Here is a 115,343-nt window from a genome sequence, read left to right on the forward strand (position 1 = left end):
GCAGGAGGAATATAGGCGGCTAGCGGAAAAATCACGCGATTTTCCGTTATGGTCCCATCGACCGCGTTGATGGATGGCGGGCTACTTTCTGAGCAGGTCGCGGATTTCCGTCAGCAACTGCACGTCGGCCGGCGGTGCGGCCGGGGCAGCGGGTTTTGCCTCTTCCTTGCGGCGCATGTTGTTGACGGCCTTGACCATCAGGAAAATGATCCAGGCGAGGATGAGGAAGTTGAGCGCAACGGTGACGAAGTTTCCGTAGGCGAGAACGGCGCCCTGTTCGCGCGCGGCGTCGAGGGTCGAGGCCGTGACGGCACCGGAAAGCGGTATGAAAAAGTCGGAAAAATCGAAACCGCCGAAGATCGCGCCGACGACTGGCATGATGATGTCATCGGTCAGCGACTTGACGATCAGACCGAAGGCCCCGCCAATAATAACACCGACCGCAAGGTCCATAACGTTGCCTTTCGCTATGAACTCCTGAAATTCCTTCAGCATAGAGGATCCCCTTTATTTCATTTTCGATTCGTTACTTGAATCCGTGCGAGACTATACTTTTTTCTGCTTGAACAAAAACGACCGTCTTTGCAAACGGGGCGAGCGAGCAGCGGGGCTGCGAAAATACCGGCACAATGGCGGTATTAGGCATACCACTTTGTCCGCATTTTCTTGCGCGGCCTTTGCGTCTATGCTTCCCGGCAGGCCGATCGTTTTGAAAGGAATGGGGTTTTCATGCTGGCGGGCTGGGTGATCGTAACCGCGGCATTGCTTTATCTTCTGCTTCTGTTCGCGATCGCCAGCTATGGCGACCGCAAAACGGCGGCACAGCGCGGCACGACCACCGGACGGCCGCTGATCTACGCGCTGAGCCTCGCGGTCTACTGCACCTCGTGGACCTATTTCGGCGGCGTCGGCCTTGCCGCCCAGCGCGGCTATGAATTCCTGGCGATCTATTTCGGGCCGATCCTGATGTTCACCGTCGGCATGCCGGTGCTGCGCCGCATCGTCAATCTGGCGAAGGCCGAGAAACTGACTTCGATCGCCGACTTCATCGCCGCGCGCTACGGGAAGAACCCGACCGTTGCCGGCATCGTCGCAGTCATCGCCGTCGTCGGGACAATCCCCTACATCGCCCTGCAGCTCAAGGCGGTCGCGTTCTCCGTGACCATCATCATGTCGGCCACGCCCTTCGAGGCGCAGTCCGGATCGTTCCTCCTCACCGACATGGCGCTGGTCGTTGCCCTCCTGCTTGCCGGGTTCGCGGTGATTTTCGGAACAAGGCACACGGACGCGACGGAGCACCAGAACGGACTGATCCTCGCCGTTGCCATGGAATCCGTGGTCAAGCTGATCGCCTTCACAGCGGTTGGCCTGTTCGCCACCTTCATCCTGTTCGACGGGCCCGGCCATCTGATCGAGCAGGCGCGACAGAGCGAAGCCGCCATGACGGCTCTCAGCTACGACACGTCGGCGTCGCGCTGGATCGTGCTGACCATGCTTTCGGCGGTCGCCATTGTCGTCCTGCCGCGCCAGTTTCACGTCACCGTCGTGGAAAACCGCACCGAAAGCGAACTGAAAACCGCCGGCTACCTGTTCCCGATCTACCTGATCGCCATCAATCTCTTCGTCATACCGATCGCCATCGCCGGCCTTCTGACGCTCGGCGGCAACGGCTCGGGCGATCAGTACGTGCTGCTGCTGCCGCTGGCAAACGACATATCCTGGCTGTCGCTTGCCACGTTCATCGGCGGGTTTTCGGCGGCGACCGCAATGGTTATTGTCGCTTCCGTCGCCGTCGCCATCATGATTTCCAACGACATCGTCATGCCGGTTCTGCTGCGGCAGAACATCATCCGGCGCAGCAGCGATCTCGGCGACTTCACCGGCATCATCCTCAAGATCCGCCGCACCGCGATTTTCTGCATCCTGCTCCTGGGCTATGCCTATTACCGGTCCGCCAATATCAATGCCGGCCTTGCCTCGATCGGCCTGCTGTCCTTCGCGGCGATGGCGCAATTCGCGCCGGCGCTGTTCGGCGGCCTCGTGTGGAAGGGCGCCAATGCGCGCGGCGCGATCATCGGGCTGTGCGGCGGCATGCTGGTCTGGGCCTATCTGCTGTTCGTTCCGAGCCTCGGCGGGCCCGACAACTCGCATGTCGCGGCGGCGGTCCTCGATTTCCTGCTCCCGGGAACGGACGTCTTCTCCGGCGATGGAGCGGACCCGTTCGTCAACAGCGTGCTGCTCAGTCTCCTGGTCAACCTGGCCCTCTTTGTTGCCGGTTCGCTGAGCCGGCCGGCGCGACCGCTCGAGCGCATGCAGGCGGGCGTTTTCATACCGCAGCGCTCGATGATCCGGCCGGCCCGCAACGAGTGGCAATCGGGCATTTCCGTCAAGCAGCTCAAGCAGGCGATCACCAAATATCTCGGCGCCGAGCGCACCGAGCGCTCATTCCACACCTATGAAACGACGCGTGGCCGCTGGCTGGAGCCGAGCGCCCCGGCCGACATGGACCTGGTGCGCTACGCGGAGCAGCTGCTCGGCAGCGCCATCGGATCGGCGTCGGCGCGGCTGGTGCTGTCGCTGCTGTTCCAGAAGGAAGACGACACGTCATCCGACACGGCGCGGCTCCTGGACGAGGCATCGGAGGCGCTGCAGTACAACCGCGATCTGCTGCAGAGCGCGCTGGGGCAGATGGACCAGGGAATCACCGTCTTCGACCGCAACAACCGGCTGAGCGTCTGGAACCGCCGGTTCCGCTCGCTCCTGGACCTGCCGGAAGCCGTCGGACAGGTCGGCGTCGCGCTGGAGGATATCGTGCAGATCCTCGCCGATCGTGGCGATATTCGCCCCGACCAGGTCAAGGGGATCATCGACAGCTTCCTGACGATGGACGTCTCCTGGACGGTGACGCTGAAGGGGTCGGGGCGGATCATCGAGATCCGTTCCAATCCGATGCCCGATTCCGGCGTGGTCACGACCTATGCGGACATCACCGAACGGGTTGCTTCGGCAAACGCACTCGAACAGGCCAACGAGACCCTGGAGCAGCGTGTCGCCGAACGCACAGCCGAGCTCGTGCGCGTGAATGGCGAGCTGGCGCAGGCGCAATCGCGGGCCGAAGAAGCCAATATCGGCAAAACGCGTTTTCTGGCGGCCGCCGGTCACGACATCCTGCAGCCGCTCAACGCGGCGCGTCTCTATTCCTCGTCGCTGGTCGAGCGCCTCGGGCAATCGGACAACCGGGAACTCGTCAAGAACATCGATTCATCGCTCGAATCGGTCGAATCCATCCTCGGCGCCGTGCTCGACATCTCCAGGCTCGATACGGGCGCCATGAAGCCGCAAATCTCCAGTTTCCCGCTCAACGACGTGCTGCGGCGGATCGAGACGGATTTCACGCCGCTTGCGGCGGAAAACAATCTCGAATTGCGGGTTATCCCGACATCCGTCGTCGTGCGCAGCGATCCGAACCTGCTGCGGCGGCTGATACAGAACCTCGTTTCGAACGCCATCAAATACACAAAGAGCGGCGGCGTACTCGTCGGCGTGCGTCACCGCGGCGACAAGGCGTTCGTGCAGGTGATCGATACCGGGATCGGCATACCGCAATCGGGCTTCGAGATTATCTTCCGGGAGTTCACGCGGCTCGACGACGGCGCAAAGACGGCGTCCGGTCTCGGTCTCGGCCTGTCGATCGTCGACCGCATCGCGCGGGTCCTCGAGCATCATGTGCACCTGGCGTCAGATCCCGGCAGGGGCACCGATTTCAGGGTGGAGATCCCGATCGAGACCAACATCCGCAAGGTGCAGACGGCCGCGGACGGGCGCGCACAGGCCCTGGCGCCGGCTTCGCTCGACGGCCTCAGCGTCATCTGCATCGACAACGAGCCCAAGATCGTCGAGGGGCTCCGCCTGCTCCTCGAGGGCTGGAACTGCCGGGTGAAAACGGCGGGGAGCCTTTCGGAAATCGGTCCTCTGCTTGCACAGGAGTCGTTGCCGCCGGACGCGATCGTCGCGGATTTCCACCTGGACGACGGCAACGGCATTCAGGCGATAACGCGTATCCGGGAGCACTGGAACGTCGACATCGCCGCGGTTCTGGCAACCGCCGACCGGACCCTCGACGTGCGCAACAGGGCCGAGGAACGGTCGATCTCGATCTTCAACAAGCCGCTGCGGCCCGCCGCCCTGCGCGCTTTCCTCAACCAGATCGCCGCGGCCCGGAAATCCGCCGCGGAATAGAGCGGGTCGTGATCACCTGACCGTGCCGGACTCCCGGTCGAGCGCGTCGGTGCCGATTTTCGACAACTGGATCACGGCTTGAGTCCGGCTGTCGACGGCGAGCTTTTGCAGCACGGCCGAGACATGCGCCTTGATGGTCGCCTCGGACACGTTGAGCTCGTAGGCGATCTGCTTGTTCAAAAGCCCCTCTGCCAGCATCCCGAGCACCCGGCTCTGCTGCGGCGTCAGGGTCTGGAGGCGCTTGATGAGATCGGCGACCTCGGGGTCCTGCTCAAGACCGAGTTCGAAACCGCGCGGCGTCCATATTTCGCCGGACAGGACGGCCGCGATGCCGTCGCGGATTTCCTCGATGCTGGCGGATTTCGATATGAAGCCGGACGCGCCGAGGTCGAGGGCACGGCGCACGGTGGCCTGGTCATCCGATGCAGAAACCACCACCACGGGAAGGCTTACATATTCGGCCCGCAGGGCAATCAGGCCGGACAGGCCGCTGACGCCCGGCATCGTCAGGTCGAGAAGCAGCAGATCCGCTTCCGGGTGCTCCTTCGCCGCGTTGCGCGCCGCGCCGAAATCGCCGGCTTCGACTATCTCCAGACCGTCCTCAATTCCGGCAAGCGCCTGCCTCATCGCCCCGCGGAACAGCGGATGGTCATCTGCAATAATGAACGTTTTCGCCAACTTGATCGCCCCCTCCCAGAGGCCGCCGCACCTGAAAGAGATCGTGTCCTCCCGCCCAATCGGTCCGGCTATTTGTTCTGCAATGCATATCGCGTTGCACGCGGCAATGCTACCGGCCTAGCCTGTCCGGGCAAAGGTTTTTCTTTACCGGTCTTTCCTCGTTCGGCGCCGTTACGGGATGGATTCGGCCTTCAGGACGCACACCGCACGACCAGGGAATGAGGAAGATCCAGTTTCCGGTCGTCACAGTTCCGGCAGACCTCGACATCTGCGCGAAACAGGGCGGCTTTTTTCAGCGCCAGCCGGCTGTTTGGGTATTCGCCGAGGTAAAGCCGGCTGAAACGGTCGGGCAGGAGCCGGCAATCCTTTGCATGTACTTCATGCACGCCATTAGTTTTGTTTTCGTCGAGAAAGTAACTTGGCAACAGAATCCTCCAAAAGATGGCAGGAAGTAATCCCGCCAACAATTATCGAATAATACCGCCCTGATTCGTTATATCGAACTAGTTCTACACGTATTCAACGGGTTGCGCCTATAAACCAAAACTATAATTCATAATCCATGCAACCAAGGTTAACGGGCCTCAGGTCCGGTCCGGAGGCAACGTACCAGGCCGGCGGCCGTCATTGTCTTTCTCGATATCCTCGATAACACCCAGAAACCGCCGCATGAGGTTTTCCATGACGCCGAACGTGCGATCGATCTCCTCGTCGGTGGGAAACCTGTTTTCCCGCCCGCCGGGCCGTTCCTCCAGGCTTCGTTCAAGGGCCGCAATGCGCTCCTCAAGGAGGTCGATCTCCTCCTCAAGCGCCCGTCTTTCGTCGGCCGCCATGCGGCACACGATCTGGCCTTCTGCCTCGGAGCAAACGGAAATCTCCCCGGTATAGGAATCAAGCCGCACGAAGCCGTCTCCCGAGGGTTCGATCACGAACCGGTTCTCCTGCGCGGATACCGGCGCGCAGACGAGCAGCAAGGCCAGGCACGCCGGATACACCGGCCTCGGTCCAAAAATCTGGTTCATTTCCGCCTGCCCCCGGTGATTTATTCGATCCGACGGTGTAGTTAGCTGATGATCGTGCCGAAATTACGATGCGCGGGACTGAGGATCATGACGGGACTCATATACAAGATCGTGCCGCGCGCACTCTGGCGACAGGCCCTGGAAGCCGACCGCTTCGACGGCGCCGCGATCGATATCCAGGACGGATATATCCACTTTTCGACGGCCGCCCAGGTGGCGGAGACCGCCGCGCTGCACTTTGCGGGGCAGGATGACCTCCTCCTGGTCGCGGTCGACGGCGCCGACCTTGGCGAGGCCTTGAAGTTCGAGCCCTCCCGCGGCGGCGACCTGTTTCCGCATCTTTACGGACCGTTGCCGGTCGGGCTGGTGCAATGGGCGCTGCCGATGCCGCTGGGCGGCGACGGCAGGCATGTGCTGCCCGCGCTGGAGCGGCGATGAACCCGCTTTACGCGCTGGCGCGGAACGCACTCTTCGCGCTCGATCCCGAAACCGCCCACAGGCTCTCCATCAAGGCGCTCAAATCGGGCGTACTGCCCGGGTATGCGACTGAGCCGAATCCGCGCCTCGCGGTGAAGGCCGCCGGCCTGCACTTCAAAAACCCGATCGGCATAGGCGCCGGATTCGACAAGAATGCCGAGGTGCCAATGGAGGTGTTGCGCCTGGGTTTCGGGTTCACGGAAATCGGGTCGGTGACACCGCGGCCGCAGCAGGGAAATCCGCGGCCGCGGATCTTCCGGCTGCCGGCCGACCGTGCGGTCATCAATCGGCTCGGTTTCAACAATGAGGGGCACGCGACCGTGCTTCGCAGGCTGCGCGCCATCACAGGTCAGCGACCGGGGCCGATCGGGGTCAATGTCGGCGCAAACAAGGACTCGGACGACCGCATCGGCGACTACGCCACCGGCATTTCGGTCTTCTACGACGTGGCGGACTATTTCACGGTCAACGTCTCGTCGCCCAACACCCCGGGATTGCGGGACCTGCAGGCGCGCGAGACGCTGACACGACTGGTCAACGCCGTGCACGAGGCCCGGACGGCCTGCCAGGCCGCGGGCAAGGCGGGCAAGCCGGTCTTTATCAAAATAGCGCCCGACCTGACGGAGGAAGACCTCGAAAACATTGCCGACGTGGCGGGTGAACACTCGGCCGACGGTCTGATCGTATCCAACACGACATTGTCGCGGGAAGGTCTCGGCGCCGACAGGCATCTCGGCGAGGCCGGCGGGCTTTCGGGGCGCCCGCTCTTCGAGCGGTCGACCATCGTTCTTTCGAAGCTGCGCAGGCTGGTCGGTCCGGACATCACGCTGATCGGACTTGGCGGCGTCGACTCGGCGGAAACGGCGCTTGAGAAAATCCGCGCCGGCGCGGATCTGGTCCAGCTTTACACGGGCTTTGTCTACGAGGGTCCGGGTATCGTTGCGAAAATCCTGTCCGGTCTTTCCCGGACTATCCGGCGCGAAGGGGCCGCCTCGATTTCCGATCTGCGTGACAGTCGCCTTGAAGAATGGTCTGAAAGGCCGATCCCGCGATAACGGGCCCGGTCGAAAGGCCGTGCGGGTCAGTGGACCGTGTTCATGCCGTCACCGAGCATTCTGGCCACGTCCGCGACGGTGTTCGTGCTCGAAACCTGCTCGATATCGAGGCGATATCCGGTCCTCTCCTCGATCACCATGAGCAGAGTCAGTTGCACGATACTGTCCCATTCCGGGAGCTGAGAAAGGGCGCAATGGCAGTCGATACGCTCCGCCGGCATCAGCAAAATGTCGGCAACCACCTGTCGTACGACCGAGACGCTTTTTTCCATCGATCTGTTCCCGCTGCAATAAAATCGGCGACCATGCGGATCGAGTTACGCACCCGAAAGGGACCCAAACGCACCGGCCCCGCGCACTGGAATATTTGCCTCTATCGCGCCTTTTATATGACCAGAACCCGCAAAAATCCTGATCGGCAATCAATTTTTCACAGTATTTGAGAAGATTTGTCAACAGGTGTATAACTGCGCCGCCACCGCCGGTTTGCAATCTCTTTTTGGTATGAGTGGGTTAGCGGCCAGAGCTGATTTCACAGGCCCAACCGCGCCGCACTGGCGGCGGCGCCCGGCCAGCCCGATTTCCGGGACACTCCGGTCCGCACGCCACGTTCACCGGGTGTGTCCGGCTGCCACGGGTGGTTTGAATGCGCCGTCCGCGCGGTTGCCGAGCATCGCATAGAGCGAGAGCCCGCGTGCACCCAGAAACGCCAGCAGTGCCAGCCAGAGCCCGTGATTGCCGATTGCCGGGACCAGAACCCAGATCAGGACGACGAAGAGCGCGAGCGACAGCAGCATCATGTTGCGCATGTCCTTTGACCAGGTCGCGCCGATGAAGACGCCATCCATCTCGAACGCCAGCACGCCGACGACGGCTGTCAGGGCCGCCCAGTGCAGGAACCGGCTGGCCTCCGCACGCACGTCCTGGGATGTCGTGAGAAAATCGACGACCGCCGTTCCAAAGACGAGGAAGAACAGGGTTGTCGCCGCGGCAAGGCAAAATCCCCAGATGAGCGCGAGACGGACGGCACGGTCGAAGGCCGGGCGGTAGTTCGCGCCGATCGCCCGCCCGGCGAGCTGTTCCGCGGCCGTCGCGATCCCGTCGAGATAGTAACCGGCGACCATGAAGAAATTCATCAGCACGGCATTGGCGGCGAGCGTTACCGGGCCGAATTGCGCGCCCTGGCGCACGAAGAGCGCGAAGGCGGCAAGCAGCGCGAAGGAGCGGATCATGATGTCCCGGTTGAGCGACATCAGCCTTTTGATCGCCGTTTTGTCGAGCACATGCTGCCAATCCGGCCGCGCGGCACGATCGAAGCGTGCATAGACGTAGGCAAAGCCGACCACCGCCCCGATGGCCTCGCCGGTCACGGTCGCCCAGGCAACGCCGGCAATACCCCAGCCAAGGCCAAGCCCCAGCCAGATGGACAGCACGATGTTGATGCCGTTGATCAGCGTCTGGAGCGCCAGTCCGGCAAAGGCCTCGCCGCGGCCGAGCACATAGCCGAGGATCGCATAATTGGCGAGGCTGGCCGGGGCGGACACCATTCTGATCGTCACGTAGGTCTCGGTCGCGCGGCGCACGGCCTCGCCGGGCGCAATCGCCCAAACGCCAACCCATACGATCAGTGGCGAGATCAGCAGCAGTGCCAATCCGCAGGCAAGGCCGATCGTCAGGGAACGCCAGAAAACCGCCTGCTCCTCGCGCGGATCTGCCCGACCGAAAGCCTGGGCAACCAAGCCGGTGGTGGAGGCGCGCAGGAAATTGAAGGTGGTGAAGACGAGGTCGAATATCACCGCGCCGACGGCAAGGCCGCCGAGGAGTGCCGCATCGCCCAAGCGGCCGACGACGGCGGTGTCGACCAGGCCCAGCAACGGTGTCGTCAGATAGGCAAGCGTCATCGGCGCGGCGATGGACAGAACCAGCCGGTTGCTCACGTGAAAGGGCCGCTCCTGCGGCCCGGCCCCTTGCGTTGTCGGGGTCCGATCCATGGCATTAACCAGATTTTGCTGGCCACGCAGGGCTGCGGAATTGCAGCCGGCGGCATACAAGGATGGTTTATTGGCGCGCTAGCGCCGGAAGCTCAATATCCGCAATACCAGAAAGACCGGCACGACCACAACCGCGCCAAGCAGGAGATAATCGCCGAAACGGCCGAGCGCGGCAAAACCGAGCTCCCAGACGTTCACAAGGAAATCGCGCACGGCGTAAACCACGTCGATCGGGTACCAGTTGAAGGCACTCATCACCGCGCCGACGATGAACGAGATCACCAGCAGCTTGACCAGCGTCCGGCCGGGGGTGTCCCCGAGAAACCGCGTCAGCCTTTCCGACATGCGCCACCACTCCGTTTCGATGTGTCATAGGTAGTCGCAATCGGCAGCCGCTTCAATATCATTTGGCGGCGGGCGCATGCGCCATTTGGCGCGGGCGAGACATGGTTTAACTTCACCCCGTGGAATCTGATTCTGACATAAAGCCGGACAATGGCGGGCCGCCCCTGCCCGAGCCGTTCTCAGACTGGTTTTCTGCGCGCGGATGGCAACCGCGGGCGCATCAGCTCTTGCTGCTCAAAAACGCGCAGGCGGAACGTTCGTCGCTGCTGATAGCACCAACGGGCGCCGGCAAGACACTGGCCGGTTTCCTGCCGTCGCTGATCGACATCACGCTGAAGGAGAAAAAGCGGCGTCCGGGCGCGGCGCGCGCGTCGGCGCGGCGCGGCATCCATACGCTCTATGTCTCGCCGCTGAAGGCGCTGGCGATCGATATCGAACGCAACCTCGCCAATCCGGTGGCGGAAATGGCGCTTCCCGTGCGCATCGAGACGCGGACCGGCGACACGCCCCCGTCCAAGCGGCAACGCCAGAAACGCGATCCGCCGGATATCCTCCTGACGACACCGGAGCAGATCGCCCTGCTGATCGCAAGCCGGGAGGCGGAGCTTCTTTTCGGCGACCTGAAATACGTCGTCTTCGACGAGCTTCATTCACTGGTGACGTCCAAGCGCGGGCACCTGCTGTCCCTCGGCCTTGCCCGGCTGCGGCGCCACAGACCGGAGCTCAGGACCATCGGCCTGTCGGCGACCGTCGCCGAACCGGAGGCGCTGCAGGCGTGGCTCATGCCGCAGACCGGGGCGGACGCGCCGGTGCTTGCCGAGCGCATCGTGATCGCGGGCGGCGCAAAGCCCGAGATCACCATCCTGCGCACGGAAGAGCGCGTCCCCTGGTCCGGCCATTCGGCGCGCTATGCCATGGCGGACGTCTATCAGGCGATCCGCGAGCACAAGACGAGCTTGCTTTTCGTCAACACCCGCAGCCAGGCCGAGCTGCTGTTCAGGGAGCTGTGGCGCATCAACGAGGACGACCTGCCGATCGCGCTGCACCACGGCTCGCTCGATGCCAGCCAGAGGCGCCGGGTCGAAGCGGCGATGGCCGGCAACAAGCTGCGCGCCGTCGTGGCCACGTCGACGCTCGATCTCGGCATCGACTGGGGCGATGTCGACCTCGTCGTCCATGTCGGCGCGCCGAAGGGCGCCAGCCGCCTTGCCCAGCGCATCGGGCGCTCGAACCACCGCATGGACGAGCCGAGCCGAGCCATCCTGGTGCCGGCAAACCGTTTCGAGGTGATGGAGTGCCAGGCGGCGCTCGACGCCAATTATCTCGGTGCCCAGGACACGCCGCCGGTCGGTGACGGCACCTATGACGTCCTGGCCCAGCACGTGCTCGGCATGGCCTGCGCCGAACCGTTCGACGCCGATACACTTTACGCGGAGGTCACGACCGCCGCGCCGTACCGGTCACTCGAACGCGCGCAGTTCGATCGCGTGCTCGACTTTGTCGCGACCGGCGGATACGCGCTGAAGACCTACGACCGCTACGCCCGTATCCGGCTGACGAAAGACGGCACCTGGCGCGTCAGCCACCCGCGCGTCGCCCAGCAGTACCGGCTCAATATCGGCACGATCATCGAGGCCCCGGAGTTGCGGATCCGGCTGACACGGCACAGCGGCCGCGGCGTCAACGTGCGCGGCGGGCCGGTGCTCGGCAAGATCGAGGAATCCTTCGTCGAGATGCTGTCACCGGGAGACACGTTCCTGTTTGCCGGCAAGGTGCTGCGCTTCGAGGGGATCAAGGAAAACGAGTGTATCGTCTCGAAGGGCGGCACCGGCAGCCCCAAGATCCCGGCCTATGCCGGCGGCAAGTTTCCGCTGTCCACCTATCTCGCCGACCAGGTTCGCTCGATGCTGGCGGATCCCGTCTCCTGGAGCACCCTGCCGGACCAGGTTCGCGAATGGCTTGAAATCCAGCAGCGCAAGTCGCTGCTGCCGAAGCACGGCGAGCTGTTGATCGAAACGTTCCCGAACGCCGACCGGTTCTACATGATGATGTACCCGTTCGAGGGACGGCTGGCGCACCAGACCCTCGGCATGCTTCTGACCCGGCGGCTGGAACGGGCCCGGGCGCGGCCGCTCGGCTTTGTCGCCACGGACTACGCGATGTCCGTTTGGGGCCTACGCGACATGGGCCTGATGATCGAGCGCGGCGAGTTGTCGCTCGCCGGCCTTTTCGACGAGGACATGCTCGGCGACGATCTCGAAGCATGGCTCGCCGAATCGTGGATGCTGAAACGCACCTTCCGAAACTGCGCGATGATCTCCGGCCTGATCGAGCGGCGGTTTCCGGGCCAGGAGAAAACGGGCCGTCAAATCACCGTTTCCGCAGACCTCATCTACGACGTGCTGCGCAGCCACGAGCCGGATCACATCCTTTTGCAGGCGACGCGCACCGATGCAGCAGCCGGCCTGCTGGATATTCGCCGGCTTGCGGATATGCTGTCACGAATCAAGGGCCGAATCATCTTGAACCGGCTGGACCAGATTTCACCGCTTGCCGTGCCCGTTATGCTGGAAATCGGCAAGGAACCCGTGTCCGGGGAAGCGCAAGATGATATTCTGGCCGAAGCGGCGGACGAGATCATTGCCGAGGCGATGAGCTGAGACAAACGAGGGCATTGCGAGGGATGAACAGGGCAAACGCCGCGCAGGCATTGGTCGCCGACGACATGATCCGCACCGCAGACATCGACATCAACGGAACGGCGGCGATTTGCGATCCGATCGGCGCGCTTTACCTCCCGGGTAGCCGGACATTGGTCGTTTCAGACCTGCATCTTGAGACCGGCGCGGCCCATGCGCGGCGCGGCATGCTGCTGCCGCCCTACGATACGGGTCTGACACTGAAGCTGCTTCAGGCGGCGCTCGACCGCTACGGGCCGTCCCGTGTCATCAGCCTCGGCGACAGTTTTCACGACCGCCACGGCGCCGGGGCGCTGCCCGAGGCAAGCCAGGCGCAGATCATGGCCATGATGCGCGGCCGCGACTGGTTCTGGATCGCGGGAAACCACGATCCCGATCATCCGGCCGGCCTTCCCGGCGATTGTGTCGGCGCGCTGCAATTCGACGGTCTGTGCTTCCGGCATGAGCCGTTGGGGGGGACCGCCGACACAGCCGGCGAGGTTGCCGGTCACCTGCACCCGGCGGCGCGGGTCGTGCGGCGCGGCAGGGGCGTGCGGCGTCCCTGTTTCGCGACCGACGGACTGCGCCTCATCATGCCGTCATTCGGCGTGACGACGGGCGGGCTCAACCTGCGCAATGCGGCTTTCCAGGGGCTGTTCCACCAAAGCCTTCTGACGGCCCACCTCCTCGGCCGCGAACGGATCTATTCGGTGCCGTTCGACCGTCTGATCGGGTGAGAGGCGACAAAGAACCCGCATCGAACCAAAGTTCGTCCAAGTCGAGAAATATTGTCATTCCCTGCCATGCGGGCCGCTTGTTGCCGATGAGCGCGTGCGATGACGCGTTGCGGTTGTAAATTCCAGGTCCTTGTACCATCATCGCGTCTGCCTGCAGCGACAAGTGGCACCTAATGTCCGGGAGACCCACTATGAGCACCACTGCATTGTCTGACACCGATATCGATGCCATCAAAACCATGATGAGTGACTGGACCACGGCGCTGGTAAACCAGGACTGGTCTCAATGGCGGAGTTACTGGGACGAAGACGCCGTTCTGATGCCGCCGGATCACAAGCGCATCGTTGGGCGGGCAGAACTCGTTTCATTTGCGTCCGCCAGTCTCGGAAAGATCAACTCGTTTGCTTTTTCCGACTGGACCTTCGACGGGTTTGGGGATCTCGCCGTGGTGACCAATACGATCCGCATCGAAGTCGACGGTGCAGCGCCGGAGCAGCCGCAGGCCGCCAACGACCAGATGATTCTGGTGCGCAAGCATGCGGACGGGAACTGGCTCATCCACAAGGTGATCTTCAACGGAAGCGCGGCGGCCTGATCCCGCAACTCGGTGCTGCGTCCCGGACTCTCCTAGAACCGGATTCGCAAAACCGCGCTGGACGAGAAATCCCGGCGATCGCTGGAAATCAGACCGCCCGCCGACAGGGAAAAGGTCGCCGCCGGAGAGAAATCGACCGCCAGTGACGATTCGATACGGGCCCGGTCGCGGTCCTCTTCGGGGCCGCGCACGGCAAAGGCGGCCGGCAAACCCGACAATTGCAGGCTCGCTGACGGCGTGTCCTCCCCTACAAGCCGGTCGTAGGCAAGGGTAAGGCTCGGGCGCACGGCCGCACCGTTGATCCTTGTCTCGGTGTCAATGCGAATGCCCGCCGACAGGGCACCCTGGCTCAGCGACTCTCCGCCCAAGGACAGGTTGAGCGCCCCTGCCCCGGTTTCAGAAAATCCGTTGTGATGGGCGTAAAAGCCGCTGACGGCCACCAACGGCGAAACAATGGTCTTGCCCGACAGGAGCGGCATTTGGTTGCTGACATCGAAACCGTGTCGCACCTCGGCCGAAATCGCCGACGACCAGGCGCTATAGTCCGCGACGGCCGCCCGCGTCATGCCGGCAAAGCTGACGAGGCGGCTGGTGTCGATCATCTGGTAGGCAGCGGATGCCGCGACCGCGGCTGAAAAGCCGGCGCTGTCGCGGGACGCTCCGGCATGGCCGTAGACGCCGAGATGAAGACTGTCGATATCGGCGGATTGCGCACGCGCCGAGATATTGCCGTTTGTCCTGGAATAGCCCGCGCCGAAGCCGATGACGGCGCCCGGCACCACGGATTCGGGACTGATTTCAAAGCCGCCGGCGATGCCGGCAAGATCGCTGTCCCAGGCGGCGGCATTGCCGTCGCCGTCGACATCGGCCGCAGCGCCGAAGAGACCCGCCCAGATGCGCCGATCGCCCGGCTTCGTATCCTGCCGCGCACCGCTTGCGCCGGCAAATCCGGTGACGACGCCGGCCGAACCGTTTATAGCGTCTTCGGCATCCAACTGGCCGAGGAGCAATGCGTTAAAGCGTTTGGCGGCTTCGCCCGTCATGACCTGGCTGTCGGCGTGGATTTCGCCCTGGATCGCATCGAAGGCGGCCAGCGCGGCGGCCTCGTCAAGACCGAGAAGCGCGAGAACGACGTCGGCCCCGTCGGCGGTGTCGGTAAATCCCGGAGCCTCAAGCACGCGTGCCACCTGCCTCTGGTTGAACGTGCGGGCAACCGAGGAAAAGTCGGCAACACGGGTCAGTATCAGGAATACGTTGTTCGGATTGTAGTCGAGCAGGAAATCCAGAAACGCGGACGTGTCGCTTACGCCGTCGAACGACCCCGATACACCGCCATCCGACGTCACGATCGTGTAGATCTGGCCGTCCGAATAGTCGGTTTCCGCATCGACGAGGAAGACATTGACCGTTCCGCCATTGATGGTCGTCGACCCGGTGACATCCAGAAGGTCGGATGTTCCGTCGCTCGCCAGTTCCACGTCGAGGGCAGAGTCGATATTGAAGACCGCGTTGTTCGCCACACCCAGCGTCCCGATCGAGGTGCCCGTCGCGACCGTCCCGTTGTTAACGAGCCCGCCGATCGTGCCGATGCCGCCGAGGACCGCGCCGGGGTCCACAGTCATCTCGGCGCCGGACAGGTCCGCATTGTTGAGGAGCGTTCCGTCATTGACGGCGAAAGCCGAAAACTCCGTATTCGTCCCGGTCAGGGTCCAGGTTGAATCGCCCTGTTTCGCGTATGTCTCGAAATCGCGGAACTGTTCGCCGATTGTCGGCGTTCCGGCCGCATCGACAAGTGCGACATCGAAGGCACCGATGCCGGAGCCGCCGAGCACGAACGCGTCGGTCTGGCCGGCCTGGGTGCCGCCGCTGACGAGGCCGGTAATCGAGAAGCCCGGATGAAGCTCCAGCGTGTCATCGCCGTCGCTGAGGTCGATGGACAGTGCGTCCGCCGCCGGTCCGGCCACGCTTCCAGCGACCGTCAGGTGGACCGTGGCATCGGGGAATATCGGGTTGACCGACGAGCCGGGTTCCGCCGAGATGGCCAGCGCCTGTTCCGAGACCACGCTGCCGGTGCTGCCGATGGTGACGGTGGCGCTCAGCGGCTGGTTGAAGGGAAAAAGGTAAATCCCGCGCGACAGCAGTCCCTTTGCCGTGACAGTGCCGTCGACGTTGATTTCGATCGTGTCGGTTCCGCTCGTGGTGAAGGTCGGCAGGTATATGGCGTGAGAGAAACTGCCGTTCGTCGTGACCTGCCCGCCCTGACCCACATTGATGACGTCGTTCTGGCTTGCCTGGATACCGTAGGCGAAGCTTCCGAACGTCTCCACCTGCCCGTTCATGTTGACGGTGCTGCCGCCGATCGTGCCGAACAGGCCGGTGGTGATGCCGTGGCCGGACTGACCGCCCGTGCCGCCGTCAAAGCTGGTCATGATCACGCCCGTTGCGCCGACATTGACGACGGAATTGCCGTTGACCGCAACACCGGAGGCGCCCGAACTGAAGGGGTTGGACGGGATGATCTGAGCGGTCCTGATCGTGCCGTTGACGGTCACATCCGCATTTGCGCCAAGCGACACCCCGGCGGAACTGCTGCCGTAGGTTTCGATCAGCCCGCCTTCGTCGATGATGACGGTGATGTCTTCCGCCCTCGGAAATCCATCCGCCGAAATGGCATTGGCCGCTCCGGGATCGCTGCGGGTGCGGACGACGCCCGTGGAACCGATGGTTATGCGATCGCCGGCACCCGCCACGATGCCAAGCGCGCTGCTGCCGCTCGTGTCGATCGTGCCGTCGATCTGGAAAACATTGCCACCGCCGCCGCCGTCGAAACCAAAGCCGCCCGGGGCGGAACTGTTGACGACGCCGGTCTCTCCCAGCGTCACGGTGGTGTCGGAAAACCCCGAAATGCCGAAGCCGACGCCGCGATAGCCGCTGATCTGGCCGTGGATGATGATATCGGCGCCGGACTGAATGTTGATGGCGTTGGCGAAATTGCCGCTGGTGTCGATCTCGGCGCCCTGCTCGACGAGGACCGTCGCACCGTCGCGCAGATCGATCCCCTCGACGAGAACCGACGACGGCTGGATCAAAGCGCCGCTGCGTACATTGACCGTTATGCCGTCATTGCCCGCAACACCGGTCGCATCGGTGCCCGGCGCCGTGCACTCGACGGTCGTGTTGTCGGCGGGGGTGTTGTTCGAGCACGCGGCGTGCGCCTTGTCGAACGACATCGACCAAATCACGACAAACAAGACGATCGGGCCGGCGAAGAGGCGCGCCGGCCCCAGCAATTGGTTGTGTCCCATCTCCATCCCCAATCGCAAACTCGGCACCGGTCGAAGCCCGGTGCGTTACGCCGGTTTACTTTAGGGACTGATGCGGCCGCCGATACTGTAGGACTCTACAGGTGCGCCGCTGAGGTTCCGGCCGGGCAAATCCGGCGTCGGCGAAGCATTGCCGGCTTGCGGACGTTATCCCCTGGCGGTCAGTTTGGTGACGGCCAGACGCGCCGCCTCGGTGCGATTGGAGATCCCGAGGGCCGCGAATATGCGCGATATGTGGAACAGGACGGTCCTGATGCTGATCTTCAGGATGGCCGCTATCTCGGCATTCGATTTTCCCTGGCACAGCCAGTAGAGGACTTCGGCCTGCCGCTTGGTCAGCCCCAGCTCCCGCAGCGGCGCCGAAGACACGGAGTCGATGAACGATTCGCACAGCAGGCTGAATCCGCCGTTGCGGGCGCCGGACAGTATGCGCAGCGACAGCCGCTGCAGCCCCTTCTGCTTTACAAGCGGCGCCGCCCTTCGTGACGATGCCTGCCTCGCATCAAGGCTCGCTCCGATCCAGGCCTCAACTTCCGGCGGCAGGCGGTCGGCATCGGATGATTTGCCGAAGAACCGTGCCATATCGATAACGGCGCGGTCCGAGATGCGGACAATCCCGAGGTCGGCGTCGAGTTCGATCCAACTGGCCCCGAGCGCGTTGAGCGCCTCCTCGCTGCGCGACAGCCGCTGTTTCATCCGGGTGTGATCCCTGGCGTTGCGATAGGCCTGGGTCAGGTGCGGGATCAGTCTGGCCAGAACTTCCCGGTGGCGCTCGCTGAAGTCGCTTTCATGCCGGTTGAAGGCAAAGGCGACGAGAATGTTCTCGTCGAGCGGCAGGGCGACCGCGATCTGGAACTCGCCGCCGACGGCCTTGTCACTGTAGAAGGCATTGTAGATGGACGTCGCGCGCCATTGGTCGCGCGTCAGGAAATCGGATATCTTCTTCGGGCCGCCCAGGTGCCTGGAGTGGTGTTCGATCAGCGGGTTCTGCATCATGCTCGATTCGAACAGGAACTGTTTCTTGTCGTACAGTTTCTGGGCATCCGGAGAGTCGACGATGCTCATCATCCGTCGTTCGCCATAATTCACTTCGTTGTAGCCGGTCCTGTAGGCATCGACCAGCAACGGCAACTCGCGCATCGCCGTAACAATGAAATCGTCGAGATCCTGCAGCCGGTAAAGCCGCTCGAGCACCCGGTCGATCCTATCGAGATCGTGCTGACTGAGAGTTACCGCCTGTTCCACGACCGTCCCCATCACAGATCGCCGGACAAAAGCCTCGGTGCATGCCGCCAAATCACCGTTTGCCCGCATGGTGCCGCGGGCCACCGCCCCTGCCGATCCGGATTCGGCATACCGATCAGCAACTTAACTCTATTTTGTCCACTCCGATCAGGCAGTCAAAAAGAAAATAAAATTTTCAACGCGAAAGTTTTATCTCATCTTTGAAAAGTCGGTCGCGTTGAGGCATAGTGGGCAAAGCCGTTGAATTCGCGGACCAAATGCAACGTGCATGAATTTGCCAATGCGTTTGCCGTCGTTCGTACCGCGGTTCGGAACACCCGGCCACGCTTTCAACGGCGTAAGAAAACTTTCGGTCATGCCGGAATTGCCCGCCGGCTGCCCGCAGGAAAGAAAGGTCGCGCCCATGGCCAGAAAAATCGCCGACATTCGTCGCCCGGAGATCGTCGACGCGCTTTACAAAGCGATCGACGAAGACGGCATCTCGCTTCCCGGCTACGATCAGATCGCTCGCCGGGGCGAAATGTCCCGGCAGCTCATACGTCACTACTTCGGCAATGTCGATGACATGGCGGTCGCGCTGTGCGACGCGCTCGCCGCGGTCTACAAGGACTGCCTCATGAAGGGCATCATCGCGGCGGACGAGAGCCGCAGGCTGGAGGTCTTTCTCGATTTCTACTTCAACTTCCTCTCCGCGAAAGGCCTGCCGAAGCCGGCCGACGATGCGGTCTACGACGCGTTGTTCGCCTACGCCTCAACCAGTGACGCCGTGCGCGACAGGCTTCGCGACCAGTACACGCTTCTGCAGATGACGCTCGCCCATGAAATCCAGATCAGCCATCCGGAGCTGCATCAGAGCGGCTGCCAGGAACTGGGATATCTCATCGTTGTCGTGATGTACGGCCACTGGAAGATGGTCGCCTCGCTCGGTTTCAGCGAGGACTACAACCGCGTCTCGCGTCAATCCCTCGACCGGCTGATCGCATCCTACACGGAAAACTACACGCCGCAGGACTGAGCCGGCTACCCACCGTTGTATCCGCATTGACACAACGGATTTAATTTCGCGGGTAATCATGACTTGAGTCTCGCTTGTACAGGCGGCTTAGACTATAAGTTATCTTGGGAAATCGGCATTTTGAGCGCTATTGTACGGCACTGATATTCTGGGCGGCTACTTAATGAATTTCAAATACACCGGATTGCGGCCTGCCGTCCTGACAGCAAGTGTTTCAATTCTCGTCCTGATTGCAGTTGCCGGTCCGGTCCGGGCGGGCGATTGCAGCCTTGTCGGCGGCACGATTTATGTCTGCTCGGGGCCCGCCGATGCAGGCGGCGGCGACACACCGGTCGATATCACATCGAGCTCGTCGCTGACGGTCACCACTGATCCCGGCTTCGGGATAGACACGTCCGCCGGCATCGACAACGCGATAACGCTGCTCATCGACGCGCTCGGAACCGGCGACTTGATCTTTGTCGACGAAAACGGCGCCTTCATTTCGGGCGGCGAGGACGCGATCTTTGCCTGGAACAACGGAACGGGCGCGCTGTCCATCACGACGACGGGTACCGTCACCGGCGGTTTAAACGGGATTCATGCCATCAATTCCGGGACCGGCGGGCTGACCGTGGAGGCGACGGGATCCGTATCAGGCCTCGGCATAACCAGCGCCGGGATTAAGGCAGATAACGGGGCGTCCAGCCTGGGCGACCTGACGGTTTCGGCGGTCGATGCTACCGGCGGCAATACTGGAATCTTTGCTGTCAACAGAGGCGCCGGCGCGGCGAATATCCGGGCCACGGGAACGGTTTCGGGGGGCAGTATCGGGATCCAAGCCGTTAACATGTCTTCCGGCACCGCACTAACAATTTCGGCGGCTGACGTCACCGGCGGCAATTTCGGAATCATTGCCAACAATTCGGGCACCGGCGCGCTGAAAATCACTACGACCGGCACCGTGACGGGCCAAAACCTCGATGGTCTCTATGCCGAAAACACTGCTGGATCCGACCTGATGATTTCGGTGGCCAACGTGTCCGGCGGCGTCGACGGGATCGAGGCGGTGAACTTCGGCGCAGGCTCGGCAACCCGGATCTGGATTACCGGCACGGTCATGGGCGAAACGGCCTACGGTATCAATTTATCCGATCCCGCACTGGACGGCACCTCGGTCGTCAATGACGGGACGATCATCGGCGGCGGCGGAACATCCATCTACTTTTCCGGCACTACGGATTTTGCGCTGACGCTGCTTGCGAACAACAACATCCAGGGGCTGATCGATCTGGGCACCGGCACCAATACGTTGAATGTGACCGAGGGCCTATCGCTGGTCTACACATTCGCCGAGGCGTTTGATCTGAATGATGTCAACGCCTACGGCTCGGCCAAGGCGGTGAGCGGAACCCAGGTCGCGGTTGCCGGTTCGTCGACCCTTGGCGCGCAGGACGCATTCCTCGCCCATCTGACGGGCGGCATATTCGGAGCCGTGCAGAACCGCCTTTCCGGCGTGCGCAGCACGACCGTTACCACCAGTGCCTATGGCACATCGGCGGGCCAGGACAAGCCTGCCCGTTCTGCCTGGGTGCAGGGCTTCGGCGCCTACCGGCACGACAATGGCGACGACATGACGCTCGATACGTCCCAATGGCTGGGCGGCGGCGCCGGCGGCGCCGACGGCCTGTTGCGCGACGATCTGAGGGTCGGCTTCTTCGCCGGCGGCGCCTATGGCCGTATCGAGGCACAAGCCGATGCGCAGACAACCGACAGCACCACAGCTTTCGCCGGCGCCTATGCGGAACTGACACGGAACGGCCTCATCATCGATCTCGCGCTTACCGCCGGCTATTCAGAATACGATCAGGACCGCCGGGTGCTCAACAACATGGTGGCCGGCGGCTTCGAGACGGCGACGGCCGATTTCGGCGGCTGGTTCATCTCCCCCGAACTGACCGTCACGAAACCGGTGGAACTGATGGGCCAGCCGCTGGAGGCCAGCGTCGGCCTGCGCTACGCCGGTCTGTTCATCGACGGCTATACCGAGACGGGCTCCTCCGCGCCGGTGACGGTGGATGATGGCATGGTCAATATCGGCGTCGCCCGCCTTCAGCTCGCCGCGCCGAAAACACAGCGTCTGGAGAACGGCGCAACGCTGCTCACCCGCATAAAGGGCGGCATTGAGGGGCGAACTGATTTCGGCGGCGACTCATTTGACGGTTTCCTGCTCGGCCAGCCGGTCAGCTTCGACAGTGGCGACGGAAATGCCATTGGCGGCTTTGCCGGTCTGTCGGGCGAGTATGCCACGCCCGGCGGCTTGATCCTGCAGGCGGGCGTCGAAGGCCTCATCGAGACCGGCGGCTCCTACCAGTTCTCAGGTCAGGTGGGAACCAAGTTCGAATTCTAATCCCGCCTGAAGATCAGGCTGCCCAGCCAGCCCGTCAGCATGGCGAGAAGCACCGCGAGCACGCCGTAGACGAACGAGTGGTTCTGCGCCAGCTCGAATATGAACTGCTCGACGCCGGTCTTGACCACCCGCAGCCGAAGCTGCCGCTCCATGACGAATTCGTTGTTCTTGAAGAGGAACGCGCGCAGCCGGTGCTCGCCGACCGGAATGTTCGCGGGCAGGCGCAGCGTGGCGCGGAACAGGCTGGAGCTGACGAACTCCACGCCGAGCGGTTCGTCCTGGTAGATGCCGTCCTCCTCGCGCAGCCGCAGCAGCGCGTCACGGAATTCGGGCACGCGCGAGCCGTCGCCGACATTGCCGAGCGGCGTCAGGTGGATGTGCTCGATGCCGATCGCCTTGCCGCTGAGTTCGATCTCCTCGGTAATGCGGTCGATCGGCAGCGTGCTTGACAGCGAATAGGATGCCGGCGCCGGTGCGAAACGCATCGAATAACGGTTGATCCAGATACCGAACACCCGCTCCTTCCTGCGCACGACTGTTTCGCGCGCCGGGCCCTCGAGCGCGACAACGATGTCGTATCTGCCGAGCTGAAGCAGCAGGTCGTCGGCATTGTCGAGCGCCCCGAACACCGTCAGATCGGCGCCGGCGAAGTCCGCCGTGATGGCGATCTCGTTCGTGGATATGCCGATTTCAAGCCGTTCTTCCTGTGCCGCTGCGGGTATCGCGATCAGCAGCGCCACGAGCGCCAGCACGGCAAGGCCCATGGATCCGTGCCGTCCCATCAGAAACCCGCCCCGGTGGTGACGATCGAGTAAAGCTCGTCGGGGGTCACGATCAGGTCGCGGGCCATGCGCACGCCGACGCCGAGCACGATGATCGCCAGGAGGGCCCGCAACTGCTCGCCGCGCAGCTGCTGGCCGACGCGCACGCCATACTGCGCGCCGATGACACCGGCGATCATCAGGAGGCCGGCGAGGAACACATCAACCGACTGGTTGGTCGTCGCCTGAACGACGGTCGTGAACCCGGTCACGAATATGATCTGAAACAGCGACGTGCCGATCACCACATTGGTCGGGATGCGCAGCAGGTAAATCATCGCCGGGACCATGATGAAGCCGCCGCCGACGCCCATGATGGATGTCAGCACGCCGACCCCGAAACCGAGGACGATCACCGGGATGACGCTGAGATAGATCTTGGAGCGCTTGAAGCGCATCTTGAACGGCAGGCGGTGCACCCAGTTGTGCTGACCCGGTTTGCGCAGCGAGACCGGCTTGTTGGCGGCCGCCCGGCGCAGCGCATTGATGCTCTCGACCAGCATCAGCCCGCCGACGACGCTGAGGAAGGTGACGTAAAGCAGCGAAATGATCAGATCGAGCTGACCGAGCTGTCTCAGCAACGTGAAGAGATAGATCCCCACCGACACGCCGGCGAGGCCGCCGGCCAGCAATGTGAGCCCCAGCTTGACGTCCAGCGAGCCGCGCCGGAAGTGCGACAGCGCCCCCGAAAAGGACGATGCGACGACCTGGTTCGCGCCGGTTGCAACGGCAACGGCCGGCGGGATGTTGTAGAAAATCAGCAGCGGCGTGATGAGAAATCCGCCGCCGACGCCGAACATGCCAGACAGAAAGCCGACAGCAGCGCCCATGCCCAGGATAATAAAGACATTAACGGACAGTTCTGCTATGGGCAGATATATGGTCATGGCAGGTCTAAGCGGCTATTCCCAAAAGACAAAAGACCGGATACGGCGGGGCATCCAAGACTGTCATGCGCCTTATGATCTGCTAAGTCAATCGCCGTGATTGGGACCAGACGCGGCTGTTCATGGAACCAGATTGAGCCGGCTCACGATTTGCGCCGAAAGGCAGAACGGAAGCGGCCGCCGGATCGTGTGAACCGGCGGCCGTTCCCGTGTATCGGTTGAGGCGCGAACGCCTAATTGTTGCGCGCGATCAGTTCCTTGACCAACGCGTCATCAACCTCGCCGGTGGGCTCCAGGCCGACCGATTCCTGGAACGACTTGATGGCGCTGACCGTACGGGCACCCATGATCCCGTCGACGCCACCGGTGTCGAATCCGTTCTTGGTCAGGATCGCCTGGATGTTCTTGACCGCCTTCGTCATGTCTACCGAAGCGGTGCGCGTCTCGGCACCGCGCCATTCCGGCGGAATATGCGTCGCGTTCGCCGCCTCGACAAGCGGCGCCGGCTTCCAGAGCTCGACCTTGGCCCGGGCACTTTCAAGCTGTTCAGGCCGCAAGGCGTTGGCAACCTCGTCGCGCTTCTTGGCGGCATCCTTGTCGCCCGATTTGGCAGCGATGGCGAACCACTTGTAGGTCTCCTCGAGGTCCTGCGAGACACCGCTGCCGCGGGCGTGCAGGATGGCCAGGTTGAACTGGCTGTCCTTGACGCCGAGATCGGCTGCCTGCGTGAACCATTTGCCGGCCGCATCGTAGTCGGCGGCTCCGCCGGGTCCCATCGCATAAAGGACGGCAAGATTGTGCATGGCGCTGGCATTGCCCTGCTCGGCCGCCTTCTCGTACCAGTTCATCGCCTTGTCGACGTCGCGGTCGAGCCCCGAGCCCTTCTCGTAGAAATTGGCGAGACGGTACTGCGCCGGGGCGAATCCGCGGTCGGCGGAGCGCTGATACCATTTAGCGGCCTCGGTCAGGTCGGTCGCGACGCCGCGTCCTTCCGTGTAGCGTGCGCCGATTTCGAAAAGCGCCAGGCTGTCGCCATTGGCAGCCGCTTCGCGCAGCGCCAGCGGACCGACCGATTCCGGCGGCAACTCGACATCCATGACCGGGATGGCCGGCTCAGCCGGAATCGCAGCCACCTGCGTTTCGGCGGCCGGTTCGGCCGGCTGGAAGGCCGAACTCGGCTGGATCTCGTTTTCGGCCGACATGGTCTGTGCCGGGGCCGGATCGCTTTGCGATGCCACGACCGGCGCAACGGTCTCCTCGGCCTGCCGCTCGATGACCTCCACCTTCGGCAGTTCCGGTTCGGCAACGTTTACCGGTTCGGTCACCGGCGGATCCGCAGGCTCGACCACGGCCGGCTGCTCTATGGATGCCGTCTCGACCGGTTTCTGTTCGCCGCCGACGAATCCGGAAAGCAGCGGATAGGATATGATGGCCAATAAAATGGCGCCCGCCGCCAGCAGGATGGGCTTGCGGCGCCGGCTCACCGCCTCGATCAGCGGCGAACGGCCCTTCTCCTCTTCCTCCCTGGCGCTTTCCAGCTCCGCGGCTTCAGCGGCGGCGGCCTGCGCGGCGCGGCGCGCCGCGGCAATGAAATCCGCCTTGCCGTTGGCCGACTGCTCGGACTCGGCCGAAAACGCGACATCCTGTTCGGCCATGTTCTGCGCGTGGCGGACCTTGGCCATGATCTTCTTGATGTCGGGAGCGCCGGAACCGGGTTCGAGCGGCATATTGGCGGTTTCGGGATCGATATCGCCGACCGGATCGATGGACGGCGCCGGCTCGACATTTTGAAGCGCGTGGTCCCGCGGCTCAGAGTCGGCCGTCGATCCGTTGCTGCCGGCAAAGCGCTTCTTTAAGCCGGACAGCAGCGACTTTCCCGCAGGGGCTTCGCCCTCCTTCAGCGCGTCGTCGTCTTCCAAAGGAATCACCCGGTCGCGGTCATCGGGATGGACCATGGCCTCGGGCGGGTATACAGCCGATGCGGACAGCGGCTCGTCGGCTTCGAATTCGGCCGGCTCATCCGCGCCGTAGTCGATCGGCTCGTGCGAGGTGGCCGAAAAGCCTACAGGATCCGTTTCGTCGGCACCGAAGTCCATGGACCGGTTATCGGCGTCGCGGAAGTCGGCGAGGCCACGGTCCTCGACCCCGTAGTCGGCCTGCGGGGCCGGTGGGACGGGGCTGCCGGTGGTTTCCTCGAGCTTCTCCAGCCGGGTCGCGATCTTCAGCAGGGTGTCGTGCACCGCATCGATGGTGCGCGCGCTGCGCTCCTCGCTCTTGCGGCTGAGATCCTCCAGCGAGCGCAGGTCGCCGACCAGCGATTCGATGGCGGCCATGTCGGCAGGCGGCGCACCGTTTTGCTGGAAGGATGAAACGGCGGTTTCCGCTGCCTGACGCGCGGCCTCGATCACCAGGTCCTGGCTGTCCGCCTTGCTTGCCGACAGATGGTCCTCGATGGCGGCGAGCCGCGGCTCGAGAACGGCGGCCGACTCCTCGTTGGGGTCGGGATTGTTCAACAAATGCGACAGGCCCGCCACCTGATCCTCGAGATTGCGGATCGCATCGTCGCTGACATAGTTCGGCGACTGCGTTTCATCCAGTCGCGCTGCCAGGTCGGCCAGTCGCATCTCGATGGGGCTGAAATCGACCACCGCTTCGCGCGCTGCGCTTTGCTCCACCCGGTCCGCCAGTTCCTCGAGGCGGCCGTAGAGCTGGTCCTGGTTACCGTTCGTCGCGGTCAGGTCCGTATTGATGTTGTCGATGCGCAGCGACAATTCGTTGAGCTGCTGCGCAATCTGCGCGTTGACGCTCTCCAGATCGATGGTGTCGACCTTGCGGGACAGTTCGTCGATCTGGGCGATCAGATGCGGATCGGTGCTTGAGAACTGTTGGACCAGCGTATGGGTCAGCGTGTCGAGGCGCTCGGCCACGGCACTGATCGCTTCCTCATGGGCCAGTTCCTCGACCCTGCGGGTCAGGCCCTCGAGACGCTGCGACAATTCATTGTGCGCCTCGCTCTGGCGGCCGATCTGGGTCTGGTTGGACTGTCCGATCTGGCCAATGCGGTCGACGAGGGCGTCCATGCGGTTTTCCAGCCGGTCGATCGCTTCCTGGTCCACCGACGAAGCCTGTGCGTTCTGGGTGGCGACGATCGCGCGGCTGATCTCGTCGAGCCGGTCGTCGAGCAGTTCGAACTGGCGCGCGACCTCCGGATCGGAGGCCGCCGGCTGCCGGGCCATGGCGTCGATCGCGCCGACAAGCATCTTGATCTTGTCCTCCAGCGCATGCAGCGGCAAGGCCGAGGGAAGCTGGCCGATGGAGGATTTGATGTCGTCCAGACGATAGGAGAGCGTGATCAGCTCCTCGCGCACGGCGGCCGGATCGAGATCCGAAATCCGCTCCTCAAATCCGTCCCAGCGGTTTTCGAGCCGGCGCATGCTTTCCTCGCGCGCAAGCTCGTTGACGAGGGCACGCAGTTCGTCGAGTTCGCGGTGCAACTCGCCGGTCCCGTTGCCCGGACGCGCCGTCTCGAGCGCCTCGAGCTGGCCGGCGAGACGCGCAAGGTCGCCACGGATTTCACCCGGCATCGCGGCCGATCCGGTCATGGACTTGATCTCGTCCACGTCGCGGCGCATGTCGTCGCGCATCGCGGCGAGCGCTTCGGCGATCTCGCGCATGGCGTTGCTCGTCTCCGGCGACGCCGCCTTGGCGGCGCGGCGGCCGCGGCTGGTGCTGCCCGGCGGAATGGCATTGGCCGCTTCGCGCTGCATGGCTTCCCGCTGCATGGCTTCACGCTGCATCGCTTCCCACTGCGTCAGTTCCCGCTGCGGAAGCGGCTGCTGCGGCGCGCTGCGCATTTGCTCGGCCTTTTGCTGGCGCATGTCGTGCTCAGGCGTATGCGCCTGCGGCCGTGCCGGCTGCTGACGGTTGCGACTGTTCAGCGCGTCGATGCGCGCCTCAAGGTCGGCGATCGACTGGTTCAGGACGTCAACGGAGTTTTGCCGGGAGTTCTGCCAGTTTTTCGGAGGTCTTGATCTGTTCATCATTTTGTCCGTATCGAATTAAGAACGGTGTGTTCCAACCTCTGGCCGCATGCGGGTTCTCTGCCGGGCAATCAGACAGAAAGTCCGATGCGATTGGTAATCCGTCTTTGACGAAGAACGGGAGAATCGGGATTTACCGCCGCTAAGGCACATTCGCGAAACGTGGTAAACAACCCGTTAACCTAGGTTACTTTTTGGCAAATTTCTTAACCGACAGGCGTCGGCGCGGATGCGGGCATGAACGCCGGAAACGACAACCGCGGCGCGCCGGGCGCGGCAGGCACCCGCCATCAAAGCGCTTCATTCGAAGTGCTTTTTAGTCGCGCAGAAAATGCAAAATTTTGACGTTTACGCAAACGTCAATTAATTGTATAGAGCGTCAACCACCTCCAGACACCTCGGACCAGACAAGAGAGCCCCAATGCCCAGCTATCAGGCCCCGGTTAAAGACACGCTTTTCATCCTCAATGACGTGCTCGGCTATGAGCGATACAACAACCTCCCCGGCTTTTCCGACGCGACGCCCGACATTGTCGAAGCCATATTGCAGGAGGGTTCGAAATTCGCCGAAGAGGTCCTGCTGCCGCTGAACCAGGTCGGCGACCAGGAAGGGTGCGTTCGCCACGACGACGGCACGGTGACGACGCCCAAGGGCTTCAAGGAGGCCTACGACATCTACCGCGAAGGCGGGTGGATGGGCCTTTCGGCCGATCCGGAATATGGCGGTCAGGGCCTGCCGCTGGTGCTGCACACGGCCATCGGCGAATATCTTTCGGCGGCCAACATGGCGCTGATGATGTATCCGGGCCTGACCCAGGGCGCGATCGCCGCGATCAGCGAGCACGGCAGCGACGCGCAGAAGGCGAAGTGGCTGCCGAAGATGATCGAGGGCTCCTGGACCGGCACCATGAACCTGACCGAGCCGCATTGCGGAACCGATCTCGGCCTGCTGCGCACCAAGGCCGCGCCGCAGGAAGACGGCAGCTACAAGATCTCCGGGCAGAAGATCTTCATCTCCGCCGGCGAACACGACATGTCCGACAACATCATCCATCTCGTACTCGCCCGCATCGACGGCGCGCCCGAGGGGGTCAAGGGCATTTCGCTGTTCATCGTCCCGAAGCTGAAGGTCGACGATGCCGGCAACGTCACCGATCCCAACGGGGTCTCCTGCGGCTCCATCGAAGAAAAGATGGGCATCCATGGCAATTCCACCTGCGTCATGAACTATGACGGAGCGACGGGCTATCTCATCGGCGAGGAAAACCGCGGCCTCAACGCCATGTTCGTGATGATGAACGAGGCGCGTCTCGGTGTCGGACTGCAGGGGCTCTGCCAGTCGGAAATCGCCAGCCAGAATGCCGCCGAATACGCGCGCGAGCGCCTCCAGGGCCGGTCGCTGACCGGCGCCAAGGAGCCGGAGAAGAAGGCCGACCCGATCATCGTGCATCCGGATGTGCGGCGCACGCTCATGAACAACCGCGCCTTCAACGAGGCAAGCCGCGCCCTGGTCCTGTGGACCGCGCTCAAGGCGGACCTGAAGCACCGCTCGGATTCGGAAGAAGACCGCCAGGCCGCCGACGACGTGCTCGGCCTGATGACGCCGATCCTCAAGGGCGTCCTGACGGACCGTGGCTTCGACAACGCGGTCGCCGCCCAGCAGATGTTCGGCGGCCACGGCTATATCGAGGAATGGGGCATGAGCCAGTATGTGCGCGATGCCCGTATCGCCATGATTTACGAGGGCGCCAACGGCATCCAGGCGCTCGATCTCGTCGGCCGCAAATTAGGCGCCAACAATGGCCGCGCCGTGATGGCCTATTTCAAGGAAGTCGGTGACTTCTGCGAGGAGAACCGCAACGACGAGGCGATGGCGCCGTTCACCAAAGCGCTGAAGAAGGGGCTGAACGACCTGCAGGGCTCGACCATGTGGTTCATGCAGAACGGCATGTCCAATCCGGACAATGCCGGCGCCGGCTCGACCGACTACATGCATCTCTTCGGCGTGGTGGCGCTCGGCTATATGTGGGCGCAGATGGCCAAGGTCGCGCAGGACAAGCTGGCAAACGGCGCCGGCGCCGGCGATACCGACTATTTGCAGAACAAGCTGACGACGGCCCGGTACTATTTCGAGCGGATCATGCCGGAGACGGCCCTGCGGCGGCAGCGCATCGAGGCCGGTTCCGAATCGATGATGGCGCTCGACGCCGCGGCATTTTGAGACCTGCCGGGCTTGCAGCCCGGCACACCGGCACCACATTGGATATGACGGGTCCGGCTTCGCCGGATCCCCAGCGGAGGACAGTGCATGAACACCATGCCCGAGCAGGTTCTGGGCGTTCCGAAGCCCGACTGGATGAGCGACGACCTGTCGATGCTCCAGGATATGGCGGGCCGTTTCATGGAAACGGAAATCGCGCCGCATTACGACCGCTACGAGAAGCAGCAGGTTGTCGAGCGCGAGGCGTGGGAAAAGGCCGGCGCGGCCGGGCTGCTTTGCGCATCGATGCCCGAGGAATACGGCGGCGCGGGCGGCACCTACGCCCATGAGGCGATCATCACCGAGGCGATCGGCCATACCGGCGTCGACGGTTTCGGCATCGCCCTGCACAATGCCATTGTCGCCCCCTACATCCTCAATCACGGTTCCGAGGAGCAGAAGCGGCGCTGGCTGCCAAAGCTCGCCACGGGCGAACTGATCGGCGCCATCGCCATGACGGAACCCGGCGCCGGGTCCGACCTGCAGGGCATCAAGACGAGCGCCCGCAAGGACGGAAACCACTACGTCATCAACGGCTCGAAAACATTTATCACCAACGGCCAGAACGCCAATCTGGTGATCGTCGTCACCAAGACCGATCCGGCCGCCGGCGCGAAGGGCACATCGCTGATCGTGGTCGAGACCGACGAGGTCGACGGTTTCGAGCGCGGCCGCAACCTCGACAAGATCGGCCTGAAGGCCAACGATACGTCCGAGCTGTTCTTCAACGATGTGCGCATCCCGACGGCAAACCTGATCGGGCCTGAAGAAGGACAGGGTTTCGTCCAGCTCATGACCGAACTGCCGCAGGAGCGCCTGCTGATTGCCAACCAGGCGATCTCGATGATCGAGCGGGCACTGGCGATCACCATCGACTATGTGCGCGAGCGCAAGGCGTTCGGAAAACCGGTGATCGAATTCCAGAACACGCAGTTCAAGCTGGCCGAGCTGAAATCGGAAGCGACCATGGCGCGGGTGTTCGTCAATCACTGCGTCGAACAGCACCTGAAGGGCGAACTGACGCCGACGACGGCCTCAATGGCCAAGTACATGCTCACCGACCTGCAGTGCAAGCTGGTGGACGAATGCCTCCAATTGCATGGCGGCTACGGCTACATGAACGAATATCCGATCGCACGCATGTACCGGGATGCGCGCGTGCAGCGCATCTACGGCGGCACGAACGAAATCATGAAACTGCTTATCGCACGGAGCCTTTAGGAGATTTAGACAATGGCTGATGCCTTTATTTACGATCATGTGCGCACCCCGCGCGGGCGCGGCAAGAAGGACGGTAGCCTGCATGAAGTGCCCTCCGTGCGGCTCGGCGCCAAGGTGCTGGAGGCCGTCCGCGACCGCAACGGTCTCGACACGTCAAAGGTGGACGACGTGATCTTCGGCTGTGTCGACCCGGTCATGGAGGCCGGCGGCGACATCGCCCGCGCCTCGATCTTCGAGGCGGGCTATGCGACCGAGGCGCCCGGCATGCAGATCAACCGTTTCTGCGCCTCCGGCCTCGACGCGGTGAACATGGGCGCCGCCAAGATCGGCCAGGGCGCCGACGACATCGTGATCACCGGCGGCGTCGAATCCATGTCGCGCGTCGGAATCGGCATGTCCGGCGGCGCATGGTTCATGGACCCGTCGGTGAACCTGCCCTCCTACTTCATGCCGCAGGGCGTGTCCGCCGACCTGATCGCCACCAAATACGGTTTCTCCCGCGACGATGTGGACGCCTATTCGGTCGAGAGCCAGAAGCGCGCCGCCCACGCCTGGGAAAAGGGCTACTTCAAGAACTCCGTCATCCCGGTCAAGGACCAGAACGGCCTGACCATCCTCGACCATGACGAGCACATGCGGCCCGGCACCGACATGCAGAGCCTCGCATCGCTCAACGCCTCCTTCGAGATCATGGGCGAGATGGGCGGCTTCGACGCCGTTGCCGTTCAGGCGCATCCGGATGTCGAAATGATCAACCACGTGCATCACGCCGGCAACTCGTCCGGCATCGTCGACGGCGCCGCGGCGGTCCTCATGGGCTCCGAGGAAGGCGGCAAGAAGATGGGGCTCAAGCCCCGCGCGAAGATCCGCGCCTTCTCCAATATCGGTTCCGACCCGGCGCTGATGCTGACCGGCCCGGTGGATGTCACGAAGAAGCTGCTCGACCGCGCCGGCATGACGCGCGACGACATCGACCTCTTCGAATTGAACGAGGCTTTTGCGTCGGTCGTCCTGCGCTACATGCAGGCACTGGAGATCCCTCACGACAAGATCAACGTCAATGGCGGCGCCATCGCCATGGGCCATCCGCTGGGCGCCACCGGCGCGATGATCCTCGGCACCGTGCTTGACGAACTCGAGCGGCGCGACCTCAACACGGCGCTCGTCACATTGTGCATCGGCGCCGGCATGGGCACGGCCACCATCATCGAGCGCGTTTGAAGACAGGGACTGACCAGATGAGCTACAAGAACTTTTCCATCGAGACCGACTCGGACGGCATCGCCCTGATCACCTGGGACATGGCCGACAAGACCATGAATGTCTTTACCCTGGAGGTGATCGAGGAACTCGACGCAATCGTCGATCAGGTCACCAATGACGAGGCCGTCAAGGGCGCCGTTATCACCTCGGGCAAATCGACCTTCTCCGGCGGCGCGGACCTCACCATGATGAACGCGGTCTTCGAGCGCATCCGAGAGGAACGCGCCAAGGATCCGGACGGTGTCTCAAAGGCGCTGTTCGAACAGGTCGGGCGCATGACGGGCCTGTTCCGCAAGCTGGAAACCTGCGGCAAGCCGTGGGTCTCGGCAATCAACGGCGTGTGCATGGGCGGCGCGTTCGAGATGTCGCTCGCCTGCCACGGACGCGTCGCCGCCGACGGCAAGGACGTGAAGATGGCGCTGCCGGAGGTCAAGGTCGGCATCTTCCCGGGCGCCGGCGGCACCCAGCGGATTCCGCGCCTGACCAATCAGCAGGACGCGCTGATGATGATGACGACGGGGCAGAATCTCGTACCCAAGAAGGCCAAATCGCTCGGCCTCATCCACGAGATCGCCGAGCCGGACAAGCTGGTCGAGACGGCAAAGCAGATGATCCGCGACGGCCTGAAGCCGGTTCAGCCGTGGGACGAGAAAGGCTTCAAGCTGCCGGGCGGCAATATCTGGAGCCCGCAGGGCGCGCAGCTCTGGCCGGCGGTGTCGGCCAACCTGCGCAAGCAGTCCTACGCCAACTATCCGGCGGCGATCGCCATTATTAAATGCGTCTACGAGGGCCTGCAGGTGCCGTTCGACACCGGCCTGCGCATCGAGCAGCGCTATTTCACCGAGATCCTGCAGACACCGGAAGCCTACGCCATGGTGCGCTCGCTCTTCGTTTCGCTGCAGGAGCTCAACAAGGGCGCCCGCCGCCCGGCCGGCGTCGAAAAGACCGAATTCTCCAAGATCGGTGTCGTCGGCGCAGGCTTCATGGGTGCCGGCATTGCCTATGTCACGGCGAAGGCCGGTATTCCCGTCGTCCTGATCGACCGCGACCTGGAAGCGGCCGACAAGGGCAAGGCGCACTCGGAAGACCTCGTTGCCGCCGCGGTCAAGAAGCGCCGCATGAGCCAGGAACAGGGTGACGCGCTCTTGTCCCTGATCACGCCGACCTCTGACTACGCGGCGCTCGACGGCGCGGATCTCGTCATCGAGGCAGTGTTCGAGGATCGGGGTATCAAGAAGACAGTGACGGAAGCGGCCGAGGCGGTGCTGGCGCCGGGATCGGTGTTCGCGTCCAACACATCGACCCTGCCGATCACGGGCCTGGCCGAAAATTCGCAGCGCCAGGACGACTTCATCGGCATTCACTTCTTCTCGCCCGTCGACAAGATGATGCTGGTCGAGATCATCCTCGGCGAAAAGACCGGCGACAGGGCGCTGGCGGTGGCGCTGGACTATGTCCAGGCGATCAAGAAGACGCCGATCGTCGTCAACGACACGCGCGGCTTCTACGTCAACCGCTGCGTCATGCGCTACATGACTGAAGCCTATAGCATGCTGGTCGAAGGCATTCCGCCGGCGATGATCGAGAACATCGCCCGCATGGCCGGCATGCCGGTCGGCCCGCTGGCGCTGAACGACGAAGTCGCCATCGACCTTTCCCAGAAGGTTCAGCGCGCGACCATCGCCGATCTGGGCGAAGGCGCGATCGACCCGCGCCATGTCAAGCTCATCGACACGATGGTCGACACGCACGGACGCCACGGCCGCAAGAACGGCAAGGGTTTCTACGACTATCCGGCAAAGCCGGCCAAGAAGCATCTTTGGCCGGAGCTGAAGGACCTCTATCCGCAGCAGGATCCGGACGATGTGAGTGTCGACGAGGTCAAGAAGCGCTTCCTGGCGACCATCGCCCTTGAAGCGGCGCGGACCATGGAGGAAGGCATCGTCACCGATCCGCGCGAAGCCGATATCGGCTCGATCCTCGGTTTCGGCTTCGCGCCCTATACCGGCGGCGCGCTGTCCTATATCGACGGCCTCGGCGTCGGCGCCTTCGTCGAAATGTGCGACGACCTTGCTTCACGGCATGGCGCGCATTTCAAGCCGACGCCGCTGCTCAAGGAAATGGCCGCCAACGGCGAGACCTTCTACGGCCGTTTCGGGGCCGGCGCCGGGATCGGCAAAGCGGCCTAGGCCGCAGGCAATGCGAAACAAAAGGCGGGCCGCACGGCCCGCTTTTTTTTGCGGAAATCCCCGATACCGCCTTGCCGTAATTCGTTCGGGTGCTACTTCGATGGCAATGGGCGTTGTCCGGAATGCCAAATCGGGGGAAAAGAATGGCTGTCATCGACTACTATTTCTACGGCGCTTCGCCTTTCACCTATCTCGGCCACGAGGCGCTCGGTGAAGCGGCGCGGCGCCAGGGCGCCGAAATCAACTTCAAGCCCGTCAATCTCTTCGCGCTGTGGGAAGTGTCCGGCGCGGTTCCACCGGCAAAACGACCGCCGGTCCGCCAGCGATATCGCCTCATCGAACTGCAGCGCGTCGCCGAGTTCCGTGGGCTGCCCATCAACACGAAACCGAAATTCTTTCCCGTCGACACAACGCTTGCCGACCAGGCCGTGATCGCCCTGACAGAGGCGGGCCATGACCCGTTCGACTACATGCGCAAGGTCCTTGCCGGCGTGTGGGCGGAAGAGCGCGACCTTGCCGACCGGGGCGTCATCGCGGGCATCCTGACCGATTGCGGCTTCGACGCCGAAGCCATCCTGGAGCGCGCGCAATCGGACGCGGTGGGCGCCGTGCGGACACGCAATTCCGAGGAGGCGGTCGCCGCCGACGCGGTCGGCGTGCCGGCCTATGTGCTCAACGGCGAGGTGTTCTGGGGCCAGGACCGTATCGAACTCCTGGAACACGCACTAAAATCCGGGCGGGCGCCATACACGCCATAGCTTCAATTTGAACGCAGCCTGGTCTAAAAGTGGTTGGATGCAATCGGCTTGATCGGTAAGCCCAACCGGAACCAGGCGATGTTGTCGCACAAGCAGATATGGTCGGCCATCGACGCGCTCGCGGAGCATAACGATCTGTCCGTCTCGGCCCTTGCACGCCGCGCCGGGCTCGATCCGACCGCGTTCAACCGGTCGAAACGACTGGCTGCCGACGGCAGACAGCGCTGGCCGTCGACGGAATCGGTCTCCCGCATTCTCGAGGCGACCGGCTGCTCGCTCGCCGATTTCGCCGGACTTGCCGACGACACGGATGCCGGAACCGACCCGGCATCGTCCGCCGTGCCGCTGCTCGGCTTCGCCAAGGCCGGCACCGGCGGCTATTTCGACGACGGCGGCTTTCCCACGGGCCATGGCTGGGATGTGGTCGACCTGCCCGCGGCGAGCGCCCGCCACGCCTATGCGCTGAAGGTCCAGGGCGAATCCATGCTGCCGCTCTACCGCGACGGGGACACGCTGATCGTCGATCCCGAAGCGACGGTCAGGACCGGCGACCGGGTCGTGGTCAGGACGCTGGACGGGGAGATCATGGCGAAGGTGCTGCGCCGCAACGGGCCCGGCACCGTTGAACTCGCCTCGCTCAATCCGGACCACGCCGACAGGACATTCGATAGGGACGAGATCGACTGGATCGCCCGTATCGTCTGGGCCAGCCAGTAATGCTCCGGTCACGGTTCAGCGCAGTTCTTCGGCCGGTGGCCATACTGATCGCGGTGATTGCCGGTGCCTCCGCACTCTATCAACTGGCGCGCGATCCGACGGATTCGCGGCAAGGCAAGACACCGGGTGCCGTCTGGTCCGGGAACGAAGCCGGCGAAAACGGGGGCGTTGCCGATGCGGCGGCGCCGCGCGCCATCGCGCCGGAACAATTCGCGACGCCCTTTGCGCAAAATGCCGTCCAGCTTGAACGCATCGCGCCGCGGGCGCCGTTGACGCCGACGGTCGAACGGGACACCGGCCCGCGCCCGACCCTGCTGCACAAGCCGCTGGTGATTGCCGCCGGGGAGATCGTCTTTCCCGAAGGCGGGCTGCGCCTGAAAGGCATTGTCGTCACCGACCCGGACGACATCTGCTCCGACCAGGACGGCCGGCTGTGGCCCTGCGGCATCATCGCGCGCACCGCGTTTCGCAACTTCGTCGGCGGGCGCTCCCTGTCATGCAACCTGCCGGAGGAGCGATGGAAAGAGATCGTCGTCGTCTCCTGCCTCGTCGGCAAACAGGATCCGGCGGCATGGCTCGCCAGCAGCGGCTGGGTCAGAACATTCGTCGGCAGCAAATATGCCGACCTGGAACAGGACGCACAGAAGGAAGCCAAGGGCATATTCGGCAGCGATCCGCGCGGCCTGGCATCCGTTCCGGACAGCGGCCGGGTGGTCTCCCCCGACGGGGTCAGCCCTTTGCCAGATCCCCTGCCAGTGCCTTTGCGATGAGCGCACGGGTCTCGCCGATGCCGTAAAGGGCGACGAATGATCCGAACCGTGGGCCGCGCTCCTGGCCCAGAAGCACCTGATAGATCATCTGGAAGAAGGCGATCGACACGCCCGGCCCGCCGTCGGGGCTCTTCTTGTTCGGGTCCTGATAGCGCTCGATGGCGCGTGCGACATCGAGCACGGCATCCTGGATGACGGCGCCGTCGGCATCAGCGGGCAGCGCCGCCAGTTTCTGATCGAGCGCGGTCAGCGCCTGGCGCTCGACATCGTCGGCCGGCCTGAACACCTTGGTCGGCTTGACGAAATCGTTGAAGTAACGGATCGCGTAGCCGACCAGCTGGTCGAGCTTCGGATGGGTCTGCGGCGTGACGCCAGGCGCGTAGCGGGAAATGAAGCCCCACAACACGTCGCTGTTTTCGGCGTTCGAGGCGCTGACGAGATTGAGCAGCATGGCGAAAGGCACGGGGTTTTCAATCGCCGGCGGATTGCCGTCGTGCAGGTGCCACACGGGATTGCCGAGCCGGTTCTTCCAGTCCTGGCGCGGATAGGCCGAAAGAAACGAGAAATACTCGTCGACCGCCTTCGGGATGACATCGAAATAGAGTTTCTTGGCCGTCTTCGGCTTCTGGTACATGTACAGCGCCAGGCTCTCCTCGGACGCGTAGGTCAGCCACTCGTCGATCGTCAGGCCGTTGCCCTTCGACTTGGAGATCTTCTGGCCGTTCTCGTCCAGGAAGAGTTCGTAGTTGAAACCCTCCGGCGCGGGCTTTCCCAGCGCCCGGCAGATCTTCGACGACAGGGTGACGCTGTCGATCAGGTCCTTGCCGGCCATCTCGTAATCGACGCCGAGCGCATACCAGCGCAGTGCCCAGTCGGCCTTCCACTGGCACTTGACCCGGCCGCCGGTGACCGGGGTCTCGACCGCTTCGCCGGTCTCCGGATCGATATAGGTGACCGTGCCGGCGTTGACGTTGCGGCCGGTCATCGGCACCTGCAGGACCTTGCCGGTGCGCGGGCAGACCGGAAGGAACGGCGCGTAGGTCGCGCGTCGTTCCTCGCCCAGCGTCGGCAGGATGATGGCCATGACGTCGTCATAGACCTCGAGCATGCGCAACAGCGCGGCATCGAAGCGCCCGCCCTTGTAGTATTCCGTCGAGGACGCGAATTCGTAGTCGAACCCGAACCGGTCGAGGAAGGTGCGCAGGCGCGCATTGTTGGCGGCGCCGAAGGACGGGTACTCGCTGGAGAACGGGTCCGGCACGCTGGTGAGCGGCATGCCGAGATACTCCTGAAGCATCTCCTGGTTGGGCAGGTTCGTCGGCACCTTGCGGAAACCGTCCATATCGTCGGAGAAGCACAGGATCTTCGTCTTGACGGCATCGCGGGTCAGCACCCGGAAGGCGTGGCGCACCATGGCGGTGCGGGCGACCTCGCCGAACGTGCCGATATGCGGCAGTCCGGACGGGCCGTAGCCGGTTTCGAAGAGAACGGTCTCGGGATAGCCGGCCTTCTCGCAGCGCTTGACGATTTTCCGCGCCTCCTCGAACGGCCAGGCCTTTGCGTCGGCCGCTGCCGCAATCACATCCTCGTCGAGGTTGATCTCAGTCTGGCGGTGCGTATTCATCGTCTTTCTTTCAGCGTTCCTGCGAAATTTGGGCCGGGCTGCGGCCGTGCCGTGCAACGCCGCCGGCGGGTGTTCGATTTGCCCGGATTTGCCGATGCCGCGGCCTGTCCATGCTGCAGCGCAGCGGAACCTATGCCCTGCGCCGGTTCGCGTCAATGCGGCGCGCGCGCGCTTTTTGCCGTTGTGGCGGAAAATACGGTAGATTTTGCTTCAAAATGACCGATTCGCAGATTATGAACCACCTTGCACTCACTCGCGCCGCTCCATAGTTTAGGCTCAACCAAATCAGCCGGACGCAGACGAAAGAAGGACCTCGCATGTCATCCCCGATCACCATTCAGGACGCGCTTATCTACGTCATGGTCACCATGTCGGCTGTCGACCGGACCATGACCGATGCGGAACTGGCGCAAATCGGCAATGTCACGCGCACGCTGCCGATCTTTCAGGATTTCAACGAGGAACGGCTGGTCCGGGTGTCGAAGGATTGCGGCGCGATCCTGAGCGAGCAGGACGGTCTCGACACGGTTCTTCTGATCATTCACGACGCCCTGCCCCACAATCTCTACGACACCGCCTACGCGCTGGCGGTCGAGGTCGCGGCGGCCGATCTGCACGTGGAACAGGAGGAGCTCAGGCTGCTGCAGATCCTGCGCGACCGCCTCGGCCTCGACAAGCTGACATGCGCCGCCATCGAGCGCGGCGCCATGGCGCGCTACCGCACCCACTGACCGGCACATGCGCGTCGCTTTGTCCAGTGGCATTCCGCCGTTTCGGCGCTAAATCTTGAGCATGGACCCGGAAATCCAATTGCAGCTGTTCGGGCTCTCGGAGCCAACGGTGCGGCTTATCGCCTTTGCGGCCATCTTCATATCGATGGCGGCCTTCGAGCTTTTCAGCCCGCGGCTTGAGCGCAACGAGCTGGTCGGCGCGATCAAGGCCAGGCGCTGGTTCACCAATCTGTCGATCCTGGTGCTCTCGTCGATCGCGCTCAGGGTGATCTTCCCGCTCGCCGCCGTCGGCACGGCGCTGTGGGCGCAGGAGCGCGGCTACGGCCTCTTTACCGTGCTTGAGACGCCGCCCTGGATCGCCGGCATCATCGCCTTCGTCATTCTCGATTTCGCCGTGTGGCTGGAACACGTGGCGAGCCACAAGTTCCACATCCTGTGGCGCATCCACCGCATGCACCATTGCGACCCGGGCTTCGACGTGACCACGGCGCTCCGCTTCCACCCGCTGGAGATCCTGATTTCCATGGTCTGGAAGGCGCTGATCATCCTTGCCCTCGGGCCGCCGGCCATAGCCGTCCTGATCTTCGAGATCGTGCTCAACGGCACGGCGATGTTCAACCATTCCAACATCAAGCTGCCGCTGCCCGTCGACCGGCTGGTGCGCCTCGTGCTGGTGACGCCCGACATGCACCGCGTCCACCATTCGAGCGACAAGCGCGAGACGGATACGAATTACGGCTTCAACTTTCCGTTCTGGGACCGGATCTTCAGGACCTATTACGCACAGCCGCGGCTCGGCCATCAGGAAATGGATATCGGGCTGGAAGACTATCGCGGGGATGCGCCGACGAAGCTCGGCTGGTCACTGCTGCTGCCGTTCCGGAAGTAGCTTATGTTAGGGCCAGTTTGGTCATATGACCGTGGTGACTTTTTTCTGGCTGGTGTGGATCCACCGTGAGCGCAAGCGCGGAGGCCATCAAACGTTGTGTTGAACCTTCGGAGTGTTACTCCGTGTCGATCAGCCTTCTAAACAACCCCAAGATATGAACGAAGAGCTGGATGCACTACCAAAATTGAAGATTTAAGCTCCCTAAGTGAAATAATTCTCTCTTCCATAGAATAAACTATTCTATCTTTCCTTTTTATTCCCAATATACCTGTATCATATAATACCTTAATTCTGTCATTTGTGCCTTTTACAGAAAACCATTGATGCTTTCCAAGCGCGTCCATAATGTTGTTATTACCAGATATATTCGCTATTCTTTCCTTCAAAATATCAAATTCAAAAGAAGCCTCGCTATCATCCAACACATACTTCGCAAACAAATCTAAATCTGGATATATGTCTCTGTATTCAGCGCAAACATCTGAAAATTTTTCGGTTGAGAAATCATCCATCACTCTTTCAAAATTGGCCCAAGATATTTTCTTTCCTTCCATATTAGCAGCTGCGAGATTGCACAAAAAAATGAAATCCCTTGGACCGTTGCGGCATAGCGATACAAGTTCAGCAACCCTTTGATTCCATGACTTCATGTCGCCCAAGTTGAAAAACAACAACCATACTCTATACAGACTTTTCTCTTCAACATCAGTTATTGCATTTTTTACTTTATCTACATGAAATACTGAAATTCTCTTTGCCAACATCTGCTTATATTGGTATTCGTTCCAGTCTAAAAACTCGAATTGATCTCTAACTTTGTCGTACTCGCGTCTACCTTCTGAAAGAATTTTCCACAATCCAAGCTTCATGCAGAGAAGAACGTGAATCTTATTACCGGTTCGCTTGTTTATGTCCGACACTGCTCGGACCAATCCTTCTATAAAAACCGGATTCTCTTCAATTCGATTGAATACCTCTTCCAGATCATCGATCTGAATATATACTCTTCTAGAACCAATTGTATTAATAAATCTTTCCACTAATGAATTAAGAGAATTGTTTACTATAGCATTAGATTGGCTGGAAAATAATTTATCTAAGCTAATAGTTGCTCCCGCAACCGATATTTCTACTTTTGATACACTTTTTGCGGCTGTTTTAATTTTTTTGAATGTACTGCTCAAAATTCCGCCAAAATCTTTCCAGTCAAATCCACCCTGCTCTTCGATAATAGATGCAACCTTTGTTAGAATATAAAACTGAATTAGATGGGAAGCTCTCCCGGACTTGATGGAAATTTCACTGGCATCCAAATCAAATACGTTTTCCCGTTCATTAAATCCGACAACAATGTCTTGATCACGTACATGACCATCAATTAGCATTCTGAAATGTGTTTTTCCGTATCCCTTCGGCGCGACCAAAACACATTTGCCGGTGCTTCGGTCACCATATTTCATTCTATCTTCAAATCTTAGTTGAACATGTAGGGAATCACGCAGGTCCTTCTGTATTTCTATATCGTCTAGAGGACCGAAAAAATCATTTGCTGGATACTCATGTGTCATCTTTGATTACATATACGTATACAGGTTTTCGCTTTAATTTACCTATTCCAACTAGCAAAGAAAGTATACGTTGTATTTCCTCTGCGGACAACCCATGCGTTTTGCCCTTGAGAGTTGAAACCAAATTATCGACAACTCGATTTTCGAGGGCGGATTTGCTACCGCAAACTTCAATTATCTGTTGATACTCCATTCCATTGGCCGACATGTAGTCTTTGCAAGCGTCGAACAGGCAATTGTTAAACGAAATATCGTCTTTAGCAGCGTTACGGGCCCGGTTTTTCACCTCAATGTGCTCATCTTGATCGAATGACACAAACTCTAATTGGTGCATCCACATTAGGTTATTCGAAACGGAACCTCGGCTAACCGGATTACCATTAAAACGCAAAGCACGTGGCGCATTGTCTCTAATCGAAGAGTAGAAGTCCTCAAAGACAATTCGGTCTTCCTCAAACATACAAAGAACGGCGTTAAGCGCCTTTATTTTTTCATAAAGAGTTACAGACATTATTCGATTCTTACCCCAATTTCTTTTAGATAAGCCGCGCCTGCTTATTTTGGCAAACTTGCTAAATTATGCAGATTGTAGCAACACACACAACTTAATTGATCTGCTAATCGTGTGTGAAACAATTTAAGGTAGTTACCTATTTCCCGGCCATAGCTGCCAACTTGAAGTGAAACACTCGGGGCAGGGAATCGTGTTGGATGCAATAACTGACAATGCCGATCTCATTCTGCACGAACAACTAGTACAATCCGTTGGGGAAATAACGCAGGTAAAGTTCGCGCATGCGGCCGTCCTTGCTGATCGCGTGGATGGCGTGGTCGAAGGCATCGGCAAGGTCCGGGCTGTCGCGGCGCACGGCGATCGCCAGCCCCTCGCCCAGGAAGGCCGGGGCGAAATATGGCCCGTCGAAATAGGAACAGCATTCATTGGCCGAGTTGCTGATCAGCCAGAAGGACAGTTGCACGCCGTCGCCGAAAACCGCGTCGACCTCGCCCGTCTTCAGCCCGTCGAACATCCATTCGTCGCGCTGGTAGGTAACCGGCTGGATGTCCGGGAAATAGGCGCGCAGCATGGCGGCATGCGCGGATCCCGCCATCACGCCGACGCGGCGGCCGGCCAGCGCCGAGGCGTCCTCGCCGTCGATCTCGACCCGGTCGGCGCGCACGAAACGGGCCGGGAATTTCAGGAACGGCCGGGTGAAGATGTAATCGTCCCGGCTCAGCACATTGATGGCGACACCGGCGATGAGCGCATCGCCCTGGCCGCCGGCGATGGCGGTGGACAATTCGCTCCACGGCAGGACCTGGATCTGGCACTTCTGCGCGATGTTCAGCTCGGCGCAGATTTCCCGCGCCAGGTCGACATGGAACCCGGACACGTGTTCCTGCTGGTCGAGGAAGTTGAAGGGCGGGAAATCATGGGTGGTCAGGAAGCGGATGCGGTTGCGCGCCGAAAGGTCCGGCACCTCGACCCGCTCGCGCGGGTCCCAGTAGTTCGGGTAGGTCGCGGTTTGCGCCTCGCCGGACTGCTGCGCGGCGGCAGGAAACACCAGCAAGGCGGCCAGCAGCGCAAGCCAGGCATTCGGTCGTGTCATTGCCGGGTCCTGAATTTCATTCCATTCGGCGCTGGAGCGGGTAGCGGGAATCGAACCCGCGCGTCAAGCTTGGGAAGCTTGCAGGCTACCATTACATCATACCCGCAACTCTATGTTTTCATTTCGCATTCTTAAAGAGTCTGCAGAATACAAAAACTAATTCGCGCTGCATCGCACCGCCGCAACGAGGCATCTATTACGCACGCGGCGGGATGCTTTCCATCTTGTCTAGCATTTCTTTGACATCTGCATCCAGACTAAGTTGGTCAGTTGTGTGTACACAATAAATACCCGCGTCAACAACCATGTTTGTGTCTGGATGACCGAAGAATCGATCTGACAATTGTCGAAGGTAACGGGGCTCGACGAAGTGATGATTCCCAGAATTTTTATCTACGCATCTGTACAGGGCATGTGCGACAAGATCAGCTATCTTTAGCAAAGGTTCCTCACCCTTCTTACGGGACACAATCCGATCCACGTCTATGTTTTGCAACATTCCGGTTCTACGTCGCCTAGGATTGCGTTGGCACGCCCGAAGGAGATTCTTCATCATCTCATAGTCCACTTTTGCCTCTTCAAATACTATGTCGAGGTTTTCCGGCGGGATGCCGCGTGCATGCATAAACCAGCCTACGCGCTCAAGCAGGTACTGCGCACATTTGTTGTAATACATAGTGTGAGCATTGCCGATGCGCTTCCTGTAGTCGCCAAGTGTGCTCTTCTTTGAGATCACGCCAAAAAGACGCATTTTTCGTTTCGCAATGCTGCGTGCACAGTGGAGCAGTTGATAGTGGTTCAGCCTAGAACAATGCAGCTCTTTTCCTACTTCAACCTCTATTTTGGAAAGCGCGTCTTTTGTTGTATTGAGTGAACGATTCCGCATTAAGGATGCACCCAACGTCATATAGGGCGACGCACCCGCTTGATCGGCATCTCGGACCTTGCCAATGCCCGCCTCCCCACTTTCATCGATGAATACTGTAAAGCGCGTTTTCAATTCGAGAACCTTTTCGGTCACCATCAAATCTGGCTAACACATACTACCGCCTGCAATCATACATTGCGATATATCCGGTCCAACAAGCCCGGACTGCCGAGCCTTTGTCATGCGTCGACTAGGGAGTGCTGTCTTGGTTACATCGGACATGAGTGCTACACCTGCGAACTTAAACGCAGAGGTTCGACCGCCGAGATGACCGAGGAAGAAGATCCGTTTGAAGTACGGAAGCGACTGACATTTGAGCAGGCGGAAGGAGCGGCACCGCTTCCCACACAGCTGAAGCCAAAGGAGATAACCCAAGAACTTCGGGCGGTGTTGTGGCGCACGGTCCACGTCAGTTTGAAATCTTGTCGGGTGTCTCCGCGTCCGGGCGGTTATGTCTATACATTGAAAGACCCTTGGCGAAGGATCTTGTTGGCACTTCACATCTATCGCGATTATCGCATGGACGACGATTTCGTAGAAGACGCAGATGAGCAAATTAAGTCCGTGCGGGCAATCTTCGAACAAGGCGACTACTTGGCGATCTTTGGCTGGCTGCAGGAAGTTCTGCGGCGTGATCCTCCTCACCGCTTCCCCGAGTCGATAATCCGGGCGCTTACCTATAGCCGCGCACCTTACAGGGTAATAGCTGGCAAGACGATCGTACCCATTAGCAGCGATACTGAACTAGAAACACTGAAGAAGGCGTTCGCTGACATCACGGCTGCAGAGTTTCATGGTGCGCGTGCCCACCTTCACAGGGCGGCAGAGTTGCTTACGGAGGGCAATTGGGCAGATAGCGTGAGGGAAAGCATACACTCCGTTGAATCTGTGGCGCGGGTCTTAGATGGTTCCGGAGAGTTTTCAAAGGCGCTCGCGCGGCTTGAGAATACTGTTGGCATCCACGGCGCGATGAAGGAAGGTTTTAAGAAGCTGTATGGATATAGCAGTGATGAACAAGGCATCCGACATCCCCTGCTAGATGACGGGGCCGCTTCAGTTGACGAACAGGACGCTATGTTCATGATCGGCGCGTGTGCCTCGTTTGTCTCTTATCTAATCAATAAGGCAAGGGTTGCGGGCCTGTTGTCAGCCACATAGCCTAGTATCGGCTCAGCGTAGGAGAGATTAAAGAACAAGTCCGCGGGTCTAACCGCGTAGGTCCAGTCCATAACGGCCAGTACTGTGCCGCGCAGTGCGCCTACAGCTGCGGTAATGACCGTGACCTCACCAGCCGGCCGGTGTAGAAGACGTTGGGCTACATGCCCGCACCTTTGACGCTGCAATCGACCCGCCATTGCCTCGCCCGACAAGAGTGAAGCACTCCATTTCTGTCAAGCACAGCTTGACTCCGGCCAAACCCGTTGCCATGTGCATGTCGTCCCAACGCACCGACCGGCCCGCCATGCAAGCCCTGAAAAACCTGCTCGAAACCCGCAAATTCGAATGGTTCATCACCGCCATCATCATCGTCAATGCGATCACACTCGGCCTCGAGACGATCCCGGCGGCAATGGAGCGCGCGGGCCCGCTGCTTTTGACCATCGACCGGCTGATTCTGGCGATCTTCGTCGTCGAGCTGGTCTCCAAGATGGCCGTCTACAGGGCCTCCTTCGTCAAGGATCCGTGGCGCATCTTCGACTTCATCGTCGTCGGCGTCGCGCTGCTGCCGGCAACCGGCAGCCTCTCGGTGCTGCGCGCGCTGCGCATCCTGCGGGTGCTGCGGCTGGTTTCGATGGTCCCGTCGCTGCGCCGCGTCGTCGGCGGGCTGATCGCCGCCCTGCCCGGCATGGGCTCCATCGTGCTGCTCCTGGGGCTGGTGTTCTACGTCTTCTCGGTGATGGCGACGAAGCTCTACGGGGGCGCCTTCCCGCAATGGTTCGGCTCGATCCCGGCGTCCGCCTATTCGCTGTTCCAGATCATGACGTTGGAGAGCTGGTCGATGGGCATCGTGCGCCCGGTGATGGATGTCTATCCGATGGCCTGGGCCTTCTTCGTGCCCTTCATCGTCGCCACATCGTTCACAGTGCTGAACCTCTTCATCGGCATCATCGTGTCGGCGATGCAGGCCGAGCACGAGGCCGAAGCGTCCGCAGACCGCGAGATGCTGCAGAACGAGCAGGAGATGATCCTCAATGAAATCAAGGCGCTGCGGGCCGACATCGCGCAGATGAAGGCGGAAAAGACGTCCTGACGCGCGGCCTTACTGCTTGAAATGCTTCGAGAGCTTCAGGCCCTGCGCCTGGTAGTTGGAGCCGAGATCGGCGCCGTAAAGCGCCTTCGGGCGCTCCAGCATGTGCTCGTAGACCAGCCGGCCGACGATCTGCCCGTGTTCGAGGATGAACGGCACCTCGTGGCTGCGCACCTCGAGCACGGCGCGGCTGCCCGAGCCGCCGGCCGCCGTGTGGCCGAAGCCGGGATCGAAGAAGCCGGCATAGTGCACCCGGAACTCGCCGACCAGCGGATCGAAGGGCGTCATCTCGGCGGCATAAAGCGGCGGCACGTGCACCGCTTCGCGTGAGACGAGGATGTAGAACTCGTCCGGGTCGAGGATGATATAGCCGTTGCCGCGCGTGTAGATCGGCTCCCAGAAATCGAGAACGTCGTGGGCAGCCTTGCGGTCGACATCGATCACCGAGGTATGGTGCTTGCCGCGATAGCCCGCGAGACCATCCGGGCCGCTCTCCAGGTCGACGGATAGGGCAATGCCGCCGCCGGATATATTCGGCGTCTCGGACGCGACGAGCACTTCGCTTTCGTGCAATTGCGCCAGTGCCGCCTCGTCGAGGCCGGCGCTGCCCTTGCGGAAACGGATCTGCGACAGGCGCGAGCCGGTGCGCACGACGATGGGAAATGTCCGCGGGCTGACCTCGAGGAAGAGTGGGCCGCTGTATCCGGCGGGCATCTTGTCGAATTCCTGGGTATTGTCGGCCATGACGCGGGTGAAGATGTCGAGCCGCCCGGTCGAACTCTTCGGATTGGCCGACGCGCTGATGTCGCCCGGCAGATCGAGGCTTTCCAGCAACGGCACGATATAGACGCAGCCCGTCTCGAGCACCGCGCCCGAGGTCAGGTCGATTTCGTGCAGCTTGAGACGCTCGAGCTTGTCGCCGACCCGGTGACCGGGTCCGGGAAGGAAGCTGGCGCGCACGCGGTAGGCCTTTTCGCCGAGGCGCAGATCGAGGCTCGCCGGCTGGATCTGGTCGTCGTCAAGCGCGCGCGGCGCCTTCAGGCGGCCGGCGTCGAACAGCCCCGCAATGTCCAGATCGGCCAGAATGCCTGCCTTCGCCATGCCTTTCCCCTGTTTTCGGGTCTATCAAATACAGCGCGCCACGATTGACGCAAGGAAATCGGGGCTGTAAAGAGGCCTTATCCCGTGGTGATTTGGCCGACCGGCTTGCTGCCACGTTAAACAAGTCGCTAAAAGGTCGGGAATCCAACCGGCTGGCGACGTTCGCAGGCCGGTTTTTTGTTGGGTGAAGACATGACCGATAAGAGTACAGACGGAACGGCAAACGCGGCAAACTGGCGTCCGGCGACGCAGATGGTCCATGGCGGCACGAGCCGCTCGCAATTCGGCGAGACCTCGGAGGCGATGTTCCTGACCCAGGGCTTCGTCTATGACAGCGCCGAGGCAGCGGAAGCCCGCTTCAAGGGCGAGGATGAGGGCTTCATCTATTCGCGCTACGCCAACCCGACGGTCGACATGTTCGAAAAGCGCATGTGCGCCCTGGAAGGCGCCGAGGACGCGCGCGCCACCGCGTCGGGCATGGCCGCCGTTTCCGCGTCGCTGCTGTGCCAGCTCAAGGCCGGCGACCACGTAGTCTCCGCGCGGGCGCTGTTCGGCTCCTGCCGCTGGGTGGTGGAAACGCTGATGCCGCAATACGGCATCGAAACCACGCTGATCGACGGTACGGACCTTGAAAACTGGCAGCGCGCCGTGCGCCCCAACACGAAGGTCTTCTTCCTGGAAAGCCCGACCAATCCGACGCTCGAGGTGATCGATATCGCGGGCGTTGCCAAAATCGCCGATGCGATCGGCGCCAAGGTGGTCGTCGACAACGTGTTCGCCACACCGCTTTACCAGAAACCGCTGGAACTGGGCGCTCATATCGTCGTCTACTCGGCGACGAAACACATAGACGGCCAGGGCCGGTGCCTCGGCGGCATCGTGCTTTCCTCCAAGGACTGGATCGACGGGAACCTGCACGACTATTTCCGCCACACGGGGCCTTCGCTGTCGCCATTCAATGCGTGGACGCTCCTGAAAGGGCTCGAAACGCTGCCGCTGCGCGTGCGCCAGCAGACGGAAAGCGCCCGCAAGATCGCCGACCACCTGGCGTCGCTGAACTCGATCAAGCGGGTGATCTATCCCGGCCGGCCCGACCACCCGCAGGCCGATCTGGTGCAGAAGCAGATGTCCGGCGGCTCGACCCTCGTCGCCTTCGAGATCGAAGGCGGCAAGGCGGCGGCCTTCGCCTTCGAGAACGCGCTGCAGATCATCCGCATCTCCAACAACCTGGGCGACGCCAAGAGCCTGATCACCCATCCGGCGACGACGACGCACAAGAACCTGGCGGAAGAGGCGCGCGCCGAGCTCGGCATCACCGATGCGACGGTGCGGCTTTCCATCGGGCTGGAGGACGCGGACGACCTGATCGCCGACATCGACCGGGCGCTGGCGGCGACGTGAGCCGCCGTGTCCCGGGGTTCAGCGCTGGCCGAACATGCGGCCGGCGATGACGATGCGCGACAGCGCCGTATAAAGGCAGATTGCCGCGTAGACATAGGCGAGCCACACGAAACTGCCTGGGAAGATGCAGAAGACGGCGAAGACGGCGATCGTCTCGGTCGCTTCGGCGAGCCCGGTGGTGAAATAGAGCGATTTCTCGCCGCGGACGGTGCTGTGCATGTCGTAGCGCTCCGCCATTATCGCATAGGCGAGAAATGTCGATCCGTTGATGTAGAACGAGAATATGAGCACGGCGCCGGCGACGGCGTTGACGCCGGGTTCGGCCAGCACGAAACCGAGCGGGATGGCGCCGTAGAAGACGAAGTCGAGCACGATATCCAGATAACCGCCGAAATCGGTCGATTCCGTCGCCTTGGCAATGGCGCCGTCGAGGCCGTCGCAAAAGCGGCTGATGAGGATGAGGACAAGGCCGGCCCAATAGGCCTGCTGCCAAATGGCATAGGCGGCAACGAGGCCGATGACGCAGCCGATAATGGTGACCGCATTTGCGGAAACCCCGAGGGCCGCCACCCGCCGGCCACAGGCATCGAGCGGCGGGTTGATGATCTTTCTGACGGCGCCGTCGAGCATGGCCTCTCCTTTCGCGCAAGCGCGAACATGCATACAGCTTTCACGGGCAATCGAAAGCCATCATTTGTCACAATCGCGTCAGCTTTATTTGACCGCCGGGCGGATTTCCAGCGTTAACCGCACCACCATCGCGGAGCGAAAGCGAATTCACCTTTGGCCGTTGATGTTATATAGACGGCAGTAGGATATTGCGGGAATCAATGGGAAGCGCGAACAAGCATGTACCGGGCGCTGACACATGATATCGAGATCACGGTCGAGCCGTTTTATCTTGAGGAACAGTCCGAACCGGAAGAAAACAGGTTCGTCTGGGGCTACCGCATCGTCATCGTCAACCATTCGGACGACACCGTGCAGTTGCGCGACCGCTACTGGCGCATCACCGACGCGGTCGGCCAGGTCGACGAGATCACCGGCGAGGGTGTCGTCGGCGAACAGCCGGTCCTGGCGCCCGGCGACCAGTTCGAATATTCCTCCGGCTGCCCGCTCGACACCTCCTCCGGCATGATGGTCGGCCAGTACCGCATGGAACGCCAGGACGGCGAAAGTTTCATGGTCGATATCCCCGCCTTCTCACTCGACGTTCCGGGCATGGCGAGAACGCTCAATTGAACGGAGCGCTGGATTTCCGTCCCGTCATACTGGTCACGGGTATCCTGATCGCAACGCTCGGCGTTGCGATGCTGCTTCCGGCCATCGTCGACCTTGCCGCGGACAACAAGGACTGGATGGTGTTCTTCGCATCGTCCATGCTGACGACGCTGATCGGTCTTTCGCTGTTTGCCGCCACGCGCGGATCGCCGCGCGGCCTCTCGACCCGCCAGGCGCTGCTGATGACGGTCGTGTCGTGGCTGGCGCTGGTGGCCTTCGGCGCGCTGCCCTTCATGTGGTCGGGCGTGGTGCCGAGCTATACCGACGCCTTCTTCGAATCCATGTCGGGACTGACGACGACGGGCGCGACCGTCATCGAGGGACTCGACCACGCACCGCCCGGCATCCTGTTCTGGCGCGGGCTGCTGCAATGGCTTGGCGGCCTCGGCATCATCGTCATGGCGATCGCGGTGCTGCCGATGCTTCAGATCGGCGGCATGCAGCTGTTCAAGGCAGAGGCCTTCGACACGGCGGAGAAGATCCTGCCGCGGGCGACGCAGATCTCAAGTTCGATCACCCTCGTCTTCATCGGCTTCACCGTCGCGTGCTGCGTGCTGTTCATGGCTGCGGGCATGCCCTTCGCCGACGCCGTCATCCATGCCATGACCACCGTCGCGACGGGCGGCTTTTCCACCAAGGACCTTTCCATCGGCCATTTTGACAGCGCCGCGATCGACTGGATCACGATCGTCTTCATGATCCTGGGATCGATCCCGTTCATTCTCTATGTCCAGATGCTGCAGGGACGCGTCCGGCCGATCTTTTTCGATTCGCAGGTGCGGGTATTCCTCGGCCTGCTCGCCATCGCCACGCTGATCGCCTGGCTGATGGCCCATTACGGCGAGTATCACGTCGGCCTCGACGGCCTGCGCTTCGCGGCCTTCAATGTCGTGTCGATCACCACCGGCACCGGCTACGCGACGACCGACTACGGCATCTGGGGACCGCACGCGATTTCGTTCTTCTTCGTGATCATGTTCATCGGCGGCTGCGCCGGCTCGACCTCCTGCGGCATCAAGATCTTCCGTTTCCAGGTGCTGTTCGAGGCAATCCGCCAGCACATCAACCAGGTGATGTATCCGCACGGCATCTTCCGCCCGCAGTTCAACGGCCGGCCGATCGATCCGCGCGTCATCGCATCGGTGATGAGCTTCATGTTCCTCTATGTCGTCAGTTTCGGCGCTATCTCGATCGCGCTGATCATGACCGGCCTCGACACGACGACGGCGCTGTCCGGCGCCGGCTCGGCCATCTCGAATGTCGGACCGGGTCTCGGAACGATCATCGGGCCGGCGGGCAACTACGCGCCGCTCAATGACACCGCCAAATGGACACTCGCCGCCGGCATGCTCCTCGGACGGCTGGAGCTGTTCACGATCATGGTCCTGTTCCTGCCGCGCTTCTGGCGCACCTGAACCCGGCCGGCGATCGCCTCAGAACAGACCCTCGACCTGGTCGCTGACGCGCGCCTCCTGCAGAATGAGCCTGTCGCCGGGCCTGACGACGCCGCCACGCACGACTTCGGCGTAGACCCCCATGTCCAGGTGACCGTAGTTCTTGCGCAGGAGGAACGGCACCCGCAGGTCGCGTTCCGCCGTCTTGGGGTTGACCTCCGTGGCCGCACAGCGCTGGGTTCTCTTCAGCAGTTTCAGGAGCACGTCGCCGATACGGACCGTTCTGCCGATACATTCCAGTTCCGAGAATGCGGGCCATCCGCGAAAGTAGATGTTGGCGCGGAAGCGCAGCGGGTCCACAGGAGTTTCGACACGGCCGGCAAACGCCTCGACGGAGTCCAGATTGATCAAGGATACGGCGTTCATCATGGTTTCCGACACGACAGACACATCGGTGAACCGGTGCGGCGAGCCCTCGACGAATTGCGGCCGCTCGGCCTCGGAAAGGTCGAGCTGCTCGAACAGGAACGCCGCCGCCTGTTCCTTGCCCGCCGGTGATGCCAGGTCGAAACGTTGCGTCTGTCCATCCAGCAACACGGTCAGCACACGGGCGGAATCGTCGAACTCCGTTATGAGACCGGCAAGCCTGGCATGCTCCATCAGAACGACGAAGCTGGTTTTCGGCAGCGGTTTCGGATCCTGCGGGTCGAAACCGCCATTCGCCTTGGCAAAACCGAACAGCCGGTCTCCGGGAAAGCCCTGGCCCGCCTCCAGATCGACGCTTTCGAGCGGGCGCGGGCTCAGCCCCTTGATCGGATAGCTGTAGAGATTTTCGATTCGACCTGCATCTGGCTTGTCCTCGCGATGTGCAACGAAACACCGATGGCAACAAATGCGACCCGATTCAAGCGGCGAATTGTGGTCTGACAAACAAAGACCGCATCAGCGGCGACGCGCCCGGGCAGAACCGCGTCAGGCGGAGCCGGTGCGGGGATGGTGGCCGAATACCGCGATGGCGGAGTTGCGGATATCGTTGCCGATGCCCATCAACGCGGGCACCAGGAACAGGACAAGCAGCGTCGCCATGGCAAGGCCGAATACGATGGTGATCGCCATCGGCAGCAGGAACTGTGCCTGGCGGCTCGTCTCGAACAACAGCGGCAAAAGGCCGCCGATGGTCGTCAGCGATGTCAGCAGCACCGCCCGCAGCCGGTCGCGGCTGGCCCCGGTTGCGGCGGCCGCGAGGTCCTCGCCCTGGCGCAGCCGCTCGTCCAGGCGGGTAACGAGAATAATCGAATCGTTGACGAGGATACCGCCGAGACCGAGCAGCCCGATCCAGGACAGGATCGTCAACTGGAATCCCATGATCCAGTGGCCGAACACAGCGCCGACGACACCGAACGGGATGATCAGCATGACGGCCAGCGGCCGCGCATAGCTGGCGAAGACCCAGGCGAGGATGATGTAGATCACCGAGAGCGCGACGATCATGCCGAGCTGCAGGTCGGCGAATGCGGTTTTTTGTTCCTCCGCGCGGCCGCCATAGCGGTAATCGACGCCGTAGCGGGACGCGATCTCCGCGATGACGCCCGTCGATTCCAGCTCGTCGATGACGCCGTCGGTCGTGTTGACCTCGCTGTCGATGTCCCCGGTCACGGAGATCTTGGTCTTTCCGTCCTTGCGCGAGACATAGGCGAAGCCCTGGCGTTCGGTCAGGCGCGCCACTTCGGTCAGCGGCACGAAATCGCCCGTCGGGCTCCTGAGCTCGAAATTGCGTAGCGCGGCGGTTCCGCCAACGCGCATCAGCTGCGACACGCGCACCGTTACCTCGTCGTCGCCGCGGGCGAAGCGGAACGGTATCTGGCCGTCAAACGCATTGCGCAACTGCCTTCCGATATCGTCCGCGGTGAAGCCGAGCGCGGCACCGCGCGGCAACATCTCGACCACCAGCTCCGGCTTGCCGTAGGGAAGGTTGTCATCGGCACCCGACACGCCGGCAACGGACCCGAGGATCGGGATCATCTCGGTCGCCGCGGCCTTCAATTCGTTGATCCTGTCGCCGCGCAACTCGATGTCGATATCGCGTCCCGGCGGCCCGCCGCGCGACTGGAATATGGCGAACCGCGATACGCCCGCGACATCGGGCACGGCCCGCCGCCAGGCGCGCACAACGTCCGCGGTGCGCACGGTGCGCGATTCCGACGAGGTGAGCTGAACCTTGATCGTCGCGCTGGTTCCGCCGAAGCGGCTGGCCTTGGAGAACATCACGAAGATCGACTCGGCAAGCTCTTCATTGCCGCCGGTCAGTTCCTGCTCCGCCTTGCGGAATGCGCCCTCGATTTCGGCGATGGCCCTGATCGCATCCGCCTCGGGCAATCCGGCAATGAAGCTGACATTACCGCGGATGTTCTCGGCTTCCGGTGACGGGAAGAACACGAACTCGACCCGCTTGCCCTGGATGAGACCCACGGCGATGACCAGCGCAAGACCGATCGCTATGGACACGGTGACGTAGCGCCAGTGAAAAGAAAGGGTGACAAGCCTGTTGAACGGGCCGTCGCGAAAGCGCACGAAATTGCGGTCGAACCAGCGGCGGAAACCGCCGGGTTTGAGCGTTTCGCCCCGCTTCGGATCGGCGCGCCCGGCCGAGATCCTGCGGCGCAAACCGAGGATAATGGCCTCGATGACCGTGGCAAACACCAGCGCGGCGCCGGCAACCAGGATCATGCGCACCGGCAATTCGAGACTGTTGAGGCCGGCCAGCCAGGTCCTGACTGCGGAGTCTTCAGGCGCCAGTCCGAAAAGCGGCGAATAGGGCGTCGCGGCCGTGGTGATCGCCACGACGGCAACAAAGGCGAAGAAGAACTGCCGCCAATAGGACCAGCGCGGTCCGTTTTCGCGCTGCATCGCGTGCGCGAGATGGCCCGGCAGCACATAGAAACACTCCAGCAGGCTGGCAATGATGACGGCAATGACCACCAGGGGAAGCACGCCCATGATCTGTCCGATCGTGTCGGTGATCAGCATCATCGGCGCGAAGGCGGCGATGGTGGTCGTCATAGCGGCAAGCACCGGCCGGATCATCATGGAAACGCCGTTCTCGGCGGCGGTCATCGGATCGTCGCCCATCTCGAGGCGCGTGTAGGTGTGTTCGCCGACGACGATCGCATCGTCGACGATGATGCCGAGCATCATGATGAGCCCGAACAGGGAGATCATGTTGATCGTCTGGCCGGACATGAACATGAAACCGACGGTCGCGAGCAGCGCGACCGGGATGCCCGCCGCCACCCAGAAGGCAATGCGCCCGTCCAGGAACAGGAAGAGAATCGCCACAACGAGGATCAGCCCGCCGAGACCGTTCTTGACCAGCAACATGATGCGCTCGAGCAGCGAATCGGCCGCCACTTCATAGGTTGTGATCTCGATATTGTGCGGCAGTTGCGGGCGCAGTTCCTCGAGATATTCGTCAAGGACGCGGGCGGTGCGCAGCGTGTCGGCGGTGGCGGAACGGCGCACGTCGATCTCGATGGCGACTTCGCCGCCGGTAAAGCCCCGGGTCTCGGTGGTGTCGAAACCGTTGGCGATGGTGGCGATGTCCTTGAGCCGAACCTTCTCGCCGGAGGAAAAAGCCAGCACCTCGATATCGCCAAGCGTCTGCGGGCTTTCGGCGTCGGCGAGCGAGCGCAACTGGCGTTCGACGGCGCCTTCCAGCGTTCCGGAGGGAAGATCGCTGCTGTTATCGGTGACCGCGCGGGAGACATCGTTGATAGTCAGACCCAGACGCCGCAGCTCGCGCTCGGGAATATCGATGCGGATTTCCCGGTCGCGCAGCGCGGTGAAATCGACCTTGTCGATGCCGCGCGATATCAGCTCGTCCCGGATGTGCTTGGCCCATTCGCGCTTGATCGCCTCCGGCGCGGAGCCGCCCACCGAAAGGCTGGCGATGCGGTCGAAGAAACTTGCCTTGGAGATGCTCGGCGTGTCTGCGTCTTCCGGCAGCGTACTGACGCCCGTGACGGCCGTCTCGACATCGGACAGCGCCTTTTGCATGTCGGAGCCGTCCTCGAATTCGAGGCGGATCGAACCCGATCCCTCGCGCGCCGTCGAGGTCATGACATCGACGCCCTCGACAAAGCGCACCTCCGGCTCGATCACCGCCAGCAGATTGGCCTCGATATCCTCGGCGCTGGCGCCGGACCAGGTGACGGAGATGTCGATGCGCGGGCGGTCGACGGAGGGGAAGAACTGCGTGTTGATTCTCATGACGCTGAAAACGCCGATGAGGATCATCAGCATCATCAGCAAATTGGCAGCATTCGCGTGACGGATGAAGGTGCGAACCAGGCCGCCGGTGCCGCGCAGGTCCTCGGCCGCGTGTTCAATTGCCTGGCGCACGCCGCGTTCGGCCATGATCAGCTTCCCTGGGTGCGCTGGCCGGCCACGCCGTCGCCGCGCGGACCCGCCGGACGGGCGCCCGGCTCCCTGACCTGAACGCCGTCATCGGCCTGTGTCAGATGGGTCGTCATGACAACATCGCCGGACTGGAGACCGCCGAGGACAATGACGTCCTCGCCGTCGAACGCGGCGATCTCGACGATCCTGCGGGCGAGTTTTCCGTCTTCGACGACGAACACCTCGTTGCCGTTGAACAGCGCCGTTTCGGGGATCCGGAAGGAGCTGTCATAGGTGCGGTCCGGAACGTCGATCTCGACGAACGCGCCGGGCCGTAACTGGACCGGGGAACTGTTCGGATCGAGACGCGCGACAACCTCGACACCGCCGCGCTGGGAGGCGATCTCGGCGGCGATCCGGTCGATCCTTCCGGAATATTCGTAGCTGCTCAGCCCGACCACCCAGACGACGCCGATGGCACGGCCGATCAGCGGATCGGCGTCGGTGGAAATGCGCCCGTACTGGGCATCGGTCAGGGTGAAGCGCACCTCAAGCGCTTCGTCGTCATAGAGCGAGGCGACAACGTCGCTGCTGCTGACATAGCGTCCGGGTTCGGCGTTTTCCGAATTGACGACCCCGGTGAAAGGCGCCCGCAGGACCGTGTTCTCCAGGTTGCGCTCGGCCTGCTGCACCTTCCAGGTCAGGCTCTCGATGCTGGCGATCTGCTGTTCGCGCTTGGCGTCCTCGATGATCTGGTTGTTGCGGCGCTGGCTGACCGCCTGTTCACGCTGCGAGACGATCAGGCGCCGATCCTCGACCTGTTTCTCGGTGAGCGTTCCGCTCTCGACCAGCGATTCGGCCCGCTTGAGATCGCTCTCGGCGAGCGCCAGCTGCATTTCCGCGCCCTCGAGCTGATCCTTCTCGGCGACAATGCGGGCCTCCGTTTCGGCAAGGGTTGCGCGCGCCTGCGCGAGATTGGCCCGCGCCTCCGACAACGCGCCCTTGAAATGGAAGGAGTCGATTTCCATCAACTCGTCGCCGGCGGCGACATGGGAACCGGCCTTGAGATCCGGATTGACGGCAATGATCTCGCCGTTGACCAGGGGACGCAGTTCCACGGACCGTGCCGCCTGCACTTCGCCGTAGAGGAGCAGCTGCGGCCGGTTGGAGGCCGGGGTAACGGCAACCGTCTCGACCGGGTAGACCGTGGGGCGAAAGGTGCGCGCGCTGCGTTCCGGCTGCGATTCGATGATCCGGTTCATGATCACGTAGGAACCGCCGAGCACCGCCATCATCAGCACGACCTGCAGCACGACGCGCCCGCCGCTCAGCAGCGGGGAGCGTCTGTCCTGAGGGCGATCGGGCGTGTCCCCGACCGCGGCAGAATCTGCTGCTTCTTCCTCGTTTATCGATTTCAGCATGCAGGATGCTCCGGCTCGACCCACGCAGTCTACTAATGTAGCGGCCCAGTGCAGAAATTAAAGATTCGTAATTCTTGTTACATTTTGCCGTTTTCTCGGCTAAATGCCAGATTTCTGAGCCGAATTTTACATTACTTTACATTGCGCGCTCCGATTTGGCGGCACCGACACCACCTTTCGGCCGCCGCTATTCCGGTATTTCCGGAATCTCCGAGGGATCGAAGCTGTAGTTCGCCGAGCAGAATTCGCACTTCACCGAGATCCGGCCGTTTTCCACGCTCTGCGCGATTTCGTCCTTGTCCAGCCCGGCAAGCACCGAGCGGATCTTGTCACGCGAACAGGAGCAGTTGTCGCGCACGGCAACCGGTTCGAAGACACGAACGCCGCGCTCATGGAACAGGCGGTACAACAGCCTTTCGGAGCCGACCTGCGGATCGGCAAGCTCGTCGTCGGCGATCGTCTCCATAAGCGCCTTCGCCTCTAGCCACTCCTCGTCCTCCTCGAAATCAACCTGTTCGGCATCGTCGGGAAGATCGCCGCCCGGCAGGTCGGCCTGGCGCATGCGCTCGGGCGATTCCGGCAGGAACTGCAGCACGACGCCGCCGGCACGCCACTGGTGCTCGCGCTCGCCGCCATTGCCGGAACCGTAAAGCTGTGCGGCCGCGAGCCGGACCTCGGTCGGTATCTGCTCGGACTGACGGAAATAGGCGCGCGCGATTTCCTCGAGGGTCGACCCGTTGAGTTCGACGACGCCCTGGTAGCGCTGCATGTGGGCGCCCTGATCGATGGTAAAGGCAAGGATGCCGGTTCCGAGCAGATCCTGCGGCTCGAGCCGGTCCTGCGCCACCGCCTCGGCGAGGGCGCGCTCGTCATAGCGCGCATAGGCACGCAAGCTGTCGGGCGTCGTGAAATCGGCCACCAGCATGTCGACCGGGCCGTCGCTCTGCGTCTGGACGATGAACTTGCCGGTGAATTTCAGGGACGTGCCCAAAAGCACGGTCAGCGTCACCGCCTCGGCCAACAACCGGGCAACCGGCTCAGGATAGTCGTGGCGCGCCAGGATCGCGTCGAGCATGGGCCCGAGCTGCACGGCACGGCCGCGTGCATCGAGGCCCTCGACCTCGAACGGCACCACCTGATCGTCGCCGGCAAAGCCGATCTCTCCAAGGATCATTTCGTCAGTCATCTTCTGTCAATCTAATGGAACACCGGGTGCCGTTGAAGCCGCTCGGGGCCGGCCTGCAGCACTTAGTTAGAGCCGGTCGAAGCACCAGGCAAGGATGGCCTTCTGGGCGTGCATCCTGTTTTCCGCCTCGTCGAAGACGACCGACTGCGGTCCGTCGATCACGTCGTCCGTCACCTCCTCGCCGCGATGGGCAGGCAGGCAGTGCATGAAAAGCGCGGCCGGGTCGGCCTTCGCCATGAGCCGGGCATTGACCTGATAGGGCTTGAAAACGTTGTGTCCGCGCGCGCGCTGTTCCTGCCCCATTGACACCCAGGTATCGGTGAACACGCAGTCGGTTCCGGATACGGCCTGCTCCGGATCGGCGGTCAAGGAGACGGTGCCGCCATTTTCACGGGCCCAGTCGGCGAAACGGCCCTCCGGCTCGGAACCCTCGGGAACGCCGACATTCATATTGTAGCCGAACCGCGCCGACCCCTCGATCAGCGAATGGAGCACATTGTTGCCGTCGCCGACCCACGAGAAGGTCTTGCCGGCAACGGAGCCGCGGTGCTGCTCAAAGGTCATGACATCGGCCATGATCTGGCACGGATGGGTATCGTCGGTCAGGCCGTTGATCACCGGGACGGTGGCATGCTCGGCCAGCTCGGTCAGCCGCCCGTGATCGGTTGTGCGGATCATGACCGCGTCGACATAGCGCGACAGGACGCGCGCCGTGTCGGCGATGGACTCGGCGCGGCCGAGCTGCATGTCGTTGCCGGAGAGCAGGATGGTCTCGCCGCCCAGCTGGCGCATGCCCACATCGAAGGAAACGCGGGTCCTTGTCGACGGCTTTTCGAATATCATCGCCAGCACCTTGCCGGCGAGCGGCTTGTCGGCACTGCCGTCCCTGGTCGCAGCCTTCCGCTCGTGCGCATGGTCGAGTATGTCGCGCAGTTCGCTGCCGGCGACGGCGGAAAGGTCGAGGAAATGACGGGGGCCGTCACGTGTCGTCATTGCAGTATTCCCTGTACGGGCGCGATTGCCGCCCGCTTCGAATCAAAGGCCTCTCAGGCGGTGCCGGAGATCGCCGCCGCGGCGGCGTCGAGGCGGGAAAGTCCGTCACGGGCTTCCTCGGCCGTTGTCGTGAGCGGCGGCAACAGCCGCACCACATTGTCGCCGGCCGGTGCGCCGAGCAGATGCTGGTCGCGCATGGCCACGAGCAGTTCGGCAACCGGCACCTTGCACTTGATGCCCAGCATCAGGCCGGCGCCACGAATTTCCTCGACGACGTCCGGGTATTTGTCGGCGATGGCGGCCAGGCCCTGCTTGAAAACCAGGCTCACATCGCGAACCTTGTCGAGGAAGCCCTCCTCCAAAAGCACGTCGAGCACGGCATTGCCGACCGCCATGGCAAGCGGATTGCCGCCATAGGTGGTTCCGTGCGTGCCCGGCGTCATGCCGCTCGCCGCCTCTTCCGTCGCCAGGCACACGCCGAAGGGAAAGCCTCCGCCGATTCCCTTGGCAACGGCCATGATATCCGGTGTGATTCCGGCCCATTCGTGAGCAAAGAGCCTGCCCGTGCGGCCGACGCCGCACTGCACCTCATCAAGAACCAGCAGCACGCCCTGTTCGTCGCAAAGCGCGCGAAGGTCGCGAAGATACTGGGCCGGGAGCTCGCGGATGCCGCCTTCACCCTGGATCGGCTCAACGAGCACGGCCGCCGTGGTTTCGCCGACAGCGCTCCGCACCGCATCGATGTCGCCGAAGGGAACCTGGATGAATCCGGGCGCCTTGGGGCCGAAGCCCTCGAGGTACTTTTCCTGGCCGCCGGCCGCGATGGTGGCAAGCGTGCGGCCGTGGAACGCGCCCTCGATGGTGATGATGTCGATGCGTTCCTCGTGCCCGTTGACATATTGGAAGCGCCGCGCCGTCTTGATGGCGCATTCCAGCGCCTCGGCACCGGAATTGGTGAAAAAGGCGCGGTCGGCGAAAGTCGCCCGGGTCAGCCGCTCGCTGAGCCGGGTCTGGTCCGGGATCTCGTAAAGGTTCGACAGGTGCCAAAGGCGGTCGGCCTGACCTTTCAGCGCTTCGACGAGGTGCGGATGCGAATGGCCCATGGACGTAACTGCGATGCCACCGGCAAAATCCAGGTAGCGCGTTCCGTCCTCGGTAACCAGCCAGACGCCCTCTCCCCGCTCGAAGCGGAGCGGGATGCGCTTATACGTGCTGTAAAGCGACGCATTTTCCGACATGACCATCAACTCCCAAATGCCGCGGTGCCTGCCGCGCGGCCGGACAAATTTTCGGAACGATCTGACCGGATCATCCGGCCAAAAACAAATAGCTGCCCGTGGAAGGCAGCCGTCGCCGTATCTTTATACCGTGTGTGGCCGTCAATCAACCACCGCGAATCGCGGCAGGCTGCCGCCTCATTGCGGTCGAAATGGGTCCGGAGACCGGGAAAACTGCCGCAAGTTGGGGAAAACTCAAAAAAGGAATCTTCTTGATTCACGGGACTCTTGTCACCGAGTCCCGCTGTCACTAGTTTATAGAGGAAGATTACGGACTGCATGCGGCGGACCTAGTGACCTTTGACAAATAGAACGTTTCGGCTCCGAAATGATTTCGGAACGCGTTGAAGGATTCGGTCGTCCCCCGGATGCGGTGAAAGGGGTAAATGACCATGAGCTGGACTGATGAACGCGTCGATAGGCTGAAAAAGCTCTGGGCAGACGGGTTGAGCGCGAGCCAGATCGCAGCCGAACTGGGCGGCGTCAGCCGCAATGCAGTCATCGGCAAGGTGCACCGCCTCAATCTGCCGGGACGCGCCAAATCCGGCGGCTCGTCGGCATCGCGCGCGAAACGGGTCTCCTCGGCTTCCAGGGGCGGCAGCTATGCCTCACGCGGTGGCGCAACACGTTCGATGCCCCGTACCCGCGGCGCGACAGCACTCAAGCCCGACCTCATTGCCGATGCGGTCGCCGAGATCGATACTCGGCCGGTCGAGGATGTCGTCGTGCCGATTTTCCGCAAGCTGCCGCTGACCGAACTGACGGAAAAGACCTGCAAATGGCCGGTCGGCGATCCGCTGCAGGACGACTTCTATTTCTGCGGCGTCGAGTGCGACGACAGCGCACCCTACTGCACCTACCATTCGAAGCTGGCATTCCAGCCGACCGCTGACCGCAAGAGAATGCGCTGAGTAACCGGCAACTGGCGGGGACCGCGAAACGCCAGTTGCAAAGCGGCCCTCAGGGGCCGCTTTTTTTTGTCCTTCCAAGCACCATCGGCGCAAGGAACGTCAGGATGACGAGCCGCCATACATGGTGCGCAGCCACGAAAGAAGGATCGGCACCGAGAATGACGGCCATCGCCGCCATGGCCTCGACCCCTCCGGGCGCGAAGGCGATCAGCACCTGCGGCAGCGGCAGATCGACAAACTGCACCAGGAGGACGGCAAAGACGATGGTCACGACAAAGGCAATCAGGGTTATCGCAAGACCCGCACCGAACGCCTTTGCTAGGGTCTTCAACGCAACGCCGGAGAACCTGGTACCGATGAGGCTGCCCATGATCGCAAACGCGGGTATCGCGGCCCAAAGCGGAACGTGTCCGACGACCAGACCGCTCAGATGCGTGACGGTGGAGAAGATCATGCCGCCGAGCAGCAGCGCTGCCGGCACCCGCAAGCGGTGCAGGACCAGTCCCAGGCAAATCGCCAGAAGCAGACTGACGGCCAGCGGAACCAGCGCCATCTGGGCGCCCGGAAGACCCATGCGGGACGTATCGTAGCCGAGCAAGCTGACGGCGAACGGCACGATCAGCGTCAGCGCAAGCACGCGGGTGCTCTGAATGACGCTGATGGTCGGCAGGTCGCCGCGGGTCGCAGTGGACATGCCCAGCACGTAGCTCAAGTGGCCCGGAACGGCCGACAGGATCGCCGTTTGCCGGTCCTGACGCCAGAACAACCTGAGCGCCGATGCGCCGGCGGCGAAAATCATGCACACGCTGACCGCAAGGAAGAGGAAGCTCAACGGCCACTGCCTGGCAGCCTCGTAGACCTCCGGCGTTACGCCCGTTCCCAAGGACAGGCCGATAACAGCGAAGCAGATATGGCGCAGGATTTGCGGCACCCTGAGCCGCATCCCGGCGACGCACAGTATCGTTACGGTGAGCGCAGGCCCGGTGAGGGCAGGCGCGGGAAAGCCCAGCAGGAAAGCCAGCACCGCACCGGCGGCGCCAACGGCCAGCGTCAGAAGCGTCGTCGCCAGTTCATTCCCGGCATCCGCCATCCGTCGCGATCAGCCTCCCTCCCCGGCACGGTCGGCACCCTTCCTGAGCCGCTGGAAATTCGACCACAGGATGGGCGCGAACAGGCAGAACCCGGCGATGACCAGGATCGTCAGCGTCAGCGGCCGCTGCCACAGGAACGACCAGCTGTCGTTGTTGATCAGCAGGGCGCGCCGCAGGTTCTCTTCCATCATGCCGCCCAGGATAAAGCCCAGGATCATCGGCGCCATCGGAAAATCGAGGAAACGCAGGACCACCGCGATCAGCCCGAACAGCACCATGAGCTGAATGTCGAACGTGTTGAAGCTGACGAAGTAAACACCGATCAGCGAGAAGAACAGGATGAGCGGAAGCAGGAACCGGGACGGAATGGCAAGAATCTTCGCAATGTAGGGGATGAGCGGAAGATTGAGAATCAGGAGCACGATATTGCCGATCCACATCGAGACAATGACGGACCAGAACACCGCCGGCTGATCGATATAGAGGCGCGGCCCCGGCTGGATGCCGTAGCCGATGAGTGCGCCGAGCATGATCGCCGTCGTGCCCGAACCCGGAATTCCCAGTGTCAGCAGCGGCACGAACGATCCGGTCGCGGCAGCGTTGTTGGCCGTTTCCGGCGCCGACAGGCCGCGGATGGATCCCTTGCCGAAGAGCTTGCCCTTTTCCGGCCCGGCCAGCCGCTGCTCGGTTCCGTAGGCGAGAAAACTCGCGATGGTGGCGCCGGCGCCGGGCAGGACCCCGATGATAAAACCGAGGATCGACGACCGTCCGATCACGGGCACCATCTCCTTGACCTCCCCGCCGGTCACCTTCATGGAGCCGAGCTTGGTCGATGCCTCCATCTCCTCCTGGCGCTTGTCGTCGCCGGAAGGCTTCAGGATGGCAATCAGCGCTTCGGACAGCGCAAAGGTGGCCATGACCAGCAGCAGGAACGAGATCCCGTCCGTCAGGTCGATGAGGCCGAGGGTAAAGCGAGGAACGCCCTGCGTCTGGTCGGTGCCGACGGTGGAGAGCATCAGGCCGATCACCGTCATCAGCAGCGCCTTGAGAACGTCGCCCTTGCCGGCGAAGGCGGCAACCGCGGTAAGGCCCAGCACCATCAGCGCGAAATAGTCGGCCGAGTGAAAGGACAGCGACACCGCCGCCAGGAACGGCGCGGCGACGAGCAGGAAGATGGCGGCAATCACGCCGCCGGAGAAGGACGAATAGGCGGCAATGGCAAGCGCCTTGCCGGCCTTGCCCTGCTTGGCGAGCGGATAGCCGTCGAAGGACGTCGCCACCGTGCTTGCGACACCCGGCGCGTTGATGAGGATCGACGATGTCGAGCCGCCGAATATGGCGCCGTAATAGACCGCCGCCATCAGGATGATGCCGGTCGCGGGCTCCAGGCTCGCGGCAACCGGGATCATCAGGGCGATTGCCGACATCGGGCCGAGACCCGGCAGCATGCCGATGAAGGTGCCGATCAGGCAGCCGGTGAAAACGAACATGATGTTGACGGGTGTCAGCGCGGTTCCAAGACCGATCAGAATGCCTTCGATCATCGTATCAGCCTTTCAGGAACCAGGGCAGCGGCTCGATGAACACGTCGAGGCCCTGCGTCATCAACAGCCAGAAGCACACCACCAGGGGCACGGACACGAGCAGCAGCTTGGTCACCGAGCGCTCGCCGAGCATTGCGAACCCGAGGATCAGGAACAGCGAGGTGGAAATGAGGAAGCCGAAGGGGCGGATCGTCAGCCCATAGGCCGACATCAGAACGAGAAACAACACCGCCTTGCCCCAGTTGAAACCGGCGAGCTGCGGGCGATCGTGGGAACCGGGGAATATCAGCACGAGAAGCGAAAGGCCGATGCCGAGGACCATCAGCACCTCCGGCATGGTGCGGGCGGTAAAGGCCGCCTTGGCCTGAATGGGCAGCAGGGTGATGTTCTGGCTCAAGATGCCGTAGGTAATGCAGAAGGCCAGCAGCAGGATGCCGCCGATCCTGTCCTTGGAAAACAGCATAGGTTCCTCCCCGGGGGCGGCGTGTCGCCGTCCTCAAATCCGGCGGGGCAGCGCTGGGCGGCCCCGCCGTGGTTTTGTTCTTTGATCCGACGCGACGGCGCTCAGAGGAAGCCGAGTTCCTTCATCAACCCGCCGACTTCCTCTTCCTGCTGCTCCAGGAAGGTCGAGAAGTCGTCGCCCGGGTTGAAGATCTCGACCCAGCCGTTGCGGTCGCGCACGGCCACCCATTCGGGCGTCGCGTACATGGCCTCAAGCGCGGCGATGTACTGGGCCTTCTTGTCGTCCGGCAGGCCGGGTGCGGCGAAGAAACCGCGCCAGTTGACGAAATTGGTGCCGGCCGAGCCGGATTCGTCGCAGGTCGGCGTGTCGGGTGCAGCGTCAAGCCGATTCAGCGCCGTGACGCACAGAATGCGGACTTCGCCCTGGCGGGCAAGTTCCAGCGCCTCGCCCAGGCCGGTGGTCAGGGCCGCGATCTCGCCGGAGAGCAGGCCAGCCATGGCCTTGCCGCCGGCATCGTACGGAATGTACTTCACGTCAGTCGGGTTTTCGCCGGCATTCTTCATGACGAGGGCGGCGACCAGATGATCCATGCCGCCAGCCACGGAGCCGCCTCCGATAGCGATCTTCGCGGGGTCCGCCTTGTAGGCGTCAACAAGCCCGCCAAGGTCCTGGATATCGGAGTTCTTGCCGACGACCATCGCGCCGTAGTCACCGATGATTCCGGCGATCGGCGTCAGGTCGCGGAACGACTGCGGAAACACCTTCTGCAGGGACCGGATGACGATCGGCGTCGAGTTCACCATCAGGGTGCCCTGGTCCTTGGTCTCGATGATATGGGCGATGGCCTTGCCGCCGCCGCCGCCCGACATGTTCTCGTAGGACGCCGATCCAACGATGCCGGACTTGGTCAGCGCCTCGCCGGTACCGCGGGCGGTGCCGTCCCAGCCGCCGCCTGCGCCGCCCGGAATCAGGAACTTGATCTCATCGACGGTCTGCGCCTGGCCGAGACCGGCCGACGCGCCGAGCGCAAATACGGTTACAGCGAGCGCCGCTGTCAGTTTCTTAAGCATGAGGTCCTCCCAGAAATGCTCTTTCCACGCCCGAGGGCGGGCGTGAACCAAGCAAAGCAGGAAAAGCTGTCATGAAGCTGACACGCAACGCACCGGCGGCCTATTTGGTACGCAACGCCTCGTTCCACCGGGCAATGAACCGGGCGCGCTTGACCTGGTCCAGGTAGACGACAAGGCCGGGGCTGATCGAGATCGGCCGCAATTGCGCGCCGTAGCGCGCCCGCATGGCCGATGCCGTGTTGGGGCCCTCCACGTCGGGATGCAGTGCCGGCAGGCGCACGTCGCGCGCCATGATCGTCTGGCCCTCGCGGGACATCAGGAACGACAGCATGGCTTCACCGAGTTCCGGATGCTCGGCCGCCTGCGGCACCATCGCGATGCGCGACATGATGACGGTGTAGTCTTCCGGCAGGATGATGCCGAGATCGGGTTTGCTGCTGGCCCAGCTCTCGGCGTAGGAGCCCAGAATGTTGTAGCCAAGCGCAAAGCGCCCGTCGGCGACACGGTCTAGAATGGCGGAAGAGTTCGAATAGAGCTTCACACCGGACGCACCGAAGGCCGAGACAAGCTCCCAGATATCGCGGTTGTGCTCCCGGTCGCGGGCAAGGAACAAGAAGCCGAGGCCGGCGCGCTCCACGTCATAGGTCGCGATGCGGCCGTAGAGCTCCGCTTCGGATGTCTTCAGAAGTTCGATCAGTTCGGCGCGGTTACGCGGCACATCCAAACCCTCGAAGCTCGGCTTGTGGTAGACAATCACCGATGGCTCGAATGTCAGCCCGAAGGCCGCTCGCCGCCAGGCCGCCCAGTCCGGCCAGCGTGCGATGTCGATGCCGGAAACCGGTTGAGCGTAGCCGTCGTTGACCAGCTTGACCTGCAGATCCATGGCCGATGAGATCACCAGATCCGCGGTTTTGCCGTCTTCGTCGGTTTCGCGGATGACACGCTCGTAAATATCCAGCGACTGCGCCTCGTCGTAAATGACAGTGACGTCCGGGTATTGCTTCTGGAAGCCCTCGATGAGCGGGCGCGAGACAACCTCATCCAGGGTCGAATAGACCGTCAATGTCCGGTCCGGATCGGGTTCGCCCGACGCCGGATTGTAGGTCTCGGCGCGGGAGGCGCTGACCGCAGCCAGGAGACACAGGATGAGCGTGACAATGCGCATCCGCCGACATTGCCCGGCAATTTGTACATTCACAAGAGGCAATTGAGTATCTAACCTCTGGTCGCGGAGGAACCATGCGCATCCTGATCGTGGAGGACAATCGCAAGCTTGCCGAAGGGTTGAAGACCCTGCTGTCGGAGAGCGGCTATGCGGTCGACTGCGTTGTCGACGGCGATTCAGCGCTGTCGGCGGCGCGGGCGCTCGACTACGATCTCGTCGTTCTGGACCTCAGCCTGCCGCAGATGGACGGGCTCGAAGTGCTGCGCGAGATGCGATCGGACCGGATTGCGGTTCCCGTCCTTATACTGACCGCGCGCGACGGGCTCGAAGACCGCATCCGCGGCCTTGATCTCGGTGCCGACGACTATCTGACCAAGCCGTTCGAATGGGGCGAGCTGGAGGCGCGCGTCCGGGCCCTGATCCGGCGCTCCACGGCGGTGCGCACCTCACTGATCGAGGCCGGATTGATCACCTTCGATCTCAGGAGCGGACAGGTGTTTGCCGGCGACACGGCCCTCGAAATACCGGCGCGGGAGACCGGCGTGCTGCGCGCACTGCTTCTGGCCAATGGGCGGATCCTGAGCAAGGGGCAGCTGATCGAGTCGCTCAGCAGTTTCGAGGAGGACATCAGCGAGAATGCCATCGAGCAATATGTCAGCCGGCTGCGGCGGCGACTGTCCGATCACGGCGTGTCGATCAAGGCGGCGCGCGGTCTCGGCTATTATCTGCGGACGGCGGACGAGAAGTGACAGAGCACGCATCCCGGCCGTCCTACTCCCTGCGCACGCGCCTTTTGCTGTGGCTGCTTGTGCCGCTTGTCGTGATCGGCCTGCTGGCACTGTTCGATTCCTACCGGTCGGCACGCGAGACCGCCGACGAGATCGCCGACCGCGTCCTGGCGGGATCGGCCCTGGCCATCGCCGAGCGGATCTTCGTCAACGACGACGGGCTTCTCGAAGTGGACATGCCTTATGTCGCGCTGGAGATGCTCACCTCTTCCGAGGAGGACCGCGTCTTCTACCGCATCGAGGGCGGCGGTTCGGAATTCATCACCGGCTACCGGCAGCTCGCCGTCCCGGATGCGTTCGACAGGAGCGAACGGAACCTGCGCTTCGCGGATGCGCGCTTTCGCGATGTTCCCATTCGCATGGCTGTGCTGAACGACGCGGCCGCCTCCGACACCGTATCCCTCGCCTATCGGGTGATCATTGCCGAGACGACCAACGCGCGCGCCAAGATGGCCCGCGACATCCTGCTACGATCGGCGCTGCGGCAGGGCCTGCTCATCTTCACGGCGGCGCTTGTCGTCTGGTTTGCGGTAACGCGCTCGCTGCGGCCGCTCTACCGCCTGCAGGAAGCGGTCGGGCGACGCAGCCCAAACGACCTGAGACCCATCGAGCACCGCGTTCCCGGCGAGGTGAGTGGCCTCGTCGCGACCATCAACGATCTCGTCAAACGCTTCGGTTCGTCCATATCGGCACTGCGCAACTTCACTTCGAATGCGAGCCATCAATTGCGCACGCCGCTCACCGTCATGCGCACCCAGCTTGAGCTTGCCAGCCGCGCAAAAACCGAGGCCGACCGCGAAAAGGCGCTGAAGGAAACGGACAACGCAATCGGCGAGGCCGAGCGCGTGCTGTCGCAATTGCTGGTGCTCGCGCGGGTCGATTCGACAGCCCGGGACGATCTCGCCCGCCACCGGTGCGACATCGCGACGATCAGCCGGGACATCTGCGAGGACCTGATTTCCGGCAACCTGCCGGCGGATATCGATCTCGGCTATGAGGGTCCCGAGCGGCTGGAAATCGCCGGTGACGAGGTGCTGACGCGTGAAATGATGCGCAATGTCATCGACAACGCCATCGTCCATGGCGGCCGCCCCATCGAGATCACCATTAGGGTTCGCCGGGAAAATGGCGGGGTCACCATTGAGGTCGAGGACAGCGGCACCGGTGTCGATCCGAAGCAACTGAAGAATGTGCTCAGCCGGTTCCAGCGCGGCTCCGGCGGCTCCGAGGGCAGCGGCCTCGGGCTTGCCGTCGCCAAGGAGATCGCGGAGCTCTTCGGTGGACAGTTGGAGCTGGCCGCGCCTCTGCAGGGCGGATTTCTGGTGCGCATGCGCTTTCGCACAAGCTGAATACGCGGTCCTGCCTTCCCCTGCCTTGAATTTAGTTCGATATCGTATTATATAGTACGAAATCGAACTAAAGGAGATTGACATGTCCATCAGCAGACGCAAGGCACTGGCGATCATGGGCGGCGGCACCATTCTCGCGGCGACCGCCGCAACGGGCCTTTTCGCGGCAACCCGGCGCCCGGGGCGGGCGCTGGCGCCCTGGTCCATGGCGGGGGAGCCGATCGAGCCGCGCCGGCACGCCCTGTCCTACGCGATCCTCGCGCCGAATCCGCATAACCGCCAGCCCTGGCTGGTCGAGCTCAAAGGCGCGGATACGGTGATCCTGCACCGCGACATGGCCCGCGACCTTCCCGAGACCGATCCCCATTCGCGGCAGTTGACCATCGGTCTCGGCTGCTTCCTCGAACTCATGGCGATTGCCGCGTCGCAGACCGGACATGCCGTCGACCTGGACGTCTTTCCGGACGGCGAAGACGGCCCGGTCGCCGTCGCCCGCTTCCGCGAAGGCGCAGACGCCGATCCGCTCTTTGCGCATGCTCTCGAACGCCGGTCCTGCAAGGAGCCCTACAGCGACCAACAGGTGCCGGCCGACCTGGTCGCAAGGCTGAAACCGCTTGCCGACATAAGGACCGATCCGCAGGAGGTTGCGGCGATCCGCGACCTGACCTGGAAGGCATGGGAAACCGAGGCGTTCACACCGCGCACGATGCAGGAGAGCGTCGACCTGATGCGTTTCGGCAAATCCGAAATCAACGCCAATCCGGACGGCATCGATCTCGGTGGACCTTTCCTCGAAGCGCTCATGTTGGCCGGTGTCCTCAGCCGAGAGGCGCAGAGCGACCCGGAATCCGCAGGTTTCAAGGAAGGCGTGCGGATTTACCGGGAAATGCTGCACGCCACGCCGGCCTACGCGGTCGTCACCACGCCGGGCAACAGCCGCGCCGACCAGATCGACGCCGGACGCCGATGGCTGCGGCTGAACCTGACGACGACGGCGCTGGGCCTGTCGCTTCACCCGGTCAGCCAGGCGCTGCAGGAGTTTGCCGAGATGAAGCCGCATTACGACGAGGCGCACAGGCTGCTTGCGGACACTGGCCATACCGTGCAGATGCTTGGTAGGCTCGGATTCGGACCGGCCGTCCAACCCTCTCCCCGATGGCCGCTGGAGACCCGGATAATCGATGGATAGCAAAACGCTTTCGCTCTATTTCAGCCTGTTCAACGAAGTCGGCATTATCGCCCAACTCAGCCGTGCCCTTTTCGAGGCGCGGCTGCCGAAGGGTTTCCTCGTCTCGCATTTTTCGGTGCTCAACCACCTGATCAGGGTCCGGGACGGACAGACCCCCTTGCAGATCGCAAACGCCTTCCAGGTGCCGAAGACCACGATGACCCACACGCTGTCGGTGCTCGAAAAGCACCGCCTCATCGAAATGCGGCCCAACCCGCAGGACGGCCGCAGCAAGTGCGTGTGGCTGACCGAGAGCGGACGCGCTTTCCGCGAGGACGCCATCGCGCGCATGGGCCCGGACATGGTCGACCTTGCCGCCCACTATTCACCCGAATTCGTCGGCGAGATCGTTCCGAAACTCGGCGAAATCAGAAAATTCCTGGACGCGCGGCGCGACGATCAGTTTTCGAGCGAATAGCCAGCGCCGCGCACCGTGCGGATGACGTCGCGCATGTTGGAGAGATTGAGCGCCTTTCTCAGCCGTCCGACATGCACGTCCACCGTGCGCTCGTCCACGTAGATGTCGTGACCCCAGACACCGTCGAGGAGCTGCGAGCGCGAGAACACGCGGGTCGGCGACGTCATGAAGAATTCGAGCAGCCGGAATTCCGTCGGCCCGAGCTTGATCTCGCGGCCGCGCCGGTACACGCGATGGGTCTCCCGGTCGAGCTCGATATCACCGCTCTTAAGGACCGTTGAAATCGATTCCGGATTTACACGGCGCAAAAGCGCGCGCACCCGTGCCATCAGTTCCGGCGTCGAGAACGGCTTGACGACGTAGTCGTCGGCGCCGGTCGACAGGCCGCGCACCCGTTCGCTCTCCTCGCCGCGCGCCGTCAAAAGAATGATCGGAAGCCGTTCGGTCTCCGGCCGCACCCGCAGCCGGCGGCACAATTCGATGCCGGACAGGCCGGGCAGCATCCAGTCGAGGATCAAGAGGTCCGGCACCCGTTCCTGGAGCTTGATCTCGGCCTCATCGCCACGCAGCACGGTTTCAACCTCGTAGCCCTCGGCCTCGAGATTGTAACGCAGCAGGACGCTCAGCGCCTCTTCGTCCTCAACGACGGTAATGTGCGGTGCTATCCCCATATCAATTCTCCAGTGGCAGCCAAATCATTGACGCTCACCTTACTCCTCGGCTCCCACGGTCGCCGTCTCGTCATCCTTCGGCCGGTCCGTTGAGAGCTGATCGCCTGTCGCGATGTAATAGACCACTTCAGCAATGTTGGTGGCGTGGTCGCCAATACGCTCGATGTTCTTGGCGCAGAACAGCAGATGCGTACACGCGGTGATGTTGCGCGGATCTTCCATCATATAGGTCAGCAGCTCGCGGAACAGGGAGGTGTAGATCGCATCGATCTCATCGTCGCGATCGCGAATGGAATTGGCCAGTTCAGCGGAGCGCTGGGAATAGGCGTCGAGCACCTCCTTGAGCTGCGTAAGGGCCAGCTCTGCCAGATGGTCGATGCCGCGAACCAGTTTTTTCGGCTGGGACATGCCCTGAACGGCAAGAACGCGCTTGGCGATATTCTTCGCCATATCGCCGACCCGTTCCAGGTCGGCGGCGATGCGGATGGCGCCGATCACGTCGCGAAGGTCGGCCGCCATCGGCTGCCGCTTGGCAATGATCAGCACAGCTTTTTCGCCGATCTGCCGCTCGGCCTCGTCGAGGAGCAGGTCGTCCGAAATCACCTTCTGGGACAGAGCCGCATCGGCGTTCACCAGCGACACGACGGCCTCCTCCAGCATCCGCTCGGCAACGCCGCCCATTTCGGCGATGCGGCGGACAAGATACTGAAGATCCTCGTCGTAGGACGTGACGATATGCGCGGCGAGAGGAGCCTGGTTGGATTCGTCGGTCATGATCGTTCCTGTATGTTGCGCCTCAGCCAAAACGGCCGGTGATGTAATCCTGGGTGCGCTGATCATCCGGATTGGTGAACATCTTGTCCGTGTCCCCCTCCTCGACAAGACTGCCGAGATGGAACATGGCCGTGCGCTGCGAAACACGCGCCGCCTGTTGCATGGAGTGGGTGACGATGACGATCGTGAAATTCTCGCGCAGCTCGTCGATCAGTTCCTCCACCTTGGCGGTGGCGATGGGGTCGAGCGCCGAACAGGGCTCATCCATGAGGATCACCTCGGGACTGACCGCGATGGCGCGGGCAATGCACAGGCGCTGCTGCTGGCCGCCCGAGAGGCCGGTTCCGGGCGCGTTGAGGCGGTCCTTGACCTCCTCGAAAAGGCCGGCCTTGCGCAGGCTCGTCTCGACGATTTCGTCGTAGTCGGCCTTGCTGCTGGCCAAGCCGTGGATGCGCGGACCGTAGGCAATGTTCTCATAGATCGACTTCGGAAAAGGGTTGGGTTTCTGGAACACCATGCCGACGCTGGCGCGCAGTTCGACCACATCGACCGATGCGTCGTAAACGTCGGCGCCGTCAAGCGTGATGCTGCCCTCGACCCGGCACCCGTCTATGGTGTCGTTCATCCGGTTGAGACAGCGCAGGAAAGTGGATTTGCCGCAGCCGGACGGCCCGATGAGCGCTGTGACCTGGTTCTTGCGAATGTCCAGGTTCACGTCGTAGAGGGCCTGCGAGTCGCCATAATAGACGCAGACCATGCGGCCCTGCATCTTGATCGACGGCTGTGTATCCACGTTGGCGCCAACCGCTTCTTCAACCGCTGCTTCAGACATCATGTTCATCCTCAAGACCCCGTATATCCGGTTTTTGCACCCATAACGGACGCACGCAACCGCGGCATTCAAACATTACGCAAGCGACCCGCCGCTACCAACGGCGCTCGAACCGGTTTCTCAGGAACACGGCAAGCCCGTTCATGAGAACCAGAAAGCCGAGCAGCACGAGAATGGCGGCGGACGTGCGCGAGACAAAGCCGCGCTCGGGACTGTCCGCCCAGATGTAAATCTGTGTCGGCAGCGCGGTGGAGGCGGAAAACACACCCTCCGGCGGGCTGGTGATAAAGGCATTCATGCCGATCAGCAGCAGCGGCGCCGTTTCGCCAAGCGCCTGGGCAAGGCCGATGATCGTGCCGGTCAGGATCGTCGGCATGGACAGCGGCAGCATGTGGTGCAGGATCGCCTCGTGCCGCGATGCGCCGATGCCGAGCGCCGCCTCGCGGATCGACGAGGGAACCGAGCGCAGCGCCGCGCGGGTGACGATGATCATCGTCGGCAGGGTCATGAGGGACAGCACCATGCCGCCGACCAGCGGCGCCGAACGCGGCAGGCCGAACCAGCCGAGGAAGACCGCCAGGCCAAGGAGACCGAAGACCACGGAGGGAACCGCGGCGAGATTGTTGATGTTGATCTCGATGAGGTCAGTCAGGCGGTTCTTCGGCGCGAACTCCTCGAGATAGATCGCGGCCGCGATCCCCACCGGAAAGCTGATCAGGAAGCAGACGAGCAGCGTCCAGAAAGACCCCGAGATCGCACCGGCCAGGCCGGCGAGTTCCGGGAACCGGGAATCGGAATTGAAGATCAGGCCCCAGTTGAACGGCTTTGACACGATGCCCGACGCCTGAAGGTTGTCGAACCAGCCGATCTGCTGGTTGCTGACGCGGCGGCGGTCTTCGGGCGTGTCGCGCGATATCTGCCCCTTGGCGAACTGGTCGAGCGGATCGGAGAACGGTACCTCGAACTGGAAAGTCTTGCCGATCAGGTCCGGATTGGCGATCACGTGATCGCGGACCAGGAACGGCGCGGACGACGTGAACATCCGGAAATAGGCCCGCCGGTCGGAACGCGGGATTTCCGTCGGCTCCAGAGCCAACAGCGAGCCCCGCACGATGCGGCGCCAGGGCGCGCCCATGAGATCGTCGGCAGAAACATCCGCGGACGTCAGGTCGATGGTCACGCGTGCCTTGGTCTGGATGAAGGCCGACGCACCGGTGTAGAGCAGCGACGCGACCAAAAGCACGAGAAAGCCGAGGGCGAATACGATCGCGGCCATGCCGCAGCGCTGCAGCCGGCGATCGGCGGCGTAGCGCTTGCGGCGGCGTGCCGCCATTTCGGGAGATTTCCACGCCGGGCGCGGAATGGTCGGTGTCTCAGCCGCGTTGGACATTAGTACTTCTCCCGGTACTTGCGAACGACACGCAGCGCGATCAGGTTCAGGAACAAAGTGATGATGAAGAGCATCAGACCGAGCGCAAATGCGGCAAGCGTCTTCGGATTGTCGAATTCCGAGTCGCCGATGAGCAGGGTGACGATCTGGACGGTCACCGTGGTCACCGAGTCGAGCGGATTGACCGTCATCTTGGCGATCAGGCCCGCCGCCATGACGACGATCATCGTCTCGCCGATGGCGCGGCTCAATGCCAGGAGAACGCCGCCGACGATGCCCGGAAGCGCAGCCGGCAGCAGAACCTTGCGGATGGTTTCGCCCTTGGTGGCGCCGACGGCGAGCGAACCGTCACGGATCGCCTGCGGGACGGCGGCGAAGGCGTCGTCCGACAGGGACGAAATGAACGGTATCAGCATGATGCCCATGACGCCGCCGGCGGCGATCGCGCTGTTGGGCGCCACATCGAGGCCGAGGCTGAGGCCCGCTTGGCGCAGCGCCGGCGCGACGGTCAGCACGGCGAAGAAGCCGTAAACCACGGTCGGAATGCCGGCCAGGATCTCCAGCATCGGCTTGACGACGGCACGGAAGCGCGGCGAAGCGTATTCGGTGAGATAGATCGCCGACAGAATGCCGACCGGCACTGCGACGGCCATGGCCAGGGCGGCGACAAGGATGGTGCCGACGAAAACAGGGATCGCCCCGAATGCGCCCTGACCGGCGATCTGGTCCTCGCGCAGCGGAATCTGCGGCTCCCAGCGCAGACCGAACAGGAAATCGGTGACCGGAACCCGCTGGAAGAACTGAAACGCCTCGTAGAGAAGCGAGGCGACGATGCCGATCGTCGTCAGGATGGCGACCGTCGATGCGAAGATCATGAAGATCGTCACCGAACGCTCGAAGCTGTGGCGTGCCAAAAAGCGTTTCGAAACCGAGGTGACCGCCAGCGCGGCGCCGGCCAGCGCGATAATCACCACCGCAGCCCCGAGCAGTATATTGGCCGTCGCGTTCAGCGACCTGATTTGCTCGACCGCCGCCGTGATCTCCGGGGTCGGCTCGCGGAAAATGTTGCCGACGGCCACCTGCCTGATCTCGCTGATCAGAAGGTCGCGCTCGGAGCCGGTCATCGCGTCGGCACCGGGATAGGCGCTCATCAGCATCATGTCGATGACCGAGCCTTCGAACAGAAGCCAGAGGAGAATGAAGATAAATGCCGGGACGGCCGTGTAAACGAGGGCGTTGAGACCGTGGTAGATCGGCCGGGAATGCAGGCCGCGGGTGTCGTCTCCCGCAACGGCGACGGCCCGCCGCGATGCGACGAAATAGGCGATGACCGCCGCGATCACTAGAAAGAGAACCAAATACGCGATCATGTCGCCCCCTCACCCGTAAATTGCCCCGGCCGAGGGCCGGGGCAATTGCTGCAAGGCTTACATGGACAGTTTCGAAGCGTTCAGGACATTGTCCTGGACCTGCTTGCGGGCCGTGTCGTCGAGCGGCGTCAGGCCGCGCTCGGCGAGGTAGCCGTCCGGCCCGAGAGCGTCCTCGGACATGTACTCGACGATGAAGTCCTTCATGCCCGGGATGACTTCGCGGTGAGCGTTCTTGACATAGAAGAACAGCGGCCGCGAAACCGGATAGGAACCGTCGGCGATCGTGTCGAAATCAGGTGCGACGCCGTTGATTTTGACGCCCTTGAGCTTGTCGGCGTTCTCGTAAAGGAAGGAATAGCCGAAGATGCCGATGGCATTCGGATCGGCCTCGAGACGCTGAACGATCAGGTTGTCGTTCTCGCCGGCTTCGATGAACGGACCGTCCTGACGCATGCGCGAGCACTTTTCCTTCCAAGTAGCCTTGTCGGCCTTCTTCAGGTCCTTCATGCCGGCAAGTGCGTTGCAGCCGTCGTGCATGGCAAGCTCGACGAAAGCGTCGCGCGTGCCGGAGGTCGGGGGAGGACCGAAGGCGACGATCGGCGCGTCCGGCAGGGAAGCGTCGACGTCCGACCATTTCTGGTTCGGGTTGGCGACGAAGCCGCCGTTGCCATCCGGAAGCTCGGCAGCAAGAGCCCTGAAGATCTGCTCTTCGGTCAGGTCCCAGTCGGTGTCATTGCTGCGCGACACAGCGATGGACAGGCCGTCATAACCGATCAGGGCCTCGGTGATGTTGTCAACGCCATTGTCGGCGCAGAGCTTCTTTTCCGAGTCCTTGATGGCACGCGAGGCACCGGTGATATCGGCATGGGCCGGACCGATGCCGCCGCAGAACACTTTGAAACCGCCACCGGTTCCGGTCGATTCGACAACCGGAGCAGCGTTGCCCGTCTTGTTTGAATATTCTTCCGAAACAGCCTGCGTGTACGGAAATACAGTCGAAGAGCCGACGATCTTGATCTGGTCGCGGGCCGCGGCAGCGCCCGTGAAGGCGGCCGAAGCCACCAGGACGGCAGCGGTTACTTTAAGGGTTTTCATAAAATCCTCTCCCCTCAGTAGGGTCTGTTGATGCGTCCAAAATGACGCAGCCCGTAGGTCTACCGGCACCCGACTTTTACCAGCCGGCTCAACGCAGTTTTATGACAGAACCATTACAAGTTTGTGACATGCTATAATATTGTTTTTATTATATAATATAATCGTCTTAAATCCGGTTCATCGGCCTGAAACGTTGAATTTGACAATGAATTCCGATCCCTCGCCGACGGTCGAATGAACCACCAGCCTGGCACGGTGGCGGGTCAGGATATGCTTGACGATGGCAAGCCCGAGACCGGTTCCCTTTTTCGACCGGCTCGCTTCGACGCTGACCCGGTAAAACCGTTCCGTGAGCCGCGGCACATGCTCGCGCGGTATGCCCGGGCCATAGTCCTTGATACTGACTTCAACGCCCTTGCCGGCGGCATCGGCAGGCGTCATGGTCACGTCGATCCACTTGCCGCTCTGGCCGTATTTGCAGGCATTTTCGATGAGATTTTCGAAGACCTGGATGAGTTCGTCGCGATCGCCGGTCACGATCAGCGGCTCTTTCGGCGCGTGCACCCGGATCGCTACGCCCAGATCCTCCGCCAGCGGCCTGAGCGAATCCGAGATGTGGTCGATCAGCGGCACCAGGTCGACCTCGTCGGTCGGCACCATGTGCGCCTTGAGTTCAAGGCGCGACAGGGACAAAAGGTCGTCGACAAGCCGGGTCATGCGGCCGGCCTGTTCGAACATGATCTTCAAAAACCGGTCGCGCGCTTCCGGATCGTCCTTGGCCGGCCCGCGCATGGTCTCGACAAAGCCGGAAAGCGAAGCCAGGGGCGTGCGCAGCTCGTGGCTGGCATTGGCGATGAAATCGGAACGCATGCGGTCCATGCGGCGCGACTCGCTCTGGTCGCGGAATGTGAGCATGTAGAGTTCGCTGCCGCCGCGCATGTCGGCGATCTCGGCCATCGGCGCAATGCGCACGCGAAACCAGCGCTCGGACGGCACTTTCTCGACATGTTCGATGGAATTGGTGCCGCCCGACGCCATCGCCTTGCGCACCATGTTCAGGATCGCCGGCGAGCGCAGGAGCGACGACAGGTGGGCGCCTTCCTTCATCGGGCCGAACTGCTGCACCGCCGCGCGGTTCAGGTATTTCAACGTGCCGCCGGGCGCCAGGATAATCGCCGGATCGTCCAGCGCCTCGCAGGTGGTGAAGACAATCGATTCCAGCGGCGCGCGCCCCTCCTGACGCAGCATCCTCTCGCGCTTGCGCGCGGCGCGCGAGCGCGTCGGCATGCCGGCCGCAACAAACACAAGGGCGAGCCCGAGAAGCGCCTGCCAAAGCGCGACCGGCGTGAACAGCGAGGCAAGCAGCGCCAGAACGGCGGCGACCGCAAGGATAAAGCGGGCATCATAGAGACGCTGTACTATTCTCTGGACCTGTTCCTGCATGCCTGCCGACGTGTCTGCTCCAAATATCTTCGTCGTTTGCAAAAGCGCCACTTCGCCTTCTATCACCTTCCTGCCGAATTGGGGATCGGATTGGAACAATGCCAAAGAAGCGTGTCGGCACTACACAAACCCGGTGACAAATGCATGACTGCCAAGGTGGATAACGCGGTTGCGCACCGCGGCCCCATCACGGATATATCAAACCGGAAACAAACGGGGAAATGCATCATGGGAAACAAAGCGGGCGACCGGGCCGTGGACCTCGTTATCGACGGCAGGAAACGACGTTTCGACATCGACGATACCGACCTTCCGGGCTGGGTGAAAAAGAAGGCGCTCGGATCGGAAAACTATCCCTATGACGACAAGCTCGACAAGGACGACTACCAGGACCAGCTCGAGGCGCTGCAGCTTGAACTCGTCAAGGTGCAGTCCTGGCTGAAGGAATCCGGCGAGCGGGTGATCGTGGTTTTCGAGGGCCGCGACGCGGCCGGCAAAGGCGGCTCGATCGGCGTCACCCGGGCCTATATGAACCCGCGCACAGCGCGCATCGTGGCGCTTCCCAAGCCGACCGAGCGCGAGCGCGGCCAGTGGTACTACCAGCGCTATGTCGACCATTTCCCGACGACCGGCGAATTCGTCCTCTTCGACCGGTCCTGGTACAATCGGGCCGGGGTCGAGCCGGTGATGGGATTTTGCAGTGAAAACGAGCACCGGCGGTTCCTCGCCGAGACACCGGATTTCGAGCGCATGCCGGTGCATGACGGCATCCACCTTTTCAAGTTCTGGCTGAATATCGGCCGTGAAATGCAGCTCGAGCGGTTCCATGACCGGCGCCACAATCCGCTCAAGGTCTGGAAACTGTCGCCGATGGACATTGCCAGCCTCAACAAGTGGGACGACTACACAAAGATGCGCAACATGATGCTGGAGCACACACACTCGAACCATGCGCCGTGGGCGGTGGTGCGCGCCAACGACAAGCGGCGCGCGCGCCTTAACCTTTTGCGGCACATTCTTTCAACGCTGCCCTATGACGGTCGCGACAGGGGCGCGATCGGCGAGATCGATGACAGGATCCTCGGCTTCGGACCGGAATTTCTGACCGACTGACGGCCCTGTCACTGCGGGCGCATGCGGATGGCGTAGATGTCGACGCCGCGCCCTGCGCCGCTAACGTCGCTGTTGAGCGCCAGGTAACCGGGCGCACCGTCAGCCGCCGCGCCGGTCAGGTCGACGCTGAAAACGATGTCGCCGGCCTCGTAGTTCACGTCGAAACGGTGGCGCCCGCAATTGCCGTCGCCGGGCAGTTGGCACTTGACGTAGACCTGGGTCGGCTCCTCGGCGCTCGAGCGCAGCGTCATCGCCACCAGCGATTTGCCACCGGAAAGGTTCCGCAGGACGCTCGGGTTTAATTCGAACAGGATTTCGCCGTCGGTGCCGGGATCCGATGAAACGACCTGCAGCGCCTGGGCGTCGTTGCTTTCGACCAGCGCCGCCTGCACGTTTCCGCGACGCGAGACCCGCGACATGTCGTCGGGCGTGAAAACCTCGATCCAGTCGCCGGAGAACGTGCCGTCGGTCACCGGATTGCCGGCGAAATCGCCGCCGTCGATCGTCGCCGGCGGATTGGGAATGCTGGTGTCGCGCTGTTCGGCGCTCAGGAAGATGCCGTTGTAAACCGCCCAGAGGATGCCGATGCCGAGAAAGGCGATCGCCAGCGCACTCACCAGGATCAGGGAAAACACCGGCCGGCGGCGGCGCTTCGGCTTGCCGGACCGGCCTTCCGCGCCGATCTTCTCGCCGAGGAGATCTATGTCGGGCACCGAAGCCTTGGCACGTTTCCCGGACCGGCGTTTTTTCTTTTTGGGGGGCGGCGCGTCGACGGGGCCGATGCTCTCGATATCGAGGTTGGCGCCGACCTCAGGCTCGGGTTCGGACCAGCGGATCCGCTCCTTTGGCGGGCGCTTGGCCGGTTGCGCGGGGCGCGGCGGTGATGGCGGAGGCGGCGGCGGTGGTGGTGCGGCGGGTTCCACGGCCGGTTGCTCGGGAGCCGGCGGCCTCTGTCTGGCCGGCCGCGGCTTCGGTTCGGGCGCCGGCGGCGCGATATATTCGGCCTCAATGGAGGCGATCAGGTCCTGCAGGCGACGGTTCTGCGCCGCTGCAGCGTCGCTGCCCCAAATCCCCTGCTTGGCCTGACTGTTGGTCAAGGCGTCGCGGGCCGACTGGTAAACCCGTTCGCGCAGCTTCGGATTGGAGCCGTCAATCTTCAGCAGCGCCTTGCGGATCGCCGTCTCAAATGCCTTCACGCGCTACTCCAGTCAGCCGGCCGGTCCGGCGGTCGGCGCGATCGGCTTCCGCGGTCGGTCATCGGCTGTGGTCCTGTCCCCGAATCTCTCATAACAGTTGCGGCGGCAATTACAAACCCGCCCCGGACCGGCGGCCGCCGGCATTCACATGCCATTTCCCGGGCCGTGCGGAATTTGGACTTTTCAGGCCGCGCAAGGTCTGCTACCCCGTGCTTACGTTTCCGTAAACGTCAATGAACAGGACCATCGCTCCATGACGCTTCCCGCGATCTTGAAGGACAATCTTCGACTGCCGGTCATCGGCTCCCCGCTGTTTATCATCTCGCATCCGCCGCTGGTGCTGGAGCAGTGCAAGGCCGGGATCGTCGGCGCCTTCCCGGCACTCAACGCCCGGCCCGAGGCGCAGCTCGACGAGTGGCTTGCCGAGATGACCGAGGAGCTGGCCAGCTACAATGCGCAGAACCCGGACCGGCCGGCCGCGCCCTTCGCCGTCAACCAGATCGTCCACCGCTCCAATTCGCGGCTCGAGCACGATCTGAAGATGTGCGAGAAGTACAAGGTGCCGATCGTCATCTCGTCGCTCGGCGCGGTGCCGGAGGTCAATGAGGCGATCCATTCCTATGGCGGCATCGTCTTGCACGACATCATCAACAACCGGCACGCAAAATCGGCGATCAACAAGGGCGCCGACGGGCTGATCGCGGTGGCGGCCGGCGCCGGCGGCCATGCCGGGCCACTTTCGCCCTTCGCTCTGGTGCAGGAGATCCGCGAGTGGTTCGACGGGCCGATTGCGCTCTCCGGGGCCATCGCCAACGGCCGCTCGGTGCTGGCGGCGCAGGCGATGGGCGCCGACCTTGCCTATATCGGCACGCCCTTCATCGCCACCAACGAGGCGCGCGCCGTCGATGACTACAAGAAGATGATCGTCGACAGCGCGGCGGCCGACATCGTCTATTCGAACTTCTTCACCGGCATCCACGGCAACTATCTCAAGCCGTCGATCGCCAAGGCCGGCATGGACCCGGAAAACCTGCCCGAGGCCGACCCGTCGAAGATGAATTTCGACGAGAAGCAGACCGGCGCCAAGGCCTGGAAAGACATCTGGGGCTCGGGCCAGGGCATCGGCGCGGTCAAGGAAGTCCGCCCGGTGGCCGACTATGTCGCGCAACTGGACCGGGAATACAGGAAGGCGCTCGAGGACCTGATGAGCGCAACGGCGCAAACCGGCCATTCGGGCAATTTTCCCGCCGCCGGGCAATTTGGCTGAATTTGCATCTTGAAATGCCGGGCGATTGCAGGTAATCGCCCTGCATCCCTTTCCTGCCGCCTCGGCAGCGGGCCGCTGTAGCTCAGTTGGTAGAGCACGTCATTCGTAATGATGGGGTCGGAGGTTCGAGTCCTCTCAGCGGCACCAGTCCATTCGAGACTCCTGTTGGCCATATAGCAGGCCACCTATCCCTCAAATTCGAAGCACCGCCGATCGACTACCGGCTTCGGACGAACAAGCGCACCGGAGAGGAGCAACAGGTTCCGATCGGTGTCGATCCGGGGAAGGCCGACAAATCAAGTTTTGCCGCAAGCAGGCGCTGACAACACACCTGTGCCGAGGTCGCATCTGCACACTACCATGCCATGCAACTATTTGGCGTTTTTGTTTGAACTAAACCCCAGATTGATCAATGATACGTCCGAGCCGTGGTCCAAAACATCGACCCCTTGATTTAAAAAAATGGGGTGGCTTCTATGTCTGAGAAAAAATCAAAATCAGGCGCCATATTGGTCGTATTGGGCATTTTGTTGCCCGGTGGGCTAGTGGTTCTTTTATTCACGCATTTCTTCCCGATCGAATTTGTTCGTGGCGTTCGTGTCGAATGTTCAGTGGATTCTTATCAGGGGCCGTTGATTTTGGCGGTGGGAGAAGGGGAATATCTGATCAGATATAATCCACGACATCGTTTGGACCCGAATACCGGTTTTGACACGAAACTGGTCCTAACATCGGTTCCACCAGGCAACACCGATTACCCTGAGTTCACTTATTGCGCTGAGTTTTCGAAAACTGACGCATCGAATTGTAAGGATGCTTCATCATGGCATGCGAGTAAGAATGACGGGAAGCTTGTCGAGGTAGCGGTGGCAAGGGACACCTACCATCTGGTTAATTTGGACGCCGGCGTTACGCTCCAAGGTACTGTTGTAAGAACCGTCGGAGACAACAATCAACGCGTCGAAGGCACCAATGGTCTAGCAGTGGATGTTACGGTCTCAAAAAAGGGTTTGATCAACTATAACCCGATCCTTCGGGAAAGATGTGCGGCACTACATTAGCAGAAGCATATAGGCGAGTGCCGATCGGCGTCGCTCTCGGGTGGGACTGCGATCCGGAAATGAAAGCACATCACTTCAACACTGACATACAGCAATTCTAGATCTACATCGTTCGCATAACCTGCACCCTTCATTTTTTTATTACTTAATCAATTTTTTTGCGAGATCACAAATGCCGCACGACCATTCAAAAAAACAGGAAACCATCGATTACTTCGACGCCTATGTACAAGCTTTTTCGAGATATATGAGATTGCACGAGAGTGCGTTGAACAATTGTTTTTTGGGAGCCGCACGGCGGAAGGTTTCCATGCAACTCTACTTCGGCAACTCAGTTTTCTGCGCGCGCCTTCTCGGCTCATGGAAGGGAGCCCCGACCGTTGAATGGCAGCCGGACAATTTGACGGATTTGACCACTTGCAAGTACGAAATATCGATCAAAAAAATGAGAGCATACGACTTGGTGTTCGGTATCCAAGTTGCATTCGGAAAGCCCGATATTGATCCCAAATTTCTATGCGATGGCTCTGGTCCGAAATTTGACAATCAAAACCGTTTGAAGCTGTTCACACCGCAGGGAACATGTGGATTGTGGGTGACTGCGCCGCACCTTATTCCCAGCAGAATTAGAAACAAATATGAGAGCGGGAAGATCTCACGCCGTCAAGAATTAACACAATCAGCCAGGCTCTTCCGACCATCCTGGATTCTGCAGTGGTTTTCGACCGACCACGATCCGCTAAGAGGACTGGAAACTGATCCAAAAATTGCTGGTTATGGAGCGGCGGAGAATTTACTTGGATTGGCCGGTTTTAGAGAAGGATCACCAGAACAACGGTTCATTAAAGCAGGATCCGCCCTTGCACTGGCGGTCGCTAGACAATCGAAAACGAATGAGCCGGCAATACATGATGTTATTTCCAAAAACCCAGAGATCCTTGTGATTGACTATGAATCATTCTACTCGAAAAAGAAGCTCCGCTTCACAGAAAATGTCAAGAACGAGGACGGAACGCTAACTCCGGAAATACGAACGATAGTACCAGATTTCGTATACGTTACACACGACCAGAAAATTGTCTGTGTTGAAATCGAAGCGTATGGCAAGCGGCTATTTACAACGGGCGTGGAAACAAATTTTGCTGTGCCTTCCGCTGCAACCAATAGAGCCTCCTATCAGATCGAGAACTACAAAACCATCATTGACGGTTACGGCGGAAACGAAATCAGGGAGCAGTTAGGTTGTCCATCGGTCGCTCCGGCAAGCTTTTTGTTGGTTGTGGGCAGCAAGGATCAAAAAGATTTTGATGAGCGGAGTTGGATGCATCGGCAGACACAACTGGCTAAAGCGGGAATTGAGTTACAAAGTTGGGACTATTATCTGGACAGGTTGAGCAGACTCGCAAAGGCATCCGCGTTCTCTGTCTTGTAGAACGCGAGTTCAATCCATTCAGCTGCTTCGTCTATTCGCTAGAGATTAATCACACCTTCCCAATTTCGCCGACCCCAATAAATCGCCACACAGCACCGCTTGCCAGCTCTGACGGCCGCGGCTACGTTGAAACGGCCAAACGCGCGTCCTGCCCCATTTGAAACCCCTTTAATTTTGATTTGGGTTTGATCGGGCGACCCCGATTTTCGCGACTTTGGCGTCCACCCTTCAAATCCTGCTCCATCGGACCTGTGTCCGACTGTTTTGACAGGTGCCCGCTGGCCCACATTGGCCATGACAACGCGGCTTGCTAAAAGCCAAGTCCACTCTCATTAAACGGTTGATAGCGCCAACCGGACGCTTAGTTTCACGCGGCGACTCTGACAAGAGTTGTGCAGTTGCTTTAAGATTCAATCATCCCGGGATACGTGAACTCCATAACCATAGGGAGGGGATATGCAGGCACTGCAAGACCTTTTCGGCCTTATCGAATTTCTGACATGGGGATAGGCGCTGATCCCGCTCCTCGTGATCTTCGGCGTCTTTATCACCGCCCTCACCAGTTTCGTGCAGTTCCAGTTCTTCAGGCGCATGTTCCGGGTTCTGTCGGGCGCCAACCAGACGGGCGGTTCGTTCCCGATAACTCATGTGGTTTCCACCTTGACCTTCCCCTTGGTGGAAACGCTATCTCCCGTTGGAAAGCTGTCACAATGCCCCTGTTCAATGGCGTTGATGCCAAACCGGAGCACATCTGGTGACACAGTCTGCGCCCGCACCATTTCTGCCTGAGTTCAAGGATGTCTATTTTGTCCAATTTACCCAGATATGCCGTCGTCGGGATCCTCATTGTGGGTGGCGTTTTCACAATCAATAAGCTGATCGGCCGGAGCGATGGCCAGATGCCTGTGAACATAACGGTTCCCGAATTGTCTTCAGCCGCCGCAGCCGGCAAATCCCTGTTCGATGAAAATTGCGCAGCCTGCCATGGAAACAATGCCGCCGGCTCCCCGGATGGGCCGCCGCTGGTTCATATTATCTACGAGCCAGGGCACCATTCCGATGCCTCGTTCTATCTGGCCGTCAGTCAGGGAGTGCGCCAGCACCACTGGACTTTCGGAAACATGCCGGCGCAACCGCATGTGTCCGAGAAAGACGTGGCACTGATCATCGAGTATGTGCGGGAACTGCAGGCCGCCAACGGAATCCGATAACGCTCACCTGAACCGAATTTCCGTGCCCGGTATCGTCACAAAGGTTTGATGTTGACCTTCCATCGTTGGAAGGTTGTAGGGCTGACTCATGAGAACCCTTATTAATATGCCGGAATTCGGTGTGGCAGTATTCTCGTTCCTGCTGCACTTTGTCTGGGAATACCTTCAGGCGCCGACCTATGCAGGCATGATCGAACTGAACCACTGGGACGGCATTAAGTTATGTACGTCCGCGACATTCGGGGATGTCGGGTTCGCTCTCACCGCCTTCTGGGCGACCAGCGCGGCAGCGCGAACCCGGTACTGGTTCGTCAAACCGGCCGCCTGGCAGATGCTGCTCTACATCGCAATCGGCATAGGACTGACCATGGGCTTTGAGTATTACTACACCAACATCAGTCTGCGCTGGACTTATTCGGACCTGATGCCAAGGGTCCCGCCGTTCGGGACCGGATTAAGCCCGTTGTTGCAGTGGCTGATCATTCCACCGCTTGTCCTGTGGTTTACCGGCCGCCACATTGCCCCGGAACATCGGGATGGCCACACATGATGTCGGGTTCGGGAGACATGATGTTCGGCATGTGGTTCGGCTGGCTTGGTATGGTCGGACTGACGATCGTGTTAATCGTTCTTGTTTTTTGGCTGGTCAGATTTTTGATGAGGCAGTGAGACGGTCAGCGTTGGGCCCGGGCGATACGGTCAGTTTACGCGTTGGCGGTTCATCTGGTCGTGGCGCTGACGAATATCCTGCGGCCATTGCGCCTTGATGTAGGACAGCACGGCAACAATCTCTTCATCGGACAGCACGTCCTCATAAATCGGCATGTCGGTCTCGTAATTCTCGAGACCGGCGAATTTCGCAGCGCCGAATTTGGTGAGCCCAAAGAGAACCTCGTCGGTGTGATGCCACGTGTGTCCGGTCGCATCATGCGGCGGCGCCGGCAGGCGGCCATTGGCGCCGGGCGTTTTCCAGTTCGGCTGGCCTTCGAGATTTGCGCCATGGCAGCTGGCACAGCTTTCCGCATAAATCTGCTTTCCCTGCGCAACGATCCGTTCATCGCCGGGTTTAAGCAGAAACACCGCCTGATCATCCGTCGACCAGGTGATGGCTGTATAAAGAACAGCTGCAGCGGCCATGCAGATGGCTAGGAAAAAGACATATCGCATTGCTTTCCTTCCTGGTCCGATGGTTGCCCGCCGTCACCCTCATACGACATCAAACCATGTCGTCATGCCGGCAGCCGCGTGTTCAAGCATGTGACAGTGAAACAGCCACTTTCCTGGATTGTCGGCGACAAATGCGATCGTCGTGATCTGATTGGGGCCAACGAGAAATGTGTCACGCCAGGGGCTGTCTTCCTTCACGCTGCTGCCGCTGCGCTCGATGATCCTAAAATGGTGGCCATGAACGTGCATGGCGTGAACGAAGGCGGTTCGGTTCACGGTTTCGATAATCACGGTTTCACCGCGCGAGCAGCGGAAGGACGGCTCCGCAGCAAAATTCGCGATCCCGTTGAATGCCCAAACCTGACCAGTCTTGCTGAAGTCCGATCCCTTGAGTTTCCTACCCTGATAGACAGTCTCAACCACCGTGCCCATGGCGCCGCCCGTCATATCGAGCCGGAAACGCATGGCTCTGTTCAAATTCGGCTCCGGCAGGCTGTTGGGTTCAAGTCCCGCCGGTTCCGGTTTCAATTCGCCGCCTGCGACCGGTCGCAGGCTGGCAAAAGGAAACGGTCGATCTCCCGACATTTCTTCAATAAGGATCGGGTTCGTATTTTTGGGCACTATCAGGAAATCCACACGCTGTGCCGGACCAATCAGCAAAGGCTCGTAGTTCAGGATTTCCGGTTGAGCAAGCGGCTGTCCGTCATAGGCGATCACCCTGGCGTCAAACCGGTTGGGATCGATCTCCAATATCCGCGCATTTGATACATTGATCAGACGAAGCCGGTAGGCTTCGCCCGCATTCAGTTTGAACTCTGGCTGACTCCTGCCGTTGACGGTCAGCCAGTTGCCCAACCGGCCGCCATGGCTCCATTCCATAGGCGAACCCAGACTAGCGACATCCAGCACCCCGTTGCGATCCAGCAGCCAGTCGTCGGCCATCAGCGTCAGATCGTGCTCCCGGTCAAAGACCGGATCGTCCTCCTCAATAATCAGGGCGCCGTACAGCCCCCTTGCCACCTGGTTCCAGCTCCTGTTGTGCGCGTGATACCAGTAGGTTCCGGCGTCCGGTGCGACGAATTCGTAGACGAATTCCTCACCCGGCATGACGGCATCCTGCGTAAGTCCGGAAACGCCGTCCATGGCATTGTCGATGCGAATGCCGTGCCAATGGATGGACGTCGGTTCCTCGAGGCCGTTCGTAAATCGAACACGCACGCGCTGGCCGCGCTTCACTCTGATTTCAGGGCCCGGAGCGCTTCCGTTATAGGTCCAAAGATCGGATGGCGGATAATCCGGCCGGTAAAGCCGCTGTTTCGACGATCCTGCTGTGATCTCCAGCACGTCCTCCGATGCAGGCGAGGCATCCACCCTCAACGGGACTGTCGCGAAAACAGCCGTGGCCGCAGAGGAACCGAGAAAATCGCGTCGTGTCAGCTTCATTGTGCTTGATTCCGCTCGAGCAGGTAGGTGGCAATGGCGGTGAGGTCTTCATCGCTCAGAAAGGACGTGCCGTCCCGGACGACTTCTCCCATGGCGCCGCCAAACGCGTCGCCATCCGGCAGAATACCGGTTCTGAGAGCATATTTGAGATTGTTGACCGTCCATCCGTTCCGGGCAAGCTCGGCACTGGTAATGGGCGGCGCCTCGCCGCCATCCGGCAATCCGTCCGCTCCATGCAGTTCGAGTTCGGCCTGCCGTGCACCGGCAAAATTCCGAGGTGTATGGCAGGCACCGCAATGCGCCGGCCCCTCGACGATGAACTTGCCGCGGTTCCAGGCCTCACTCTTCCCTTCAACGGGCTCGAATGGATCGGTGTCGAGAAAAATGGCGCGCCATAGTTTCAAACCGGCACGGAAATTGTATGGAAACGACATGTCCTGCGGCGCAGATGGCTGATCGATCGGGGGGACTGTTTGGAACGCCGCCCACAAGTCTGCGATATCCTGATCCGACAGCTTGGAATAGAACGGATAGGGAAATGCCGGATAGTAGGGTTTACCCGACGGGCTGATGCCCTTGCGGACAGCGGTTGCGAATTCCCCAACCGTCCAGCTTCCGATTCCGTACTGTTTGTTCGTCGTCAGGTTAGGCGAATAGAACGTGCCGAAATCTGTTTTGAGCGCGAGACCGCCCGCAAGCGGCGCGCCACCCTGATCGGAATTCGTGTGACAGGCAATGCAACCGGACATGCGCGCGAGATATGCACCACGGGATGCGTTTCCATCCGGAAAATCCACGTTGTCTTTCTGACCGAGCGGCCAAACCGTTAGGGTTGCCGCCCCGGCCCCTGCGAACGCCAGGGCCAGGACAAGCAAAGTCAAAATTCTCCGCATGGACTATTTTTTCTCGATACGGAATTTCGTGTGGCAGGACGAGCACGTCTGGGCGAGCATATTGAACACACCGTCCGCCGGCATCCGGGCAAGCACGGCCGGATCGAGCATCATATCTCGTCCACCACCCATCATGTTGCCCGAGCCGCTCATCATCCCCGAGGCGCCGTCTCCCATCATGGAGCCGCCACCCATCATGTTTGCCCCGCCTTCGCCCATCATGTGGCCCTCGGCATTTCCGCCGGCCATCATGGGACCGTTGTCGGCCGCCGCTTCAAGACCATCGGCGAGAACCCCCAACCGATCGGCCAGGGAAACGAATTCGTCCCAGTTGGTCCATATCTCGGGTTTTGCAACCGACGGCTTTTGCAGGCTGCCTTCCGGAAACTGGCTGGTCATGGCTTCGCCGGCGTGGTTCTTTATCAAGGCGGCACCCTGTTTGACGACATCCGCGTCATAGGGCGTCTCGCCCATCATCATCTTGGAGATCGACTTCACCGCCTTGCTCATCACGCTCATGGCGTCCATGCGTTCCTTCACGATGCCGGTCGCGCCGGTATGGGCATAGGCGGCCGCGGATATCGCTGTAACGACCGATGCGGCAATCAGGTAACTCTGTCTTTTCATTTTCAAACCTCTTGAACTTCTTGCAAAGCAATTGCGCCATCCGCAATTGCACTTCGGTGTGTTCAAGAGACCGATCGTGGCGGCGGTGGATCGCATCCGGACCGGATCAAGTGTCGAGTGATGTCATTTCCATTGGGACCATTTGTCATCGTCCGATGCCAATTGACCGCTCGCACGCCGCCTTGGGACAGCAAATCAGCACCGCAATGCACCACAGAAGTTGGTAATTGCAGATCAGGCCGGCCTGTATCGAGATGTGTGTGGGTGTCGTCTGTATGCTGTCCGTTTGCCGATCTCTCGTGCGTGTGAAAAGCCGCAGCCTCATCAAGATGCGACATCACTCCTCCGGCCACCAGCAAACCAGCCACCGCCAGTAAGGTCAGGCTGCGACAGAGAACCGCCAGCCGGCTTCTTCCATTTATCATCCGCGATATCATTTTTTCTGCATCGCCGTTGTTTATGATTGCCCGGTGAATGTCCTGCCGCGTTGTTGCGATCAAGATAGGATTCCTGCCCTGACCCTTTCGTCATGACTATAAAGCTTCCACCCAGTGGAAGCTCAAGCCGTTATTGATCGTGCAACCCAGCCAGGTCATCGATAATGGGACAGTCGGGTTTGTCGTCGCCGTGGCATTTTTCGGCCAATGAAGACAAAGTCATCCGCAGGGACTGCAGTTCCGTGATCTTACGGTCGATTTCCCCGACTTTGTCGAGTGCCAGAGCCTTCACGTCGGAACTTGCCCGGTTCTTGTCCTGATAAAGCGACAGCAGCAATCTGCATTCTTCGATCGAAAACCCGAGACTGCGTGCCCTTTGCACAAATCTCAGCCGATGAATGTCCTTTTCCGAGTATTTGCGGTAGCCGTTGTCGCTGCGCTCGGGCGTCACCAGTTCAATGTCTTCATAGTAGCGAATGGTTTTTGCCGGCAGGTTCGACAGTTCGGCAGCTTGACCAATATTCATGTCGTTCTCCTGATGGTCATCCGTTCAACGGGGGTCCAGCCCGACGCCTCTCAGCCTCAGCGCGTTGCCGATCACGGATACCGAAGACAGGCTCATGGCCGCGGCCGCAATCATCGGCGACAAAAGCATGCCGGTGATCGGAAAGAGAATACCGGCAGCGATCGGTACGCCCGCCGAGTTGTACGCAAAGGCGAAAAATAGATTCTGCCGGATGTTCCGCAGTGTCGCCAAGGCCAGCCGCCTCGCCCTGACGATGCCGGTCAGATCGCCTTTCAACAGCGTTATACCAGCGCTTTCCACTGCAACATCAGCGCCTGTGCCCATGGCAATGCCGACCTCGGCTGCCGCAAGCGCAGGGGCGTCGTTGACACCGTCACCGGCCATTGCAACCTTGTGTCCCTCGGCGTGCAATGCGTCAACCAGCAGCTTTTTGTCCTCGGGCAGAACGCCGGCCTTGACGTCGTCAATGCCGAGCTTTTCAGCAACAGCTCTCGCAGTGCGCTCATTGTCACCGGTGGCCATGATGATCGTCAGGCCGGCTCGGTGCAACGCTTCGATCGCATCAGCGGTGGTTGCCTTGATAGGATCGGAGACCGCCACGATGCCGGACAGCATACCGTCAATGGCAATGAACATTGCCGTTTTCCCGTCTTCGTTAAGGACGTTGGCCTGCTGATTGAGCGAGTTCGTATCCACCCCTTCCGCAGCCATCATGGCGCTGTTGCCAAGTGAAATAGATTTGCCGTTTGCCATGCCGCGGACACCCTTGCCTGTGACGGCTTCAAATGCGGATGTCTCTACAGCAGCCACACCACGGCTGGCAGCGCCTTCCACAATGGCTTCCGCCAAGGGGTGTTCGGAGCTTTTTTCCAGTGAAGCGGCGGCACCGAGTACCTGGCTTTCTGTCAATTCACCGACAGTCAGAACATCGGTCAGAACAGGTCTGCCCTCTGTCAGAGTACCGGTTTTGTCGACCACAAGAACATCGACTTTGGCCATGCGTTCCAACGCTTCGGCGTCCTTGATGAGCACACCGGCCTGAGCGCCCCTTCCGGTTGCGGTCATGATCGACATCGGGGTCGCCAGACCGAGCGCGCAGGGACAGGCGATGATCAGCACCGACACGGCTGAGACGATGGCATAGGCGAACGCCGGGCTCGGACCGAACAGAAGCCAGACGACAAAGGCGACCACGGCGATTACAACGACCGTTGGAACGAAGTAGGATGCAACTTTGTCGGCGAGCCCCTGTATCGGGGCACGTGAGCGCTGCGCAGATGCGACCATGGCGACGATCTGTGACAGGACCGTTTCGTCGCCGACCTTTTTGGCTTCGATGATAAGCGAACCGTTGCGGTTGATCGTGCCACCGGTGACCGGGTCGCCAGCGGATTTTTCGACCGGCACCGGTTCTCCCGTCAGCATGCTCTCGTCCACAGATGTGCTGCCTTCGATCACCACCGCATCCACCGGGACCGATTCACCCGGCCGGACGCGCAGGCGATCGCCTTCGATAATGTTTTCAAGCGGCGCATCATATTCGTCGCCATCGGGCGTGACCCGGCGTGCCGTTTTAGGCGCGAGATCCAGCAGAGCCTTGATCGCGTCGCCTGTGCGCTCCCGCGCCCTCAACTCCAACACCTGGCCCACAAACACCAACGCGACAATCACAACCGCAGCCTCGAAGTAGACCGGCACGTGTCCGCCTTCGGAACGGATACCGGCGGGGAAGATGCCCGGCACAAATGTTGCGATTGTGCTGTAAAGATACGCCGCGCCCACGCCGATCATGATCAGCGTCCACATGTTCAAGTTCCAGGTCCGGATCGAAGAGACGCCACGCTGGAAAAACGGCGCGGCGGCCCACAGGATGACGGGTGTTGCCAGCACAAACTCGATCCAGAGAGCGGTCCGTTCACCGATCAGATCCCGAACCGGCAATCCGACCATTGGCGCCATAGTGAGGATGAGCAGCGGCACCGCTGCAAAGACACTCACCCAAAGCCGCCGCGTAAAGTCGATCAGTTCATGGTTGGGCTCGTCCGAAACACCATCCAGCGGCTCGAGCGCCATACCGCATATCGGGCAGGAACCGGGCCCATCCTGAACGATTTCCGGATGCATCGGGCAGGTGTATTTCGTGTCCGCCGCGGCCGTCTCCCGCATTTGCCTGTTGTTGCCGGATACGAAGAAATAAGGATCTTCCTCGAACCGGTCGTGGCATTTCGAACTGCAGAAATTGTAGTCCCTACCCTTGTATGACAGCGACGGCTTGTCGGAATTGACATCTACCGTCATGCCACAGACAGGATCGACCACACCCCCGGAAACGGTCGGTAAATCATGCGCGTGGCCGCAAGCGGTGTGATCGTTGTCATGCTTTTTTACGGCAGTGTGATGGTCCATTGGATACACCCGTCAGATATGTGATCTGACCGGGTTATAGGCCTTCCAGTAACTGGAAGGTCAAGGGCGGTGCACAAAGTATTCTTCTATCCCGATCCCCACCCTCATTAACGGTTGATAGCGCCATCCGGGCGCTTAGTTTCAGGCGGCGACTCTGATAAGAGTTGTGCAACTGCTTTGAGATTCAATCTTCCCGGGATACGTGAACTCCAGAACCATAGGGAGGGGGATATGCAGGCACTGCAGGACCTTTTCGGCCTTATCGAATTTCTGACATGGGGGTGGGCGCTGATCCCGCTCCTCGTGATCTTCGGCGTCTTCATCACCGCCCTCACCGGTTTCGTGCAGTTCCAGTTCTTCAGGCGCATGTTCCGGGTGCTGTCGGGCGCCAACCAGACGGGCGATCCGAACGCGATCTCGGCGCGCGAGGCGCTGCTGATTTCCGTTGGCGGTCGCGTCGGCGGCGGCAACATCGCCGGGGTGGCGGTGGCCATCACGCTCGGCGGACCGGGCGCGGTGTTCTGGATGTGGGCCATCGCGCTCGTCGGCATGGCGACCAGCCTGGTCGAGTGCTCGCTGGCGCAGCTCTACAAGCGCCGCGAGCCGAACGGCGACTTCCGCGGCGGACCGGCGCGGTCGATCATCCACGGCCTCGGCGAGGAGTTCCACTGGCTCGCGGTGGTCTACGCGGTCTGCCTGATCGCGGCCTTCGCCCTCGGCTTCAACGCGTTTCAGGGCAACACCGTCGCCGGCGCCGTGCAGGACAGTCTCGGGATCGGCCGCCTGTGGACCGGCATACTGCTGGCCGTCGTCGCCGGCTTCATCGTCTTCGGCGGCATCCACAGGATCGCCAAGGCCGCCGACGTGATCGTCCCGATCATGGCGCTCGGCTATATCCTGATGGCGCTGGTGGTGATCGTCCTCAATATCGGCTCGGTGCCGGGCGTGCTGATCAGCATCTTCAACAACGCCTTCGGCTTCGAGGAAGTGGTCGGCGGCGGCATGGGAGCGGCGATCGCGCAGGGGCTGCGGCGCGGCCTGTTCTCCAACGAGGCCGGCCTCGGCTCGGCGCCGAACGTCGCGGCGACGGCGGATGTGCGGCATCCGATCAGCCAGGGCATCACGCAGGCGTTTTCGGTCTTTATCGACACGATCTTCATCTGCAGCTGCACGGCATTCATCATTCTGCTGGGCGACGTCTACGTGCCGGGCGCCGAAGGCATCGACGGCATCGCGCTGACGCAGCAATCCCTCGTCTCGCATCTCGGCGGCTGGTCGCAGTACCTGCTGTCGCTGATGATCCTGCTCTTCGCGTTCAGCTCGATCATCTACAACTACTATCTGGGCGAGAACGCGCTGACGGTGATGACCAAGAATGCGCTCGCGACCAACGCGCTGCGCGTCATCGTGATCTGCATCGTCTTCCTCGGCGCGACCGCGCCGGGCGCGACCGCGGTGTTCTTCTTCTCCGATCCGCTGATGGGCGTGCTCGCGGTGGTGAACCTCGTGGTGATCATGATGCTGCTGCCCACCTGCCTGCGCATCCTCAAGGACTTCCGCCGGCAGCTCAACGAGGGGGTCCAGCGGCCGGTGCTCAACCCGGACGATTTTCCGGATCTCGATCTCGACCGAACGGCCTGGACCGGGGTCGATCCCGAAAAGCAGGGCGAGAGCGCTTCGACCTGACAACGACAAGGCGACGCGGGGTCCCGGCCCCGCGTTTTGCCATGGAGTTCAAATCTCCAGAACGACGTTGCCGATGGCTTCGCCCGATTCAACGTGTTCATGGGCCTCGGCAATGCGTTCCAGCGGAAAACGCCGGGCAATGGCGACATGCAGCGCGCCGTTCGCCGCCATGTCGGAGATCAGCGCCTGCGCCGCGTCCACGACATCCGGCGTCAAAAGGAACCCCTGGATGAAGCGCAGCGTGGCGCCTCGAAAGGCGAAATCGTAATAGGGCAGGACCGGCTCCGGCACCGCCGTGGACGAATAGGCGGCAATCACCGCATGGGGCCTGATGATCCGCCGCGTCTGTTCGAGATTGGCGCCGAAGTCCACTTCGACAACGCGGTCGACGCCCTCTCCGCCCGTCAATTCCATGACCCGCCCGGCGACATCCTCGTCATGCCGCAGGACGATGTCCCGGACACCGACGGCCCTCACGTGGGCGGCCTTTTCGGCGCTGCTCACGGTGGCGATGACACGCGCGCCACCAGCGCGGGCGAACTGCGCGGCAAAGTGGCCGACGGCGCCGGCGGCGCCGGTGACCAGTACGGTCCTGTCCTCTACGGACCCGTCCGCGAACACAGCGTGGAACGCCGTCAGCGCCGGAATGCCGAGGCACGCGCCTTCTGCGAAGCCGAGCGGCTCCGGCAGCTCGAAAACCTGCGCCGCGGGAAGCGATATCCATTCGGACGCGGTGCCGTACGCCCTGCCGGCCTCGCCATAGCCGCCCTGGGCATTGCGCATCCAGACCCGCTTGCCGAGCCACGAAGGCGGCACATCCGCGCCGACGGCCTCGACGATGCCGGCGCCGTCGGCGTGCGGCACAATCAAATCATGCTCCAGGGAAAGGCCGCCCCAGCCGGCGCGGCGCTTGACGTCGGCCGGGTTGATCCCGGAGGTGCGGACCCGCACCCGCACGTCACCGGGCTTTAAAGGTCCGCCGGGATCATCGGGCAGCGCGCCGGTCTCCAGAACCTCGGAGGCCGGCCCGGTCCGCCTGTACCAGGCCGCCCGCATCGGTTCAGGCGTGGCTCAGCCGCTCGACCTGCCGCTTGGCCTGGCGCATGGCCGAGACCAGACGGTTCTGGCCGCGGGTGAGCTGCGTCAGCGCGAAGCCCTCGGTGCCGTTGGTGTACTGATCGAGCTCACTTGCCACCGAAATCGTCGGAAGCGGCGGCACCGTCAGCGCCGGATCGTGCCGGAAACGGGCTTCGCGGGTGAAGTTGATCGGCACCAGGATCCTGGCGAGTTCCTGAATGACCGTGTTGGCCTCACCCGCGGCAACGGCGCCAGAGGAGACACCGCCGTAGAAACTCTCGAGCGCGGCGTGCAACTCCTCGACGGCGGCCCTTGACGGGCCAAGGTCGAAGCGGTCCCCGGCGCGCTGCTGGTATGTGCCGATGGTGGCGAGGAACTCGCGCGTCGTCTCGCGCCAGTCGAACGGCAGGATTTCGGCGTTGGCATTGCGGTAGACGGCAAGCAGGTAGAGCTTGATGTCGCGCAGCAGAATGTCCCTGTCGGCAATTTCAAGCGTGTCGTTCTCCGTGTGCCAAGCAATGTTGCCGCCGCAACCGCCGACGGCGTAGTAGCCTTTTTCCTCGCGCATCGCCTCGGTCATTGTCGAGGACAGCATGAAATAGCTGGAGATGCCGATATTGTTGAACGAATAGTCGCCGGCCCGGTGCGGCCGCTCGCCGAATGTCGGCTTGCCGGCCACGTCCTCGATCGCCCTGGCGACGAAGGCGTCGGTCTCGGACATGCGCGAAAGATTGAGGAATTCCGTCGCCCAGCGGCAGCCGGGGCTGTCGCAATTGACCTGCGCGACGCAGTTCTCCTCAAGATCGATGGCGAATTCGTCGGCGAACCAGGTGGAGCCGGCATAGCGGCCGGTGGAGTGGCCGGGCCACCAGGCGATGCGCACCGAGCGATCCAGCTTGTCGCGGTTCTTCCACAGGACGCGTGCCACCTCCATGAGGGTCGCATCGCCCGTCGCATTGTCGCCGACACCGACATCCCAACTGTCGAGGTGGCCGTGCAGGAGCACGTATTTTTCCGGCTCCTTCGAACCGCGGATGAAGACTTCCGGGAGTTTCGAGCGGAACCAGCCCTCTTCCATCTCGGTGAAGAGCTTCACCGTGCCGCCCGCCTTGGCAATCTCTATCAGCGCCTGGCCGTCGGGATTGTTGACGGCGACGGAGACGACATTCGGCTTGCGCGGCAGGTCATCGAGGTCCGGCGTTCCCCACACGGTGGTGCAAATGCCCCAGTGTATGTCGACGCCCGGATTGATGCCGATAACGCCGATCGCACCCAGTTCCTCGAACTGGGCGATCATGCCGGGGCTGGCGAAACCCTCCGAAATGACGATCTTGCCGTCGATCAGCGCGCGCACGTCGCGGGTCGGGTCGAGCTTCTTGTCGAAGATCGTGTCGATGTCGTCGGCCTGGTTGGCGCCGATATAGACCAGCTCGCCTTCGAGCCCGTTGCGGGCGTCGAGACTGTAGGCCGGCGGCTTGGCCCGGAAGGTCTGGCCGCCCGCCTCGACGCGGGCTTCGCCCGGAAGGCTGAGAAACAGGTTCGGCTGGTGAACCGTGACTTCAACGCCGTGATTGCGCAGCCGCGAGACGACTTCCTCCATGCCGCGGTCAACGTCGGCGGGATGCTCCCGCTTGAAGGTCGAAAAACTCTCCACCAGGCCCCACGGCTCATCGAGACTGACGTCGGACAGGAGTGCTTTTTCAGTTTCATTCATCGGGGGTCTCCTCACTGGACGCGGCGGCACTTCACCGCCGGTGCCCGGCCGGCCCCGGCGAATGCCTGTTGTTTCATTCAATAAAACACTGTTTTGTTTTAGGAATACCAAGCTTACGGCGGCAAATCAAGTGCCGATGCGCCAGGAACGGGTTGCAGACGGAGATTTATTGACGCGAAAGGTGCCGAACAGACCGGGCCGCGATGGCATGCGCGGCGTCGCCGGACGCCTGCGCGGCGGCTATTCCGCGGCCACGCCGGGCATGCCGGCAGGGGCGCCCAGACCAACCGATATGACCGCCGCGGACGCGAGCACGTCCTTCAAAATGCGGCTCTGAAGATCCTTGTCGAGCCGCGCCACCGGGCCGGCCACGGAAATGGCGGCCACGACATCGCGGCCGGGACCGTATATGGGCGCGGCAATGGAAAACGCGCCTTCGTCGAGATCGTTGCGGGTGACGTGGAAACCGTCCAAGGCGATACGCGCCAGTTTCCTTTGCAGCTCGACGGGATCAGTGATGGTCTTCGACGCAAAGTGGGTCAGCGGTCCCGACAGCATCTCGGCCTGCACTTCCGCCGGCGCAAATGCCAGCAGGACCATGGAGCCGCCGCCGGCATGCAGCGGGCCGTGCCGCCCCGGCGCCGCATAAAGGCGCATGGAATGGCGGCTTTCGCGCGTGGTGACCACCAGCGCGTTCAGGCCGTCGCGAACAATCAGGTTTACGTTCTCGTTGAACCGGTCCCTCAGCGCGTCCATCTGCGGTTCGGCGACAAGCAGAAGGCCGCGCTTCTTGGCCGCCTCGTCGCCGAGATGCCAGGCCCGGTAACCCAGCCCGTAATGCGAACTCGTCTCGTTCTTGGCGACATAGCCGCGGGCCTCGAGGGTATGCAGAATGCGGAACACGAGGCTCTTCGTCATGCCCAGTTCGGCCGCCATCTCGGTGACGCCGAGTTCGCCCTTTTCGCTGAGGATCTCCAAAACACTTAGCGCCCGGTCAACGGCGGCAATCCGGTAATCCCTTGAATCACTCATTTCATACCTTTCGCGCCGGGACTTGCATGAACCAGCTGTTTCACGTAGTCTAAAAAACTAAAACAGTGTTTTACTCATTGAAACAACAACCGTCAACTCTGGATTGATGATCATGCGCATCGCCTATGCCGTTCCAGGACCAATGTCAAAGGGCCCGATGGGTGCCGCCGAGGTCACACGCCGCGAAAAACTGCTTAACAGCTGGGCTTTCGAGGGCACGAAGGTGGAGGTCAGGGATGTGCCGACCGGACCCGCATCGATTGAATCGGCCTACGAGGAAGCGCTCTCGATTCCCCCGACACTCGATTTGCTGATGCGGCTGGAGGACGAGGGTTTCGATGCGGCGATCATCGGCTGTTTCGGCGACCCGGGGCTCGAGGCGGCCCGCGAACTCGTCTCCATGCCCGTCGTGGGCCCGTGCGAATCCTCCATGCTGCTTGCCGCCGCGCTCGGCCACAAGTTCAGCGTCCTGACGATTTTCGATTCGCTCATCGCGGGCCAGGAATACCTGGCCGTCAAAGCCGGCGTGCGCGAAAAGCTGGCCTCCGTGCGGGCGACGGGAATTCCCGTACTTGAGCTAATGACCGATTTCGAGGCGACGAAATCGCGGCTTGTGGACGTCGCCACGCAATGCGTCGAGCAGGACCGCGCCGACGCCGTCATCTTCGGATGCATGACCATGTCCTTCCTGGACATGTCGGATGAGATATCGGCCTCGGTCGGCGTGCCGTTCCTCAACGCCGGCAAGGCGGCGCTGAAGCAGGCCGAGACACTCGTTTCAATGGGGATCGCCCATTCGAAAACCGCCTTCGCGACACCGCCAAAGGTGTCCGAGGGACAAACGGTCGCCGACCTCAAGGTCGGATAACGGCCGCAAAAACGAAAACTCACCAGGGAGATTGGAACATGAGGAAGTTACTGACCATGGCCGTCCTGCTCGCGGGAACGGCTGCCGCCACACAGGCCTTCGCGGCGGGCGACAAGATTCGGGAAATCACACTCACCACGCGCCCGCAGGCGGCGCAGCCTCAGGAATTCCAGTTCGTGCAGCTGATCGCGCAGGAATGGCGCAAGCTCGGGCTCGACGTCAAGGTCGACGTCATGCCGTGGGAGCAGATGGCGGACCTTGTCTGGTACAACCGCGACAAGTGGGACACGACCGGCTGGCAGATGGTGGGCCGCCCGGAACGCTCGGACCCGGACGAACTGATCTACAACCTGTTTCATTCGTCAACGGCCCCGAAGGGCTACAATTTCATCGGCTACAACAATCCCGAACTCGACGCGACCGTCGAGGCACAGCGCATCGAAACCGATCCCGACAAGCGCAAGGAACTGCTCTACAAGGCGCAGTCGATCCTCGCGGAAGACCAGCCGAACCTGATGCTGGTGCACCCGAAATCGACCTTTGCGTTCGACAAGACCGTGTGGAATCCGGCGACCGTGATCGACCAGGGCGGCATCGGAATCAAGAACACATGGACCTTCATCTCGATGGAGCCGGCCGGCGATCAGAAGGACATCATCCTCAACTCGTCCGACAATATCCAGGGCATCAACCCGCTGTGGATCTCCGGCGGAACCGACAGCTGGATCACCGAGCTCATCTGGGACCGCCTGTTGCGCATCGGGCCGGACGGCCTGCCGCAGCCATGGGCGGCCGAAAGCTACGAGTGGCTTGACGACAAGACCATCGAGCTGACGCTGCGCGACGGCATGAAGTGGCACGACGGTCAGCCGGTCACCGTGGACGACGTCAAGTTCTCGTTCGAAGCGGCGATGGGCGACGAGGCGCCGATGTACAAGCCGTTTGTCGGCAATATCGAGGCCATCGAGACCAACGGCAACAAGATCACGTTCAAGCTGGTCAATCCGACCGCAGCGTTCCTGACCGCGAGCCTCGCCAAACTCAATATCATCCCCAAGCACGTGTGGGAGCCGGTTCTGGCCGATCTCGCCACCAAGGAAGAGAACGCCGAGGACTACCAGGAAGAAACACCGATCGGCTCGGGTCCGTTCAAGTTCTCAAGCTGGACGACCAACGAGGAAGTCGTGCTTGAGGCCAACAAGGATCACTTCTCGCCTCCCAAGGCTGAGCGCTGGATCCTTCGGATCGTCCCCAATACGGAAGCTGCCATCGGCATGCTGCGCTCCGGCGAGATCAACTTCCTCGCCGATTTCTCGGGCGATCCGAAGATCCTGCTCGACCTGATGGAGCAGGACGGCGACCTTGAAGTGGTATCGACCGTCGACATGGGCTTCCGCTACGTGGCCTTCAATCACCGACGTCCGCCCTTCGACGATGCGGAATTCCGCAAGGCCCTGTCCTATGCGATCAACCGGGACCTTATCGTCGGCGCGGCGTTCCGCGGTTTTGCCGTGAAGTCGAATTCGGTGATTTCTCCGGCGCTCGGATTCTGGCACAATCAGGCCGTCAACGATTTCTCAACCGGAACGGATGTGGCGAAATCGATCCTCGAAAACGCGGGATACGAGATCAAGGGCGGCGCCCTCCACTACCCGGAAGGCGTGAAGGAAACCCTGGCGCAATAGAACGCGCCGGCTCGGAGGTACCGAACCATTCTCGGGTTTAAGCAAATAGGCGGCCGCCTGGCGCAACTGGTCTTTGTGCTCTGGGCGGTCGCCACGATCCTTTTCCTGATGTTCCGGCTGATGCCGACCAATCCCCTGGCAGCCTATATCGATCCGACGTTCACCGAAGAACAGCAACAGCTGCTGATGGCGAAATTCGGTCTCGACCGGCCGCTGTGGGAGCAGTATTTCATCTACCTGAAAAACCTCCTGCAGGGCGAATTGGGCGACAGTTTCTTCTACCGCCAGCCGGTCGGCGAGCGGGTGATGGAACTGCTGCCCAATACGCTGGTCCTCACCTTCAGCTCGCTGATCATCGCCTATGTGTTCGGCATCATCGTCGGCGCATGGCTCGCATGGAAACGCGACAGCGTCGCCGAGCGCGCGGCCATTCCGCTGGTGCTGACGACGCGGGCGATGCCGGAGTTCTGGCTCGGCATGCTGCTGCTTGCGGTGTTCAGCTTCACGCTGGGCTGGTTCCCGGCGGGCGGCACGCGCAGCCCGGGCTCCGAATATGACGGCTATCTCGCCCTTTACACATCACGGGATTTCCTCGCCCACCTGGTGCTGCCGGCGATGACACTGGCCATCTACAGCCAGGGACTGCCGTTGCTTTTGATGCGCTCCAACATGCTGGAGGTCATGAACGAGGATTTCGTCACCATGGCCCGCATCAAGGGGCTTTCCAACTGGACGGTCGTCGTGCGCCACGCGGCGCGCAACGCCCTGTTGCCGGTGATGACCTCGTTCGCCATCGCGGTCGGCTACCAGATCCAGGGCAATGTGGTGGTCGAGACCGTGTTCTCGTGGCCGGGCCTCGGGCGGGAGCTGGTCAACGCCGTTTCGGCGAGCGACTATCCGCTGGCCCAGGGCGCCTTCCTCATGATCGCCGTCGTGGTGGTGCTGATGAACCTTCTGGCCGACCTGCTCTACAGCCTGCTCGACCCGAGGATCTCCCATGCATAGCGATTCGGCCAGCGCGGAACCGATCCGGGGCGGCAGCGTGCTGCGGTGGATCCGGCGCATACACCTGCCGCTGGACGATCCCTTCGCTATTGCCGGCCTGCTCATCTACGCGGTGTTCATACTGGTCGCCGTCTTTGCCGACCAGCTCGCCACCCACGACCCGCTGGAGATCCTGTTCACGCAGGACTATCAGCTCGCCGCCGACCTCAGGCCCGGCGAGGACGGCTTTGTCCTCGGCACGACCAGCCTTGGCCGCGACATCTATTCCCAGCTCGTCTACGGCTCGCGCAGCGCGCTGCTGATCGGCATCACCGCGGCGTTCATGGTCGCCGTCATCGGCACCGTGGTGGGGCTGCTGGCCGGCTATTTCCGCGGCTGGACGGACATCGTGCTGATGCGCGCCGCGGACATCGCCTTCGGCATCCCGTTCCTGCCCTTCGTCATCGTCCTTGCGGCCTTTCTCGAGCCGTCCATCTGGAACGTGGTTTTCGCCATGGCGCTGATCCTGTGGCGCGACACCGGCCGGGTCATACGCAGCCAGGTGCTGACGCTGCGCACGCGCGCCTATATCGACGCGGCGCGGGTTTCCGGTTCGTCGGATCTCAAGATCGTGTTTCGCCACATCGCCCCGAACATCCTGCCGCTCAGCTTCCTCTACGGCTCCATCGCCATCGGTTGGGCCATCCTGACGGAAGCGGCCATCAGCTTTCTCGGTTTCGGCGATCCGGAAACGATATCCTGGGGATACATGCTGCAGGACGCCTATGCCAGCCAGGCGCTGTCGACGGGCGGCTACTACTGGTTCGTGCCGCCCGGCATCTGCATCGTGCTGGTGGTCGTCGCCGGTTTCTTCATCAGCCGCGGCTATGAGGAAATCCTGTTTCCGAAGTTGAAGGAGTAGGCGCGGATGGGCGATGACATTCTTCGCGTCAACGGTCTGAAGATCTCCTACGCGGTGGGGGACGCCAAGGTGCGCGCGGTGGACGACGCGACCTTTTCGATTCCAAGCGGCTCCATCGTCGGCCTGGTGGGTGAATCGGGCTGCGGCAAGACGACCGTGGCGCGCGGGCTGACGCGCGTCATGGCCAAGAGCGCGATCATCGAGGGCGGCGAAGCGATCTTTGACGGGACCGACCTGATGAAAATGAGCGAAGCGGAGATGAACCGGCTTCGCTGGCGCGACATCGCCTTCGTTCCGCAAAGTGCCATGAACTCGCTCGACCCGGTCTACCGGATCGAGCACCAGCTCAACGAGGTGCTGATCCAGCGCGGCGGCCACAGCAAGTCCGAAGCCCGGCAACGCTCCGAGGAACTCTTCGACATGGTCGGCATCGAGCCGAGGCGGCTCAAGGACTACCCGCACCAGTTTTCCGGCGGCATGCGCCAGCGCGTGGCGATCGCACTCGCCCTGGCGCTCAACCCGAAGCTCGTCATCGCCGACGAGCCGGTGACCGCGCTTGACGTGATCGTGCAGCGGCAGATCCTCGACACGCTCAAGGACCTGCAGGAAAAGCTCGGCATCTCGGTCATACTGGTCACGCACGACATATCGGTGGTCGCCTATGTCTGCGACCGGATCGTCGTCATGTATGCCGGGCAGGTGGTCGAATCGGGCGACACCGAGACCGTGCTGACCCGGCCCTACCACCCCTATACGATGGGCCTCTACAATGCCTTCCCGGACCTGCAGTCGAGCGCCGGTCTGCTGACCCCGATCGAGGGGCATCCGCCGGACCTGAGACATCCGCCCACCGGCTGCCGCTTCGCACAGCGCTGCCCGTTCGCACAGAGCCGCTGCACGACGAGCGGCGACATTGAACTCGCCGATGTCGGCGGCGGGCACTATGCGGCCTGCCTGCGGTCCGGCGAAGCGGCAACGCTGCGCGGGGACGCGGCGAAATCCGAGACATGGGCGGCCATGGCATGACGCAGCTGCAATCCGGACCCGCCGCACCGAACGGCGAACCTATGATCAAGGTCGGCAACGTGCGCAAGCATTTCGCGGTGGGCAATCCGCTGCTGGCGGCGATGCGCGGCACGACGACCCTGGTCAAGGCCGTCGACGGGGTCGATTTCACGCTGAACCGGGGCGAGAGCGTCGGGCTTCTCGGAGAATCCGGCTGCGGCAAGACAACCATGGGCCGACTGCTCCTGAAGCTCGAGGACGCGACGGAAGGGCAGATCCTGTTCGAAGGCGAAGACCTCGCCGACTGCCAGGGCGAGCGGCTGAAACGCTTCCGCACCCGCGCGCAAATGGTCTTCCAGAACCCGTTCGAGGCCCTCAATCCGCGTTTCACGATCGCCCAGTCCCTGGCTGAGCCGCTGGACAATGCCGGCATCGGCAAGGCGGAGCAGGGAGAGCGGATCCGCGCGGCGATGGAACTCGTCCACCTGCCAAATCCCGAGCAGTTTCTTTCACGCTACCCGCACCAGATGTCGGGCGGCCAGCTGCAGCGCGTGGTCATGGCCCGGGCGCTTATCCTCGAGCCATCCTTCGTCGTCGCCGACGAGCCGGTCTCGATGCTCGATGTCAGCGTGCGGGCGGGCATCCTCAACCTCTTCCGCGAGGTGCGGGAAAACCTCGGTCTGACGGCGATCTATATCAGCCACGACCTGGCGCTGGTGCGCTACGTGTGCGAGCGCACGATCGTCATGTATCTCGGCCGTATCGTCGAGGACGGCCCCACCGAGGACATCGTGCGTGAGCCGATGCACCCCTATACGAAAGCCCTGGTCGCGGCCGTTCCCGTGCCGCATCCCGACCAGTCGCACGATGCATTGCCAATCAAGGCCGGCGCGCCGGATGCGCGCAACCCGCCGTCCGGCTGCCGGCTGCGCGACCGCTGCCCGCATGCCTTCGAGCGCTGCGCGCTCGAAGAACCGAAGGCCACGAAGGTGGGCGACCGGAAAGTGCATTGCCACCTGTTCGACGAGTAGGAACCCCTATCACATCAGCCGGCTTCGTCCGGCTTCGGCGGCGGGCGGTGATAGCCCGGGCCGATCACCATGGGCTCATCCGGCACCACGTCGTCGTCGATGTTCGAACTGATGGTAAAGGCGTGGTTCCAGAACGGTTCGCCCGTTCCGGTCTTTCGCAGTTCCAGCGATACCTTGTAGGGCACCTGCGCCCTGACGCCGCGCATGGAGGGGCTGCGCACGGAAATCGAACGATCCGGCAGTCCGATCTGCCGGATGACGACAAACGGCGCACCGCCCGACGGGTTTTCAAAGGTGACAACCAGCATGGTGCCGACCGGGATGGGCTTTTCCGGAACCGCCGTGAAACCCATGTAAATATCGGCGACGCGGTAGTTGAAGATAAAGCTTCCGCCAAGGATCTTGAGATAAGGCCTGTCGGCCGGGTCTTCCCTCAGCAGAAGCAGAACGGCAAGCAGCACAAGGCAGAACGCCGTCGCCGCCACCGCCACCCATCCCATCCTGATCTCACCGCGCATGGTTCGCCGCCATTGCCAAAACGGCCCCACGGGCCGCAACGCCGGCGATCCTACGCCAAATGACGGGCCGGAAAAACAGCCGGTGCCGCAGCGATCAGCGGGGCTTTTGCGTGTAGGCGTCGAGAATGTCGAAGGAACGCGAGATATCGGCGACGAGCGCCTGCCTGGCCGCCCCGGAATCGCCGTCACGGGCGGCGGCGATGATGCGGCGATGGTCCTTGTGGCTGCCGCGGATATTGGGGTCGATGGTGTAGTGGATCAGGTTGAGGAACGGACCGTATTGCAGCCACAGGCTCTCGATGATGCGAAACAGCGTCGGCGATCCGCCGATCCCGTATAGCGTGAAATGGAACTTGCGGTTCGACGTCAGTTCGTCGATCGGCGATTTCGGGCTTTTCGATACGGCCTCGTCCAGTATGGCCTCGAGCTTGTCGAGATCCTGCGGCCTCGCCCGCTGGACGGCCATTTCGGTGACCATCGATTCGATGCCGATACGCGCCTGCCTGAGGTCGATGAGGCGGGAGCGTCGAAGCGGCGGGACTCGCAGCGCCCGCCCCGGGGCGTCAATCAACGCACCCTCCGCTACGAGCCGCCTGACCGCTTCGCGCACCGGCGTAATGCTGGTTTCGAAGCGGTCCGCCAGCTCACGCAGGTTCAAATAGTCTCCGGGTGCGAAATAGCCCACCATGAAGGCGTCCTTGAGCTGGTCGTATACCAGCTCGCGCAGGTTCACCGGCCGCGCGGGCCCGAGGCCCGGCATGCCGCCACCCGGCTCCGCATCCGGCCGCGCCGATCCCATGCCCGCATCGCCAAACGATGCTTCCGGAAACTCGATGGCGTTTTCCTGGCTCACATGGTTCTCCCGCTGCTCAAGAGCACTCTGCCGGAGAACCCGGCAAGGCGTGCAAACTTGACTTTTCGGCCGGTGCGGCGCACCCTTTCGTATAAAATATCACAAATAACATATCACAAAAAGACGAGGTTGCCAGTGGAGGAAAAACCTTTTGAGCTTTTTGACCTCAAGGTGGAGGTGGTAGCCGGCGAAAAGCCGATGGTCTGCAACCATCCGGAAGGCGCCTATTTCCTCGTCGAAGGCGAGAACCTCGTCTTCCCCGACGTCAACAGCTTTCCGATGTATCCGATGGCGGCGCTTTTGCCGTTCCTGCCCGCCAAGCAGCGCGTCACCGACGACAACGACTGGATGAGCACGGATGCCGACATCGCCTGTCCGGACCCCCATTGCGGCGGGCGCTTCCGCATCACACGGCTGAAGAAGCGACGCTTCACCCATGCCGAAACCTCGGGCCTGCCGGATGCGCGCGGCACGCCCTACTGGCAAAAGGCCGATGGCGATGGCTGAGCTGACCACGCTGCGACCCGGCTATACGTATTCGCGCGTCATCAAGGGCGGATGGCAGCTCGCCGGCGACCACGGTCCCGTCGACCCGCAGCGCGCCATCGCCGACATGGAGCGCTTCTTCGACGCCGGCATCAATGCCTTCGACTGCGCCGACATCTATACCGGCGTCGAGGAGATGATCGGCGCCTTTGTCGGCCACATGCGGGAAAGCCGCGGCGAGGAGGCCGTCGACCGGATCAAGGTCCACACCAAGCTCGTGCCCGATTTCGACCGTTTGCCGACGGTCACGCCGGCCGACATCGAGGCGATCGTCGACAGGTCGCTGCGCCGGCTGCGGCTGGAGCGCCTGCCGCTCGTGCAGTTCTACTGGTGGGACCTGTCGGTCGGCCGCCCCTACGAGGTGCTGTCGCGCCTGAAAGACATCCAGGCCAAGGGAAAGATCCAGTATCTCGGCGCCACAAACTGGGGCGAGGCGGCCATGCAGCCGTTCCTCGATGCCGGTCTCGAACTGGTGTCCTCGCAGGTTCAATACTCTCTGCTCGACCAGCGGCCGGCCGGCGCTTTTTCCGACTGGTGCGCGAAGAACCGGATGCAGATCCTCGCCTACGGTACGCTTGCAGGGGGGTTCCTGACCGAACGCTGGCTCGGCGCCGGCGATCCGGGCTTTGCATTCGAGAACAGGTCGCTCGTCAAATACCGGCTGATCATCGACGAGTTCGGCGGCTGGCCGCTGTTTCAGGACCTGCTGAACGTGCTCAAATCTGTCGCCGACCGGCACGGGGTCACGATCGGCGCCGTGGCCAGCCGCTGGGTTCTGGACCAGCCGCAGGTCGGCGCCGCCATCATCGGCGCGCGCACCGCCGACCATCTCGGTGAGACCGAGGCGATCTTCGAACTGCGCCTCGACGACCAGGACCGCGAGGCGATCGCCGCCGTTCTCGAGCGCCGCGCGGGTCCGAGCGGCGATATCTACGGCCTGGAAAGCGACAAGACGGGCCGGCACGGGCGGATCATGAAATACAATCTGGGAGGCGTACAGTGACTGCCGCCGGTCTGCTCGAGACGCGCGACGTGAGCGTTTCGTTCGGCGGCTTCCAGGCCGTCGACCAAGTCTCGCTCGATATCCGGGAGGGCTCGATCACCGGGCTCATCGGGCCGAACGGCGCCGGCAAATCAACCCTGTTCAACGCCATCGTCGGCGAACAGGCCTGCGACAGCGGCACGATCCGCTTCAACGGCCGGGCGATCGGCGATCTGCCGCCGAACGCGGTCTACGACAGCGGACTGGCACGGACCTTCCAGATTCCAAGGCCGTTCGCCGCCATGTCGGTCTTCGAGAACCTGATGCTCGCCGCCCCGAACCAGCCGGGCGAGCGTTTCTGGGTTCCGGTCATCGCGCGGCGCGGCATCGACGCAAGGGAGCGGCAGATCGCCGAGCGGGCGCGCGAGATCCTCGCCTTCACGACGCTGGACGGTGTCGCCGACGAAGCCGCCGGCCGGCTGTCCGGCGGACAGCAGAAACTGCTGGAACTTGCCCGGGTGCTGATGAGCACGCCGAAGATGATCATGCTCGACGAGCCGGCGGCGGGGGTCAATCCGACGCTGACGCGCGTCCTCATCGAGAAGATCGAGCAGCTCAATTCAGAGGGCTGCACATTTCTCATCATCGAGCACGACATGGACCTCGTCATGCGCCACTGCCACGCCATTGTCGCCATGTCGAACGGCCGCATCATCTACGAGGGCGACGCGGCCGGCGCGCAGTCCAACGAGACATTGCTGAACGCCTATCTGGGAGCGAGCGTCGATGCCTGACACCGCAGCGTTCCTGGAAGTGACGGACCTGACGGCCGGATACCGGCGCGGACTACCGATCCTGCACGGTGTATCGATGGCGGTGAATACCGGCGAGATCGTCACGGTCATCGGCCCGAACGGCGCCGGCAAATCGACATTGATCAAGGCCGTCGCCGGTCTTGTCATCGTCGAAGGCGGCAGCATAAACCTCGGATCGAAGGACCTCATCGGCGTCGCGCCCGATCGCCTCGGTTCCTTCGGGCTCTCCTATGTGCCGCAGACGGCCAACATTTTCACCACACTCAGCGTCGCGCAGAACCTGGCGCTTGCCGCACGACGCTGCCGATCGGAGCCCGAGGTGCGCATTGCCGCCATGCTGGACCTTTTTCCCGCGCTGGCGGAACGGCGCGCGGTGCGCGGCAGCGGGCTTTCCGGCGGCCAGCGCCAGGTGCTTGCCATCGCCATGGCACTGATCGCACAGCCGCGGATCATCCTGATGGACGAGCCGACCGCCGGGCTGTCGCCAAGGGCGAGCCAGGACGTGCTCGAACTGATCGGCAAGATCGCCAGCGACGGCGTCTCCGTTCTGCTTGTCGAGCAGAATGCCAGAATGGCGCTCGGCGTCTCCGACAGGGCCTATATCCTCGCCGACGGCCAGAACCAGATGGACGGCCCGGCCGCCGATATCCTCGACGACCCGGCCGTGGCGGAGATCTATCTCGGCGGCAGGCGAAAGGGGGCGGCATGATCCAGGCCCTGTTCGACGGCGTACTGGTCGGCTCGATCCTGTCGCTGGGAGCGATCGGCCTGACCCTGGTGATGCACATCCTGCGGTTCGCCAATTTCTCGCATGCGGAGCTGCTCTCCGTCGGCGCCTATTGCGCGCTCACCTTCGACGCCGCGCTCTCCGGCATTGCGCCGGTGCTTGCCGAACTGATCGGGCCGTTCTCCATGTCCGCGGCCCTGGCGCTGGCAACGCTCGCCGCAGCCGTGGTGACCGGCCTGACAGCGGTTTTGATCGACCGGCTCGTCTTTCGCCGGCTGCGCGATACGGCCGGACCGCTGACCATGGTCTTCGCCTCGTTCGGCGTGGCGCTGATCATGCGCAACCTAATCGCCCTCGTCTTCGGCCTGCAGACGGAACGCTTCACCGACGCGATCTCCTTCGCCACCATGATCAGCAGCGACCCGCTGCTGCTCATCAAGCCGGACCAGGTGGGCATCCTCGTCATCGCGCTTGCGGCGATGGGCGCGCTGCATCTCGTGCTGACCCGGACAACACTCGGCTTCGCGCTGCGCGCGGTCGCCGAGAACCCGACGCTCGCGCAGGTCAACGGCATCGCCCTGCCCTCCATGATCAGGCTGACCTGGATCATCGGGGGCGGGCTCGCCGCTGTTGCCGGCGTGCTCTACGGCATCGACAATCAGCTCAGCCCGGTCATGGGCCGTGATCTCGTCCTGTCGCTCTTCGCCGCCGCGATCGTCGGCGGGCTCGGCAGCGTCACCGGCGCCATGCTCGGCGGCTTCATCGTCGGACTCGCCTCCTCCTTCGCCATCCTGCTGTTGCCCGCCGGATACAAGCCGGCCATTCCCTTCCTCGTCATCCTGGCGACCCTTTACGTGCGCCCCAACGGCCTGTTCGGAGAGGCGCGATGATCGGGCTCATCTCCTATCTCGTGTTCTTCCTGACGATCTCGGCCATCCTCGCCATCGCCGTACTGGGGCTCAACCTGCAATGGGGCAATGCCGGCATCTTCAACGGCGGCGTCGTCGCCTTCTTCGGAACCGGCGCCTACCTGATGATCATTCTCGGCGGGCCGGAACGGGCCGGCGAACTCGGCGGCTTCGGCCTGCCCTGGCCGATCGCCCTTGCCGGCGGCGCAGCGGCGGCCGGTCTGCTGGCCGTCGTCGTCGGCCTGGCGACGACCCGGCTGCGGCACGACTACCTGGCGATCGCCACATTCGGCATCGCGGTCGCGATCGAGGCCTTCGTGCGCAACGCCACCTACCTAAGCGGCGGCGCCAAGGGTATCCGCGGCTTCGAGCGCCCGCTGGAAGCGCTGGTCGACAATCCTTTCCTTTACAGCCTGCTTTACCTGGCGCTGACGGTGGCGTTCCTGGCGATCGTCTATGCGGGCCTCTCAAGGCTTGTTTCCTCGCCCTACGGGCGGCTGTTGCGCGCCATTCGCGAGGACGAGACCGCGGCCCGCTCGCTGGGCAAGAACCCAGCCCGCGCGCGCCTCGAGGCCTTCGTCATCGGCGCGGTGATCATGGGGTTCGCCGGCGGGCTCTACGCGACATTCTACGCCTTCATCAGCCCGCAGGACCTGGCGCCCATCCTGACGTTCCAGATCTGGGCGATGCTGATCGTCGGCGGCGCCGGAAACAATCTTGGTGCCGTTGTCGGCACATTCGTCGTCTGGGGATGCTGGGTCGCCAGCGGCAATGCGTTGTCGAGCCTCGCACCCCAGGAGCTGCAGCTTTATGCCGGCACGCTCCAATACATCCTTATCGGCCTGATCATCGTTGTCACGCTGCTGGTCAGGCCGCGCGGGCTTTTGCCCGAAAGGCTGCAGGTCACCAAACGGCCGGGCCCACAGAACACCGGCGTCGTCAGCAGCGCCGGCGAGCAATATCAGAGCTGAACAGAGGGAGAATGACTATGCATTCCGGACTGAAAACCACAATCGGCGCGGCGGTGGTCACCGCCGGCCTGTCGGCCGTTCCGGCCATGGCACAGGACTGCACGACCAAGATCGGCGCCGTCCTGCCGACATCGGTGGACTGGGGCCGACCCATCGCCGAGACCGCCGCCTTCGCGGTCGACCTCTTCAACGTCGCCGGCGGCGTCAAGGGCTGCAAGGTTGAGATGATCCTGCGCGACACGCAGACCGACCCGAAGGTCGGTGTCGACGCGGCGAAGGCGCTGGTCGACCTCGAAAAGGTGCCGGTGCTGCTCGGCGCCGTCTCGTCCGGCGTTTCCATGCCGATCCTGACATCGGTAACGGTGCCGTCAAAGGTCATGCAGATGTCGTGCTGCTCGTCATCGACGGCATTCACGAGCGTCGCCAGCGAGGGAAAGACCGACGGGCTGTGGTTCCGCACCTTCGCGACCACGCGCAACCAGTCGGCGGTGGCCGCCCTGCTCGTCAAGGAGCGCGGCTACAAGAATGTCGCCATCTTCTACAAGAACGACGACTGGGGCCAGGACATCGGCCGCCTCGTCAAGGCGGACCTCGAGGCCATGGGCGTGACCGTGCCGGCATCCATCGCCATCACCGACGGCCAGTCCTCCTACCGGTCCGAGGTCACCGAAGTGCTCAAGAGCCAGCCGGAGGCGATCTACATGGCGCTCTACCCGGCCGAGGGCGCGCTGGTGACGCGCGAATGGATATCGCTTGGCGGAACGCAAAAAATGGTCGTCGCCAACTCGCTGAAATCCGAGGAGTACCGCGACAGCGTCGGCCTGCAGTATCTGGGCGAAACCGTCGGCCATGACAGTGCCCAGCCGCGCACCGAAAGCGCCCGCGGCTTTGTCGAACTCTACAAGGAACAGTTCGATGCCGAACCCAGCGGCCCGGGCCTGCCGAACAGCTTCGACGCGGCGATGATCGCGTTGCTTGCCATGGAGGCGGCACCGGATGCGAGCGGACCCGCAATCGCCGCTTCCGTCGCCAAGGTGACGGACCCCGCGGGCGAGCCGATCTTCCCGAACGCGGAAGGGCTGAAGAAGGCCAAGGAACTGCTCGGCGCCGGCAAGTCCATCTCCTACCAGGGCGGAACCGGACCGGTGAAGTTCGACGCCAACGGCGACGTCTCGGCGCCGGCCGTTGCCTGGAAGTTCGATGAATCGGGCACCCAGGAGGTCCAGTACTTCACGCTCGACGAGGTGGATTCCTTCATTGCCTCGCTGGAGAACTGACACGGACGCCCGGCCAACGGCCGGGCGCCTTTTCGGAGCCGAAAACCGATGACGGGCAAGCCCGAACGCACGGAACTGGCACCGGGCCTTGAGGCAAGCCGGATCATCACCGGCCTGTGGCAGGTCGCGGACATGGAACGCGGCGGCAAACCGCTCGACCGCGTTCCGGCCGCCCGCGTGCTCGTCGACTACGCGGAAAGCGGCTTCGACACGTTCGACATGGCCGACCACTATGGCTCGGCGGAACTGATTTCCGGCGAAGCCCGCCGGATGCTGCTTCAGAAAAACGGCGGCACCGACGCGAAATTTTTGACCAAGTGGTGTCCCGAACCACACCAGACGACACCGGAAGCAGTGCGCGCCGGCATCGCGGAACGCTGCGACAGGCTCGGCGTCGAGACGATCGATCTGCTCCAGCTGCACTGGTGGTCGTTCGAATATCCCGGATATCTTGACGTGATGGACACGCTGATGCGCCTCAAGCAGGACGGCGTTATCGGGCATATCGGGGTGACGAATTTCGACACCGATCACCTTTACCTGCTGCTGCAGCAGGGCTACGAGATCGCCACCAACCAGGTCTCCTGCTCGTTGCTCGACCGCAGGGCGCTGGCCGGCCTGAGCGACCTGTGCCTTGAGCGCGGCGTCAGGCTGCTGGCCTACGGAACGCTGGCCGGCGGCTTCATGTCGGAAAAGTGGCTTGGCAAACCCGAGCCTTCGGTCACCGACTGGAGCAAGATGAAATATTCGAGATTCATCGGCACCATCGGCGGCTGGCCGGTCTTCCAGGACCTGCTTTCCTGCCTCGACGGAATCGCGCGGCGCCACGGCGTGTCGATCGCCAATGTCGCGACGCGCTGGATCCTGGACCAGCCGGCCGTCGGCGCCGCGGTCATCGGCGCGCGGCTGACCCGGTCGGAGCACCGCGCCTCCAACACCGACGCGTTCTCCTTCGCGCTGGATCAGCAGGACCATAATGCCATCGCGGCCTTTACCGGGCAGATGAAATCCGTTCCCGGCGACTGCGGCGACGAATACCGCCGGCCGCCCTATCTCACCGCCTCGGGCGACCTGACAGATCACCTGAGCGAACTGCCGCCGGTCTTCGAGGTGGTCGAGAACAACGGCCGCCGCCAGGCCCTGTCGGGCAGCGAATGGGAGCCGGTCGCCGGTTACTGCCGCGCTTTGCGTAAGGGCAACCGGATCCTGGTCAGCGGCACGACCGCGACGCATGGCGAAAGCCGGGTCGTTTGCCCCGGCGACGTGCGCGGCCAGACGATCTACATCCTCGACAAGATCCTCGGCGCGATCACGTCGCTGGGCGGGACGCGCGAAGACGTCATACGCACGCGCATCTATCTGCGCGACGCCGATCAGTGGGAACCCGCCTCCCGCGTCCACGGCCGGTATTTCGGCACGGTCAGGCCGGCCAACACGCTCCTCGAGATCGGCCGGCTGGTCGGCGACTACGCGGTCGAAATCGAAGCGGAAGCCGAGGTGACCAAAAGCCGCTGAGAAATGCCTGGGTCGGCCAAATCCGCGTACGCATTAATGGGCTTCGGGCCTGTTTACCGGTCCGGCCGTTCGGCCAGGCTGTTGCGCATGGCGAGCCGGTCGAGGTTGACAATCGTCGACAGCATGATGCGATCCTGGCTCCAGTCATTCGGCTTCTGGATGGCGACGGTCGCGAGCGCCACCATCGCTACCAGCGGCACCAGCAGGCTGACGAGCGCCGAATTGCGGTTGCGCGTGGCGCCACCCTCGAAGAGCGAGACCAGACGCCGGCGCAATATCGCCGCCGGGCTGTTGCCGAACAGGGAGCTGTCCGACTTGACCAGGGCAACCCCGGGGACCGAGATTGAGAAAAGCCGGTCCCTGCGGAGGCTGTTCTGGCAGACACGCAACAGGCATTCGCAATAGGCCTCGATGTCGTAGTGCTTGCGGGCGAGGACACGCTGGTCACAGGACAGTTCACGAAGGTACTCGATCTGGCGCTTCCACAGGTAGAACACCGGGTTCCAGAAGAACAGCGGCTTGAGAAATTCGAGCGCCAACTCCCACTCGATGTCGTATTGCCTGATATGCTGGAATTCGTGGCAAAGCGCAATTTTCACATCTTCGCCGTCGCCAAGCATGCTCGACGGTATTACGACAAATCTTCTGCGCAGCGTGCGCGTGGAGAACGGAACGCGCGCCGTGTCCGACAGGAGCAGGTGCACATTGCCGAAACGACGCCACGTGAAGCTGTTGCGGATGATCCTGCGAAGCTGAATCATGCTGAGTAGAAGGCGCGCCGCAAACAACAGGAAGCCGCCGGCCAGAACCGCCGAAATGACGATGCCGATCTGGCTGTTGATATTGACGAGGTCGCTCGTCAGGCTGTTGCGCATGACGAGATAGACTTCGAGCTGCGAGGCGTTCATCTCAAACCGACCCTGCAGATACTGGGCAAGTATGATGTCGGAAAGAGTCATGGAAAAATCGGGCGACAGCACACCGGCTCTCGCGAAAAGTGCGAAACAGGCAACGAGAACGGGGCTCGCGCAGACAGCCAGAAACAGGCCGTTCAGGAGCTTGAGTTGGGTCACATAGGCATGTTTC

100 protein-coding genes, 2 tRNA genes and 1 riboswitch (1 of these 103 running past the window's edge) are annotated in these 115,343 nt (G+C 62.0%); of the genes, 50 read left to right on the top strand and 52 right to left on the bottom strand.

Features of this window, described 5'->3' with window-relative positions:
- Positions 1-81 precede the first annotated feature (81 nt).
- Positions 82-495 carry a large conductance mechanosensitive channel protein MscL gene (mscL, locus tag E4M07_RS18385; protein ID WP_136659843.1) on the bottom strand — a complete coding sequence of 138 codons (414 nt, stop codon included), beginning with the start codon at positions 493-495 and terminating at the stop codon, positions 82-84.
- A gap of 234 nt (positions 496-729) precedes the next feature.
- Here mscL and E4M07_RS18390 point away from each other — a divergent pair, with 234 nt between their 5' ends.
- A complete protein-coding gene (locus E4M07_RS18390) occupies positions 730-4,239 on the top strand; it encodes a PAS domain-containing hybrid sensor histidine kinase/response regulator (RefSeq protein ID WP_136659844.1) in 3,510 nt (1,169 codons plus the stop codon).
- 12 nt (positions 4,240-4,251) lie between these two features.
- Here E4M07_RS18390 and E4M07_RS18395 read toward each other — a convergent pair whose 3' ends face one another.
- Complete coding sequence (locus tag E4M07_RS18395; protein WP_281404992.1) at positions 4,252-4,917, bottom strand: response regulator transcription factor; 666 nt, start codon at positions 4,915-4,917, stop codon at positions 4,252-4,254.
- Between the two features lie 218 nt (positions 4,918-5,135).
- On the opposite strand from E4M07_RS18395, the gene E4M07_RS18400 reads away from it, so the two are divergent.
- A complete protein-coding gene (locus E4M07_RS18400) occupies positions 5,136-5,372 on the top strand; it encodes a hypothetical protein (protein WP_136659845.1) in 237 nt (78 codons plus the stop codon).
- 129 nt (positions 5,373-5,501) lie between these two features.
- On the opposite strand, the gene E4M07_RS18405 is transcribed toward E4M07_RS18400, so the two are convergent.
- The gene (locus E4M07_RS18405; protein ID WP_136659846.1) at positions 5,502-5,939 is read right to left on the bottom strand and encodes a hypothetical protein; all 438 of its coding nucleotides are present in this window, start codon (positions 5,937-5,939) and stop codon (positions 5,502-5,504) included.
- A gap of 87 nt (positions 5,940-6,026) precedes the next feature.
- Between E4M07_RS18405 and E4M07_RS18410 the strand changes: the two genes are divergently transcribed.
- Positions 6,027-6,377 (top strand): DUF952 domain-containing protein, encoded by a 351-nt coding sequence (locus E4M07_RS18410; protein WP_136659847.1) that lies wholly within the window; start codon positions 6,027-6,029, stop codon positions 6,375-6,377.
- Positions 6,374-7,471: a quinone-dependent dihydroorotate dehydrogenase gene (locus E4M07_RS18415; protein ID WP_136659848.1), complete on the top strand. Its 1,098-nt coding sequence runs from the start codon at positions 6,374-6,376 to the stop codon at positions 7,469-7,471. The genes E4M07_RS18410 and E4M07_RS18415 overlap by 4 nt, the downstream gene beginning before the upstream one ends.
- Before the next feature lie 26 nt (positions 7,472-7,497).
- On the opposite strand, the gene E4M07_RS18420 is transcribed toward E4M07_RS18415, so the two are convergent.
- The 3 genes from E4M07_RS18420 to E4M07_RS18430 form a co-directional block, all read right to left on the bottom strand.
- Positions 7,498-7,743, bottom strand: coding sequence for an acyl carrier protein (locus E4M07_RS18420; protein WP_136659849.1), 246 nt, complete (start codon positions 7,741-7,743; stop codon positions 7,498-7,500).
- A gap of 339 nt (positions 7,744-8,082) precedes the next feature.
- Entirely contained in the window at positions 8,083-9,462 is a 1,380-nt protein-coding gene (locus E4M07_RS18425; protein ID WP_136659850.1) for an MATE family efflux transporter, read from the bottom strand.
- A gap of 78 nt (positions 9,463-9,540) precedes the next feature.
- The gene (locus E4M07_RS18430; protein ID WP_136659851.1) at positions 9,541-9,807 is read right to left on the bottom strand and encodes a DUF6460 domain-containing protein; all 267 of its coding nucleotides are present in this window, start codon (positions 9,805-9,807) and stop codon (positions 9,541-9,543) included.
- 119 nt (positions 9,808-9,926) lie between these two features.
- On the opposite strand from E4M07_RS18430, the gene E4M07_RS18435 reads away from it, so the two are divergent.
- From E4M07_RS18435 to E4M07_RS18445, 3 genes are all read left to right on the top strand, one after another.
- Complete coding sequence (locus E4M07_RS18435) at positions 9,927-12,467, top strand: ligase-associated DNA damage response DEXH box helicase (protein ID WP_136659852.1); 2,541 nt, start codon at positions 9,927-9,929, stop codon at positions 12,465-12,467.
- Positions 12,468-12,532: 65 nt separating this feature from the next.
- Entirely contained in the window at positions 12,533-13,222 is a 690-nt protein-coding gene (gene pdeM / locus E4M07_RS18440) for a ligase-associated DNA damage response endonuclease PdeM (RefSeq protein ID WP_246660515.1), read from the top strand.
- A gap of 191 nt (positions 13,223-13,413) precedes the next feature.
- Positions 13,414-13,818 carry a DUF4440 domain-containing protein gene (locus E4M07_RS18445; protein ID WP_169054279.1) on the top strand — a complete coding sequence of 135 codons (405 nt, stop codon included), beginning with the start codon at positions 13,414-13,416 and terminating at the stop codon, positions 13,816-13,818.
- A gap of 32 nt (positions 13,819-13,850) precedes the next feature.
- On the opposite strand, the gene E4M07_RS18450 is transcribed toward E4M07_RS18445, so the two are convergent.
- Entirely contained in the window at positions 13,851-17,123 is a 3,273-nt protein-coding gene (locus E4M07_RS18450; RefSeq protein ID WP_169054280.1) for an autotransporter domain-containing protein, read from the bottom strand.
- A gap of 165 nt (positions 17,124-17,288) precedes the next feature.
- Complete coding sequence (locus E4M07_RS18455) at positions 17,289-18,386, bottom strand: helix-turn-helix transcriptional regulator (RefSeq protein WP_206057309.1); 1,098 nt, start codon at positions 18,384-18,386, stop codon at positions 17,289-17,291.
- Positions 18,387-18,789: 403 nt separating this feature from the next.
- Between E4M07_RS18455 and E4M07_RS18460 the strand changes: the two genes are divergently transcribed.
- Complete coding sequence (locus E4M07_RS18460; protein WP_136659857.1) at positions 18,790-19,401, top strand: TetR/AcrR family transcriptional regulator; 612 nt, start codon at positions 18,790-18,792, stop codon at positions 19,399-19,401.
- Positions 19,402-19,564: 163 nt separating this feature from the next.
- The gene (locus E4M07_RS18465) at positions 19,565-21,790 is read left to right on the top strand and encodes an autotransporter outer membrane beta-barrel domain-containing protein (protein WP_136659858.1); all 2,226 of its coding nucleotides are present in this window, start codon (positions 19,565-19,567) and stop codon (positions 21,788-21,790) included.
- Here the strand turns inward: E4M07_RS18465 and E4M07_RS18470 are convergent.
- The 3 genes from E4M07_RS18470 to E4M07_RS18480 all read right to left on the bottom strand — a co-directional run bounded on the left by E4M07_RS18470 (position 21,787) and on the right by E4M07_RS18480 (position 27,538).
- Positions 21,787-22,554: a TIGR02186 family protein gene (locus E4M07_RS18470; RefSeq protein WP_136660005.1), complete on the bottom strand. Its 768-nt coding sequence runs from the start codon at positions 22,552-22,554 to the stop codon at positions 21,787-21,789. The genes E4M07_RS18465 and E4M07_RS18470 overlap by 4 nt on opposite strands.
- Before the next feature lie 17 nt (positions 22,555-22,571).
- Positions 22,572-23,498 carry a sulfite exporter TauE/SafE family protein gene (locus tag E4M07_RS18475; protein WP_136659859.1) on the bottom strand — a complete coding sequence of 309 codons (927 nt, stop codon included), beginning with the start codon at positions 23,496-23,498 and terminating at the stop codon, positions 22,572-22,574.
- 233 nt (positions 23,499-23,731) lie between these two features.
- Positions 23,732-27,538, bottom strand: coding sequence for a peptidoglycan-binding protein (locus tag E4M07_RS18480; protein WP_136659860.1), 3,807 nt, complete (start codon positions 27,536-27,538; stop codon positions 23,732-23,734).
- Between the two features lie 421 nt (positions 27,539-27,959).
- Here E4M07_RS18480 and E4M07_RS18485 point away from each other — a divergent pair, with 421 nt between their 5' ends.
- From E4M07_RS18485 to E4M07_RS18515, 7 genes are all read left to right on the top strand, one after another.
- Positions 27,960-29,759, top strand: a complete 1,800-nt coding sequence (locus tag E4M07_RS18485) for an acyl-CoA dehydrogenase C-terminal domain-containing protein (RefSeq protein ID WP_136659861.1) — start codon at positions 27,960-27,962, stop codon at positions 29,757-29,759.
- Positions 29,760-29,846: 87 nt separating this feature from the next.
- Positions 29,847-31,019, top strand: a complete 1,173-nt coding sequence (locus E4M07_RS18490) for an acyl-CoA dehydrogenase family protein (RefSeq protein WP_136659862.1) — start codon at positions 29,847-29,849, stop codon at positions 31,017-31,019.
- A gap of 12 nt (positions 31,020-31,031) precedes the next feature.
- On the top strand, positions 31,032-32,240 hold the full coding sequence (locus tag E4M07_RS18495) for an acetyl-CoA C-acetyltransferase (protein WP_136659863.1): 1,209 nt from the start codon (positions 31,032-31,034) through the stop codon (positions 32,238-32,240).
- A 17-nt stretch (positions 32,241-32,257) separates the two neighbouring features.
- The gene (locus E4M07_RS18500; protein ID WP_136659864.1) at positions 32,258-34,471 is read left to right on the top strand and encodes a 3-hydroxyacyl-CoA dehydrogenase NAD-binding domain-containing protein; all 2,214 of its coding nucleotides are present in this window, start codon (positions 32,258-32,260) and stop codon (positions 34,469-34,471) included.
- 143 nt (positions 34,472-34,614) lie between these two features.
- Positions 34,615-35,229 carry a 2-hydroxychromene-2-carboxylate isomerase gene (locus E4M07_RS18505; protein ID WP_136659865.1) on the top strand — a complete coding sequence of 205 codons (615 nt, stop codon included), beginning with the start codon at positions 34,615-34,617 and terminating at the stop codon, positions 35,227-35,229.
- 78 nt (positions 35,230-35,307) lie between these two features.
- Positions 35,308-35,946: a helix-turn-helix transcriptional regulator gene (locus E4M07_RS18510; RefSeq protein ID WP_136660006.1), complete on the top strand. Its 639-nt coding sequence runs from the start codon at positions 35,308-35,310 to the stop codon at positions 35,944-35,946.
- Between the two features lie 35 nt (positions 35,947-35,981).
- Positions 35,982-36,716 (top strand): thermonuclease family protein, encoded by a 735-nt coding sequence (locus E4M07_RS18515; RefSeq protein ID WP_136659866.1) that lies wholly within the window; start codon positions 35,982-35,984, stop codon positions 36,714-36,716.
- Here E4M07_RS18515 and E4M07_RS18520 read toward each other — a convergent pair.
- Positions 36,676-38,340 (bottom strand): lysine--tRNA ligase, encoded by a 1,665-nt coding sequence (locus tag E4M07_RS18520; RefSeq protein ID WP_136659867.1) that lies wholly within the window; start codon positions 38,338-38,340, stop codon positions 36,676-36,678. The two genes, E4M07_RS18515 and E4M07_RS18520, sit on opposite strands and share 41 nt — an antisense overlap.
- A gap of 317 nt (positions 38,341-38,657) precedes the next feature.
- On the opposite strand from E4M07_RS18520, the gene E4M07_RS18525 reads away from it, so the two are divergent.
- Entirely contained in the window at positions 38,658-39,071 is a 414-nt protein-coding gene (locus E4M07_RS18525; protein WP_136659868.1) for a tellurite resistance TerB family protein, read from the top strand.
- A gap of 79 nt (positions 39,072-39,150) precedes the next feature.
- Positions 39,151-39,960 carry a sterol desaturase family protein gene (locus E4M07_RS18530; RefSeq protein WP_136660007.1) on the top strand — a complete coding sequence of 270 codons (810 nt, stop codon included), beginning with the start codon at positions 39,151-39,153 and terminating at the stop codon, positions 39,958-39,960.
- A gap of 137 nt (positions 39,961-40,097) precedes the next feature.
- Here the strand turns inward: E4M07_RS18530 and E4M07_RS18535 are convergent, their stop codons facing one another.
- The 5 genes from E4M07_RS18535 to E4M07_RS18555 all read right to left on the bottom strand — a co-directional run bounded on the left by E4M07_RS18535 (position 40,098) and on the right by E4M07_RS18555 (position 44,159).
- A complete protein-coding gene (locus E4M07_RS18535; RefSeq protein ID WP_136659869.1) occupies positions 40,098-41,528 on the bottom strand; it encodes a hypothetical protein in 1,431 nt (476 codons plus the stop codon).
- Positions 41,518-42,039, bottom strand: coding sequence for a hypothetical protein (locus E4M07_RS18540; RefSeq protein ID WP_136659870.1), 522 nt, complete (start codon positions 42,037-42,039; stop codon positions 41,518-41,520). Before E4M07_RS18540 ends, E4M07_RS18535 begins: the two co-directional genes overlap by 11 nt.
- Before the next feature lie 241 nt (positions 42,040-42,280).
- Positions 42,281-43,135, bottom strand: coding sequence for a transporter substrate-binding domain-containing protein (locus tag E4M07_RS18545; protein ID WP_136659871.1), 855 nt, complete (start codon positions 43,133-43,135; stop codon positions 42,281-42,283).
- Positions 43,136-43,167: 32 nt separating this feature from the next.
- A tRNA-Gly gene (locus E4M07_RS18550) sits at positions 43,168-43,241 on the bottom strand.
- A gap of 90 nt (positions 43,242-43,331) precedes the next feature.
- Positions 43,332-44,159, bottom strand: a complete 828-nt coding sequence (locus tag E4M07_RS18555) for a DUF3800 domain-containing protein (protein ID WP_136659872.1) — start codon at positions 44,157-44,159, stop codon at positions 43,332-43,334.
- A gap of 171 nt (positions 44,160-44,330) precedes the next feature.
- On the opposite strand from E4M07_RS18555, the gene E4M07_RS18560 reads away from it, so the two are divergent.
- Both E4M07_RS18560 and E4M07_RS18565 read left to right on the top strand, forming a co-directional pair.
- Positions 44,331-45,221, top strand: coding sequence for a hypothetical protein (locus E4M07_RS18560; protein WP_136659873.1), 891 nt, complete (start codon positions 44,331-44,333; stop codon positions 45,219-45,221).
- 304 nt (positions 45,222-45,525) lie between these two features.
- Complete coding sequence (locus tag E4M07_RS18565) at positions 45,526-46,314, top strand: ion transporter (protein ID WP_136659874.1); 789 nt, start codon at positions 45,526-45,528, stop codon at positions 46,312-46,314.
- Positions 46,315-46,323: 9 nt separating this feature from the next.
- Here E4M07_RS18565 and E4M07_RS18570 read toward each other — a convergent pair whose 3' ends face one another.
- Complete coding sequence (locus tag E4M07_RS18570; RefSeq protein WP_136659875.1) at positions 46,324-47,412, bottom strand: 2'-deoxycytidine 5'-triphosphate deaminase; 1,089 nt, start codon at positions 47,410-47,412, stop codon at positions 46,324-46,326.
- A gap of 74 nt (positions 47,413-47,486) precedes the next feature.
- Positions 47,487-47,564: riboswitch (SAM riboswitch) on the top strand.
- A gap of 40 nt (positions 47,565-47,604) precedes the next feature.
- Between E4M07_RS18570 and E4M07_RS18575 the strand changes: the two genes are divergently transcribed.
- Positions 47,605-48,813: an O-succinylhomoserine sulfhydrylase gene (locus E4M07_RS18575; RefSeq protein WP_136659876.1), complete on the top strand. Its 1,209-nt coding sequence runs from the start codon at positions 47,605-47,607 to the stop codon at positions 48,811-48,813.
- Between the two features lie 18 nt (positions 48,814-48,831).
- Here the strand turns inward: E4M07_RS18575 and E4M07_RS18580 are convergent, their stop codons facing one another.
- The gene (locus E4M07_RS18580; protein WP_136659877.1) at positions 48,832-49,443 is read right to left on the bottom strand and encodes a CDP-alcohol phosphatidyltransferase family protein; all 612 of its coding nucleotides are present in this window, start codon (positions 49,441-49,443) and stop codon (positions 48,832-48,834) included.
- Between the two features lie 219 nt (positions 49,444-49,662).
- Here E4M07_RS18580 and apaG point away from each other — a divergent pair, with 219 nt between their 5' ends.
- Together apaG and E4M07_RS18590 are read left to right on the top strand one after the other, a co-directional pair.
- Positions 49,663-50,055, top strand: coding sequence for a Co2+/Mg2+ efflux protein ApaG (gene apaG, locus E4M07_RS18585; protein ID WP_136659878.1), 393 nt, complete (start codon positions 49,663-49,665; stop codon positions 50,053-50,055).
- Complete coding sequence (locus tag E4M07_RS18590) at positions 50,052-51,509, top strand: TrkH family potassium uptake protein (protein ID WP_246660500.1); 1,458 nt, start codon at positions 50,052-50,054, stop codon at positions 51,507-51,509. The genes apaG and E4M07_RS18590 overlap by 4 nt, the downstream gene beginning before the upstream one ends.
- Before the next feature lie 18 nt (positions 51,510-51,527).
- Here E4M07_RS18590 and E4M07_RS18595 read toward each other — a convergent pair whose 3' ends face one another.
- From E4M07_RS18595 to E4M07_RS18620, 6 genes are all read right to left on the bottom strand, one after another.
- Positions 51,528-52,418 carry an MOSC domain-containing protein gene (locus tag E4M07_RS18595; protein WP_246660501.1) on the bottom strand — a complete coding sequence of 297 codons (891 nt, stop codon included), beginning with the start codon at positions 52,416-52,418 and terminating at the stop codon, positions 51,528-51,530.
- A 42-nt stretch (positions 52,419-52,460) separates the two neighbouring features.
- Positions 52,461-55,901 (bottom strand): efflux RND transporter permease subunit, encoded by a 3,441-nt coding sequence (locus E4M07_RS18600; RefSeq protein WP_136659879.1) that lies wholly within the window; start codon positions 55,899-55,901, stop codon positions 52,461-52,463.
- A 2-nt stretch (positions 55,902-55,903) separates the two neighbouring features.
- Positions 55,904-57,304 (bottom strand): efflux RND transporter periplasmic adaptor subunit, encoded by a 1,401-nt coding sequence (locus E4M07_RS18605; protein ID WP_136659880.1) that lies wholly within the window; start codon positions 57,302-57,304, stop codon positions 55,904-55,906.
- A gap of 187 nt (positions 57,305-57,491) precedes the next feature.
- Positions 57,492-58,490, bottom strand: a complete 999-nt coding sequence (locus E4M07_RS18610) for an Hsp33 family molecular chaperone (RefSeq protein WP_136659881.1) — start codon at positions 58,488-58,490, stop codon at positions 57,492-57,494.
- A 66-nt stretch (positions 58,491-58,556) separates the two neighbouring features.
- Complete coding sequence (gene argF, locus E4M07_RS18615) at positions 58,557-59,483, bottom strand: ornithine carbamoyltransferase (RefSeq protein WP_136659882.1); 927 nt, start codon at positions 59,481-59,483, stop codon at positions 58,557-58,559.
- 53 nt (positions 59,484-59,536) lie between these two features.
- Complete coding sequence (locus tag E4M07_RS18620) at positions 59,537-60,721, bottom strand: aspartate aminotransferase family protein (protein ID WP_136659883.1); 1,185 nt, start codon at positions 60,719-60,721, stop codon at positions 59,537-59,539.
- A gap of 431 nt (positions 60,722-61,152) precedes the next feature.
- Here E4M07_RS18620 and E4M07_RS18625 point away from each other — a divergent pair, with 431 nt between their 5' ends.
- Positions 61,153-61,671 (top strand): GcrA family cell cycle regulator, encoded by a 519-nt coding sequence (locus E4M07_RS18625; protein WP_136659884.1) that lies wholly within the window; start codon positions 61,153-61,155, stop codon positions 61,669-61,671.
- A 49-nt stretch (positions 61,672-61,720) separates the two neighbouring features.
- Here the strand turns inward: E4M07_RS18625 and E4M07_RS18630 are convergent, their stop codons facing one another.
- The 5 genes from E4M07_RS18630 to E4M07_RS18650 form a co-directional block, all read right to left on the bottom strand.
- Positions 61,721-62,761 carry an AbrB family transcriptional regulator gene (locus E4M07_RS18630; protein ID WP_136659885.1) on the bottom strand — a complete coding sequence of 347 codons (1,041 nt, stop codon included), beginning with the start codon at positions 62,759-62,761 and terminating at the stop codon, positions 61,721-61,723.
- Positions 62,762-62,770: 9 nt separating this feature from the next.
- A complete protein-coding gene (locus tag E4M07_RS18635; protein WP_136659886.1) occupies positions 62,771-64,306 on the bottom strand; it encodes a tripartite tricarboxylate transporter permease in 1,536 nt (511 codons plus the stop codon).
- 4 nt (positions 64,307-64,310) lie between these two features.
- Positions 64,311-64,769 (bottom strand): tripartite tricarboxylate transporter TctB family protein, encoded by a 459-nt coding sequence (locus E4M07_RS18640; RefSeq protein ID WP_136659887.1) that lies wholly within the window; start codon positions 64,767-64,769, stop codon positions 64,311-64,313.
- 101 nt (positions 64,770-64,870) lie between these two features.
- Positions 64,871-65,839 (bottom strand): tripartite tricarboxylate transporter substrate-binding protein, encoded by a 969-nt coding sequence (locus E4M07_RS18645; RefSeq protein WP_136659888.1) that lies wholly within the window; start codon positions 65,837-65,839, stop codon positions 64,871-64,873.
- 100 nt (positions 65,840-65,939) lie between these two features.
- A complete protein-coding gene (locus tag E4M07_RS18650) occupies positions 65,940-67,004 on the bottom strand; it encodes an ABC transporter substrate-binding protein (protein ID WP_136659889.1) in 1,065 nt (354 codons plus the stop codon).
- A gap of 74 nt (positions 67,005-67,078) precedes the next feature.
- Here E4M07_RS18650 and E4M07_RS18655 point away from each other — a divergent pair, with 74 nt between their 5' ends.
- The 4 genes from E4M07_RS18655 (at position 67,079) to E4M07_RS18670 (ending at position 70,787) form a co-directional block, all read left to right on the top strand.
- A complete protein-coding gene (locus E4M07_RS18655; protein WP_136659890.1) occupies positions 67,079-67,753 on the top strand; it encodes a response regulator transcription factor in 675 nt (224 codons plus the stop codon).
- Positions 67,750-69,141, top strand: a complete 1,392-nt coding sequence (locus E4M07_RS18660; protein WP_136659891.1) for a sensor histidine kinase — start codon at positions 67,750-67,752, stop codon at positions 69,139-69,141. Before E4M07_RS18655 ends, E4M07_RS18660 begins: the two co-directional genes overlap by 4 nt.
- A gap of 82 nt (positions 69,142-69,223) precedes the next feature.
- Positions 69,224-70,330, top strand: a complete 1,107-nt coding sequence (locus E4M07_RS18665) for a twin-arginine translocation pathway signal protein (RefSeq protein WP_246660502.1) — start codon at positions 69,224-69,226, stop codon at positions 70,328-70,330.
- The gene (locus tag E4M07_RS18670) at positions 70,323-70,787 is read left to right on the top strand and encodes a MarR family transcriptional regulator (RefSeq protein ID WP_136659892.1); all 465 of its coding nucleotides are present in this window, start codon (positions 70,323-70,325) and stop codon (positions 70,785-70,787) included. The genes E4M07_RS18665 and E4M07_RS18670 overlap by 8 nt, the downstream gene beginning before the upstream one ends.
- On the opposite strand, the gene phoB is transcribed toward E4M07_RS18670, so the two are convergent.
- The 7 genes from phoB to phoR all read right to left on the bottom strand — a co-directional run bounded on the left by phoB (position 70,769) and on the right by phoR (position 78,362).
- Entirely contained in the window at positions 70,769-71,452 is a 684-nt protein-coding gene (gene phoB, locus E4M07_RS18675; protein WP_136660011.1) for a phosphate regulon transcriptional regulator PhoB, read from the bottom strand. The two genes, E4M07_RS18670 and phoB, sit on opposite strands and share 19 nt — an antisense overlap.
- A 45-nt stretch (positions 71,453-71,497) precedes the next feature.
- A complete protein-coding gene (gene phoU / locus E4M07_RS18680) occupies positions 71,498-72,232 on the bottom strand; it encodes a phosphate signaling complex protein PhoU (RefSeq protein WP_136659893.1) in 735 nt (244 codons plus the stop codon).
- Between the two features lie 22 nt (positions 72,233-72,254).
- Entirely contained in the window at positions 72,255-73,073 is an 819-nt protein-coding gene (pstB, locus tag E4M07_RS18685) for a phosphate ABC transporter ATP-binding protein PstB (RefSeq protein ID WP_136659894.1), read from the bottom strand.
- Between the two features lie 85 nt (positions 73,074-73,158).
- Positions 73,159-74,454 carry a phosphate ABC transporter permease PstA gene (gene pstA, locus E4M07_RS18690; protein WP_136659895.1) on the bottom strand — a complete coding sequence of 432 codons (1,296 nt, stop codon included), beginning with the start codon at positions 74,452-74,454 and terminating at the stop codon, positions 73,159-73,161.
- On the bottom strand, positions 74,454-75,824 hold the full coding sequence (gene pstC / locus E4M07_RS18695; protein WP_136659896.1) for a phosphate ABC transporter permease subunit PstC: 1,371 nt from the start codon (positions 75,822-75,824) through the stop codon (positions 74,454-74,456). The genes pstA and pstC overlap by 1 nt, the downstream gene beginning before the upstream one ends.
- A gap of 57 nt (positions 75,825-75,881) precedes the next feature.
- Positions 75,882-76,919 (bottom strand): PstS family phosphate ABC transporter substrate-binding protein, encoded by a 1,038-nt coding sequence (locus E4M07_RS18700; protein ID WP_136659897.1) that lies wholly within the window; start codon positions 76,917-76,919, stop codon positions 75,882-75,884.
- Between the two features lie 177 nt (positions 76,920-77,096).
- Complete coding sequence (gene phoR, locus E4M07_RS18705) at positions 77,097-78,362, bottom strand: phosphate regulon sensor histidine kinase PhoR (RefSeq protein ID WP_136659898.1); 1,266 nt, start codon at positions 78,360-78,362, stop codon at positions 77,097-77,099.
- 228 nt (positions 78,363-78,590) lie between these two features.
- Here phoR and ppk2 point away from each other — a divergent pair, with 228 nt between their 5' ends.
- Positions 78,591-79,475 carry a polyphosphate kinase 2 gene (gene ppk2 / locus E4M07_RS18710; RefSeq protein WP_136659899.1) on the top strand — a complete coding sequence of 295 codons (885 nt, stop codon included), beginning with the start codon at positions 78,591-78,593 and terminating at the stop codon, positions 79,473-79,475.
- An 8-nt stretch (positions 79,476-79,483) separates the two neighbouring features.
- Here ppk2 and E4M07_RS18715 read toward each other — a convergent pair whose 3' ends face one another.
- A complete protein-coding gene (locus tag E4M07_RS18715; protein ID WP_136659900.1) occupies positions 79,484-80,671 on the bottom strand; it encodes a hypothetical protein in 1,188 nt (395 codons plus the stop codon).
- Between the two features lie 253 nt (positions 80,672-80,924).
- Here E4M07_RS18715 and E4M07_RS18720 point away from each other — a divergent pair, with 253 nt between their 5' ends.
- The 4 genes from E4M07_RS18720 to E4M07_RS18735 all read left to right on the top strand — a co-directional run bounded on the left by E4M07_RS18720 (position 80,925) and on the right by E4M07_RS18735 (position 84,431).
- Positions 80,925-81,938: a nitronate monooxygenase family protein gene (locus tag E4M07_RS18720; protein WP_136659901.1), complete on the top strand. Its 1,014-nt coding sequence runs from the start codon at positions 80,925-80,927 to the stop codon at positions 81,936-81,938.
- Between the two features lie 71 nt (positions 81,939-82,009).
- Positions 82,010-82,085: transfer RNA gene (locus E4M07_RS18725), tRNA-Thr, on the top strand.
- A 329-nt stretch (positions 82,086-82,414) separates the two neighbouring features.
- On the top strand, positions 82,415-82,999 hold the full coding sequence (locus E4M07_RS18730; RefSeq protein ID WP_136659902.1) for a hypothetical protein: 585 nt from the start codon (positions 82,415-82,417) through the stop codon (positions 82,997-82,999).
- A gap of 172 nt (positions 83,000-83,171) precedes the next feature.
- Positions 83,172-84,431 (top strand): Shedu anti-phage system protein SduA domain-containing protein, encoded by a 1,260-nt coding sequence (locus tag E4M07_RS18735; protein WP_136659903.1) that lies wholly within the window; start codon positions 83,172-83,174, stop codon positions 84,429-84,431.
- Between the two features lie 414 nt (positions 84,432-84,845).
- Here the strand turns inward: E4M07_RS18735 and E4M07_RS29140 are convergent, their stop codons facing one another.
- Positions 84,846-85,079: a hypothetical protein gene (locus E4M07_RS29140; protein WP_169054282.1), complete on the bottom strand. Its 234-nt coding sequence runs from the start codon at positions 85,077-85,079 to the stop codon at positions 84,846-84,848.
- A gap of 251 nt (positions 85,080-85,330) precedes the next feature.
- Between E4M07_RS29140 and E4M07_RS18745 the strand changes: the two genes are divergently transcribed.
- Both E4M07_RS18745 and E4M07_RS18750 read left to right on the top strand, forming a co-directional pair.
- The gene (locus tag E4M07_RS18745; protein ID WP_246660503.1) at positions 85,331-85,642 is read left to right on the top strand and encodes a cytochrome c; all 312 of its coding nucleotides are present in this window, start codon (positions 85,331-85,333) and stop codon (positions 85,640-85,642) included.
- A gap of 121 nt (positions 85,643-85,763) precedes the next feature.
- The gene (locus E4M07_RS18750) at positions 85,764-86,192 is read left to right on the top strand and encodes a hypothetical protein (protein ID WP_246660504.1); all 429 of its coding nucleotides are present in this window, start codon (positions 85,764-85,766) and stop codon (positions 86,190-86,192) included.
- A 149-nt stretch (positions 86,193-86,341) separates the two neighbouring features.
- On the opposite strand, the gene E4M07_RS18755 is transcribed toward E4M07_RS18750, so the two are convergent.
- From E4M07_RS18755 to E4M07_RS18785, 7 genes are all read right to left on the bottom strand, one after another.
- Positions 86,342-86,809 carry a cytochrome c gene (locus E4M07_RS18755; protein WP_136659906.1) on the bottom strand — a complete coding sequence of 156 codons (468 nt, stop codon included), beginning with the start codon at positions 86,807-86,809 and terminating at the stop codon, positions 86,342-86,344.
- Between the two features lie 39 nt (positions 86,810-86,848).
- Positions 86,849-88,252, bottom strand: a complete 1,404-nt coding sequence (locus E4M07_RS18760) for a multicopper oxidase family protein (protein ID WP_136659907.1) — start codon at positions 88,250-88,252, stop codon at positions 86,849-86,851.
- Positions 88,249-89,133, bottom strand: coding sequence for a cytochrome c (locus E4M07_RS18765; RefSeq protein ID WP_246660505.1), 885 nt, complete (start codon positions 89,131-89,133; stop codon positions 88,249-88,251). Before E4M07_RS18765 ends, E4M07_RS18760 begins: the two co-directional genes overlap by 4 nt.
- Positions 89,134-89,148: 15 nt before the next feature.
- Positions 89,149-89,772 carry a cytochrome c gene (locus tag E4M07_RS18770; protein WP_136659909.1) on the bottom strand — a complete coding sequence of 208 codons (624 nt, stop codon included), beginning with the start codon at positions 89,770-89,772 and terminating at the stop codon, positions 89,149-89,151.
- 62 nt (positions 89,773-89,834) lie between these two features.
- Positions 89,835-90,272 carry a hypothetical protein gene (locus E4M07_RS18775; RefSeq protein ID WP_136659910.1) on the bottom strand — a complete coding sequence of 146 codons (438 nt, stop codon included), beginning with the start codon at positions 90,270-90,272 and terminating at the stop codon, positions 89,835-89,837.
- Between the two features lie 67 nt (positions 90,273-90,339).
- Positions 90,340-90,735 (bottom strand): Cu(I)-responsive transcriptional regulator, encoded by a 396-nt coding sequence (cueR, locus tag E4M07_RS18780; RefSeq protein ID WP_136659911.1) that lies wholly within the window; start codon positions 90,733-90,735, stop codon positions 90,340-90,342.
- Positions 90,736-90,759: 24 nt separating this feature from the next.
- Positions 90,760-93,141, bottom strand: a complete 2,382-nt coding sequence (locus E4M07_RS18785) for a heavy metal translocating P-type ATPase (protein WP_136659912.1) — start codon at positions 93,139-93,141, stop codon at positions 90,760-90,762.
- Between the two features lie 231 nt (positions 93,142-93,372).
- On the opposite strand from E4M07_RS18785, the gene E4M07_RS18790 reads away from it, so the two are divergent.
- Positions 93,373-94,827 (top strand): alanine/glycine:cation symporter family protein, encoded by a 1,455-nt coding sequence (locus E4M07_RS18790; RefSeq protein ID WP_136659913.1) that lies wholly within the window; start codon positions 93,373-93,375, stop codon positions 94,825-94,827.
- Positions 94,828-94,875: 48 nt separating this feature from the next.
- Here E4M07_RS18790 and E4M07_RS18795 read toward each other — a convergent pair whose 3' ends face one another.
- From E4M07_RS18795 to E4M07_RS18805, 3 genes are all read right to left on the bottom strand, one after another.
- The gene (locus tag E4M07_RS18795) at positions 94,876-95,883 is read right to left on the bottom strand and encodes an NADPH:quinone reductase (protein WP_136659914.1); all 1,008 of its coding nucleotides are present in this window, start codon (positions 95,881-95,883) and stop codon (positions 94,876-94,878) included.
- 4 nt (positions 95,884-95,887) lie between these two features.
- Positions 95,888-97,618: a M28 family peptidase gene (locus tag E4M07_RS18800; protein WP_136659915.1), complete on the bottom strand. Its 1,731-nt coding sequence runs from the start codon at positions 97,616-97,618 to the stop codon at positions 95,888-95,890.
- A 240-nt stretch (positions 97,619-97,858) separates the two neighbouring features.
- Positions 97,859-98,650 carry an IclR family transcriptional regulator gene (locus E4M07_RS18805; protein WP_136659916.1) on the bottom strand — a complete coding sequence of 264 codons (792 nt, stop codon included), beginning with the start codon at positions 98,648-98,650 and terminating at the stop codon, positions 97,859-97,861.
- A gap of 112 nt (positions 98,651-98,762) precedes the next feature.
- Here E4M07_RS18805 and E4M07_RS18810 point away from each other — a divergent pair, with 112 nt between their 5' ends.
- The 6 genes from E4M07_RS18810 to E4M07_RS18835 are packed head-to-tail and all read left to right on the top strand — an operon-like array spanning position 98,763 to position 105,145.
- Entirely contained in the window at positions 98,763-99,518 is a 756-nt protein-coding gene (locus tag E4M07_RS18810) for an aspartate/glutamate racemase family protein (RefSeq protein ID WP_136659917.1), read from the top strand.
- Positions 99,519-99,556: 38 nt separating this feature from the next.
- Complete coding sequence (locus tag E4M07_RS18815) at positions 99,557-101,203, top strand: ABC transporter substrate-binding protein (RefSeq protein ID WP_136659918.1); 1,647 nt, start codon at positions 99,557-99,559, stop codon at positions 101,201-101,203.
- A gap of 57 nt (positions 101,204-101,260) precedes the next feature.
- Complete coding sequence (locus E4M07_RS18820; RefSeq protein WP_281404993.1) at positions 101,261-102,208, top strand: ABC transporter permease; 948 nt, start codon at positions 101,261-101,263, stop codon at positions 102,206-102,208.
- Positions 102,201-103,109, top strand: a complete 909-nt coding sequence (locus E4M07_RS18825; protein WP_136659920.1) for an ABC transporter permease — start codon at positions 102,201-102,203, stop codon at positions 103,107-103,109. The genes E4M07_RS18820 and E4M07_RS18825 overlap by 8 nt, the downstream gene beginning before the upstream one ends.
- Positions 103,110-103,115: 6 nt before the next feature.
- Positions 103,116-104,135, top strand: a complete 1,020-nt coding sequence (locus E4M07_RS18830) for an ABC transporter ATP-binding protein (protein WP_136659921.1) — start codon at positions 103,116-103,118, stop codon at positions 104,133-104,135.
- Positions 104,132-105,145: an ABC transporter ATP-binding protein gene (locus E4M07_RS18835; RefSeq protein ID WP_136659922.1), complete on the top strand. Its 1,014-nt coding sequence runs from the start codon at positions 104,132-104,134 to the stop codon at positions 105,143-105,145. The genes E4M07_RS18830 and E4M07_RS18835 overlap by 4 nt, the downstream gene beginning before the upstream one ends.
- A gap of 14 nt (positions 105,146-105,159) precedes the next feature.
- Here E4M07_RS18835 and E4M07_RS18840 read toward each other — a convergent pair whose 3' ends face one another.
- A complete protein-coding gene (locus E4M07_RS18840) occupies positions 105,160-105,663 on the bottom strand; it encodes a hypothetical protein (protein ID WP_136659923.1) in 504 nt (167 codons plus the stop codon).
- A 94-nt stretch (positions 105,664-105,757) separates the two neighbouring features.
- Complete coding sequence (locus E4M07_RS18845) at positions 105,758-106,516, bottom strand: GntR family transcriptional regulator (RefSeq protein ID WP_136659924.1); 759 nt, start codon at positions 106,514-106,516, stop codon at positions 105,758-105,760.
- A gap of 135 nt (positions 106,517-106,651) precedes the next feature.
- Here E4M07_RS18845 and E4M07_RS18850 point away from each other — a divergent pair, with 135 nt between their 5' ends.
- Genes E4M07_RS18850 through E4M07_RS18885 form a run of 8 tightly spaced genes read left to right on the top strand, consistent with a single transcriptional unit; the run spans position 106,652 to position 114,257 of the window.
- A complete protein-coding gene (locus tag E4M07_RS18850) occupies positions 106,652-107,023 on the top strand; it encodes a TIGR04076 family protein (protein ID WP_136659925.1) in 372 nt (123 codons plus the stop codon).
- A complete protein-coding gene (locus E4M07_RS18855) occupies positions 107,016-108,065 on the top strand; it encodes an aldo/keto reductase (protein ID WP_136659926.1) in 1,050 nt (349 codons plus the stop codon). Before E4M07_RS18850 ends, E4M07_RS18855 begins: the two co-directional genes overlap by 8 nt.
- Positions 108,062-108,838 carry an ABC transporter ATP-binding protein gene (locus E4M07_RS18860; RefSeq protein WP_206057310.1) on the top strand — a complete coding sequence of 259 codons (777 nt, stop codon included), beginning with the start codon at positions 108,062-108,064 and terminating at the stop codon, positions 108,836-108,838. The genes E4M07_RS18855 and E4M07_RS18860 overlap by 4 nt, the downstream gene beginning before the upstream one ends.
- Entirely contained in the window at positions 108,831-109,568 is a 738-nt protein-coding gene (locus tag E4M07_RS18865) for an ABC transporter ATP-binding protein (RefSeq protein WP_136659927.1), read from the top strand. Before E4M07_RS18860 ends, E4M07_RS18865 begins: the two co-directional genes overlap by 8 nt.
- Positions 109,565-110,476 carry a branched-chain amino acid ABC transporter permease gene (locus E4M07_RS18870; protein WP_136659928.1) on the top strand — a complete coding sequence of 304 codons (912 nt, stop codon included), beginning with the start codon at positions 109,565-109,567 and terminating at the stop codon, positions 110,474-110,476. The genes E4M07_RS18865 and E4M07_RS18870 overlap by 4 nt, the downstream gene beginning before the upstream one ends.
- Positions 110,473-111,465 carry a branched-chain amino acid ABC transporter permease gene (locus E4M07_RS18875; RefSeq protein WP_136659929.1) on the top strand — a complete coding sequence of 331 codons (993 nt, stop codon included), beginning with the start codon at positions 110,473-110,475 and terminating at the stop codon, positions 111,463-111,465. Before E4M07_RS18870 ends, E4M07_RS18875 begins: the two co-directional genes overlap by 4 nt.
- A gap of 17 nt (positions 111,466-111,482) precedes the next feature.
- Positions 111,483-112,742: an ABC transporter substrate-binding protein gene (locus tag E4M07_RS18880; protein ID WP_136659930.1), complete on the top strand. Its 1,260-nt coding sequence runs from the start codon at positions 111,483-111,485 to the stop codon at positions 112,740-112,742.
- A 48-nt stretch (positions 112,743-112,790) separates the two neighbouring features.
- On the top strand, positions 112,791-114,257 hold the full coding sequence (locus E4M07_RS18885) for an aldo/keto reductase (RefSeq protein ID WP_136659931.1): 1,467 nt from the start codon (positions 112,791-112,793) through the stop codon (positions 114,255-114,257).
- Positions 114,258-114,310: 53 nt separating this feature from the next.
- Here the strand turns inward: E4M07_RS18885 and E4M07_RS18890 are convergent, their stop codons facing one another.
- Positions 114,311-115,343: the 3' portion of a M56 family metallopeptidase gene (locus E4M07_RS18890; protein WP_136659932.1), read on the bottom strand. 110 nt of this gene lie beyond the right edge of the window; only the last 1,033 of its 1,143 coding nucleotides appear in the window; its start codon lies beyond the right edge, outside the window; it ends in the stop codon at positions 114,311-114,313.

The sequence above is a fragment of the Nitratireductor sp. XY-223 genome (assembly GCF_004959855.1).
Lineage (GTDB): Bacteria > Pseudomonadota > Alphaproteobacteria > Rhizobiales > Rhizobiaceae > Hoeflea_A.

Bases quoted from the DNA above. Each gene is read 5' to 3' on its own strand.
- mscL (WP_136659843.1), bottom strand. From the start codon at position 495: ATGCTGAAGGAATTTCAGGAGTTCATAGCGAAAGGCAACGTTATGGAC.
- E4M07_RS18390 (WP_136659844.1), top strand. From the start codon at position 730: ATGCTGGCGGGCTGGGTGATCGTAACCGCGGCATTGCTTTATCTTCTG.
- E4M07_RS18400 (WP_136659845.1), top strand. From the start codon at position 5,136: ATGAGGAAGATCCAGTTTCCGGTCGTCACAGTTCCGGCAGACCTCGAC.
- E4M07_RS18405 (WP_136659846.1), bottom strand. From the start codon at position 5,939: ATGAACCAGATTTTTGGACCGAGGCCGGTGTATCCGGCGTGCCTGGCC.
- E4M07_RS18410 (WP_136659847.1), top strand. From the start codon at position 6,027: ATGACGGGACTCATATACAAGATCGTGCCGCGCGCACTCTGGCGACAG.
- E4M07_RS18415 (WP_136659848.1), top strand. From the start codon at position 6,374: ATGAACCCGCTTTACGCGCTGGCGCGGAACGCACTCTTCGCGCTCGAT.
- E4M07_RS18420 (WP_136659849.1), bottom strand. From the start codon at position 7,743: ATGGAAAAAAGCGTCTCGGTCGTACGACAGGTGGTTGCCGACATTTTG.
- E4M07_RS18425 (WP_136659850.1), bottom strand. From the start codon at position 9,462: ATGGATCGGACCCCGACAACGCAAGGGGCCGGGCCGCAGGAGCGGCCC.
- E4M07_RS18430 (WP_136659851.1), bottom strand. From the start codon at position 9,807: ATGTCGGAAAGGCTGACGCGGTTTCTCGGGGACACCCCCGGCCGGACG.
- pdeM (WP_246660515.1), top strand. From the start codon at position 12,533: ATGATCCGCACCGCAGACATCGACATCAACGGAACGGCGGCGATTTGC.
- E4M07_RS18445 (WP_169054279.1), top strand. From the start codon at position 13,414: ATGAGCACCACTGCATTGTCTGACACCGATATCGATGCCATCAAAACC.
- E4M07_RS18450 (WP_169054280.1), bottom strand. From the start codon at position 17,123: ATGGGACACAACCAATTGCTGGGGCCGGCGCGCCTCTTCGCCGGCCCG.
- E4M07_RS18460 (WP_136659857.1), top strand. From the start codon at position 18,790: ATGGCCAGAAAAATCGCCGACATTCGTCGCCCGGAGATCGTCGACGCG.
- E4M07_RS18465 (WP_136659858.1), top strand. From the start codon at position 19,565: ATGAATTTCAAATACACCGGATTGCGGCCTGCCGTCCTGACAGCAAGT.
- E4M07_RS18470 (WP_136660005.1), bottom strand. From the start codon at position 22,554: ATGGGCCTTGCCGTGCTGGCGCTCGTGGCGCTGCTGATCGCGATACCC.
- E4M07_RS18475 (WP_136659859.1), bottom strand. From the start codon at position 23,498: ATGACCATATATCTGCCCATAGCAGAACTGTCCGTTAATGTCTTTATT.
- E4M07_RS18480 (WP_136659860.1), bottom strand. From the start codon at position 27,538: ATGAACAGATCAAGACCTCCGAAAAACTGGCAGAACTCCCGGCAAAAC.
- E4M07_RS18485 (WP_136659861.1), top strand. From the start codon at position 27,960: ATGCCCAGCTATCAGGCCCCGGTTAAAGACACGCTTTTCATCCTCAAT.
- E4M07_RS18490 (WP_136659862.1), top strand. From the start codon at position 29,847: ATGAACACCATGCCCGAGCAGGTTCTGGGCGTTCCGAAGCCCGACTGG.
- E4M07_RS18495 (WP_136659863.1), top strand. From the start codon at position 31,032: ATGGCTGATGCCTTTATTTACGATCATGTGCGCACCCCGCGCGGGCGC.
- E4M07_RS18500 (WP_136659864.1), top strand. From the start codon at position 32,258: ATGAGCTACAAGAACTTTTCCATCGAGACCGACTCGGACGGCATCGCC.
- E4M07_RS18505 (WP_136659865.1), top strand. From the start codon at position 34,615: ATGGCTGTCATCGACTACTATTTCTACGGCGCTTCGCCTTTCACCTAT.
- E4M07_RS18510 (WP_136660006.1), top strand. From the start codon at position 35,308: ATGTTGTCGCACAAGCAGATATGGTCGGCCATCGACGCGCTCGCGGAG.
- E4M07_RS18520 (WP_136659867.1), bottom strand. From the start codon at position 38,340: ATGAATACGCACCGCCAGACTGAGATCAACCTCGACGAGGATGTGATT.
- E4M07_RS18525 (WP_136659868.1), top strand. From the start codon at position 38,658: ATGTCATCCCCGATCACCATTCAGGACGCGCTTATCTACGTCATGGTC.
- E4M07_RS18535 (WP_136659869.1), bottom strand. From the start codon at position 41,528: ATGACACATGAGTATCCAGCAAATGATTTTTTCGGTCCTCTAGACGAT.
- E4M07_RS18540 (WP_136659870.1), bottom strand. From the start codon at position 42,039: ATGTCTGTAACTCTTTATGAAAAAATAAAGGCGCTTAACGCCGTTCTT.
- E4M07_RS18545 (WP_136659871.1), bottom strand. From the start codon at position 43,135: ATGACACGACCGAATGCCTGGCTTGCGCTGCTGGCCGCCTTGCTGGTG.
- E4M07_RS18555 (WP_136659872.1), bottom strand. From the start codon at position 44,159: ATGGTGACCGAAAAGGTTCTCGAATTGAAAACGCGCTTTACAGTATTC.
- E4M07_RS18560 (WP_136659873.1), top strand. From the start codon at position 44,331: ATGACCGAGGAAGAAGATCCGTTTGAAGTACGGAAGCGACTGACATTT.
- E4M07_RS18565 (WP_136659874.1), top strand. From the start codon at position 45,526: ATGCAAGCCCTGAAAAACCTGCTCGAAACCCGCAAATTCGAATGGTTC.
- E4M07_RS18570 (WP_136659875.1), bottom strand. From the start codon at position 47,412: ATGGCGAAGGCAGGCATTCTGGCCGATCTGGACATTGCGGGGCTGTTC.
- E4M07_RS18575 (WP_136659876.1), top strand. From the start codon at position 47,605: ATGACCGATAAGAGTACAGACGGAACGGCAAACGCGGCAAACTGGCGT.
- E4M07_RS18580 (WP_136659877.1), bottom strand. From the start codon at position 49,443: ATGCTCGACGGCGCCGTCAGAAAGATCATCAACCCGCCGCTCGATGCC.
- apaG (WP_136659878.1), top strand. From the start codon at position 49,663: ATGTACCGGGCGCTGACACATGATATCGAGATCACGGTCGAGCCGTTT.
- E4M07_RS18600 (WP_136659879.1), bottom strand. From the start codon at position 55,901: ATGGCCGAACGCGGCGTGCGCCAGGCAATTGAACACGCGGCCGAGGAC.
- E4M07_RS18605 (WP_136659880.1), bottom strand. From the start codon at position 57,304: ATGCTGAAATCGATAAACGAGGAAGAAGCAGCAGATTCTGCCGCGGTC.
- E4M07_RS18610 (WP_136659881.1), bottom strand. From the start codon at position 58,490: ATGACTGACGAAATGATCCTTGGAGAGATCGGCTTTGCCGGCGACGAT.
- argF (WP_136659882.1), bottom strand. From the start codon at position 59,483: ATGACGACACGTGACGGCCCCCGTCATTTCCTCGACCTTTCCGCCGTC.
- E4M07_RS18620 (WP_136659883.1), bottom strand. From the start codon at position 60,721: ATGTCGGAAAATGCGTCGCTTTACAGCACGTATAAGCGCATCCCGCTC.
- E4M07_RS18625 (WP_136659884.1), top strand. From the start codon at position 61,153: ATGAGCTGGACTGATGAACGCGTCGATAGGCTGAAAAAGCTCTGGGCA.
- E4M07_RS18630 (WP_136659885.1), bottom strand. From the start codon at position 62,761: ATGGCGGATGCCGGGAATGAACTGGCGACGACGCTTCTGACGCTGGCC.
- E4M07_RS18635 (WP_136659886.1), bottom strand. From the start codon at position 64,306: ATGATCGAAGGCATTCTGATCGGTCTTGGAACCGCGCTGACACCCGTC.
- E4M07_RS18640 (WP_136659887.1), bottom strand. From the start codon at position 64,769: ATGCTGTTTTCCAAGGACAGGATCGGCGGCATCCTGCTGCTGGCCTTC.
- E4M07_RS18645 (WP_136659888.1), bottom strand. From the start codon at position 65,839: ATGCTTAAGAAACTGACAGCGGCGCTCGCTGTAACCGTATTTGCGCTC.
- E4M07_RS18650 (WP_136659889.1), bottom strand. From the start codon at position 67,004: ATGCGCATTGTCACGCTCATCCTGTGTCTCCTGGCTGCGGTCAGCGCC.
- E4M07_RS18655 (WP_136659890.1), top strand. From the start codon at position 67,079: ATGCGCATCCTGATCGTGGAGGACAATCGCAAGCTTGCCGAAGGGTTG.
- E4M07_RS18665 (WP_246660502.1), top strand. From the start codon at position 69,224: ATGTCCATCAGCAGACGCAAGGCACTGGCGATCATGGGCGGCGGCACC.
- E4M07_RS18670 (WP_136659892.1), top strand. From the start codon at position 70,323: ATGGATAGCAAAACGCTTTCGCTCTATTTCAGCCTGTTCAACGAAGTC.
- phoU (WP_136659893.1), bottom strand. From the start codon at position 72,232: ATGACCGACGAATCCAACCAGGCTCCTCTCGCCGCGCATATCGTCACG.
- pstB (WP_136659894.1), bottom strand. From the start codon at position 73,073: ATGAACATGATGTCTGAAGCAGCGGTTGAAGAAGCGGTTGGCGCCAAC.
- pstA (WP_136659895.1), bottom strand. From the start codon at position 74,454: ATGTCCAACGCGGCTGAGACACCGACCATTCCGCGCCCGGCGTGGAAA.
- pstC (WP_136659896.1), bottom strand. From the start codon at position 75,824: ATGATCGCGTATTTGGTTCTCTTTCTAGTGATCGCGGCGGTCATCGCC.
- E4M07_RS18700 (WP_136659897.1), bottom strand. From the start codon at position 76,919: ATGAAAACCCTTAAAGTAACCGCTGCCGTCCTGGTGGCTTCGGCCGCC.
- phoR (WP_136659898.1), bottom strand. From the start codon at position 78,362: ATGCAGGAACAGGTCCAGAGAATAGTACAGCGTCTCTATGATGCCCGC.
- ppk2 (WP_136659899.1), top strand. From the start codon at position 78,591: ATGGGAAACAAAGCGGGCGACCGGGCCGTGGACCTCGTTATCGACGGC.
- E4M07_RS18720 (WP_136659901.1), top strand. From the start codon at position 80,925: ATGACGCTTCCCGCGATCTTGAAGGACAATCTTCGACTGCCGGTCATC.
- E4M07_RS18730 (WP_136659902.1), top strand. From the start codon at position 82,415: ATGTCTGAGAAAAAATCAAAATCAGGCGCCATATTGGTCGTATTGGGC.
- E4M07_RS18735 (WP_136659903.1), top strand. From the start codon at position 83,172: ATGCCGCACGACCATTCAAAAAAACAGGAAACCATCGATTACTTCGAC.
- E4M07_RS29140 (WP_169054282.1), bottom strand. From the start codon at position 85,079: ATGAGTTATCGGGAACGAACCGCCCGTCTGGTTGGCGCCCGACAGAAC.
- E4M07_RS18745 (WP_246660503.1), top strand. From the start codon at position 85,331: ATGCCTGTGAACATAACGGTTCCCGAATTGTCTTCAGCCGCCGCAGCC.
- E4M07_RS18755 (WP_136659906.1), bottom strand. From the start codon at position 86,809: ATGCGATATGTCTTTTTCCTAGCCATCTGCATGGCCGCTGCAGCTGTT.
- E4M07_RS18760 (WP_136659907.1), bottom strand. From the start codon at position 88,252: ATGAAGCTGACACGACGCGATTTTCTCGGTTCCTCTGCGGCCACGGCT.
- E4M07_RS18770 (WP_136659909.1), bottom strand. From the start codon at position 89,772: ATGAAAAGACAGAGTTACCTGATTGCCGCATCGGTCGTTACAGCGATA.
- cueR (WP_136659911.1), bottom strand. From the start codon at position 90,735: ATGAATATTGGTCAAGCTGCCGAACTGTCGAACCTGCCGGCAAAAACC.
- E4M07_RS18785 (WP_136659912.1), bottom strand. From the start codon at position 93,141: ATGGACCATCACACTGCCGTAAAAAAGCATGACAACGATCACACCGCT.
- E4M07_RS18790 (WP_136659913.1), top strand. From the start codon at position 93,373: ATGCAGGCACTGCAGGACCTTTTCGGCCTTATCGAATTTCTGACATGG.
- E4M07_RS18795 (WP_136659914.1), bottom strand. From the start codon at position 95,883: ATGCGGGCGGCCTGGTACAGGCGGACCGGGCCGGCCTCCGAGGTTCTG.
- E4M07_RS18800 (WP_136659915.1), bottom strand. From the start codon at position 97,618: ATGAATGAAACTGAAAAAGCACTCCTGTCCGACGTCAGTCTCGATGAG.
- E4M07_RS18805 (WP_136659916.1), bottom strand. From the start codon at position 98,650: ATGAGTGATTCAAGGGATTACCGGATTGCCGCCGTTGACCGGGCGCTA.
- E4M07_RS18810 (WP_136659917.1), top strand. From the start codon at position 98,763: ATGCGCATCGCCTATGCCGTTCCAGGACCAATGTCAAAGGGCCCGATG.
- E4M07_RS18815 (WP_136659918.1), top strand. From the start codon at position 99,557: ATGAGGAAGTTACTGACCATGGCCGTCCTGCTCGCGGGAACGGCTGCC.
- E4M07_RS18825 (WP_136659920.1), top strand. From the start codon at position 102,201: ATGCATAGCGATTCGGCCAGCGCGGAACCGATCCGGGGCGGCAGCGTG.
- E4M07_RS18830 (WP_136659921.1), top strand. From the start codon at position 103,116: ATGGGCGATGACATTCTTCGCGTCAACGGTCTGAAGATCTCCTACGCG.
- E4M07_RS18835 (WP_136659922.1), top strand. From the start codon at position 104,132: ATGACGCAGCTGCAATCCGGACCCGCCGCACCGAACGGCGAACCTATG.
- E4M07_RS18840 (WP_136659923.1), bottom strand. From the start codon at position 105,663: ATGCGCGGTGAGATCAGGATGGGATGGGTGGCGGTGGCGGCGACGGCG.
- E4M07_RS18855 (WP_136659926.1), top strand. From the start codon at position 107,016: ATGGCTGAGCTGACCACGCTGCGACCCGGCTATACGTATTCGCGCGTC.
- E4M07_RS18865 (WP_136659927.1), top strand. From the start codon at position 108,831: ATGCCTGACACCGCAGCGTTCCTGGAAGTGACGGACCTGACGGCCGGA.
- E4M07_RS18870 (WP_136659928.1), top strand. From the start codon at position 109,565: ATGATCCAGGCCCTGTTCGACGGCGTACTGGTCGGCTCGATCCTGTCG.
- E4M07_RS18875 (WP_136659929.1), top strand. From the start codon at position 110,473: ATGATCGGGCTCATCTCCTATCTCGTGTTCTTCCTGACGATCTCGGCC.
- E4M07_RS18880 (WP_136659930.1), top strand. From the start codon at position 111,483: ATGCATTCCGGACTGAAAACCACAATCGGCGCGGCGGTGGTCACCGCC.
- E4M07_RS18885 (WP_136659931.1), top strand. From the start codon at position 112,791: ATGACGGGCAAGCCCGAACGCACGGAACTGGCACCGGGCCTTGAGGCA.